We start from the raw sequence: 115,343 nt of genomic DNA, 5'->3' as shown, positions 1-115,343 counted from the left end.
CGGATGATCTGCCGGATCAGCGCAGCCGCTTCCAGTTCACTCATATGCTCCACCACCTCGGTCAGAATGACATCCACCTGCTCTCCGTTGTACAGCTCCAGGAAATGCTCCAGCGAGCGGAAGGTGACGATGTTATCCAGCTCCTTGGCCTTTGCTTTGCGGTTCACAACCTCCAGCAGCTCCTCGTTGATGTCCACCGCATAATAAGCGCCCTCAATCTTCCCGGCATACGGAATGGCGTAGAAGCCTTCGCCGCAGCCGATATCCAGAATGGGCTTATCAAACGGAAGCACACCCGAGATGAACGTCCGCCGCTGTATCGCCGTACTGCCATATTCCAGACCGATCGGGTACAGATCTGTTTGCTCGACAGCCGTCTTGTACCGTTTGAACTGCTCCCGGGTCTTCAGGAGATTCCGGGCGAACAGGCTGCGGATATAGAAAGGAGCGTCCATCACGTTCAGACTGCGGATATATTTGTCCAGAATCCGGTCCGAGATATCGATGTACTCGTCACCGAAGATCGATAAGAACAAGGACAGCACACTGACCACATGCAGGAGGTGGTAGAGGCTTTTGCGCGTAGTGATGGTCAGGGAATAGCTCTTATGCGCCTGGTGCTCCAGGGTGAACGTATAATCCTTCAGATGCTGCTCAAAGAACCGGATGTAATGCAGCCGCTCGACATGAATCATTTGTATGGTAAAAGAGTGCTCAAACCCCTCCGTATCCCGCTCATCCCTCGCCTTGAACGGGGTAGAGAAGAACTCATTCACCGCATTCAGCGGGAATAACGGGGTGTTATAGCGGGAGACATTGAGGTACTCGAAGCTCTCGCCATCGTTCTTTTTATAGGAGACCTCATTGTCAGCGTCCTTGAAGTACACATTATAAGTAGCCTCATCCGAATACCAGCCGTATGCGATACCCTGACGGACCGGGCGAAGCTGCATGCCGCTCTGCGGATTCTTGCGGATGATGAAGCTTAGCTGCGGGTTCGTTGATCTCAGTTGTACAATAGCCATGATTGTCTTCCTCCTCTACAAATTCAACCCCCACACTTCCTGCATAACCTCCCGGAACAGAGCATCAAGCTGCCGGTCCCGATTATCCGTCTTCGTACTCAAAGACTCTGCCGCAACCTGCTCCAGCACTTGCAGCTGCTCCTCCAGATACTCGTTAATCGCACTCAGCCGCGGCTCCAGGTCCAGCTCCTCACCCGACTTCTTCCGGGCCAGCAAATGCTGCACGACCTTCCACAGCTCACTGTCCCTTGGAATCAGCCGTTCCACCAGCACCTCGAAGGCCATCGGCGGCATCTCCCCGTACCGGTGAATCCACTCACAGGCCAGCACCGGGCGCAGCACATAGAAATACTTTTTGATCTTGACCTGCTCCCCTTGCAGGTAATCTCGGTAGTTGCCTTTGGCCATGTTCAAGTAATGGTACATACAGGATTTCGGCGAAAAGGTATACGGTGAGATCCCCCTAAGCTGCTCCGTCACACTGAACTTCTCAGCATACTGGATCGGGGACTGCAGCCACTCCAGCAGCGGCGGGTTGGATTTATGGAACAGCTTCAGCGCTTTGCGCAGATCCCAGCCGTTAATATCCAGCATATTGTTAATAGGACGCTCTATGACATCCCGTGCATCCCAGATCGATAAGTACCACTCCGGCCGATGCACATAGATGAACCGCACATCGTAATCACTGTCCTGCGAGGGGAATCCCCACGCCCGGCTGCCTGATTCACAGGCATAGAGGATCGTCACTTGCTCCTCTTGTTCAATCTGCTTCAATTGCTTGTGGATGAGCGTATTGATAGGGTTCATGTCATCCCTCCATTCCAAGTCGGTTTCGCTGGCCTTATCTTCCCTCATTTTGCCAAGAAGGAACAGGGTGGAAGTATGGCGGCAGACAAAAATCTTCCATTTCAAGCAACTCTGGTGCTTAATAGAGGTATTAACTATTACAACTCATGAATGCGTTACAGGCTGGAGGGATACATATGGCCAAGGAAAGCTTCGATAAAGAAATACAGTTTCTCCGTATGCTGTCACTAGCCGGGGGAGCCTACAGCAGGCAGCAATTCGCCGAGCGGCTCGGCATTTCCGTACATACCTATGACAAAACGCTGCGCAATCTCAAAGAGATGGTGACCGTCCTGCAGCAGGATCTGACCGCAGAACAAGGCACCGAGCTGTCCGAATGGCTCCGCTATAATTACTATGAATCTGCCGATCCGCTGCTCCTGTTCCTTTTCCGGGCGAAATCACTGAAGGAGACGGAGAGTATCCGGTTGACGCTGCTGTTAACCGCACTTCAGAGCGAGGAGCTAACGGCCAAGGAGCTGCATGACGGCTGCTGTGACCAGATGCCTGCCGATTCGCCGCTGCCGGACGAGAAGACGATCCGGGGAGACCTGAAATACCTGGAGGAGGTAGGCGTGATTGTAAAGGTAAATGACAAGCGCCCCTACCGGTACAAAGCCGCCAACGAGCTGCTGGACCAGCTGACGGATGATGAGCTGCTCGACCTGTTCGATTATGTAGATGTCATTGCTAATACGCAGATTCCGTCCGTCCAGGGCTACCTGCTGCGTGACACTTTGAAGAAGGCTCTGCGGATAAGGGGCATTCTTCACGAAGCCACGGAGACCCACAGGTACAAATACCATTACCATTCCCGGATTCTGGATGAGGCGCATCTATATACGATTTTCGGGGCGGTTCAGCAGCGCCGGAGAATCAAATTCCTCTATCTGTCGCCCAAAAAAGGCATGAACTACACCTCCCAGAACACCAACCCCCTCTTCGAGCGGGAATCGGCAGGGATTACGGACAGTCTGCTTCCGCTGCGTGTCGTCTACGATCATCAGTATGGACGCTGGTATCTGATCGGCTATCACAGCCGGACGGGGATCAAGAAGCTGCGGATGGACGGCCTGACCCAGGTTGAAGAGGGCGAGCCTGTAGAAGAAGAGGAGTTCGCGCAGCGGCTTCAGCAATTGGAGACTCAGCTGGAGTATAGCTGGGTGACGGATACCAATCGTACAGTTAAGGTGGCCGTCCGATTCTATAACCCAAGCCGGTCCGGCGCCAACTTCATCCGGGAGCGGGTCGAGGCGCAGGGGCAGTGGGGAACCATTACGGAGGAATCGGGTACGACCTTCCTGTACGAGATTACGGTGAACGAGATCTTCGAGATCAAGCCGTGGCTGCGGAGCTTCGGTTCAAGCTGCGAGATTCTGGAGCCCCGCTGGCTGCGCAAGCAGTTCATGGAGGAATGGAAGGAGATCAAGAGCTACTATGAATCCCTTTGAGAAAATATTCAACTTCCAGATCATCTCCCGCCTGGAGGAAGCAGGCTCCCTGGCGCTGACCTCGCAGGAGCGTTCCTGGCTGAAGACGATGCTGGGTCATCCGGCGGCGGCTGAAGCTTTTTCAATGGAGACCTTACGTAAACTGAATTCCCTACTGGAGGCCGAAGCTTCTATTGAAGTAGGAGAGATTATCATCGAGAAGGCCCGCAGCAAGGAACGCCAGGTCTATCATCCGCTGCTCCGCCCCCTGCGCCGCATCATCATGGAGAATCAGGGAATTCAGATCACGTATGCGATCAAGCATGGCGGGGAACGGACCGATCCGTCCGGCTTCCCCCACAAGCTGGAGTACAATATGTATAAGCGGGAGTGGTATCTGCAGTGGTACAGCACCCGGCAGCGCTCACTCATGTCCACCAAGCTGCGGAACATCGTGTCTGCCGAACCTGCTCCCATCCCCGCCCACCGGATAGAAGGCCTCAAGGCCCGGATCGCCCGGCTCCTAGACGGTCTGAGAGAATCGGCCTGCATTCAGGTCATTCCTGTCTACAATGCCGAGCTGTCGCGGATCTTGTCCACCTTCTCCTGCTTCGATAAGTCAGTAGCCTTCGATGAAGCTACGGGGATCTACCACATCACCGTCCACTACATGAGGGACGACAGCGAGTTCCTGCTCTCCCGCATCCGCTTCCTAGGCCTGCGCGTGAAGATCACTGAGGGCGAGCAGCTGAAGCAGCGCATGCTGAAGTCGGCGGAGATGGCGGTGGGAAGGTATGGGGAGGAATAGCCAGAATTATTTTAGAGAAAAGCTGTTTGTAGCTACAATTTCACCATTCATTTCAAAAGTACACTCATAGGTTCCAGCAGGCCAACCTTCGGCGTCTAAGTTGAATAGTTGTCCTGACACGCCTTTGTTAATCGTTATTTTAAAGGTTTTCATTACTTTTCCTTCTTTATTGCTTGTAACATAGAACAATCCTTTACTGCTCTCTGTCGAAAGCTCCGGAAAAGCAATCTTGGCTTTTAGCTCTGCCCTTTGTGTGAAGGTTTCTGCTGAATCCACGAAATCAAAATTCGAATCATTAGTTTTATAGCCAAATGTTATTTCATAATTGTCCGGCATATTATCGGTATAGTACGCACGTAAAACCGAACTCAAAATTATCCAGAGCGAAAATAAAAAGATAAGAATTCCCGATATCAATAAAATGGTTTTTTTCATCATTCACCATCCAGGTCTCTTACTTAATTAGCACTTCAATTATCATCATGGCCCCGTCCTTGAACCCTGACACAAATGCAGCCGTTATATCCATTCCCTGCACTTGTGAATATAGCTCCAGTAAAGACTCCAGTTCCTCGAACTCACTCACTGACAGCTTCTGCTTCCAAGCTTCGAGAGATTCGGTAATCTGACCGTTAAGCGGGCGATAATTAGGGTCCTTGGAGATTATATCTTCACTAGGGAATAGACTACCATGATATAGCGATTCGAGAATCCTGGGCATTGGGCCTCCTTCATAAGCTATACTATGAATTTGGGATATAAATCAGCGTAGCATAATTACAGAGGAAATTCGGTACGTATATGCGTATCATTCTGAAAAATTTTTTTTGCTCAGGAGTGAACTTGCAGTGGGGAAGAATATTGTAGTGAAAATACCTGAATTGACTGCTAAGCATGAAATCTCCATAAGAGAGTTATCTAGAATCTCCAGGGTCCGCCATGCCGCTTTAAGCGAACTATCCAATGGAAAGAGAGAAAACATTAGCTTCAGTCATATCGTTAGAATAGCAGAAGCTCTAAATATTCAGGATATACGTCAGATTATCGACTTGGTTGACAGTAAAGAAAAGGATTGATTTAGTTACCTGTCTCTTCGTCTCCGTATAGAAGGCATCTCTTCATAGTAAGCTTGTAGATGATGATCCAGACTCCATATTCTTATAGAGCCGATAGCAGGGACATTCTTGTACTTCTTGTAGACTTGGATGATGGATAGATCACCCACACCAACTTACATTAGCAGAATCAGAACCTGTTGCTTCTCCTTTTGTAATGAAATCAATTCCTGGCAGATCCAGAATGTTACATAGAATAGAGGTGTCGATAATATGAACATGCATATGTCTACACCTCCAACCAGCTTAGATCTGTATGATCTTCAGCAGGCTTCTTCAACGCCTTCACTAATTCGTCCCGGACCGTCAGATCGCCCAGATTACCTTTTGACAAAAGAACCGGTAAGGATTCCATATCCGGCAAGGAATAGAATTTACTTGATCCGTTGTCAGGATCTCTGTAACACAAAACAACCCCGAACAATTCTTCTTTGGATAGAGCATTCAGTAAGGTCGGATTATGTGTTGTAATGATGACATCTATCTTTCTCTCTTTGGTTAGTCTGGATATCGTTTGGATCAGGCTCTTCATTCGGCTGGGGTGGATTCCGTTATCCACCTCTTCAATCACAATCATAGTATCAGGGTCTTCTGTAATAAGTGCAGCGAGAATGGCCACATATCTGAGTGTACCATCCGAGAGACGCTTGGCCTCCACGAATTCCGAGCGTTCACCATACTTCTCCTTCAGGCAGAACATCACATCACCAATGGAAGTCTCTATGAACCCAATATCCAAAATTTCATCTCCGGCAGATCCTTTACTGCGTCCAGGCCGTAGGTCTTAGCTCATGGTCGCTCATCCTTGAATAATCTCTCATCCGAACCGGCAAAGGATCTAAGAAGAGTATCTTCCCCAGACGCTCCAGAACCAGATTTATGTAAGACACGTTCTTCTTATTATACTCTGTAGTCGTAGGCATCTTGGACGATAGCTGTGATAGAACAGAGACAGAACGAATACAGGTCACTTCGGGATTTCTTCCCTTGCGCCCATTATTATATTCAGCGTTAATATCGCTATAGTCGTCAGGAGTATCTTTGGTCTTAAACACGGTCACCGGTCTGTCGCCGCTAGAGGATAGCTTCAACAAATGCTCAGCAAGCACAAAAACACGATTGCTCACTTTGATGGTTATGGAATACTCCAAGTCATAATCCGCATCAATATCCACCAGACACCCTAGAGTAAATGTATCTGTACCAATTCTGGGACAGCCTACACTCCCGCCTCTGATCTCACTGTCTATATTCTTAGAGCCATCCAGAATAATAGATAGGTCTCTTCCTGAAGAGATTTCAGAGAGTATCTTCATCCCTTCAATCGCATTGGTTTTACCGCCTGCATTAGTGCCAATAACCGATGTTAATTTCTCAATTTCTAGAATAGATGAATCAAAGCTTTTGAAGCTCTGGAACGAAAAATTCTTCAGCATCTTCAACGCTCCCCTCACATGGAGTTTGCCTATATATCTTTATTGTAGCAAATAATGATCATAGTAATACTCACTAGTGAGATGCACATTGACACCTCTCCTATAGGCCCAAAGGCGAGAGAAAAAAGACGGCCCGTTCCTTAGCTGGTGGAGAGATTGCCTTGAATGGTGAACCGCTGCTCCAGGGGCAGACGTTGCCGTTGGTACAGGCATCATAGAAAATATCGTTATTATACACCCACACATTCACGTTACCTGTATCCATGGAAATCCCGTCGTCCGGGAATAGCATCAGGCCGAGCTTCCTCAACTCTACATATGGCATGAATATTATATTTGATTTTGGCGGCATGTAAGACTATAATACGTTTAAACAATTAAACATTATAACGGAGTGAGCCATGAGCGAATCGATAGGTAATCAACAAGTCATTGATATTTTCGAGAATCTAAGCCCTTATCTTCAAGGTCTGGGAGATCCCGTCCGCCAGCGAATCATATCGCTGCTCATTGACCGAGATAGCATGAACGTATCACAGATTGCAGAGCATGTTCCCATGTCACGCCCTACAGTCTCTCATCACCTGAAAATATTGCGCCAATCCGGGCTGCTGTCGGTTCAGAAAAAAGGGACTGAGATGTATTACAAACTGGAGTTCAACGATGCTATCGAATTACTCAAACAGCTCGTTCATCTCGTAGAAGTGGAATGTCAGAGCTAGCGCACGCCGCGCTGGTGAACTGCATTCCTTTTCTTCACACTACTACGTTTAATTGTTTAAACATATAAGTACATAAACATATAAACGGAGGCTAACAAATGAATAGACAAAAGATTCTCATCGCTGGAGGCTATGGTGCTGTAGGGGTACAGATTGCCCGCATTCTACATGACAGGCACCCTGATCTGGAGTTAGTGCTGGGTGGTCGTTCTGCTGGCAAAGCAGCCCCTTTCCCATCGGACCGGGTGCACACGGTTGTTGTTGATACCCAGGCAATCGATCCGCTGATTCACGCAGGAGAAAATATAACTTTAATCATTAATGCAGTGAACGATCTGGATGATCGACTACTGGTAGCAGCAGTGCGAAGAAAAATTCCACTCATTGATGTCACACGCTGGACAGAAGTGTTTCAGCAAGCGATCCGCACAATAGATCAGGAAGAGCTTCATGCCCCCGTAATTCTCTCTTCCGGATGGATGGCGGGAACGGCCTCCCTGTTTGCCATGATGCTCTCGAAATCGCTTCAGAACGTTGAGGTTAACATCCATGCCTTGTACTCCCTGCGGGATAAGGCCGGCCCGGATTCAGCGGCCTTCATGGACCGGATGAGCATTCCTTTTCATATCACTCAATCCAATACGAGCCGGCTGGTCTATCCCATGACTGACCCGGTTAAAATACAGTTTCCAAATGGATACACGACGCACTGTTACAGACTGGATACTCCTGATCATGTCACCTTGCCCCGTACCAGTCATATAAATTCCGCCAGCTTTCGCATCTCCTTCGATCATAAGGTTTCCACTTATGCACTCGCAGGACTGGTCAAAACAGGAATATGGAAGTTGATTAGTGGGGATCGATTCAAGCCTTTCAGACAGAAATTATTGTACAATCCGGGAACCGGGAGCGCTCATCACCTGGTGATTCTATTGAAAGGCATGGATGCGAAGCGTAACGTAGTGGAACGCAGAATGACTGTCTCCGATCCACTCGGTCAGACCCATATGACTGCGCTTGGCGCTGCGGTGCAGGCCGAAAATTTACTGCTGATGATGTCTATGGATGAGCCGATGGCTCCAGGCATCTATTATCCTGAGCACTTGTTCGATCACCGCATGGACATGGATGCAGTCACTCACTTTTTCACACAATACGGTGTTCAAGTATCTTATTCCTGATCCAACACTATACTACCAATACGCCGCCAGAAAGAATGGTCATGATTCATGTGGTGAATATGGCACAGTTCATGAATCATGACACAATCCATCACTTCCAGAGAAGACTTCGCCAAGCGATAATGGGGTTAGGAGTTATATTATTCCACCACCAAATAATACAAATTAGCCGTACTATCCTTCGTAATCGTATGGGCGCCTGCCGCAAGGGAGACGTTGGCCACACCGTTCGTGATCGGGCAGCTTGTCCCATCCACCTTAATCTTGGTTCCCTCGGAGCCAAACACCAGCGTTAGCGTGGAGGCCTTGGCTGCGTTGAATTGGATGCTGGTGGCGCTCTCGATTTTCAGACATTGGGTTAAGGTCAGGCCGTTATAGACTACCGTTCCTTTGCTGGTGGAAAGGTTGCCTTGAATGGTGAAGAAGCTGCTTGATGTGCCGGATGTTGTAAAATTGTGCACCGCCGCTCCCGGGGCAGGTGTTGCCGTTGGCACTGGAGTCGCTGTCGGCACCGGAGTTGCCGTTGGCCCAGGCGTTACTGTTGGTACCGGAGTCGCTGTCGGCACCGGTGTCGCTGTCGGCACCGGAGTTGCCGTTGGCCCAGGCGTTGCCGATGGTGTCGGCGTTGGACCTCCCGGATTCGCCTCGCCGCCTACAGACACCAGGCCTGAGGTGTAGCTCCGTATGGCTGACATTAACGGCACGTTGAGGGCATAGGATGCGTCATCTACTGAGTTATTGAAAGTCCAGCTAAAGTCACCGCCTCCCTGGCGTCCTGCTCCCGCTGTAACTTTCTGCTCTACTGCGCCAATGCTATCTACAGCTGCTGCGCTGACACCTGTATCGACCAGCGTATCGAAGTTGTTATATGCTGTTCCGCCGACAAGTGCTTTGTACGAGCCGGGAACGGCTTCGCTTCTCGATGAGGCCAGGTAAGCATCGTGAGAGCCTGCATTTGCCGGAGCTGTTCCGGTATTGGAGTTGGCATAAATGAGACTGGACGCCCCCGTAATACTGTTATTGAAGGCCTTAATCATCCCTCCAGTCTCCCCGGAGAATGTGCCTTCGCCCAGAGCATCCGTCCCCTGAAGAGAGTTCAACATCGGGTACTTGGCATTACGGAACACATTACTTTCCACGAAGGCTGAAGCGCCGGTCGTCACGCCCACACCATATTTTGATACACCGTCATAGAAGTTATTATACACATGGACCGAGGCCACTCTGATCCGCGGATGACGCGAGTCGGAATGATCGAACCAGTTGTGGTGGAAGGTGACGAAGAACTCTGCCGATTCGCTAAGTCCGACCAGAGCTGCTTTGCCGGAATCGAAGTAGTGGTTGTACGAAATAGTGATATATGTGGAGCCTTTCTTGAGATCTGTGGAACCGTCGCCTTTGGCCTGGTCCGCATCACTTCCCGCTGATCCGTAGAAAATATCATTATTATGCACCCACACATTCGCGTTGCCTGTATCCATGGAAATGCCGTCATCCGGGAATAACATCACACCCAGATTCCGAACCTCCACATTCCCTGCGTATCTGAGCAGCAGCCCCCAGCCATAGGCAGTCGCATCTTTTCCTATTCCTTCAAGGGTAATGTTCATTTCTGTATAATTATTTTTGCCTTTGAGTTCAAGATACCCGCTGCTGTTCAACTGTCCACTGAGGTCGGCGGCGGTCACTTTTCCGATGAGCCTGATGGCGAGCGGTGTGGTGTCATAGCCTTTTTGCCGGAGAGCGAGAATGCTGCCAAGCCCTGTCCCTGTCTGAACTGTACCCGAGCTGCTGACCACTACGGGAAGCGTTACGGTCTGAGCGTTCTGGGAGGTGATATACAGCACCTGTGCGCCGCTCTTAAGTGTTCCGTTGTTGTTATAGGCACCTGAGCCTGTACCAAACGGAGAGCTGGAGGAGAAAGCAAAACCAGACCGGTCATACGGTGTTACATTCAGCGTACCCGTAACTGTATTAGCCGTTCCCCCGCCTGACAATACCGCTTCAATCTTCATGACATAGCTTCCGGCTGCAAGCCCTACGGCGTCCGCTCTCCAGTAGGAAGCATATTTGCGGATCAGCTCATTCGGAAGCTGCTGATACTGGGAATCTGCGGCGCTTGCCGCTTTGACGAATACCTTATAGCCGGATGCGTTACTGACAGGTGACCACTCCGCATACACCGCTTCATTCCCGCCACCGCTGCCTGTCAGCGTAACCCCCGCAGCGTACACCGCCCCGGTTCCCCATCCGCCGTATATCAGAGTGAGTATAAGAGAAAACAACAAAGCCATACTGGTTACCTTCGCAACTAACCTTTTCATTCATTTGCCTCCCCGGATTTATTTGTTGCAGAATTACATGTAACCGCTTGCAATTTTTTACATTGCTTCTCTTTTCACCCCCTCTTTACCTGCTGATCTGTATCCTTGAAGGACCTATGAATCTTGAGCCTCGCGGATATCCCGAGCATAGCAGAAGCCGAATTAGTGTCGAAACAATCATTTGCTCATATCGCCTGCAATTATGCACTATTATGAGAAAATGATTATTTTGCAGCGAAATGATACCTGCATGCAAAAAGACACCCGCCCAGGGTGCCTTGAATTGTCGCTACTATGGGTGATGCTGAAATCACTGAAACTTCGTATTAACGCGGATCTGGCCGCTTTTGCTTTTGACCGCTGGCTTCTCAGGCTCTTGGCTCAGGTTCTGGCCGATGTCGGTAGCGTTCTTCTTAAAGGTCTCGGTCACCGTCTGAATAACTTCGCCCACATTGTGCGCCGATTCAAAGATCGGATCGATGGTCTTGATCTTCCCCTTCACATCCCGGGTGACCTGATTCGCCGTGTGAATGAGCTGAGTCGCCTCTCCCGTCAATCCATGGATGGCATTTCTCACCTCGCCCAGCGTCTTGTTGGTCTCCCCGAGCGTGGTCATTCCCTTGCGCAGCGTAAGGATGACAAATGCAACCAGACAGACAAAAGCAACCGCAGCCAAAGCAACACTAAGTTGGATAACCATATGCAACGCCTCCTGTAGTTCCACTCTATGTCCAAGTTACAGACATCATTCCTAGATGTTGAGGCTACGACTCGCTTTTGCCGCCTTTGAAGGAAGATAACTTGTCAATCAGCTTGTCCTTATAGATTAATCCCAAGATAAAAGCTAGGACTGAGATAGCGGATATGACGATGGTGGGTCCATAATTCTTATCGTAGATATTTGCCCCAACGCTCACGGAGGCCAGCAGCCACGGGAATCTGGCAATGAGCAGGATCATAAAGAATCTTAGGGGCTTCATCGTCGTCAATCCCGCAGCATAGATGAACATATCCTTGGGGAATCCGGGAATAATGAAAACAATGAACAGGAAGATTGAGAATTTCTTATTATCCATCATCCCCCGCATCCACTTGAACTTATCCCTCTGAAGCAAGCTTTCAATGAAAGACCCGCCCAGGAATCTGGTGAAGTAGAAGGCAATCATCGCCCCCAGCATCATCCCACCAGTCACGTAAACCGCCCCCAGCATCGTCCCATAGATGTATCCCCCGGCAATTTGAACGACCTCTCCCGGTATGGGAGCGATCACCGTCTGGAGAATCTGGAAGAGAACCAGCATAACCGGCCCTAGCTTTCCTGTAGAAAGGATATAGTCCCGGAAGGCATCCAGCGACATCGTCAGGCGCAGAAGCTCCGGCAGGTATTTGATGAATACGATCATGATCACAAGGCCTACGCAAGCGAGGAGAACTTTGCTGACCCGTTTATTTTGTAATAACCAATCCATTTCGAATCCCTCTCTTCACTGGCTTATGATAGTACCAGCTTAGGTAAATATTCTTAAGATCCGGGCATGGAATTCCTTAAGAATTCTTAAGTCGCCTGTCATCCGGTGGTTTAAACGCAATGGACAATCTATAATGTAAGCACGACGAGCACCCGGGAAAGGAGAGGGATGGAAGAATGATGAATCCTGCGAAGACCATACTTATAGCGGATGACAACCACGAGATCCGGGAGATTGTCCGAGTGCTGCTGGAGAGTGAGCAGTACCTTGTCATTGAGGCTGTTGACGGTGAAGATGCCGTGAACAAAGTTGACGATACCATCGACCTGATCATTCTGGACATGATGATGCCCCGGAAGTCGGGAATTAAGGCCTGCGTGGAGATTCGTGAGATGACCAGTGCGCCTATCTTGTTCCTGACAGCTAAGACTCAAGACTCTGACAAAACTCTCGCCTTCTCGGCCGGAAGTGACGATTACCTGTCCAAGCCCTTTTCCTACACCGAATTGGTGTCCCGGGTGAAGGCCTTACTTAGGCGGTATTATGTATACAAAGGCAAGGAGGATACCTCCGCCCCCTCAGATGTGATTACCTTCAACGGACTAAGCATTAATCCTGCTGTTAACGAGGTAAGGATGAATGAGAAGGAGCTGACCCTGACCGAAATTGAGTACAAGCTGCTGGCGCTGATGGCCGGCAACCGCAATAAGATTTTCTCGGCGCAGAATCTGTATGAGAGTGTGTGGGGCGAGCCTTACTTCTACAGCTGTAACAATACGGTGATGGTTCATATCCGCAATCTGCGGATGAAGCTGGAGAAGGACCCGCAGAATCCCAAGTTCATCCGAACCGTCTGGGGAAAGGGGTACCGGATTGAATCATAAGCTACGGTTGAGCAGGCTGAAACTGAAATTAATCCTGTGCCTGATCGGTTCGTTCGTCGCTTCTGCAGGGTTATTCCTGCTGCTGCAGTCCACAGGCGAAGATCTGCTGGAGCATTACCGGACCAGAAGCTCGTTCATTCACAAGCAAGAAGAGCAAGCCCTTCCGGCACTTCAAGCATATATCTCCGGGCAACATCTTTCGCTTAAGGATGACGCGAAGATCGCGGAATGGGTCCGAGACGCCAAGTACGTGAACCTCTATCTCTATAAGGACAACCAATTTCTCTACTCTACGGACGGGTACACCATCAAGACCGAGAATACGAGATTTCTGCCGGACCCTAACATTTTCAGCAAATCCCAGTATTCCACGGTTACCTTTGCGGATACGACTGCTCAGGTCTATATGGAATATTTTTTTGAATACAAGTACTACAACCTCATTACGATTCTCGGTGTGATTCTGTCGTTCATATTCTTCATCGTCCTGGTTCTGTTCTTCATCAACAAGAAGACCTCTTATATTGGCGTGCTGGAGAAGGAGATTAAAATTCTGGAGGGCGGGAATCTGGACTATCCGATTACTCTCAAGGGGAAGGATGAGCTGTCGTCGCTGGCCCAGAGCATCAATGAGATGAGGAAGTCATTCATCGAGCGTCTGGAGAGCGAGGAGCGGGCCAGAGTAGCCAACAGCGAGCTGGTCACCGCTATGTCCCACGATCTGCGGACACCGCTGACCGCATTGGTCGGCTACCTGGACATCATCGAATACAAGAAATATCAGGATCAGGAAGCATTAGCGAAGTACATTCATAACAGCAGGGAAAAAGCCTATCAGATTAAGCATCTGTCCGACAAGCTATTCGAGTACTTCACCGTGTATAACACAGAGGAGAATGACCTGGAGTTCGAGTCTTACGATGGGATTCAGCTGATGGATCAGTTAATCGATGAGCAGTCGATGCTGCTGGAGAATCACGGCTTCCAGGTAGCATGGGAGCCATCCCCTGTCCCTTTCCGCGTGGATCTTCACCTGATCTCCTTCAGGCGGGTATTCGATAATCTTTTCTCCAACATCACGAAGTATGCCGATACATCTGCGCCCGTCACTATTGCGTATAGGATTGAAGACCGCTGGCTGTTGATGGATATCACGAATGTTATAAAAACGGAGGACCATGAGGTCCATAGCACCGGGATCGGCCTCAAGACCTGCCATAAAATCATCAGCCAGCATAAGGGCGAAATTACGTTCACAAGCACTGGCAGCAGGTATTCCGTCCACATCCGCTTGCCGGTAGATACCGCGCAACCCCAACCTTAAGGAGGAACCATCATGCAAGAGATCAGTACCGACCGATTAATCATTAGAAACTTCCGGGAGGCAGATGCATCAGGGATGCTGGAGTACTTGGCGAACCCCCGGGTGAACTGTTTCCTGAGCGAACGTCTCTCTACGTTAGAAGAAGCCATCGCTTCCGCCAGCGAACGGAGTCAGGACGACTCCCATCTGGCCGTCACTCTGAAGGAGACCGGTGCCATCATTGGCGATCTGTTCTGTATGAAAGAGGAGCCGGATACCTACAGCGTAGGCTGGCACTTCAACCCGGCCTACGAAGGCGCCGGCTATGCCAGCGAAAGCGCCCGTACGCTGCTGCGCTACCTTTTCCTGGAGCAGGAAGCCAGACGCATCTACGCCTATGTCGAGGACGACAACTCCAGATCGCAGAAGCTGGTCGAGAAGCTGGGCATGCGCCGGGAAGGCTGCTTCCTCGAATTCATCTCCTTCACCACGAACGAAGACGGAACGCCGAAGTATGAGAATACCCAGCAATTCGCTATCCTGAAGCGGGAATGGCTGGAGCAGGGGAATAGGTAACCATAGACAGCCAAGGCGCAGGCCATCCTGTTCCTTGGCTGTTTTAACTGGAGTAGGCGTCCGGCTATCGTGACCATGTTTTTCTCAACTTCTCCGGCATGGGGATATGCCTTATGGATTCTAACGGATGATACAGCAGCATCCATGGTCCTGAGAAACGCATAACTCCCTTTATTTTTGTGCGGTAGACGGGTGTATAACAATGAATCGGACACTTGGCACACGCGGTTTTCTCTTCACCGAATTTGCAGCAGGAGAGTCTTGTCATAACATACTCATTTAAATTCCGGCATTCCTCACAGAGCTCCTGCCCATGATGTTTTCTCTTGCAATAGATATGAATCATCTTTGAAGCAATTATTTTTTCTTTGCGGATCTTAGGGCCCTCGTTCAGCGGCTGCTTTGCTGCTCTGCTCATATCATAAGGCCTCCTTGACTTGTAAGGGGGACACCTTACCTTTATTTTTCCTCAGTATATTTCGTCAATATATAAGAGATCATTTCTAATGAATGCACACCTTTGGCAATGTCTACAACAAACTCTACTGCAAACTCCCGCTGCATTTTTAGATGGTACCCATTCAGAATCAAAAATGACTTCGTAACCAGATAAGCCGTACGTTTATTGCCATTATGGAAACAATGGTTTTTGACCAGCGATTCGAGCAAGGCGGCTGCCTTATCAAATATAGAGGGATAAGCATCCTCGCCAAAAATACTTTGTTGCGGTCTATGTACCGCAGATTCCAGCAGGCCATGTTCCTTCACTCCTGCTTGATCTGCGTCATTCATTCTTTTCATCATGAAATGGTGTGCTGTAATAACCTCTTCTCTGCTAAGAAAGATAGTCATATTAACGATCCCTTAGATCTTCAAGAATGCCCAGATCCTCTTCGAACACATCGAAGAAAGCCTCCAAGACTTCAGGCCGAACCTGTTCAGGCAACAGGGCTGCCCGGCTTTTTCTCAACACCACTTCTCCACTTTCATTTTCAATAAACTCGATTTCATCTCCCTGCGAGATATTCAACTTTTCCGCAAGAGCTTTTGGCAAGCTCACGCCCAAGCTATTCCCCATTCGCCCAATCTTTCGGGAATAACGGATCACCTTCGTTTGATCCTTTGTCACTTTGATCACGCCATTCATTTTATTTCTTCCTTCTTCTTATAGAATGATCTTCCCGCTTCAAGTTATAACTTTTAACAGTAATAAAAGTTATAACATATGTACATTTTAGCAAAATGATATGGAAAAGACCATCTTCAAGTATCCTTTTACCATCCACTCGGATTTTGAATTTATTTTGTAAAATTACATCACAATCCTTATGATTAAATAATTCACTGGACTACAGATACAATTTAACCTGACTTACTTTTTATCCATACTCATCATTAACTGATTCCTTCCATTGGATACCCCAAGTCCTCTCATACGGATCTCGTTCAGCTCTTCTGTTGTCATTAATCCCGCTTGATACAGATTCATGTATTCTTGAGAAACGCTTTGATTAAAAATCAGCAAATCATCGGTATTAATCGTCACGGGTACTCCACAATCATAAAGCTTCCGAATAGGATGGCTGGCGTAGTTCTCCGCTACTCCAAGCATAATATTACTAGTAGGACAGACATTCAGTTGAATATGGTGAGCAGAAAGCCAGCTCATAATTTGAGGCGAGCGGACGGCTGCAATTCCATGGTGAACCTCATGAAGCCCGAGCTCCTCAACAGCTTCCATAACATCATCTGCGGTTCCGAACTCCCCCACATGAGCCTTGAGCGCCAGCCCCGCCGTATTCGCAGCTTGGTAAATGGACTTAAAAGATGTGATTGGCTGAGCAAATTCATCGCAACAAATATCGATGGAGCGAAACCAGCGGTAAGCCAATATTTCATCTAACCGGTTATACACTTCATCTACATTGCAGGCACGGTCCAAAGCCAGCTCCGGGAGAAACTGTGTTGCAGGAGCAAACCGGCGATGATATTCATTCATGATCCGCATAAATGGCTCCATTCCTCCCAAGGTATCCACCTCATCCACTCCAAAGCTTAATGCCAATCTCTCAATATGGTCGTCAGCCGCCTGCGCAAAGGAAGCTTCAATCCGTTTCAAATAACCTTGAATACCAGGGCAATGCCGTTTCACAGATTCAACAAACCATTGCTGCATGTCGTTCAACGATCGGAACGGTTCCGCCGGCGGCTCTATGTTAACATGCGCCCACTCGCTAATATATCGAATGGTCCCTCCGCGTCCGGCGTGGTTATGCAAATCGCTTTTCGGGATGGACTGCAGATCCACAAGTGATTCATTCATAAGCGCTTCTACAAACCTTTGTTTAGTGGACAAGTTCTTAGATCCTATCGGCAATTGGTGACACCCCCTTTTCGTAAAGACAAGAACAATTATGACTGTTACGGAACAGCCCCGTCAAACCCTCTTGTCTGCATTGTTCCCAGAATCGACCGAACATTTCGTTATCAAACCATTTGATCCTCTCTTCATTTCTCACATTCAAGAAACAAAGGGTACCTCTAAGCCATAATTTGGCTTTAGAGATACCCCTCGTAGCTAACGAAAATCATATTTGATTACTTAGGCCTCTTGATGACTAAAGGTTGAAGTAGAAGAATGAATTTTCATAATCGCTATTGTCTCTGAGCTGGACGGTCAGATAGTTCGCTACTCCCTTATATACAGGTACGATTACAAGACCTTCTGCAGCGTAGCTGTAACTTTCACCCGGCTTAAGCTTTTTCGAATTAGTTGCGTCACTAATAGCATCATCCAACGAGCCAGTGAAACCGGAATTTTTCACACCGACGATACTGTTTCCGTCTGAAGTTTTAGAACCCCACAGTTGTGGTACCAAATGAACAGCAACATAAAGGCCTTCGTTGTTATCATCAGAGATAGCCTTTCCGTTATTCAAAACGAACTTTACCTTAGCCAATTTATACTCAATCAAAGCATTGGCTTCTGGTTCTCTGAAACCAAGACTTGCAATTTCACTTCTTGTGATTGACTTTACTGAGCTTACGGAGAAAGTATAGTTTCCTGTATACGACAGACCATCATAACTATAGGGATCATTAAATGTAACCGACTTGCCTATTGGAATTGCAGAGCTAAGGGTTTTACCACCATTAGCTGATGCTGTCGTCGTCGTTGCTACTGGAGGTGGCGTATTTGTCGCAGGCGGGTTAACAGTTTGCTTAACGGGTTCTTGGGGGGTCGATGCTGTGCTGGCATCCTTATAAGGAATACCACTATCACCTGAACCATCAATGGAAATCGTTAAAGAGGGCGCATCAAAATTAACATCCGCTCCAAGCGCCTCTGAAACAGATCTTAAGGGCACATATGTAGAACCATTATATACTAAAGCAGATAAATTATTACCCGATTGATCTTTTGGAGTCCATTTGGAACCGTTAAGGACAAACTTGATATCATGGTTCAATTTTGCCTTAATTGCTTCAACACCATTTCCTGCAAACACCCCTACTGTGCCAAATAGTAGACTTGAAACTACAATAGATGAAACAAACACAGACTTCCTCATTTTAACTAACTTCATTCTGAAAATCCCCCTACAGTTTATTTGATACTACATGCACTACCATAAGTTAAAGTTTTCAACATAATGAAATAAACCGCTTGTCACACTGCTTCTATAAGGTTCATAAAAACAAGCTGACAAGATATTCTGGGATTTATCCCACAATTCAATTTCAAAGTTAAAATATGTATCTATTTACTTATCGGATCAATAGGGAGTAATTGTTAATCCTTTTCCCGGAATTTATAACCCCAAAGAGAAATAAAAAAGACACCCCTAAGGGTGTCTTCACTAGTACTGCACCAATCCTCTATCCTTTACGTAGTGCGGGCACGCTGATTCGCAAGCGCCATCGCGGCGGCATATCCGGAGCTCCAAGCCCATTGCAGGTTATAGCCGCCGCAATCTCCGTCCACATCCATCACCTCACCGGCCAAATAGAGCCCAGGCACCAGCTTAGATTCCAGCGTTCCTTCGACTAGCTCCGTCGTATCGATGCCACCGGCTGTGGTTTGGGCGTTCGTGAAGCTGTTGGTGTCGGTGATTTTAAATTCCCAACGCTTCAATAGTTTATAGAATATTTTCTTAGTTTTCCATGATAGATCCTGACACAGCAGATGCAGCTGTTGATCAATTCCAGCCTCCTTCAGCAGCACGGGAATCAGCTTCTTGCTGACGATGCCTATCAGGGAATCAGCAACCGTCCGGTGCCCGAAGATCCCCCAGTGGATCTCCAGAAAATCAATTAACTCTTCCTCCGTGCGCTCCGGCATCAAATCAACCGACAGGGTCACGGATTCTCCTATGCCGAGATTATACGCAGCCTTTCTGCTTAGCTGAAGTATAGGCGGGCCCGAGATCCCATAGTCCGTAAAAAGAATCTCACCAGACTCCGTGCGGATGACTTCATTGTTTACGATCACATGGGCCTCTCCCTCAAATTTGATGCCCGACAGTTCCTTCAAATACGGATAATCCAGCTTCAATTGTACAATGCCTGGCACCGGGTGGATCATGGTGTGACCCAGACGCTGGACAAGTGTATAACCGGAGCCGTCTGTTCCTGTTTTGGGAGCGGTAAGGCCGCCGGTACATAGAAAAAGATAGTCGCTGGTATACACTACCTGTTCCTCTGTATCCGTCTGGCAGGTTATCGCGAACCGGGGATGTCCCGCCGAAACGGTCACATCGAGCACTTTATGTTTATAGTATACTGGAACATTCCGGTCCTCCAGCGCCAGCTTAAACACACCCGGCACCGAAGCCGCCTGCAGCGACATCGGATACATCCGGCCATTCTCCAAGCTCATAAAAGGAAGCCCGAGCGAAGAGAAAAATTCGATCGTCTGGCGGACACCGAATTGCCGCAGTACATGTATTGGGAATCCTGCCTGATTGCTGTGATACTTAATGGATAAAGCGGCTGCTTCATCCGTACCGGTGGCGGTGGATTGGTTCGTAATGTTGCAACGCCCGTTACCCGTCGTTATAATTTTCTTCCCGAGCCGGTCATTGCTTTCAATAATGGCTGTATCAATACCTTGATCCCTCGCTGTAACTGCAGCCATTAGACCTGCAGCACCCCCACCGATAATGAACAGCTCGTGGTGCTTAGAAGTCTGATCCTTATACATATTAATTGATGCATCCCTTTTCCTAATAAATTTATTGAATGGACTTAGCTATCGCCATGGCGGCCACATATCCGGAACTCCAGGCCCATTGCAGGTTATAGCCGCCGAAATCTCCGTCCACATCCATCACTTCGCCGGCCAAATACAGCCCGGGCACCCGCTTGGATTCCAGCGTTCCCCGGGTAAGTTCCGATGTATCAATGCCGCCGGCTGTCACCTGCGCATTCGTAAAGCCATTGGTATCCGTCACTTTGAATTCCCAACGCTTCAAGAGCCGATAAAAGTTCTCTTTAGTTCTCGGCGTGAGATTCTGGCAAAGAAGCTGTGGCTGTTGATCTAAGCCCGTCTCCTTAAGCAGGACAGTAACAAGCTTCTTGTTGAAGATACCCACGAGGGAATCCGCCACGGTCCGGTGCCCAAAGCTCTCCCATAGCTTTTCTAGGAACTCCACTACCTCTTCCTCTGTACGGCCCGGCATCAGATCCACCGATAGTTTCACCTGTTCTCCTCTTGCCAGATGATACGCAGCTTTCCTGCTTAGCTGGAGAATGGGCGGACCGGTAATACCATAGTCTGTGAAGGCCAGCTCACCCTGTTCACTGCCGATGACTTTACCCTTTACAATGATATGGGCTTGTCCCTGAGATTTGATACTGGACAGTGCCCTCATATTCGGATATTGCAGCTTCAATTGCACAATGGCCGGAAAAGGCTCAATCAGGGTGTGCCCCAGACGTTCGGCAAGGGTATAACCGGGAGGCTCTTTTCCTGCATTGGGACCGGTATTGCCCCCCGTAGACAGAAGCAGATAGTCGCTTGTATAAACAACCTCCTCCTCTGTCTCTGTTAGGCATTTTATCGTGAAGCGCGGATGATCTGCCGAAGCAGTAACATCCACCACTTTATTCTTAAGGTATACTGGAACATTCCGATCCTCTAGCGCCAGCTGGAAAATATCCAGTACCGCCGCTGCCTGCAGCGACATCGGATACATCAAGCCCCCCTTGAGTCTTGTAAGCGGGAGCCCAAGAAAGGAGAAAAAATCAATCGTCTGGCCGACGCCATATTGCTGCACTACCGCAAGCGGAAATTCGGGTTGATTACTGTGATACTTGCGCGATAAAGCGGCTGCTTCATCCTCAGCTGTCACAGTGGATTCATTTGTAATGTTGCAGCGGCCATCACCTGTCATTAAGATCTTCTTGCCAATCCGGTCGTTACTCTCCAGAATGGCCGTATCGATCCCCATATCACTCGCAGTAACAGCAGCCATTAGTCCGGCAGCACCTGCGCCGATAATAAAGAGCTTGTGGTGCATAGAAGTCTGATTCTCATACATGGTTGGTCAATGCATCCTTTATCCAATTTTCTCTAAGCACAAAAACACTTGATTAAATTATAGCATAAGCAAAGCAGCGATTCCCTAACAACAGGAGAATCGCTGCTTTGCTGTGTCTAACGTATACCAATGAAAGGTTGGCTATGATTACTTAGATGCCAGCATTCTAAGCAGTACCGTGACGGTCTCCGCCCGCGTTGCGGCGTCTTTCGGGAAGAAGCTGTTGTTGCCTTTGCCTTGCATGAGTCCTGACTTCTTCATCTCGGCCGCTGCTCCAACTGCCCAGGCGGGGATGTCGCGGTCATCCGTGAATCCTGCGGAGCGGGCAACAGGAGCCAGTTGTAATGCTCTCGCCAGCATGACAGCCATTTCGGCTCTGGTCACTGGCGCATCCGGGCGGAAATTGCTGTTGTTATCCCCCTGAATGATTCCCAAGGCTACCGCCTGCGCAACGGCTGTCTTGGCCCATGGTCCGATTCGGTCACTATCCTTGAAGGATAACGCTGCTTCTGTGTTCTGAAGCTTCAGCGCCTTCGCCAGCATCACCGTGAATTCAGCACGGGTCACGTTACGGTTAGGCTGGAACGAGCCGTTCGGATAACCTGTAATGATGCCTAACCGAACAGCTTCACTGATACTGGCTTCAGCCCAATGGCCCGCAATATCGGTGAGGGATGGACCAGGCGCCGGAGTTGCCGGGCCTTGCGGACTCTCGTCCGGTTTACCCGGTGTTCCCACAACAACCGGCGGGACAGGTACTGACGGAGTCACAGGTGCTTCACCTCCAGGGTTGCCGCCATTTCCGCCGCCCGAACGCTCGTTAACCGAGACGCTAATTCTTCCCGTAATGGACGGATACGCATTCAAGACCGCCGTAATTGTAACTTCTCCAGGTGTGGAAGGTGCCGTAAAGACCGCGCTAAACCGGCCGTTTGCGTCCGTTACAGCATGAGCAGGCTCAAGGCTGCCCGAGGAAGCTGTAAGTCCGACCTCCAGGCCGGAGACCGGGAGATTGTCGCTGCCCGAGACAATTCCTGTAATGGATACGTCATCTCCGGTATTCACAGCAGAAGGTGCCGCCTGAAGTTCAATAAGGGCAGGAACTGGTATGGCCTTGCTTACAGAGACGGTAACCGTATTCGTCACGGAAGGATTGCCGGTCAGTACAGCCGTAATGACCACATCCCCCGCTGCGGACGGTGCCGTAAAGACTGTGCTAAACCGGCCGTGCTCATCCGTTACGGCAAGCGCAGGCTCGAAGCTGCCGGAGGCTGCCATGACCTGGACCGCAGCACCCGCTAACGGAAGATCTTCACCGTCATAGACGGTTCCCGTAACCGACACTTTGCCTCCAGCAGATACAGAGGACGGGTTAGCCTCCAGTTCAATCCGGGCCGATACAGGCACAGCCTCTTCTTCTACGGATACGGTAACCGCCCCTGTCACAGATGGACTTGCCGGCAAGACTGCTGAGATGGATACCTTACCGGGAACAGATGGTGCAGTAAAGACTGTACTGAACTTGCCGTACACATCTGTAGTTACTTTGGCAGGTTCAAGGCTTCCATCGGCTGCTGTGAGTTCAACATCTACACCGGATAACGGAAGATTGCCATCGGCGTAGACGGCCCCCATAACGGATACTTTGCCTCCAGGCACCGCCGAAGATGGCGTTGCCGCAAGCTCAACCCGGGCGGGAACAGTTTCCTGTGTCTCTGGTCCAAAGACTTTAAATTCCCAGAGCGAGTATCCGTATTTGCTCCCTCTCTGAGTTCCATACATCCGGACATATCTGGCATTCACCGGATCTATGGAAATCTCGTCGACATCCCCGTCTCCACTGGACGTACTATATACCGTCTTCCAATCGTGCAGCGTATCGGAGACGTCGATCCGGTATTCTTTTCCATAGGCATCTTCCCAATGCAACATCACCTTGGAAATCGCCTGAACAGAGCCCAGATCGACGTAAATCCACTGCGGATCAGCATAGTTAGACCCCCAGCGGGAAGTCAATGAGCCGTCTACCGCGTTCCCCGCTGGCACATCGGCTGCTTTGGACGAGCTTGCAATCGCAGTCTGGCCTTCCGCAAGGTTAGGGGCAACCACTTCATACACGTTAAATTCAGCAAGCGAGTAGCCGTCTCCGGTCCCCTGCTGAACGCCTAGCATCCGGACGAACCTGGCGCTGGTCTTACCGAAGGAGATGTCGTCGATGCCGCCATCCCCCATCGAGGTCGCATACACGTCATTCCAGGTGGCCGCATCGTCGGATACTTGAATTTTATAGCTTTTGCCGTAAGCCTTCTCCCAATGCAATCTAACCTTATTGATCATATATTGATCCTGCAGATCCACATAAATCCATTCATTGCCTGAAGCGTTCGAGCTCCAACTGGAGGTTCTGTACAGATCCGTAGCGTTTGACGCAAATTGCTTGCCTACGCTGGAGGAAGCAGCCGCTCCTTTACTGTAAGCGAGATCATACCCGCTGTCGTCGATGAAAGCTCCCTCGCTTAGCGTCTCACTCCGCCCGGTGAACGTATCTTTACCGAGTGTGTAAGTGGTTGTGGTCTGGTCTCCGTTCCGGTTCAGCGTTACGTTGACGGTAATTCCCGGCGTTTCGGGATTCGCCACCGAGATGCGGACAGGGTCCGCGGATTCATCAACGATCACCATCGACGGTTTATCTACAGTGACGGTCAGTCCTTCTCTTAGCGTGACTGTACCCGGCTGATAGAACAGCATTTCCGCAATGCCAAGCGAACGGTGCCGGACCGCCTGAACGGACGGTGTATTCGCCAGAATACTAATCGGGCTTGCTTCCGCGTAGCTGCTAACCTCCCCCGCGGTTTTACCCGGCAATACGATGTATTGATAGGAAGCATTGACCGGCTTCACGCCATGATCCAGCCACATCGAGAACACCGGCTTAGTGATTGGCTCCGCAGAACTGCCAGTAACCACATCGCTCCATTTACCGGCCTTCGTCTCCTGCTTCACCTGGAAGTCCGTCTTGTCCAGGAGCACATAACCGGTATGATCATTATAGGCCCAGCGTCCGTTCACCTGCGACGTTCCGTCTGCCACTTTGCCGTCTACAAGCACATCGCCTACAGCCAGACTCTGGTTCAGTGTCGTATGGACCGGTGCAGCATTCGTTGAAGTGATGCCTGCGCCCAGCGCTACCATTTCATCATCGAAGAAAAAGTAGCCCTTTTTCCCGCTGGTGCTCAGCTTGTTGAAATCAAACGCCGTGGCTCCGTACCGCTCATTGGTTACGCCGCCGACAAAGGTCTTCGGGTTGTTGAAGTTATTCTCCTTCGTGAAAACGTAGGGAGCTGTTGTTCCCGGAACATGATTCCAGTCCATCAGAGGGTACACGGTTCTATACTCATCCCCGGTTCTCTGGATAGCCGTGGCGCCTTGCGGAGTCCAGTAGAGCAGGTTGTATCCGCTGGGGTTAATGGTTCTCATTTCGCCGCCCTTGACCGTGCTGGACGACATCTTCACTGTAATTCCGTAATCCTTCCGCATATGAGAGGAGACCAGGGTCTGCCATTGCGTCATATTGTTCGCATCCAGTCCATTGCCCGAGACCGTGCCAATACCCCGGATATTATTCAGGAATACGGCGAATTCATCCGCCCGCTTCGGGTTAGCCGCCTGCATCCACTCCAGCGGATCTTCATAGAAGGTCAGCGCGGAGCTCTCATAATCTGGCCACTCCGGTCCGTTCATCCCCATGCCCAGATCGGCAACATCGCCTCTCACCAGATACCTGGTTCCATCCAGCACATAAGAGGACAACGAGTCAATGGCCGCCTGGCTGTAAGCGAAGCTTGTGCCCGAGACAACATAAGCCCAGAAGGACATATCTCTCGCAAAGCTTCTTCCGTAGCCCGTGGTATAATTCGTCTTCCCATGCATGAAAAAGGACATGTCAGACTGAATTCCCGTTAGCGTCTCCGTCACCGCCGAGAGCACGTTAAACGCCTCTACGGCGCTGCGGACATTCTGGGCATCCTCCAGCAATAAGCCGCGGATCATATAATTCTGGTTGTACCAGGAGGAGTTGGCCCCATCGATTGTATTCGGTTTGCTGTCTAACGTGTCGACAATACCCGCAGCCTGCTCTGCAGTCAGATAGCCTTCACACAGCAGCGCGATTTTGCTAAGCCGCAGTTGCTTGCCGATGCCGGTCTCCCACCAGTTGGTGGAGGTCGGTTTGACCTTGAACCAGTGATCCAGCGCTTTCTGAATACCGGCTAACATGGCTTCATCATGATAGTATGGCCCCTTCGGGTCTGCGAACGCCTGGGCCATCGATTGCATCCGGTCCAGCGCAAGGTAAGGCGACCACGCCCGCCCGTTGGCACTGGAGGCCGTACTGGTATAATCTACATCGCTCCAGCTTCCATTCGCTTTTTGACTCGATAAGTAGGTCCCGGCCTGTGATTTAAAAGTCCATTCCACCCGGCCATTGGTTCCGTCATTGATGATGTCCTTGGAGATATAGAAATCCACCGCCCGCTGCTTCATCAGCTTCATTTCCGCCAGCTCTTGCGACGAACTATCCGCCGATACAGGATATTGGAATCCGAGGGTCGAGATCATCAAACCCACCATCACGAGACATATCCATCTTTTGATCCTGCTTTGCATGTTACCAGTCATGTACACGCTCCTTCGCTTATCTGCCAGATATTTGTTAGCGCTTTCTAAACTTTAGATTAAAGAAGGCAGCTCCCACTGCCTCCTTCCTCTTACACAAGAGTATCTAATATATCCTGGAGCGGGATGTCCGCTACAGCCATGACTTCATCTGCCGCGCCATAATACATGCGGACCGTCTGGTCCAGCAGCAGCGCACCGCACGAGAACACGACCTTGCCAAAGAATCCGTTCACCTCATAGGAAGCTTCCGGCTCCAGCACGGGGACACGCGATCTCGCAATCACCCGGGACGGGTCCTCCAGATCCAGCAGCACCGCCCCCATGGAGTAGCGGTGGCTGCTGTCAGCGCCATGGTACAGCGCAAGCCAGCCTTGCGGTGTGCGGATGGGAACAGCCCCACCACCCATACGGGCGGAGTCCCAGCCCTGCTCACCGAGTCCCATCAGGAACCGGTGGTTCCCCCAATGGTCGAGGTCAGGCGATTCCGCGATCCACATCTCTGGTGCGCCGAAGGACTTCGGCACCGGACGATGCAGCGCGTAGTATTTGCCGCCAATTGTCTCGGGGAAAATCATGACATCCTTATTCTCGGGCGGCAGCATGAACCCGCGCCGCTTGAAGGTCTGAAAGTCGCGGGTCTCCGCCAGCCCAACTCCGACACCGCGTGCGGAGGCCGCACTGTAAGTGATGTAATAGGTATCCCCGATCTGGGTCACACGCGGATCTTCGATCCCCCATGCTTCCAGCGGATGCTCCGGGAACAGGGCCGGCTGCGGCTCGACCTCGAAATGAACGCCATCCTGGCTCCGTGCTACCCGGAGATGAGACAAGGAGGTGAGCATCACCGTCTGTCCCTCCTTGGCTACGAAGCGTGAATCTGAGAAATCATAGCCTGGATCATTCCTGTCGTACCGCTCGACCTGCACCTCCGTCCCTGCTTCATTCAACCGGGGAACGAGCACCTCATCCGCCTGGTCTGATATTGGCGCTTCGGCCACGCGCAGCAAGAGAATTGTCTCCTCCTGTAACTGCGCCACGCCTGCATTGAACGCGCCCAGCACCTTGAAATCGGGGCGGGAGGGGGCAACATCCCGGGCTTCGATCAGAGGATTATGCGCGCTGCGTGTTATTTTCATTGGAGTGACCTCTTTCTGTATTTGAAGTACAGTTATTTGCCGGAAGTAACAGTATCAATCTGAGCCTGGATTTCATCGATCACTTTTTGCCCGCCGAGACTGGCCATTTTGTCCTCCATCGTTTTCTTTCCTTCCGCTGCAGGGATCAGGCCTTGGCTTAGCGGCAGGAAGATCGAATCGTGCAGCGGCGTGATTTTGGCATATTCTGTCTTTACCTTCTCAGCATTGAAGTTGAAGCCTGCGATCGGACTCAGTGTGAAATTGGACGTCTGGGTCGAGAAGTCGAACCACTTCTTGTCATCCTGCATCATGGTGTCAGGTGTTCGGTTGAGCGTCGGCCGCCAGGTCAGCACATAACCAGGGAATGTATAGCCGGACAGCGCCTTATAGCTCGAATCACCGACAGGCTCCCAGTCCTTCCCTTGAATGCCGTATTCCATCAAATCATGGTTCTCCTTAATCGACAGCCAGTTCACTACATCCATAGTGACATCGGAATGCTTGGAGGTCGTCGGGATACAGAGGAAGTTCCATTGCTGATAAGCCGTATAGGGCTTAGCCTGCTCCCCGTTCGGAATGAAAATCTCCAGCTTGTCGCTGCCGTCCTTCAGCATCTCCGAATATTTCAGCCCCTCGACCCCATCAGCTGCATAGTAGGTCGCCGCATATTTACCTTGCTTGAACAGCGTCTCGGCATTTTGCTCCTGGGCAATATTTTTGGAGATAATCCCATCCTTGTAGTATTTGGTAACACGTTCATAAGCATCGGCAATCGTCGGGCTCTCCCATTGGCCAATGACCTTCTTATCCTTGATCGCATACGAGAACATGTTGACCCCAATCTCCAGCACTTCATCCTGTGCCAGATTCGCAGAGTTACTCAGGATGAATGGCAGCTTATCGGCCTTAATTCCATTAATGACAAAAGGCTTGATGTCTTTCTCATTTTCCTTGACTGCATACAGGAATTTCTCCAGGTCATCGAGGGTCTTCAGCTCAGGAAGCCCGTATTTCTCGCGTAAATCCTTACGGATCAGTACGCCATACAGCTGGCCTTGGGTGGTGCCGAGCGGAATCCCCATAATTTTGCCGCCGAATTTGTTATACTCCCACATTTCCTCCGGAATGGATGCCTTCAGCTCAGGCCGTGCAGCCACCGCCGCATCCAGCTCCGTCAACGATTTACTCTCGATCATCTGGTTCATCGATAGCCAAGGGGCATCCAGGTACATATCGAACTCTTCACCGGCAGACATCTTCACGGATACCGCATTCCCGTAATCGGTCCAAGGCATGAAGTTGATATTCAGAGCGGCTCCGATATTATCCTTTTTCAGCTTGTCGTTGACTGCCTGCAGCACAGCATCGAACCCCGCAGGTTTATCTCCCGGGAAATAAGCCTTCAGCGTCACTACTTCCTTGGAAGCAGGCGCTGCACCCTCTGAACTGGAAGGGGAATTCGTAGAATTCGCTGTACTGCCTTCGTTCTTCGCATTTCCCCCGCAGCCTGCCAGCACCAGTGACGACACCAATACCGCTGTTGTTGCCGTGCCGAACCATTTTTTTAACCTCATCTCGTAACCCTCCCGTATCTATGGACAATCTGAATAACTTACCCTTTGACAGCGCCTACCGTTAGACCTTTGACAAAATATTTCTGAAGCATCGGATACAGCAGTACAATCGGGCCGATGGTCAGTACCGTGGTCGCCATCCGCACCCCGTACGTCGGTGGAGTCACTGCAATCGCTGCACCGGAAGGAATCAGATTCCTGGCCGCTTCCATATTGGAAACCATCCGGCGCAGAATTAACTGCAGCGGGAATAACTTCTCGTTATCAATGAACATCAGTCCCATGAACCAGTCATTCCAGAAGCTCAGCGCATAGAAGAGGCCGACAGAAGCCAGAATCGGCTTGGAGATCGGAATCATAATCTGGAAGAACACTCTCATCTCATTCGCTCCGTCGATTCTGGCAGCTTCCTCTAGCTCCTCAGGTATAGTGCGGAAGAAGCTGACCAATAGGAAGACGAGAAACGGCTGGCATAACATCGTCAGAATGAGCACCCAGATTGTATTCTGCAAATGCAGCCACTGGCTGACTACAATATAGAACGGAATGATCCCTCCCGAGAAGAGCATAGGCAAGTAGCAAAAAAACAGAAAGGGCGTTTGCAGAACATTCCGTTTATTCGCCAGTGAATAGCCGAGCATGGCGGAAATGCACAGGGCGCTTAAGGCCCCGACAACCGTGATGAACAGGGTAACACCATAGCCGTTAAAAAGTACATCTGATTGCAGAACCGCCTTATACGCGGCCAGCGATAACTTTTGCGGGAATAAGGTATAGCCGTGCGCGATCAGCTCCTCCTCATCCGTAAAGGAACCGGCAATCATCAGCAGAAAAGGAAACAGACAAAATAAAGTAAACAGCAAAATGAACGTATGGGCGAATCCCGTAAAGGTGCGGTCCGCAGCGCTTTGTTTCTGTATCATAGTACCTCTCCTAGAATAAAGCAGATTCTTTGGATACCCTGCGGGTGACCCAGTTGGCAGCAATGACGAAGATCAGACCCATAATGGACTGGAACAGGCCCACGGCCGAAGACATGCCGAAATCGTGCAGCTGCCGCATGGAGCGGAAGACAAACGTATCAATGACGTCGGTAGTCGGATACAGCATCGAGTTGTCGCCAATGATGGCATAGATCATCGCAAAGTCCCCGTTGAAAATTTTGCCCACGGCCAGCAGCGTCATGATCATAATCGTCGGCACTAGCAGCGGCAGCGTAATGCGTGTCACAATCTGCAGTTTAGAAGCCCCGTCGATGCGGGCCGCCTCATACAGATCCTCCGATATGCCCGTAATGGCGGCCAGGAAAATAATCGAGAGATAACCAGCGCCTTGCCACACCCGGATCACGGTCAGAATATAAGGCCACAGACTCGACTCAAACATCCAGTTGACCGGTTCCATACCGATATTGTGCAGCCAGACATTAATCATGGGCTCTTCCCCGCCGAATAAGGATTGGACAATCATCCCGATCACAATCCAGGACATGAAATAAGGCAGGAAAATAAGCGACTGCGATATCCGTTTGAAATATTTATTGCGGATCTCATTGAACATGAGTGCAATCAGAACGGCCGCCGCTGTCGTGAACACAATAAACAGCACGTTGAGTAGCAGTGTGTTCCGCAGAATCGTCCAGAAGTCATCTGATGTAAAAAAGTAATCGAAATTTCTAAACCCTACCCAGTCACTCCCCGTGATCCCCTTGGCAAAATCATAATCTTTGAAGGCAATCATAATCCCGTATATGGGAAAATAACTGAACACGAGGAAAAACAACAGCCCCGGTACAGCCATCACATACAGAAAAGGATTCTGCGTGATATGCCTCCATTTTGAACGTTTACCTACGTTAAGCGGGTAGTTCATTTGTACATCCCCCCTTCCTCAAGACCGGTAATCGCTTAAGGAGCGTTCCGTTATCTATGCCGTCACCTTATCAAGCCCTTGTGCCCTGAGCAATTCCGAGAAACGCCAATCCTTCCCGCAAGTGCAGATTTACCGCCTTCCCAAAAACAACACTCTTCCCAAAACAAACGATTCGGCAGACGAAAATACCCTGTGTGCTATAATAAATCTACTTATAATGAGCCGGACAGTTATGATTACGGAGGTTCCAGAGCCATGAAATTCAGACAACCGTTCTTCGCCTCGCTGAAGCGGCACCCTACCTACATGAAGCTTATTTTTTACTTTGTCAGTGCGAACGTTCTGGTCTTAGGGATATCCTTCGTCCTGCTCTATGGGCAATCTTCCAAGACACTGCTGGAGGAAATCGGCGATCATTCGGAATCCCTTCTCGTGAACGGGGCCCGGAATACGTCGCGGCTGATGGAATGGGCACTTGATTTCAGCTTCTCCTCCAGTAATGACAGCGCGCTTAAGGTGTATGCCCTTTCGGACCATTACAGCGATTTCGAGACTTATGAAGTATGGAGCCAGTTAATGGACATTAAGAACGCCAACCCCTCCATAGATTCTGTCTACCTCATTAACGATTATACGAATACGGTCATTGACTCCAGACTTGGGTTAAATGATACCGCAGCTTTTTACGATCAGGATATTATTAAGCGCTTACGTGACCCGGAAACAGCCAACCATAGCGTGCTTATTCCGAGAACCTTGTCCCTCCCCCTTACCGGGAACACGCCCAAAGAAGTGATGACCATTGTCAGATTTTATGAAAAAGGCAGCTCTATCTCCGCGTTCGTCATGAATGTGGATACCCACAATCTCATGACCCTGCTGCAGAATAATTCAAACTTCGCGAGCCGGTCGATCACCGTGCTGAATGACAGAGACGAGACGATTTTTAGCAGCACGCCAATGAATCCGCAGCAGATTGCCGAGCTCAGAAGCCACGGGATGAAGGGAGCCAGCGGCTGGAAGCTGTTTCAGCCCCAGGATCAGGGAGAGAAGCTGGTGGTCTATGCCGACTCCTCCGTTAAGGGCATCCAGGATTGGACCTTCATTGAGATGATCCCGAAATCCGCCATTCTGAATAAAATCACGGTCCTGCGCGATACCAGTCTGATCCTGTTCCTCGTCTTGTTCGCAGCCTCCCTGGCGGTGATTATTCTAATCTCCAAACGGGTGTACTCACCCATTCAGGAGCTGATCAGCCGGGTCATGCGGCAGCATCAGGCGGAGAAGCCGGGCCTTGGCGCGAACGCCAATGAACTCGAATACTTATCAAGCGTTTTCACCTCGCAGCATAATCAGATTCACGAGCTTACTGAGCAATGGCGGCATAATAAATTTCTGGGAAGAGAACGATTCTTAAGGGATTTCCTGGGCGAGACGTACCATTCGGCAGCGGAGATCTGCGCTCAATTCGTGGAATGGGGGATTGATCTGCCGGGCGATGAGTTGTCCGTAGCCATCTTCCGGATCGACCACTTCGCAGAATTCTCGGGAGTGTACCCGGAGAAGGACCGGCGCCTGCTCCGGTTCGCGATGTCCAATATCATTCAGGAGTCGCTGCAATCGTCCAGGCACAAGCTGCAGACCGTAGATATGGGGGACGACCACGTGGCTGTAGTCTTATCGGCTCCCTTGTCAGAGGAATTCGCGAAGGAGCTGCAAGTAGCAGGGCGGCTGATCCAGCAGTATTTGTCTGTGGGAACCACCGTGGCCTGGGGCCGGACATTGCCTGGCTTAACCGACATGCATGAGATATATCTGGAGACGTATGATCTGACGCAGGAGAGGTTCCGCTTCGGACACCGGTCGCTCATTGTGAAGGAATGGCTACCTGCTGCGCCCGGGGAATTGTATCATTTGCCTGTGAGTCAGGAGCGGCAGATCGCCCAGGCTATACTCAAGGGGGACGCCGCCGTCATTCTGGAGGTCTTACGCTCAGCAGTTGTGAAGCTGCGGGAACTGCCTTATTTTGAATGTAAAATGTCTCTGATCACCTTGTTCATGGACATCCGCCGGCTCATCCAGGAGCATTCCTCCCAGCCGCTGCCCAGCTCGTGGGGACTGACGTCCATCGAGAAACAGATCATTCGGCAGGAAACGATGGATAACGTCATGCCCTGGATGGAGGCTTTGATTACCAAGACGCTCGAAGACATTGCGGCCGCCCGCAGCCAATCCAAGAATATCGCCCTGATCGGCCAGGTGGACCAGTTCATCGAGAGTCATCTCACCGACCCGAATCTGTCTGCCACCATGCTGGCCGATCACCTGGGCTTGTCCGTCAATTATTTCCGCAGTCTGTACAAAGCAGAGACCACCCAATCCATCACCGATAAAATATCAGAGAAGCGGCTAACGTTCATCTGCCAGGAGCTCATTGCCTCCGACTCGCCGATCGAGCCCATCGTGCAGCATTTCGGCTTCTCGTCCCTGAACACCTTCTATTCCAGCTTCAAGAAGGTATACGGCATGACCCCGGCCCAGTACCGGAAGAAGTACCGGGCCGGGGATGGAGGGGAGAAGGTGTAGGGCAAGTGAAACCTGTACCTTCTTATATTTACGCGCAAAGAAGCGATAAGGATGTGTTCCTTATCGCTTGTGTTGTTATTCCAGCAAATTGCCTCTTTTATTCTCCCTTATAGGCCTTACGCAGCTCTGCAAGCTCAAACTTCTTCATCTGCAGAAAAGCCTTCGTCACACGCGCCAGCTGCTCCGGCGTACCCTTCTTCATCATCTCATTCATCTCTGCCGGAATAATCTGCCAGGAGATGCCGAAGGCATCCTTCAGCCAGCCGCATTGCTCGGCTTCAGGAACTGCGGACAGCTTGTCCCAGTAGTAGTCAATCTCTTCCTGAGAATCGCAGGATACCATGAAGGAGACCGCTTCATTGAAGCTGAACTGATGATTATGCGCACTGTCCATTACCGTGAACCACAGATTCTCCAGCATGAAGTCCGCGAACATAATCGTTCCTTCCTGATCCGGCGCAGAGCCTGCCGGGTAGCGGGTAAGAAGACCTTGCCGCGAATCCTTGAATACGGACAGATAGAAGGACATCGCCTCTTCCGCCTTCCCGCATCGATCCCCCACGAACAACAAGGAAGGAATGATCGCAGGCCGCTCTTCCCCTGCCGGATTCGTGAGAATCAGCTGCCAGGACACTCCGAACTTATCCTGAATCCAGCCATACCGCTCACTGAACGGATACTTGCCGAGCGGCATCAGGGCGGTGCCGCCTTCAGCTAACTTATCCCACACCTCATCTAATCTCTCTGCTGCATCCTTTTCCCGTGAGGGATCAAAATTCACAAAGAATGACACAGCCGGATTCAGCTTGAAATACGGCCCCCCGCTGATCGCCATGAACGGCTGCCCCCAGACCTCAAAAGAGACCTGACCCGCATCGCCGGACGGCGTATCATGAATGGTGTTCACACTTGTAACTCTGGATTCCGGGAACACAGAAGCATAAAAGCGGGCGGCTTCTGCCGCCTCCTTGTCATACCATAGATGCGGGACAATTCTCTGTCTAATGCTGGCCACAACGATTCCTCCTCAGCTTCCTGTCCGTTCCGGTCCAAGGACAGGGATAGGGCTTCAATTTGCTTTATTATACACTAATGAGGGGCTACTTCATTCTTTAATTGGACAACATTGCAACATTGCCCGGCCTCCGGCCTGGCCCGCAAAGGCTAATCCTCTTCCATTGCCATATCCTCAATACCCCGTCGAATACTCTCTTCTCTCTTTTAAATTAACAATATCCTGGCCCGTCGGGTTCTGGAAAACGCGAAGTCCAAACAGAGGAATAATCGCAAAAATGTGATCAAAGATATCCGACTGTACCGACTCATACACACCCCAGGTCGTCTCATTGCTGAACGCATAAATTTCTAAGGGCAGTCCGCTGTCTCCTGCTTCTAACTGTCTGACAATGAGCGTCATATCCTTATGAATTTTGGGATGATTGCGCAGATATTCTTGGACATATTCCCGGAATACTCCGATATTCGTTAGCTGTCTTCCATTCACTTTGCTCTCCATATTGATATGATGTTCGATATTATAAGCGTTAATTTCATCTAATCTTGTCGTGACATAATCGCTGAGATAGTGTACTTTCCGGAACTCTTCAATCATTTCTTTGGTACAAAAACATATGCTGCTTGTATCAATACAGACACTTCGCTTCATCCTTCTGCCGCCAGAAGCTTCCATGCCCCGCCAATTTTTAAAAGAGTCTGAGATCAGGGCATAGCTTGGAATCATGGTAATGGTTTTATCGAAATTCATCACCTTTACCGTATTCAGCGTAATGTCAATTACATTGCCGTCAGCATTATATTTAGGCATTTCAATCCAGTCGCCTACACGGACCATATCGTTAGAGGATAATTGCACCCCTGCCACGAGGCCCAATATCGAATCTTTGAAGACCAGCATAAGAACAGCCGATAAAGCACCCAGTCCACTAAGAAGAATCAGCGGATTCTGTCCCATGAGGTTAGAAATCACTATAATAGCAGCAATAATATACAGAATAATCTTCGCAACCTGAATGTAACCCCTGATCGGCCTAATCTTGGACACTTCATACGTACGATAAATAGCATCGATGGCATCAAGCAGGGCATTAAACACCGTGATCGTTACGATAATCATATAAGTTAAGGCAATCTTTATAATGAAAGACTGATACAGTGGAAAAATAGGTGCAGCATAATAGATGATAAAGGCCGGAGCGAGATGCGACAGCTTGTGAAACACCTTTTTCTCCAAAAAGAAATTATCCCACGTATACCGGTTGTTATTAATGATATGGATGATGATCTTCAGTACGATTTTTTTGGCTACAAGATTGGCCACTACAGAGAGCAAAGCGATAAATAAAATCATAATGATGTTCGAGAGATACACACTCATTTGCTCGCTCACGCCATATCCTGCAAGGTTTTCTTTAATATAATTCATCATTTCCTCCTGACAGGTGCATAGTAGCCTACAATTATAGAGGATAAATAGGGGTTATGCAAAAATGAAAATACTTGCAATGTTTGAATTAGTACTATATAGTTCTAGTCATGACAAAGGTAAAAATAATGAATCAAAAACGTGTGCTTGAAGTCGCGGCAGCCTTATTTTTAGAAAAGGGATTTGCTTATACCAGCATGGATGAATTAGTTCGTGTGAGCAAGGTATCAAAATCGAATGTGTATTATCACTTCGCTGATAAGGAAGAGTTGTTAGCAGGAGTCGTTGATTATTGGATTGAAGCGTATGAGCGTGCAATGGATGAAATCCTTTCCCAGAACCAATTATCCGTGGAGGATCGTGTCCAGATGTTTTTAAAACATTTATCGCAAGGAGTTCAGTCCAGAGAGTATAAGGGTAGCTGTCCATTTATTACTCTTTATATTCAAACCCCTGCACAAGCAACGCACATAAAGGAAAAAATAGGTCTCTTTTTTACAGGCTTACAAACTAAAATCTCTCTATTACTTAAGCAAGGAGCAGAAAAAGGCGAGTTTAGAGATACGATTCATATTGATGAGGTGGCGGCACTTTTTATAACGAATCTGGAAGGAGCACTGTTTCTGTCAGAGACATTGAAGGATGCAACGGTGATCACGACAACAGCCAGCCACTTTTTTAACTTGCTTCGATAAGAAGCATTTTTTTTACAACAAAATTAGTACCATGAAGTACTAAAAAGGAGCGCGGATGATTTGAGGACTATATTTTTGACAGGTGGAACAGGCTTTATCGGGAGGCAACTCGTGGAGGAGCTTCTTAAAGAGGATAATATGATTTTTCTTTTAGTGAGATCGAGAAGTAAAGCAATACGTGTTTATCAGGAAAAAGGTTTTTTCAACGAGGCAGCCCTATTCTTTATTGAAGGTGATTTGACGAAACCAGATTTAGGTCTAAGTGATGAAGATAAGGAGAGGGTACTACGCACGGATATTATTATTCACGCAGGCGGACAAATGGATATTCAAGCGACAACGCAAGAGGCAACTTCTGTGTTTTTAAATGGTGCCAAGCATATCAGTGAATTCGCTAAACGTATCCACCAATTGAAGGGTTTGCAGCAATTTATTCATGTAGTTGGATATATGTCCCCCTTTGATGATGATAATAGCAAGGTTGCGATTGATGTGTTTCAAGAAGGGCACGACTATCTGAAAATAAAAAATCCGTATGAAAGAACCAAATTTTTAGCAGATCTGTATATTCGCCAGCAGGCATCCGCATTAGGGTATCCGCTATCTGTGATTAATCCGCCAACCGTAGTCGGCAGCAGTACAACAGGAAGTACAGAGCAGGTAGCTGGCTTAGGCTTGCTTGTGGAGAGTATGCGCAGAGGGCTGATGCCAGTTATTCCTGGAGGCAAGGGGTATAAGTTACCGCTTATTTCAAACGATGCGCTGGCGAAGTTTATTGTTCAGGTTGTTAAGCTGGAGCAATCGTCTATTCAAACCTATACACTTGTTCCAGACAACCAGCATGATCCGGATATATCTGAATTATTAGGCGTTATGTCAGAAAGTATGAATATGGCCGCACCTGCAATCTCTGTGCCGCTTCGCTTCATGAAGGCACTTATGAACAGCGGGATCAGTAAAATCACACAAATTCCATCGGATGGACTGAACTTTATTACAAATAGAACCTTTTCAAATGATCTACCGAAAAAAGTCATGGGAGAAGATTGGTTTACTAAGACGAGTGTGATGAATTTTCTCCCGGCCGTAGTAGCAGATTTGGATTACCGCCTGATGTACCCCAATGACCAGTATAATCATGCATATGAACGAAACTTAATCGGAAACACTGTGATTTATCAAATACCAGGTGAGGGCAAGCCATTTATTTTATTCCACGGTTTGCTCAGTGATGGAGCCGATTTATTTCCTTTAGGACTAGAGCTTCATGAAAAAACGGGTCGACCCGTATGGATTCCAGATCTTCCGGGTTTAGGACGTTCCCCTTTTAAGCGGGACAAGAATCTTCTGGATCTCTATTTGAATGTAGTGAAGGAGTTATCAGGAAAAGCCACTCATGGCGCACATTGGATTGGCCATTCCTTCGGAGCGGTTATTCTGCTGGAAGCGTCAGCGTGCGAGTACCTGGATACGAAGAATACTATCACTTTACTTCAGCCACCTGTTGCCAAAAAAAATTCTAAATCGTTCAATACTCCTCAATTTATGAACAAATGGGCATTGAAGTTAGCAACGGCTAATTCATTAGAACGTTATTTAATTGATAATGGTCTGTTTGAAAATATAGAGAGCATTCCGAAATATTATATTGCCAAAGTACGCAGCAGCTTCACTTCGCCTAGAATTGTAAATACCACTCTTCAACTCAACCGTTTTCTGTCGAAAAATTATCAGGGTGATTTCACCAAAGTACCAAGGTCTAATCTTCATGTTATTTGGGGAGATCAAGATCGGCACTATTCTGCTCCAGTACAGCTTGGTAACATTGATGTTGTTCCCTATGGTCATCATTTTCCTCTTAGCCATCCAGGGAAAGCGGCTTGTTATATTCTAGGGAATTAATAATACATCCTCAGGCATGAAAAAAGACACCTCTTAAGGTGTCTTCTGCTTTACTCCATATTGGAGCCGAGGGGAGTTAAACCCCTGTCCGAAGATAACGGAACATAAGCTTCTACGAGTGTAGTTACAGTTTTGATGTCACCCTAGAAGCCCCCCGCAATTATATAATTTGCCTAACTTATAGAAAGGGATAATCCGCATATAGGCTGCTCCCTCATTCCTTACTTCCTCAAAGCATTGATCCCCTGCTCCGTTAATCCAGTGGCCTTTACAATAATCGGTATGTCTAGATTCAGGTCAAGCATGTTCTTAGCTACCTTCTTTACACCTGCCATTTCCGCACTTCCCAGCATAGATGCCTCATCATGCAGATACTTCTGTCTGGCCTCATACAACCGTCTGGCTTCTGAATCCTGACTCAAATATTGCAAGGTATCCATTGCCTTCTCCAAACCCGGCTCATTCATCTTCAGCACCTCCCATTGTGATGTATCGGCACCTTTCAGGAATAACAGCCAATTGATCACCCCGCCTTCAGACGGAACGCTATGTTCATCCAGCTTCGGCAACTCCAAGAAATGCACCTCAATGTCGTCAATCAAGGATATCCCTGTTCGGTCCTCCCGCAGATGAAATACGTTATGATATTGCTCATTCTTCAAGAACGTATAGTTTAAAATGTTTATCGTCACGCATTTCCTCAACTCTGGATATTTGTCTCCCTGACTCAGTTGACTCGCATACCGTTTGCTCCAATAAAACATCGTTCTCTTTTCAATGTCATACTTATTAAACAACTGCATCTCTATATCAATCAGTTTACCTTCAGAACGGTTACCCATTAGTTGAATATAATCCTCTTCGGAGCACATTGTTTGCATAATTTATTTTAACAATATACTCAGCGTTATCGTCGTCATTCAAGTTTTTCTCATGCTACGATGCACCTATTCTACTTTCCTAACGTTATCGCAGCATATTCTAACAATTTTGAGAAAGATGTGGATGATTAGATGCTGCGAACATCGATGGTCCATTGGAGGCTGTTGGCAATGTAGCTGTGGGGCATAGTATTAAAGAGGTTATTAGAAGCCCTTTGGATAGGCAAGTTGACAATCGCAATAGGTGTAACTATAATGGTTGCAGAAGGGGGTGCCTGCAATAAAAATAAGCACTAGATTTTCTGTAGCAATTCACATACTGAGTTTTTTGTCCATTGGGAAAGATATGATTTGTACTTCAGAGTTGGTTGCAAGTAGTGTAAATACAAACCCGGTGGTCATTCGCAGGGTAACCGGGATGTTGAAAAAGGCTGGTTTAGTCAAAGTTAATTTTGGCTATGGAGGAACATATCTTTTAAAGCCAATTGATGAAATAACCTTGCTTGATGTATATCGATCGGTAGAAGTAGTTACTGAAGGGCAGTTGTTTCAGATTCACGAAGATACAAATCTGGATTGCATTGTTGGTGCTAATATTCAAGATGTTCTTAGCATTATATTAAAAAAAGTAGAGATTTCTATGGAAGATGTTCTGGCAAGTTTCACTATAAAAGATGTTGTTGATGGGATATTAAAAAAGGCTCAGTTATCTTAAAGCCTTTTTTTTTACACAAAGTGTAACTGTAACAGTTACGTTTACACAATTGATAACTGTAGTCTTAACAGGACACAAAGTGGTACGAAAGGCTAGGCAAATGCAATAGTTAATATGCAAATAATTTACCAATAAAAGGGGAATGTACAAAATGGGGAAAATACTTGTTACTGGTGCAACAGGCGGTCTCGGCAATAGAACACTGGAGCTTCTTCTTAAGAAAGTCCCGGCAAATCAGGTCGCTGTATTGGTGCGAAATCCTCAATCCGAACAAATTGCAGGTTTTATTAAGGAAGGTGTGGAAGTCCACCAAGGAGACTACTTTGATTATAACTCCCTTTTACGAGCTTTTAATGGTGTTGAAAAAGTAATGCTTATTTCCGCAATTGCATTTACCGACCGTAACACACAACATTTCAATGTCATCGCTGCTGCAAAACAAGCAGGTGTCAAGCAGGTTATTTACACGTCAATTACAAGAAGAGAAGATTCAGACTTAATTATCCCTGAAGTTACGAGATCAGACATCTTTGCGGAAGAGGCGCTCAAGGCATCCGGTTTAGAATACACCATTCTGCGGAATCCGCCGTACTTCGAAGCCATGCCTAATTATTTCGGTAGTAACGCTTACGAAGTCGGCGTAAGAGTACCTGAAGGTTCTGGTAAAGTTGCCGCTGCATCACTCTATGATTTAGCGGCAGCCAATGTGGCTGTTCTTACACAGAACGGTCACGAAAATAAGACATATACACTAAATGGCAGTGATGCGAGATCATTCACAGACATCGCTGATGACCTCTCCGAGATTAGTGGAACAAGAGTTGCCCATGTCACTATTAGCGAAAAAGAATATGTGGAGAATTTGACGAGTAATGGTGTCCCACTTCACGTTGGTGAGTTCTTATCAGCTTGGCTACGAGGTATTAACAGCGGAGAATTCTCTGAAACGTCTGGAGATCTTGAACGACTGATTGGTCGGAAACCCATGACATTTAAAGAATTTTTTAAACAACGTTTCCAACAAAATAAGGCGTAACATAAAGAAGAAACAGGAATTGTACTTCGTTAGCTCAAAATTCGAAAACAAAGGTGCGGACAAAATCGGCACCTTTCTTCATCACAAGTCTAATCGAACCCCTGTCCGAAGATAACGGCACATAAGCTTCTACGAGTGTAGTCACGGATTTGATGTCACCCTAGAAGCCCCCCGTAAAGGGATATTTGGTATAGTTGGGTTAATAACTTGTCAGTGAGGGGGAGAACCTATGGATGAAGTCGTTCAGGTCATATATTCGCCAAGCGAAATATATAAGGTAGAAATCATTAAGCGTAACCGAGACGGACTATTTACCTTCCTAATTCATAAATGGATTGAGCATGATCCTGACATAAAAGAAATCTTGAATGAGGAGGGATTTTGGGGCCCTCTCTTCAATCAGAAATCCTTATCAGATACTGCTGAACGGGCTATCCAAACAGCTCAAGAGGCTCTGCAGAATGTATCAAGCGAGGATACCTATCCGTTCATTGAAGATTGATTAAAGCCTAGCGGATGATCACCATGCATACTCCAGAAGAAATTGAGCTATTACCCTAGTTGGGGGCGGAGCCAGAATTCAAGTCGCTAGCGCTCTCCCCAAACTTCAGCCAATCGCATCTTGGACACCTCCGGTAGAATAATTACTATTATTATAGCGAATCGGTTGGTATCGTCTAAACCAATGTTAGACCTCCGCCTGATCTCAGTAGGATATAACGCCATATAAGCTTCTACGAGTATACCTATAGTTTTGACATACGTATCCTTTTCTTATTTCTAACCCATAACAAACATACAATAACTATACATAGATAAAAAATAGATATAATTCATTCTTTAACTCGCACTACAAACCACCAAAATATAGAATTAAATATATAAAATAACTTAATTACTTCTAACAAGGAGAATGATCGTGGGGATAACTTTTCGAACTTTTAAAGATGTGGACGTCGAAAAAATAAGCAAAGCACTTGGAAAAAGCAAATATGAGCTCAATAACATAGGAAAGGTGACCTGGGATTGCTTTTCTAAACATCCCTGTTTTGAAATGTTTCATCCGGAAAAGATCGGTATTTGGGAGGATGACGGTGAAATTGTAGGAAGGGTTTCACTCGATAGTCCTTGGTATGGTGATGCAATCATATATATTAACCCTGAATATGTTGAGCTTTGTCCGGACTTGCTTCAATATGCAGAAAGTACCTTTGCCGGTACAGATGATAACGGGAATAAGTATTTAAATATTGGTGCAAATGAAGGAGATGTATTACAAGCTTGCCTTGAAGCCAACGGATACACCAAGGGAGACGAAGGCAGGACTCTGACATACTCTTTATCCGAACCGATACAAGATGTCCCTATTCCTGTGGGATTTGAAATAAAGAGCCTACAAGAAGTGTACAATTTTGAGAAACTGAATGATTTACTGTGGAGAGCATTTAATTACGAAGGAGAACCACCTGCCTATGATGACGATGTCTATTTGCCCATAAAACATGCATGGCTCGACTATAAACAAGAGATCTGCTCCGTCGCTGCAGCTCCAGATGGAAGCTATGCATCTTTTTGCGGAATGTGGTTCGATTCGGATACAAAGGCAGCCTTTATTGAACCATTAGCGACAGCAGAAAAGTATAGACATCAGGGACTAGCCAAAGCATGTATCTATGAATCCATGAAAAAATGCAAAGAGCTTGGTGCGGATATCGTCTTTGTTGCCCCTGATGAACAACCTTATCCTTGGTACAAAAGCATAGGCTTCAAGCAAACGTCGAAGAGTTACTGTTGGAGTAAGTCTTTTTAAGTAAAAGTAATGCTCAGCGGCGAGCAAGTGGAAACCTGTATAACCCCGTAGTTGACCTGACGGAAAACGATAATTTTAAAACAGCCATAGTAAAGCAGAAGACACCTGTTAATTCACCATACCGCTTCAATGCTTTGGTAGGGTACTCATAGGAGTCTATCACGGACATCTCTTCAATAGAACTCTGGCTCTAAACCAGAGTGAGACCTCCACCCGATCTTTGGAGCTCTTTTATAAAACGGTATCCCTCCAAAAATCCAACTATAAAGGCTTCCTTTATTAGCCTTCCTGATATGAGGATTATTAGATCGCATTCCCCATATTCCAAGATGTCTTCTGGCAGCCACCTCGCTCAGTATATTTCTCTCATTCCATCAAGATAGGCATTTTCAAGGGCTGCATATTCAGACAACGTTTCTCTTTTCTTCGAAAAATGCTTCAATGAAACCACATTGGTGATAGAAGTCCTTTGAAATAACAGCAGTTCCAATTATAATCTATCTTGAAATAATATCCATTAATCTATGTAAGGAGAATTGCTGTATGTGTAGTTTGAACTAGCACCTTCCGCCTTAGCCTTATATCAATACGGTGCAACCGTTACCCTTCTGCCTTCATTATGAGAGGAGTATGTGTATATTTCATGGATGAGAAATTATCCAATTACATTAATTATATAAAGGAAAAATACCCCAGTATAGAAGTCAGTAGCATTCAAACCAATTTGACAGATGGTCTACACAACGACATTGTCATTATTAACGGTAATGAAGTCTTTCGGTTTGCCAAAAATGATTTTAGTAAAGAGCTTTTACTTAATGAATCTAGAGTTATCCAAATCATAAAGCAATATGTAGAAATGCCTGTACCAAACTTAGAAATTATCGATGAAGGGGTATCGAAGTATTCCTTGATCAAAGGCAACCCTATTTTTAGAAGTAATCTCATGACCTTACATGTAGACCACTTCAATTTGTTTGCTGAACAGATAGGCAAGTTTTTATCTCAGTTACATTCTATTCCTCTAGGTGAGATACAAGAATACGATATAAGTGCCTTTCCCGGTAACGGTACAAGGGATTCTTATCTGGAGTTATATTCAAGAATCGAGGAAAAACTATTTCCGCATATGAAGAGTTATGTCGTTGAACACATAAACCATATTTTCGAGCCCCTATTTATTAATAAGAAGTTTCTTGATTATGACCCGGTATTGATACACGGGGATTTAGCTCCGTACCACATCCTAAAATCATCCAACAAAGTTGTAGGCATAATTGATTTTGGTGTTTCCGGCACCGGAGATCCAGCCCATGATGTTGGTGTGATTCTTGATACATTAGGGGAGAGAATCGTTAATAGAATTAGGGCGTGTCTGAAAACTAATCATATTGAAGCTACTTCAACAGAATCATCGCGGAAGCGAGAAAGGCAAAGCTTAAAAAGTTTCGAGAAAGCTTGTCATAGCGTGTTGCGATTCCGCGGAATTGTTTGAGTTTGTTGAAAAAACATTCCACTACATGGCGTTCTTTATAATGGTAAAAATCACATGTCCAAGGATTTGCGGCATTGGATTTGGGCGGGATACAGTATGTTGCGTTTTGGGATTCAATGTACGTTCGAATCTCTACCGTTCCGTAGGCTTTATCGGCTAAAATAGCGGTTCCGGACAAGCTTACCCCTGACAGGACTTCGACCGCTGCCGTACAATCATGGATGTTTCCAGGCGTTAAAAATAGGCGAATCGGATTCCCTAGCGCGTCGACTACAGCGTGGATTTTGGTATTGCGTCCCCCTCGGGAAAGTCCGATTTCTTGGTTGGTTGCGGCATTTTCAGCCCTTTTTTAGCCCCCGCTGCGTGCTGGTGAACTTTACAAGAGGTGCTGTCTAGAGAAACATCCTGCAAGTCTGCATCGCTGGCGAGCGCTTCAAATATCTTTTGAAAAAGATCGTCATTGCTCCATAAACGAAACCGGGAATACACGGTTTTCCAAGAACCAAAACGTTCTGGCAGATCACGCCAAGGTGCCCCTGTTTTGACTTTCCAAAGCATGGCATTAAGCATCACCCGATTGGGTTTTGAGGGTCTGCCTTCACCCTTGTTTTCAGGTGGCAACAGTTCTTTGACCCTTTCCCAGTCCGGGTCTTTGATTTCGTGGCGTCTTAGCATCTTTTACAAGCTCCTCGTAATTGCGTCCTTGTAAAATTATGCTACGGTTATGCGTTGGAAGCAATATCTAGTTTTAAGACACGCCCTAGTCATTATTATAAAGGCATTAACACATTTATCGATAGGTCAAGATTCTATGCTAATGTCTCGTCAATACGATGGGCACTAATCGGGTATGAAAGCAACGATGTTTCTTGGCATTTAAATCACTTTTTCACCGCTAAAGAAATAAACCCTTATAGGTAAGACAAAAAGAGCGGAAGTCCATGAGATTGTTTTCTCGTCTATGGCTGCCGCTTTTTATTATTGGGCCAGGGTTCCGTCTTATAATCCAAAATAACCGCAGAAATGAAAAAAGACACCCGATAAGGTGTCTTCTACTTTTCTCCATATAGAGCCGAGGCAGTCGAACCCCTGTCCGAAGATAACGGCACATAAGCTTCTACGAGTGTAGCCACGGATTTTGATGTCACCCTAGAATCGCCCTGACTATCGGTTTGCTGCCGGCAGTTCCATTCCTTTCTTCCAAATCAGAATCGGATCATCCGGTGCACCGTAATAGATGGCCGTAATCTCCACATCATTTCCATGCGCCTTCTGGTAGGCCCTTACACTCACAGGATTGACGTATACCCCGCCACTGGCAAGACTCGAGACAACATAATCCTTCGATTTGAGTAGAGTATGGACAGGGGTTATATAGTAACTCCCGTCATCTTTAACGGTATTTTTCACACGATTGAAGGTATACCCGTCATTGATTTGAATATTAAAGGCAATTTCACCACTTGGTATGGTTCTTATATTAGAAATAGTAATGTGATCGGATGCCACCGGTATGAAGTTCCATCGGAACAGACCGAAGTAGCCAAGAATCAAGACTCCACATACGGAAGCAGTCACCAGCATTCCTTTCAAATAAGCCAGCGATTGGGTACGGATCCAAATCCTTTTAATACTGCGCAGCCCGTTTCCCTCCAGTTTATTCACTTCCATCTCTTGTATGGGCAAACTCAGGTTAGATTTTACCTGTACCAGAGAAGCGCGGCAATCTGCACAACCAGCAAGGTGTTCTTCCATGAGTTCCCTGCTGGCTTCGCTGCATATGTCATCATAGTACAGGGGAAGCAGGTCTTGAATAATGTCACATGAGATTCGGCTCATCTTTTATCCTCCATTAGCAGATTCTGTATCTTCATACGGGCCCGGTGATAGGTCACTCTTGCCCAGCTCTCCGTTCGGCCAAAAATCTGGCTAATATGATCGAAAGAAAGTTCTCCAAATAACCTTAGCATAAAAACCTCCTTATACGGCTCCTTCAATCCGTGCAGAACCTTATGAACATACAGAGCCTCAGTCTGATTAATAAGTTTTTGCTCCAGGTTAATACCGGCTTCCGCTTCTTGCTCAGCCATCGGAGCGTACCTCCGCTGCTTGTCCATATAGGAGAAATAAGTATTTTTCGCAATCTGACACAGCCAAACACTCATTTTGCAGTCCCCCCTGAACTGTTCAATTCGCTTCAGCGCTTTAAGAAAAGTCTCCTGTGTAATTTCCTCGGCGATCTGCTCATCTCTGCTTAATGAAAGCACAAAGATATATACATCTCGGAAATATTGATCATAGACTCCCTCTAGTTCATCTAATTTGTCCAAGGGTTCACCACCTTACATATATAAGACTAGCTAAACAAAGAAACGTTACAATGAATTTATGTTTAGTTCCATTTTATCTCTTACTGAAATAGTCTTTACGAATGATCAAAAAGAAAGCAAGCGGCCGAAAAAGTCGGTTCGTTCACATTTTACGGGAAAAGCTGGTGGAGTGACATTACCATTTTCAAAATATCAACCGTATTTTATCCATCTTCTTCCTTGTATGGATAAACAAATTAAACCAATAAAATAAAATTTGTGCAAGCATACTCGGCATGCAGATTCTGAGAGTTTCCTAAACCATATCCATAAAACAAAAAGACACCCCTAAAGGTGTCTTTCACTGATACTCCATATGGATCCGAGGCGTGGACGTGCAGAGCTACAATTCGGCGGAGCGTGATGCTCTTCAACAAGCCTGGCCGTTTCCTCCTCGAAACAATGCCTCATCCTGCTAACCATGAAGCCATCTATTGAACTATCGTTCCCGTTAGCGGTACAGTTTATAAATCGAGAACCGGAACCGGTCCGTCCATCCAGTTCAGCTGGCTATCCATCATGAACTGAACCGTCCAATGATGCTCTGCCTGATACCAGTTATTAAATTCCACAATACTCTTGTACAGATTTTCTACGGCTTCCGGCGTTCGTTCTTCCAGTACCCGATGGATGTCCGTCAACAAATTCTCAGGCTTCTTTTGGGCCCCCTCTAGAACCTGTAAGAACCACTTATAAGAAGGGAAAAGTGTTTCGTTGTGTAGCAAAATCAACCGACCTGCGAAAAAGACATAGTGGGTCAAACAGTAGTCGATTAATAAACGATTGTTGCGTTTCAGTCCTTCGTAATAATACCATTTCCAGGTTTCGAATTGTGCATAGAACTTCTGCATGTTCTCAGTCTTTTTCTCCACCGGATATCGGGGAGCATCATGGACCAACCGTTCCAACCCCTCGATATTGGAATAGGTGACGAACGCATCCTGGAATGCGAACTTAGCAGGATCGCTGCCGGATTCGGCCACTTGCTTGATGTAGGAAGCGGATACAACTTTCCCGTCCACATAACCGCCTTCATAAGAACAGGATTCCGTTTCGAAATACCCAAGATTATGGATGGAACAAGCTTTCTTGTAATCCTCTTCGGAAAGGACGATCATAATGTCGATATCAGAGGTTTCGCCCGCAAAGCCATGCGCCACGGAACCTCCGATGATAATCCCTTGTACGTCGGGTCTGGCTTTAAGCTTGTTGGTGATGGCATCAATGGCAGCCTGATGATGGGGATACATAATACATCCACTCCAATATAATTAATATAATCATTAATTAGTAAGCCAATACGTTAATTATAAGTAAATAATATTCCACTTTTGAAATTCCCGCAATCCCCCGAATGAATCAATCGTCTTATAGATAACTGCCCGTTAGTTTAGTTCCATCTAAAAATCAACCAAGCTCCAAAAATCTAGTGATTATCAACCGACCAAATTTGCCATTTGCACGAGCGGCTGATCAGCCAGAAAGCACCAATTCCGATTAGTAGCAGGAGAATTTCCACAAACCACAAGCTGATTTTCCCTGGGTACGCCTGATAGAGAGCCGGAGTGAAATCAATAAGAGCATGCAATAAAATGGCATACACCAGAACTATTTTCCTCTTTGCACGCACTGCGTACAGGACAATAAGCGATAGAGCAATTTGAATAAAAAGTGCGGGTATCCGTTCCAAGCCTCCCAGAAGAAACTCATAAAATGAAGCATTCAGCAGCTTGCTCTTGATATCTGCCAATACATCGGGTGATGCTTTCCCGCCCAGTGACTGCTCAAGCTTGCCCGTATTTATCATTACGGCATATACGAGCGTCTGAATCGAGGTCATTCCGGAAATAAATATCGCTTCAACCCCCCTCGCCCAGTCCGTATGCAATGCCATCTCTTCGTTTCCGATTATGTTTAAGCAGTAAGCGGAACCCGAAATATCTGCCGGCCTCTTCAAAAATCCCAGCTACCAGTGCCCCATACACTGCGAAAAGTAACGGATTGGCGAGTAAACCATGTGGCCGCTGTTTTTATTATAGGTCCAGGGGGCTGTCTTATAGTCCAAAATAACCGCAAAAATGAAAAAAGACACCCTTCAAGGTGTCTTCTACTTTACTCCATATGGAGCCGAGGGGAGTCGAACCCCTGTCCGAAGATAACGGCACATAAGCTTCTACGAGTGTAGTTACAGTTTTGATGTCACCCTAGAAGCCCCCCGTAACCGGGTCCCCTTCGGGTCAGCCTGATTATCTTCTTCAGCTCACCCCAGGCGGAGATGAGACAGCGTATTCCACTATTTGTTAGCCCCTAGCCCTGTCACATGGACGATGCAGAGTAGAAGCACGCACACAGTTTCTTAGGCTGCGAAAGCGTAGTTGTTTTGTTGTTTGCCGTTTAATAGGCTTTAGCGTTGATGAAGCGGACGCGTCCCCACTACTCGCTACTCATGCTCGAACTATCCCCGTCGAATCCAAGAACGGCCCCTCATTAGAAAGGGCGCTTCGGATTAACGGATCAATCACAAGCACAAATGCTGATCCGGTACACAGCGATCTGACTTAAGATGGCTGTTCAGAAGCAAAAAATCTACTTACCTAGTATAGCACATTTATCAACACTTTAACACGCGGGTTAAAGGAATTGAAGGTTGAATCTGGAACCACTTCGCGCAGGTGCAGCAGTCCGTCTATCTGGCTACCTTCTGTTTGTCGCGCAGCACGCGCTGGATATCACGCTGTGCGTCACGCTTCGCGGCGGAATCCCGTTTGTCGTATTCTTTCTTACCTTTACCCAGACCAATCAGCAGCTTGGCATAGCCATTACGCACATATATCTTAAGCGGCACAATGGTGAAGCCATCCCGTTTGGACGAGCCCAGCAGCTTGTGTATCTGCTCCTTATGCATAAGCAGCTTACGTGTACGCGTAGGGTCGGTAGGATTGGCGCGGTTGCCCTGTTCAAAAGGACTGATATGCATGTTGTGGATATGAATCTCGCCATTGCGGATCGTAGCGAACGCATCCCCTATGTTGGCGCGGCCATTACGCAGCGATTTGATCTCTGTTCCTGTAAGAACCAAACCAGCTTCGTAGGTGTCCTCAATAAAATAGTCATGGGAAGCTTTTTTGTTCTGGGCGAGCACTTTCCCGTCTGCTTTTTTACCCATGAGCGTCACTCCTTGAATCGAATTCCCGGCAATCCTTCACGGACACCAGGTCTATATTGTATCAAAAGCGGAGCTGCCAGCGCAAGGAAGGATCGCTCTATGCTGCGGTTGTATGAAGCCAAATTCTTATTAAAAAGCACTGTTCCCCTAAAGGAACAGTGCCTCATATCGTTCAGCCTACGCCTTAGGTTTCTTCTTACGCTTACGGCGCCCGCTCTTCTCGCCAGTGTCAGCACCTGCCTGGCCTGCGGACTCCCCGTTGCCTGGCGTCACGGAGGGGCTAATGAACACGCCGCCTTTCTTCTTGCGGCGGCCCTTGCCCTCCGGCGCTGCACCGCGCCCTTCGGCCCCGAGGTCCTCGCGGCTGCGGAACCGTGTGCCCGCGTCTACGCCGCGCAGCTCACCGCCCGCCTGCTCAGACCCGCCACCGCTCGGCGCGCCGTAGCCGCCCTTGCCCGAGCCAAAGCCGAACGCGATGCCGCGTCCCCCGGCACCGCCACCGGCCTCCGCGCCGCGGCCTCTACCGCCCTCGCGCGGAGCGCCAGACCCGCCGGCTTCGCCCCGGCGGTCCGCCTTCGCCCCGCCTGCTGCGCCTGCGGCGGCAAGACCGCGCCGTGCTGCCGCTTCCGGCCCGCGGCCACGCTTGCGGCCGCTGCCTGCTGCGCCGGCGATGTCCCACGCCGCCGCTCCATCCGGGCGTGGCTCGGCTACAGCGCCGCCGAAGCCATCGGCCGCACCGCCCTTGCCCTTACCGGCAGCGCCGAAGCTGCCGCCCGAGGCGCCGCCCTTCTTCTTGCCGGCGCCGTTCTTGCCTCCGGCAGCAGCACTGCCGGGCTTGCCTTTACCGCCACGCCCCTTGCCGCCTCCAGCCTTACCGGCGAACGGCTTGCTGATGCCTCCAGCGCCCGGACGGCCGCCTTTGCCGCCCCGTCCACCGTAGCTCCGGTGATCTCCCGCCGCGCGCGGCTTCATATCAACCAGCTCGAAGTCAATGGTGTGGTCATCCATATTGACCTTGGCCACGCGGATCTTCACTTCATCGCCGATGCGGAAGACCTTGGAGGTACGCTCGCCGATCAGCGCCATATGAGCTTCATCGAAGTGGTAGTAATCATCCGTCAGCGCACTGAGGCGAATGAGACCTTCGACCGTATTATCCAGCTCAATGAACATCCCGAAGCTGGTCACGCTGCTGATCATGGCTTCGAATTCCTCGCCGACCTTGTCCTGCATGAACTCCGCTTTCTTCAGCTGCTCGGTATCTCGCTCGGCTTCAACAGCTACACGCTCACGCTCCGAGGACTGCTGGGCAATATCCGGCATCCGGGAGGCCAGGTATTCGTGGCGCTTCTCGCTCAGCGCTCCTCCATTCTCAAGGACCTCACGCATAACGCGGTGAATGACCAGATCGGGATAACGGCGGATCGGTGAGGTGAAGTGGGAATAGAACTCCGCTGCCAGCCCGAAGTGCCCGGTACTCTCGGCATCATACTTCGCCTGCTTCATGGAGCGCAGCATCATCGTGCTGATCACCGTCTGCTCCTTCGTTCCCTGAATCTGCTCCAGCAGATCCTGGAGCGCACGCGGGTGAACCGAATTCCCACGGCCCTTCACGTGGTAACCGAAGTTAGCCGCAAAAGCCATGAAGTTCTGCAGCTTCTCCGGGTCCGGGTCTTCATGAATCCGGTACAGGAACGGAACCTTCAGCCAGTGGAAATGTTCTGCCACCGTCTCATTAGCGACCAGCATGAACTCTTCAATAATCTGCTCTGCCACAGAGCGTTCACGTTTTACAATATCGATAGCCTTACCGGCCTCATCTACAATAATTTTGCTCTCTTCAAAATCGAAATCCACCGCCCCGCGCCGCATCCGGGCATCGCGCAGCTTCATCGCCAGCACCTTCATCAGCCGGAAATCCCCGATTAGCGGAGCATAACGCTCCAGCAGCTCAGGATCTTCATCCTCGACAATCTTCCGTACGTCAGAGTAGGTCATTCTCTCCTTCGTGCGGATGACACTGGTGAAGACATCGTGCTTCACGACCTTCATCTGCTCGTCAAATTCCATTTCACAGGACATCGTCAGACGGTCAACCTGCGGATTCAAGCTGCAGATACCGTTCGACAGCCGGTGCGGAAGCATCGGAATGACACGGTCCACCAGGTACACACTACAACCGCGGTCATAGGCTTCCTTGTCTAGCTCAGAGCCTTCACGCACATAATAGCCTACGTCAGCAATATGAACGCCCAGCTTATAATGACCATTCTCCAGACGCTCTACGTTGACCGCATCATCCAGATCCTTGGCATCCGCGCCGTCAATCGTTACGATATTGAGCCCGCGCAGATCACGCCGCCCCTGCTCGATAATCTCTTCATCTGTGATCGAATCCGGCGCCTGCTCTGCTTCCGTCATCACCTCAGCCGGAAAAGCCTCCGGAAGCTGATGCTTACGGATCACCGACAGAATATCCACGCCCGGATCATCCTTATGGCCAAGGATCTCAATGATCTCGCCCTCAGCCGCAGCACGGCCCTCCGGATAGTTTACAATGCGGACAACCACCTTTTCCCCGTCAACCGCACCCTTGAAAGACTCCCTGGGGATGAAAATATCCCGGTTAATCCGCTTATCGTCAGGCAGCACGAAGCCATAGGTCTCCAGGCTCTGGAAGACACCCACCGTCTGCGACACGCCTCTGATCAGAATCCGTTCCACTTCGCCTTCCATGCGCCCGCCGGACGGGCTCTTCGAGGTAATACGGATCAAGACGATATCGCCGTTCATTGCACCCTTCAGATCGTTCGCGTGGATATACACATCCGGGTGCTCCCGGTTATCGGGAATCAGAAAAGCAAAGCCCTTCGCATGTACCTGCAGCCGTCCGCGCAGCAAATCCATCCGCTCAGGCACACCATAGCGGCTGCTCCGGGTCAAAATGATCCGGCCGTCCTTTTCCAGGTCAATTAATAGAGCCTCAAAGGCTTTGAAATCGGCACTATCCTCCACGGCGAAATGGCTCACCAGTTCTTCATAAGTTAGTGGTTTATAAGCGGTCTCCCGCATGAAATCAAGTAAGATTTCCTGTGTTATCATGTTCGTCACCTCAGCCTCCTGCTGCATTCCTATGCATCGGCATACTGTATGCCTTGTCCTATTGCACAGTAATCATTTCAAGTAAAATTTACCTTTATATACTTCATACCCTAGTATACACGAAATCAATCCCGGGCATCCCTGTTATGATGTTCACAATTTTATATCTCCATACAAAAAAGCCCCCGTCTATTCCATTAAGAACAGAGCGAAGGCTTACTATAGACCCGTTATTCAACAACAATGGCAACAACAATTGACATGATGAAGAATCCAGCTGCCAGACCAACTGTTACACGCTGCAGCACAAGCTCCATACCGCGTGCCTTTGTTTTACCGAAGAGATGCTCGGCACCGCCGGAGATGGCACCGGAAAGACCTGCACTTTTCCCTTTTTGCAGAAGAACGACCGCAATCAGACCTACGGCAAAAATCAGAAGCACCACTTTCAAAAAGATATCCATTCACTTCCACCTCCTACGTCCAAGCATCACTATCTATGCTAAATTAGAATTTCCGTTTCATAAACAGCATTTTTATTTTATCATAGCCACAGAATGAATACAACCTTCCAGACGGCATTCACGCCCTATCTCACTATGAAAATCTCATTATTGCCATCTATCGCAGGTAGAAGCAACAAAAAAGCCTGCCGGAAACCGGCAGGCTCATTGATTCAAAAGAAATTATCTTTTGAGGTTGTAGAAGGATTTCAGGCCATTGTATTGAGCCAATTCACCCAGCTCGTCTTCGATGCGAAGCAGTTGGTTGTATTTAGCCACACGGTCTGTACGGGAAGGAGCACCAGTCTTGATCTGGCCAGCGTTGGTTGCTACAGCGATGTCAGCGATAGTGCTGTCTTCGGACTCACCGGAACGGTGGGAGATTACAGCTGTGTAACCGGCACGTTTCGCCATTTCAATCGCATCGAAGGTTTCAGTCAGTGTACCAATCTGGTTAACCTTAACCAGGATGGAGTTACCGATACCTTTTTCGATACCTGTTGCCAGACGCTCAGTGTTCGTAACGAACAGGTCGTCACCAACCAGCTGGACTTTATCGCCCAATTTTTCAGTAAGCAATTTCCAGCCATCCCAGTCATCTTCGGACATACCGTCTTCGATTGTGATGATTGGGTACTTCTCAACCCATGAAGCAAGCAGGTCAACATACTCAGCGGAAGTGTAAGATTTACCTTCGCCTGCAAGTGTGTATTTACCATCTTTGTAGAACTCAGTGGAAGCTACGTCCATACCGAGGAATACGTCAACGCCTGGCTTGTAACCGGCTTTTTCGATAGCTTCGATGATTGTAGTGATCGCTTCTTCATTGGAACCCAGGTTCGGTGCGAAACCGCCTTCGTCGCCAACAGCTGTGTTCAGGCCTTTGGATTGCAGTACGGATTTCAGGTTGTGGAAGATTTCCGCACCTGTACGCAGAGCTTCCTTGAAGCTTGAAGCCCCTACTGGAAGAACCATGAACTCTTGAACGTCGATGTTGTTATCGGCATGCTCACCACCGTTGATGATGTTCATCATTGGTACTGGAAGAGTCTTGGCGTTGAATCCGCCCAGGTATACATACAAAGGAATGTCCAGAGCAGTTGCAGCAGCGCGTGCTACGGCCATGGATACAGCCAGGATTGCGTTAGCGCCCAGCTTACCTTTGTTGTGAGTTCCGTCCAAAGTGATCATCAGCTTGTCGATGCCCACTTGGTCAAGAGCGTCCATCCCGATTACTTCTGGAGCGATAATTTCGTTTACGTTCTCAACAGCTTTCAGAACGCCTTTACCCATGTAACGGGATTTGTCGCCGTCACGAAGCTCTACAGCTTCATGAGCACCAGTGGAAGCGCCGGAAGGAACGATAGCGCGGCCTTTTGCACCGGACTCCAGATATACGTCAACCTCTACAGTAGGGTTACCACGGGAGTCAAGGACTTCGCGTGCATACACATCAGAAATAATAGTCATGTAAGTTTAATCTCCTTTTATACAATGGTTTTGGGTTTACAAAAACAGATGTCTTGCTTATTTGCGGCTGGCAATCATGGATTGTCCGGTCATTTCCGCAGGCTGCGGAAGTCCCATCAGATCCAGGATCGTCGGTGCCACATCTGCGAGAATACCAGCTTCACGCAGAACTACATCTTCAGTGGTAACGATGAATGGAACCGGGTTGGTGGTATGGGCTGTGAACGGACGTCCGTTCTCATCGAATACCATATCCGCATTCCCGTGGTCGGCAATGATAATAGCAACGCCGCCCTTGGCAACCACAGCATCCACAACTTTGCCTACGCACTCGTCCGTAACTTCAACTGCCTTAATCGTAGGCTCCAGCATGCCGGAGTGTCCTACCATATCAGGGTTAGCAAAGTTCAGGATAATGGCATCTTGTCTATCCGCTTCGATCTCCGCTACGCAGGCCGCCGCCACTTCGTATGCGCTCATCTCAGGCTGCAGATCATAGGTTGCCACTTTGGGCGAGTTGATCAGGATGCGGGTCTCACCAGGAAGCTCCTCGTCGCGTCCGCCGCTGAAGAAGAAGGTCACATGCGGATACTTCTCTGTCTCCGCAATACGCAGCTGCTTCTTGTTCTGCTGAACCAGCACTTCACCGAGCGTGTTGTCCAGGTTCTTCGGGGAGTACGCCACGAAGCCTTGAACGGTCTCACTGAAGGTAGTCAGGCATACGAAGTGCAGGCCTTGCGGGAACTTAGGACCACGGTCGAAGCCGCGGAAATCCGAGTTTGTGAACACTTGTGACAGCTGGATCGCACGGTCAGGACGGAAGTTAAGGAAAATGACAGAATCGCCGCTCTCCACTGTCGCTACCGGGTTGTTCTGGCTGTCCACAACTACACTTGGCTCCACGAATTCATCGAACACAGAATTCTGGTAGGATGCAGTGATGGCCTGAAGGGCATCGGTATATTTAGGGCCTTCGCCATATACCATTGCACGGTAAGCCTTCTCTACACGGTCCCAGCGTTTGTCACGGTCCATCGCGAAATAGCGTCCGGATACCGTAGCAATCGTTCCTACGCCAACCTCTTCAATCTTGGCGACCAGATCCTGAATGAACTTCTGTCCACTGTCGGGAGGTACGTCACGGCCATCCATGAAGGCATGAATATAGACTTCATGCAGATCTTCTTTTTTGGCCAGATCGAGCATGGCGAACAGGTGATTGATGTGGCTGTGTACGCCGCCATCGGATACCAGGGCATAGAGGTGAAGCTTTTTGCCGGTTGATTTAGCGCTTCTTACAGCAGCCACCAGCGTTTCGTTCTCAAAGAATTCTCCGTCGCGTATCGACTTGTCGATACGGGTCAGGTCCTGGTATACAATCCGGCCGGCACCAATGTTAAGGTGTCCTACTTCAGAGTTACCCATTTGGCCTTCCGGCAGACCTACAGCTTCGCCGCAAGCGGTAAGCGTAGTATTCGGATATTGCTTCAGGTAACGGTCGTAGTTCGGCTTGTTGGCTTGGGCAACAGCGTTGCCTTCATCCGTGTTCCGCAGTCCGAAGCCGTCCATGATAATCAGTGCTACAGGTCTTGGAGCTGACATTCTTACTTCGCCCCCTCAACGAGTGAAACGAAGGAAGCAGGCTGCAGGCTGGCACCGCCGACAAGAGCGCCGTCGATGTCGCTTTGACTCATGTACTCCGTTACATTCTCAGGCTTCACGCTGCCGCCGTATTGGATACGTACTGCTTCAGCGGTTGCTTCATCGTACAGACCTTTAACAAGGGTACGGATATAAGCAATAACTTCATTGGCGTCCTGGGAAGTGGAGGATTTACCTGTACCAATCGCCCAGATTGGCTCGTAAGCGATAACTACGCTTGCTGCCTGCTCTGCGCTAAGACCGGCAAATGCCGCTTCAGTCTGAACCTTACATACGTCCTTAGTCTGATCAGCTTCACGCTCTTCAAGCTTTTCGCCTACGCAGACAATTGGAGTAATGCCGTGACGGAATGCCGCATGCATTTTTTTGTTGACGATTTCGTCCGTCTCACCGAAATAAGCACGGCGTTCGGAGTGACCGATAATAACATACTCTACACCAAGATCCTTCAGCATTACGCCGCTGATCTCACCTGTATAAGCGCCGTTATCTTCAAAGTGCAGGTTCTGTGCACCAATCTTGATGGTGGTGCCTTGTACCGCTGCAACCAGTGCTGGCAGGTTAGTGAATGGCGCGCAGATAACAGTCTCTACACCTGCCACTTCTGCCTGGCCTTTAATTTCAGCGATGAAGCCTTCAGCTTCCGGAACGGTTTTGAACATTTTCCAGTTGCCTGCAATAATAGGTGTTCTACTCATAGTGATGTATTGCCTCCCTCTTCGGTATTACTTGTCGTTCAGTGCTTCTACACCTGGAAGAGCCTTGCCTTCCATGAACTCGAGCGATGCGCCGCCGCCAGTGGAGATGTGATCCATCTGGTCTGCGAGGTGGAATTTCTCAGCAGCTGCTGCGGAATCTCCGCCGCCGATAACTGTGTAGCCTTCAGTAGTTGCACAAGCCTGAGCTACGGCAATAGTACCTTCAGCAAATTTATCGATTTCAAATACGCCCATAGGTCCATTCCATACAACCAGCTTGGAGTTTTTGATAATATCGGCATAGATTTCACGAGTCTTAGGACCGATGTCCAGACCTTCCCAGTCTGCAGGAATCTCGGTTACATCTACAATCTTGGTGTTGGCATCTGCACCGAACTTGTCAGCGACTACAACGTCAACCGGAAGCACGAAGTTCTTGCCCAGCTTCTTGGCCTTCTCAATGAATCCAAGTGCTGCATCAATCTTGTCGTTGTCTACCAGGGATTTACCGATTTCGAAACCTTGAGCCTTGGTGAACGTGTAAGAGAGGCCGCCGCCAATCAGTACATTGTCAGCCAGATTCAGCAGGTTGTCGATAACGTCAATCTTGTCTTTAACCTTGGAACCGCCGATGATGGCAGTGAAAGGACGTTCCGGGTTAGAAAGAGCCTTGCCGAGGACGGACAATTCCTTCTCCATCAGAAGACCGGATACTGCAGGCAGGAAGTGAGCGATTCCTTCTGTCGAAGCATGGGCACGGTGAGCTGCGCCGAATGCGTCATTGACGAACAGGTCAGCCAGTTCAGCGAACTGCTTAGCCAGTTCAGGATCATTCTTCTCTTCGCCTTTGTAGAAACGGACATTCTCAAGCACAAGCACATCGCCATCGTTCAGTTCAGCAATTTTCGCTTTTACCGCTTCGCCGATGGCCTCATCAGCCTTGGCTACCGGTTTGCCGAGCAATTCAGACAAACGGACTGCAGCGGAAGTCAACCGCATGGAATCGACGAATTCGCCTTTAGGACGGCCCATATGGCTGGCCAGAATGACCTTTGCACCGTTCTCAATCAGGTATTTAATTGTTGGAAGGGTTTCGCGGATACGGGTATCATCAGTGATCTTGCCGTCTTCCACTGGCACATTGAAATCTACACGCACGAATACGCGTTTGCCTTTTACTTCTACATCACGGACACTTTTTTTGTTCATGATTAACATTTCCTCCACACCCAAAATTGGTTCCTTCACAAAGCCATTTCACACGAATCCAGTTCATCAAGTTGAAACGACCTTTACCGTCCTCTTTAGGACGGTACCGTTTCAGCGAGAAATAGAAGGATACTTTATAGCGACCAGCCTATAAAGTCTTATATTTTTAGAAAGAGCGGAAACAGACTTTCCTTGTTTCCGCTCTATTGTACTGCTTATATGAAATCGGTCTTATTTAGCAAGCTTAGCGAATTTCTCCAAAGTACGAACCAGCTGTGCAGTATAGGACATTTCATTGTCATACCAAGCAACAGTTTTAACCAGCTGTTTGTCGCCAACAGTCAGTACTTTAGTCTGAGTTGCATCGAACAGGGAACCGAAAGTCATACCCTTGATGTCGGAAGATACGATTTCATCTTCAGTGTAGCCATAAGTTTCTGGGTCAGAAGCTTCTTTCATGGCTGCATTGATTTCTTCAACGGTTACGCTCTTGTCCAGAACAGTAACCAGCTCAGTCAGGGAACCTGTAGCTACAGGCACACGTTGTGCTGCACCGTCAAGTTTGCCCTTCAGTTCTGGAATAACCAGGCCGATGGCTTTAGCAGCACCGGTAGTGTTAGGGATGATGTTCTCAGCAGCAGCGCGGGCGCGTCTGAAGTCGCCTTTTGCGTGTGGAGCATCAAGAGTATTCTGGTCACCTGTGTAAGCGTGGATAGTAGTCATCAGACCTTCGATGATACCGAACTTGTCGTTCAGGACTTTGGCCATAGGAGCCAGGCAGTTCGTTGTGCAAGATGCACCGGAGATTACTGTTTCGGAACCGTCAAGGATGTCATCGTTAACGTTGTACACAACAGTTTTCATGTCGCCTGTAGCAGGAGCGGAAATAACTACTTTCTTAGCTCCGCCTTTCAGGTGCTTCTCAGCGGCTTCTTTAGTTGTGAAGAAACCAGTACATTCCAGAACGATATCAACGCCAAGCTCTCCCCAAGGAAGTTCTTCAGGGTTGCGGTTCGCCAGAACCTTAACATCTTTACCGTTAACTTTGAAGAAGCCGTCATGCACTTCAACATCGCCTTGGAATTTACCTTGAGTTGTATCATATTTAAGCAAATGAGCAAGCATCTTAGCGTCAGTCAAGTCATTGATTGCTACCACTTCGATACCTTCTACATTTTGAATACGGCGGAATGCAAGGCGTCCAATACGTCCAAAACCGTTAATACCAACTTTTACACTCATTGAATAGTTCCTCCTAGAGTTCGTTTTATTTATTCAAGACAGGCCGTGAGGCTCGTCAAGACAACAATGTTAAGTATAATGCATAAACCCTTTGCGCGCGCCCCATTTAATGGAATCTATAGGACCTTTTGTAGCTGTGTGTCGATTTCCTTGCCAATTTCGACAGCCGCCGCCTCGTCGATGACGAGAATATCCTCTTGCCCGAACCGCAGCATCGCATGAATAGCCTTCGCCTTGCGTTTGCCTCCGGCAATGCCGATAACGACTTCGGTTCGGATAATGTCTTCCAGGCGCAGCCCCATGGTCAGCATAGTGTGAACCACTTCGCCGTCCTCATTGAAATAGTATCCGAAGGACTCGGCTACAGCACCCTCGCCCTGAATCTCTGAGATTGTCCCGGAGTCCAGCTTGCGGCGGTGGGTCATTTCAATGGCATCACCTATTCCATGTACAATAATACGCGATCTGCGGATAATTTGTACAATCTCTCCAATATTAGAGTCCTGCGCAAGCGACTGATAGGCGTCTCCGCTAAGCAGATCGGGCACATGCAGCAGACGGTAATTGGCGCCAATCCGTTTGGCCATGGTTGAAGCTATGGTGTTGGCCTGTATCTCCATGCTCTCTCCCAGTCCTCCGCGCGCCGGAACAACCCAGGCGTTCTTATAGGAAAGGGATAGCGGCGGGGTCAGCTGATCGGCCATCTCGGCCAGGGTTGATCCGCCTGTGACGGCAATCGTGTCGTCACTGCGCAGTACGCTGAGCAGTGCCTTGGAGCCTGCGCGCCCCAGTTCACGCTTGGTGAAGGGCGATGTCTCACAATCGCCAGGCACCACAATGACTTTGGTGAGACCGTACGTAGTACGAATTTTCTCTTCCAGATCATCCAGGCCGAATAGGCTCTTGGCGATCGGCTCCAGCAGGTCAAGCAGTCCGCGACCGGCATCGCTAATGCGCATACCGACGCTCTCGATCTCAATGAGCCCCTGCGATTTCAGAAGATCCGTCTCGGCGCGCAGCACCCGCTCAGTCATATCAAGCGATGCGGCTAACGTCCTGCGCCCAATAATATCTGACAGCATGATCTGATGTAGAATCGTATACCGTCTCTTAAGGGTTTCCATGAGATCAGGCAGAAGCTGCTTTTGGATTTCCAATAAATTACGCATGCTTTCACTCCTGCAACTTCGTCTTTCTCTTATCCCTTGTTCGTGGTCTCAAAATGTCCCGGGTTAACTTTTTAAGTCCCACCCATATTCTACCCAAAACTGACGCCGAGTGCAAGTGTTCCGAGACTATAATTCTCAGCCCGCTTTCATCTTATACATGGGCTTGTCCGGCGCACAGCAGGCAGGAGGCGTATCTCCGGCTCTCTTAATGAAAACGGACAAAACTATTTTTAAGCAGCATGCTTAATACACATTGCTTTTATCCGAGATGTGTATTATAATAATTTCTGTTGCGCCCGTGGTCCAATGGATATGACGTAGGCCTCCGAAGCCTGAGATCCAAGTTCGATTCTTGGCGGGCGCGCCATTATTTTCAAGCTTGTACATAATTTAGTGCCGGATATATTATTTTTAACCAATGAGCCGCTTGAGGGCTCTTTTTTTTGAAAGTAAGTTTGACTTTCTTTGACTTTTTGTTTGAATTTGTTTATCATGTGGTTATTACGGTAACAGTAAACAATGAACACATTCGAAGCACCAATTTCAAGGAGGTTTTCCACGTGAGTTATATTCCTATGGTAGTAGAACAGAGCAACCGCGGTGAGCGCGCTTATGACATCTATTCCCGCCTGCTGAAGGACCGCATCATTTTCCTTGGAACGGAGGTTAATGACGTGGTAGCCAATTCCATCATCGCACAAATGCTCTTCCTGGCTGCCGAGGACCCGGATAAGGATATTCACCTGTATGTGAACAGCCCAGGCGGTTCCATCACAGCGGGTATGGCAATCTTTGATACAATGCAATACATTAAGCCGGATGTATCTACCATCTGTGTAGGTATGGCCGCTTCTATGGGAGCATTCCTGCTGAACGCCGGTGCCAAGGGCAAGCGTTTCGCCCTGCCGAACAGCGAGATCATGATTCACCAGCCGCTAGGCGGTGCCCAGGGCCAGGCTTCGGATATCGAGATCCGCGCCCGCCGCATCATCAAGCTGCGTGAGAAGCTGAACCGCATCCTGTCCGAGCGTACAGGCCAGCCGCTGGAGAAGATCGAGAAGGATACCGACCGCGATTACTTCATGAGTGCTGCAGACGCTGCCGAATATGGTATCGTGGACAAGGTAATTGAGAAGACTTTGCCGACAGGCGTATAAGTAATCTATCCCAATGAATACACCAAGAGGCTGTAACAGACCGGTCCGGTCATGTTACAGCCTCTTTCTTCATGCCTACCTTAAGCCCCCGTACCCCAGGGCATCCAGCTTGCCTGCGATTACGCGGTAGCCTCTGCCGTTCGGGTGGATATGGTCCAGGAACAGCAGCCCCCGCTCATTACCGGCAAATTCATGATATATCGAAGCAAAACCTACATTATTACTGCTATAGCCTGCGGCATAGCGGTTGAACTCCCGCACCCACTCTGTTGCTTCATCCACCTGGGGATATGGGTTATAGAGGCCTACCAATCGGATGATATAGGGGCTACGCGTACCAGCCTTGAGCTGTGTAAGGGTGCCCATGATGTCGCTGTAATTGTGCTTGCAATCCCGGAGCGCCTGCTGAAGCAAGCCCTGGAATTCACCGGGCCTGGGCCCCGCTGCCCGGGCTGCCTTAATCAAGTCATTGCCGCCAATGGACATCGTAATGATCTGCGCATCCTTCACTGCTGCCCGGTAGACATTAGAGGTCCTCAGCCGTTGCTTCAGCCCCCCGGTGGTCAGACCGTTGACGCCAAGATTCGCCGGCGCCACTGGCGTGCCCAGCCTCCCTTCTGCCATCCGACGATAGATGGGGACAAACCCGTTCCCGGGCAGCGCCCCGAAGCCAGTTGTGAGTGAATCTCCGATAGCCGTATACGCATAGACCATAACCTTACCTCCCCGTTATAAGCTGCTTGCCTTCTATAGCTTATGACTATCCGGGTAAAGTGGTAACGGCAGGGCAGGCTGATTAGGCACTGCACATGGAGAATGCCCCTGCGTCTCCCGGAGGAAACACAAGAGCATTCTTATGAAGATCTATTATTTCAGCGCTGTGAACGGACTGCTACCGTCAGGCAGAAGTTCCTTGAAGCTGAAGTCGAATTCCGGGAAGCCTGCAGCATAGACGGTATATTCATACAACTGGAAGAAGAGCACCGCTTTTCCATCTTTTAAATAGAAATACTTCTCGGTATTCAGGCCGGTGAACCCGCCCAGATAGCCTCCATGAGCCTTGAGCTCAGTAGTCAACTTGCTGTTAAGCTGCTTCTTGTAATTGGGGTTGGCCCCGAACAGGTCGCCCAGCAGCAGGCGTTTGCCGTCTTTGAGCGAGAAGGTGAAGGCATTGCGGTACGTCATCCCGTGAGCACCGCCGGTATATTCGTACTGATTAGTCACCAGACTAAGTACGCCATCCTGATTGTAGGTGACTACATAGCCGCCTTCAAATTCATAAGGCTGTTCATCCTTCTGGCGCTTGGAAATTACATCCTCAGATTCGGCTGCGAATTTCAGAACGGTCTGCTTAATCGTATCATTGATTGCCTTCTCAGCCTCTGCACTTGCCAGACCGCTGACCTGCGGATAATCCAGCCGGACAGGCGCATCCTTATGATCCTTCACATAGCTCACAGTCTTGATAGTTATCGCATTCTGCGTTCTTTTCGTCAGATTCAGCTGTCCTGCTGCCGCGTTCCAGTCCACCTTATAGCCCAGGTAATCGTTAATGAGCTGAGACGGGACGTACAGCCGGTTGTTCTGTTGTTTGACGTCATATTCATTGATGTAATAATTGTTCACCTTAATAGCGATTCCATATTCTGAAAGTACCAGCTTCGTTTGCGCAGCACCGGTACCGATCGCGTAGGTCTTCCCTGCTTTATCATAAGAGAGTGGCATCCCCAGCGCATCGCGCAGGAAGGTTACCGGCACCCATACCTTTCCTTCCTGGAGCAGGCCCGTTAGGGCTGTGCTTTTACCGTTTACCTTGAGCACTACAGAGGAGGATTTGGCTTTGGCCTGAACGGTTGCCGGAGCGGCCTCCGTAATATCTGCATTGAGGATTCCTGTTCCGCCCAGCAGAATTCCTGCTGCGAGCATTCCTGCACCCCATCTGCGGATGTATTTCTTAGAGTTCGTACTCATTGTTATTTCCCCTTCCACCTAGTGGTATGATTAGTCATGATGTGTGTTCCTCAGTATCACTGTTCCTATTATAGTTAAAGAATACGCGGGGATTGTTACAATCCGCTTTACAGTTTCTTAAGGTTTGCCATGATTATCTAAAGATCCTGTTACCTCAATTTAAACAAATTGAGAGCTTTCGATAGCGCATATGTGCATATATATACATTCATATAATTATATAAAAGCGCCTGCCCCGCTATAACAGCAGAGCAAGCGCCTCTTGCGAAACGTTTATTTCAGTTCATATGTTACATTCAATTGGGTAGTGACCTTGACCTGCCCGGGTTCAACGGAGCTTCCGGCAGCAGAATCCATTGCCATCTTTTGCGCTGCTTCAGCGTAGACCACCGGGTTATTCCCGTCATCACTCTGAACGACTGTGACTACCTGGCCCAGTCCGCGTTTGGCTGCTTTGGCAATAGCCGCTGCTTTGACATCTGCATTCTGCATAGCCTTCTCGATTACCTGTGCTTCAAAAGCCGATGGATCTTCAATGGCAAACCGCACATTGCCGATGTTGTTCGCTCCAGCCGCCGAGGCAGCGTCCAGCAATTGTCCAACCTTTGTCAGATCCCGGTAAGCGACCTCCAGGGTATGCTGGGCGTTATAGCCTTTTACCTTCTGGCCGTCTTTCTCGCTGTAAGTGTAGTTAGGCTGTACGTAGAACTGGGTGCTCTGAATGTCCTTGTCCGCAATGCCCCAAGTGGTCTTGAACAAGGCGGTCAGCTTGGAGACCTTCGCGGCTGTGCCCTTCTGTGCTTCCTGCGCGGTTTCGGCAGTTGTCGTTACCCCGATGGAGAGATACGCGATATCCGGTTTGATCGACAGCTCGCCTTTGCCCACCACGTTCACAATATTCTTCTGCACCTCATCAGCGTAAGCCTTTTCAGGACCCTTTAGCACTCCGCTCAACCCCATTCCTCCAATCATCAAGCTCCCTGCCAGCAATACTGCTCCAATCGATTTACCCCATTTTCTCATGCTTGCCATCCCCTTTCGATTCGTTTAAGTGTTAGTACCCTCTAGACGGGACAGCATGGTAAAAGTTGCATGAGCAATGTACGATATTTTTTTATTTGCTCCCCGTCCCGATCCAGAAGCGGCGGATGACATTTCCGTCCTCCTCTATATATTCGCTATCCTCGATACCGCCATTCCTGCGGATTGTCCGTTCCGATGCGGTGTTGACGGCGTCACAGACCACGAGTGCCTGCTCAATACCCAGTTCACCTGCCTTCAGGAGAGCCTGTTTCAGAAGCTCACTTGCATAGCCCTGTCTGCGTGCAGAGGGGACGATGCCATAACCGATATGCCCGCCAGAATGGAGCAGCCTCTCCGTCAGCCGATGCCTGATGTTCACAGCTCCCACTACCCGCTTGTCCGTAGTCACCAGCCAGAAGGTTGAACTTCTCACCCACCCGTCCGGGATTTCTGCACCATGGGCATACCCGCGAAGAGCCTGAATCATACCGCCAAAGTCAGCCGGGTCCATCTCTGTTACCCAGGGGACAAATGGCTCACCGCTGGCCTTCCACTCCTCATAAAAGGCTAAATACGGCTCTCTAAACGTCTCAGCAGGTTCCACTAATGATACTTCATTGCCTTGAATCTGCATTCCTATCCCCCGCCTTATCCAGTATAGCTGATATGAAAAAAAGCCCCTAAGGGGCTTTTAGTAAGACCATGTAGCATTTATTGATTCTCAAGCTCTTCCTTGCTTACCAGACTGGTCAAAGCGGTTACAGCCTGTTCCGCGTCTGCACCATCTGCGCTGATATGAATCTCCGTACCGGAACTGATCGCAAGGCTCATAATGCCCATGATACTCTTGGCGTTCACTTTTTTATCGTCTTTTTCCACGAAAATCTCCGACGAAAACTTATTAGCTTCTTGCACAAACAATGCTGCCGGCCGAGCATGGAGCCCCGTCTTCAACCGAACAACTACCGGGTGCTTTGTCATGAAACGCTTACCCCCTATTTGAGATCTGCCCAAAAATTTCACATTAATTTTATAATATTATATCATTATAACGCATACCGCACTAGAAAAAAAATAATCAGCCGCCGCGGACCTTGTCCGCCAGCTCATCAATTTTGCGCAAACGGTGGTTAACACCCGATTTACTGACCGTCCCGCCCAGCATATCCCCGACTTCCTTGAGGTTAATATCCGGGTGAGCCAATCTGATCTCGGCAACCTCCCGCAGCTTATCCGGCAAACTTTCCAGACCCACCTCGCGCTGCAGCAGCTTGATGTTCTCAATCTGGCGTACCGCCGCACTGATCGTCTTATTCAGATTGGCCGTTTCGCAGTTCACAATCCGGTTGACCGAGTTGCGCATATCGCGCATGATCCGCACATCCTCGAATTTGAACAGCGCCTGATGAGCGCCGATCAGACTGAGGAACTCGATGATCTTCTCGCCTTCCTTGATGTATAGGATGAAGCCTTTTTTGCGTTCTATACAGCGGGCATTCAGGTGAAATTCACCAGCCAGCTCAACGAGCGCCTTGCAGTGCTCCTCATACATGGAAGCGATTTCCAAGTGGTACGAAGAGCCCTCCGGGTTATTGACTGAACCGCCTGCCATGAAGGCTCCGCGCAGATAGGCACGCTTGCAGCAATTCTTGCCGACAATCTCCTCATCAATCCCATCCGTGAAAATAAAACCTTCAGAGACAATCCGCAGATCCTTAAGGATCTCCTGGACCTGGTTCGGAATTCTTACAATATAGACGTTATTCTTCTTCAAACGCATTTTTTTACGCACGAGCAGCTCGATATGGACCTGGTAATATTTCTTAAGCAAAGAATATACCCGCCTTGCAATCGCGGCGTTCTCCGTCGAAATGTCGAGAACCACCTTTTTGCTTGAAAGCTGCACCGAACCGTTCATTCGGATCAGCGCTGACATTTCCGCTTTCTCGCAGCAGGGCGGGCTCTCGACCATCGTCAGCTCTTTTTTGGTAAGGGCCGCAAAAGACAAGGGGCTCACCTCTTTCATTTAACTCTTTCTGTCAATCCAATCCTTCACCAGCTGGAAAATATGGTGACTGAGCTTATCTGTATCATGCCGCAAATAGGTTTTGAATAATACCAGCTTGTCGGCAATCACCTTATACCCGTTGCCATCCACAGCCTCACGGTCAAGCTGCACCGGGCGGGCGCCCTTCTCGGCGTATTTAAGCTGAACCTGCTCCGGGATCTCCCCGTCATTCACGATTACATAATCGAACAGATGCAGCCCGATGTGGTCATATACGGCCTGAAGATGGTCATTAACTGTATAATTATCCGTTTCGCCCGGCTGGGTCATCACATTGCATACAAAAATCTTAATCGCCTCTGAAGCCACTACGGCCTCTGCCAGCTTCGGCACCAGCAGATTCGGCAGAATGCTGGTGTACAGACTGCCCGGACCAAGCAGAATAGCATCTGCGTTGCGGATAGCCTCCAGCGCCTCCGGCAGCGGCTCTACATCCACAGGCTCCAGGAACACGCGCTTAATGACGCCGCCTGCCTCCGGAATTTTGGATTCGCCGGTAATCAGCGTCCCATCCGCCATCTCGGCATGCAGGATTACCGCCTCTCCGGCCGCAGGCAGCACCCGGCCGCGAACGGCGAACAGCCGGCTCAGCTCCCGGACTGCTGTAACGAAATCCCCGGAGATGTCGGTCAGTGCAGCCAGAATCAAATTGCCCAGGCTATGTCCGGCTAAGCCTTCTCCGCTGCTGAAGCGGTACTTCATAATCTGCGCCATCAGAGGCTCAACGTCAGCCATAGCTGTAAGTACGTTGCGGATATCCCCGGGCGGCGGCATCTGCAGCTCACTGCGCAGAATCCCGGAGCTTCCCCCGTCATCTGCGACAGTTACGATCGCCGTGATATCCAGCGGCTTCTCTTTCAGCCCCCGGAGCATCACGGAGAGTCCGGTCCCGCCGCCCATCACGACGATCTTCGGACGCTGTCCTTGTTCTTCAGCCACTAATCATCCCTTCTCTCATCAATGCCGGTCGCGTTCGGAGTCCCGATGGCTGACTGCTACCGCTTCCGTCTCGCTAACTCCCAGCATTTTGCCCAGGTATTCGGCGATGGCTACCGAGCGGTGTTTGCCGCCTGTACAGCCGATGCCGATAATAATCTGGGATTTGCCTTCCTTGCGGTATTGCGGAATAAGGAATTGAAGCATATCTAGCAGCTTGGTCAGAAATTCTTGCGTTTCAGGCCATTTCATTACATAGTCGTACACCTCGTTGTCTTGGCCTGTCTTAGGCCGCAGCTGATCCACATAATGTGGATTAGGCAGGAAGCGGACGTCGAACACCAGGTCAGCATCAATCGGAATTCCATACTTGAATCCAAACGAAGTAATGTTAACCGAGAGGGTGCTTTTCCCGAGGTGGGAGAAGCGTGACACTATTTTTTCTTTGAGCTGCACCGGCTTCATGCTGCTGGTATCCAGACACAGAGTAGCTGAATTCTTCAGTTCCTCCAGCATCTGGCGCTCCATGCGGATGCCGTCCAGCGGCATGCCCTTGGGAGCAAGCGGATGATGCCTCCGGCTCTCCTTGTAACGCTGTACAAGCACTGAATCTGTGGCATCCAGGAAAAGGATCTCACACCCGATCGTTGACTCGTCCTTGATATAGGCCAAAGACTCCGACAAGGCGGTGAAGAATTCCCGCCCCCTGAGGTCGATGACCAGCGCGACCTTGGCGATTTTACCTTTGGACTGCTCAATCAGCTCAGCGAATTTCGGGATTAGCACAGGCGGTAGATTGTCCACGCAGAAGAACCCCAGATCCTCCAGGCTCTGCACGGCAATCGTCTTGCCCGCACCCGACATGCCTGTAATGATAATCAGGGTGGCATGGGCGGGCAGGGTTTGCTCGAGGTCAGTCATTACAGCATCCCTCCCTATAATTAGTATATGAATAATTCCAGTCTTTTAAGAACGCAGCAGCAGCCCTGCCGCACCAATAATACCGGCGTCATTGCCAAGTGCTGCAGGTACAATCGTAACACCGGTCTGCAGAGGGGCAGGCGCCAGCTTAGCGAACACCCGGCGGACTTCATCGAACAGAATATCGCCTGCCTTGGAGACTCCGCCACCGACGATGAATACTTCTGGGTTCAGAACCGCTGCAACGGAAGCCATCGATTTGCCCAGGTAGAAGGCCGCCCGGTTCACAATACGCAGCGCAGCCTCATCGCCTGCCTTAGCGGCATCGAATACTTCCTTCGCAGCGATTTTTTCAACGGTGGACAAGGAGGTCCGGTCCCCGCGTGCTACAGCATCATTCGCCATGCGGATAATGCCTGTCGCTGAGGAAACGGTTTCCAAACAGCCCATGTTCCCGCAGCCGCACTGGATCGCTTCCAGATCGGGCACCACAGAGATATGTCCCAGCTCGCCGGCAAGACCGGCAAAGCCCTGATACACCTTACCATTAATAATAATACCGCCGCCGACACCCGTACCGAGCGTATAGCAGACACAATTCTCTATGCCGCGCCCTGCACCGCTCCAGGCTTCGCCCAGTGCAGCCACGTTAGCATCATTGTCTATTTTGACTGGCTTGTTCAGACGACCCTCCAGAATGGAGCGGATCGGCACATCTCTAAATCCTATGTTGGGCGCAAGGATGATGATACCTTCACGAATATTCGTAAATCCGGCCAGTCCCGCACCCACACCAGCCAACTGGTCCCAGGAGTACGGAGAGTCCTCCACAATCTGGCGTACATACTTCTCGATATTATCGATGACAGCATCGACGCCATCCGCAGTCCCTGTCGGACCTTCGTAAGTGTGCAGCAGGCTTCCCTCGGCATTACAGATTCCAACCTTAATCGTGGTACCACCTAAATCCACGCCAACGTAGATATGTTCAGACATGTTACAAGCCACCTTTTTCTATGCTAAAATAGTTAATCCTACGTACCCACTATAATAGAAGCCTCCCCTGCGGTCAAGGAAAGGCGATACACCCGGGGCAATGGGCTTGAGGAAGCTGGCCGGAACGCTCACTGGCAGCTTCAGCCCGGCGGCAACCCGCATAACATAACCCCAAAACATATAAATTCTTATTTTTTAACAAAAAGACTTTCTCACCAGGCAGGCAAGAAAGTCCGTTCATTCTCTTCTATTGTAAGGCACCGGACGTATTACTGCTATTCCGACAAAATCCGCTTCTGGCCCTCAAGGGCACGGATCGGTGCGATATTCTGGGTGAATTCCAGCGTCCCCATATAACGGCCGTCTGCATCCCGCACGGCGAAATAACGGATATAGATGAATTTATCCTTGATGTTAATCCAGAAATCCTCAGCATCCTTCACTCCGGCCTTGAAATCCGCCAGCAGCTTCTCAACAACATGCACGCTTTGCGGCGGATGGCAGTTCTGCACGGTGCGGCCGATGACAGCCTTCGTCCGGGCGAAGATCCGTTCCTTGCCATGCGAGAAGTAGCGGACGACATCGTTCTCATCGATAAAGGTGAGATCCACCGGCAGATGATTCATCAGCGTCTCAAGCTGGTGGAGCGACAACAGCCCGGTCTCGAACCGGATGAAGCCCTGGGGGGACAGACCTTCCCCTTCTTCCGCCGGAACATCAGCGCCCTCAGGCTCCGCCGCACGTTCCGGTACCCATTCCTGATCCGGCGCAGTCAGGCAGAAGCCGATTTCATCGCTTTCGCGGGCGATTTTGACCCACTCATCCTCAGTCAGCTTATCCAGCGCCATCGGTAGCAGAATATTCTCTTCCTTGAAGATCATTTCATTGACTTCCTTAATAATCTCTTCAAGTGCGGCTGTAATTTGCCCGCTATCCCCGTTATAGGCGCTAAGCGCCTTCTTGGCTTCCTTGATCATATTGCGGATTCCGTCATCGACTCCCCACATTACCTTCGTAGGACCGTATATACCGTACTTCTCCAGGTAAGGGAACAGGAGATTCTCCTTGCGGCTGTAGTGCTTGTCGAGATCCAGCAGCAGACTCAGGTCCTCCAGCAGTTTGAAAATAATCTCATCGCTGGCGTTCTTCTTGAACTTATCCGCATGCAGCTCCAGCCGGAAGTTGACCAGACGCTCGATCTCGCGGTTCTCCAGCTTGAACGTATGCACGGGATGACCGGGCTGCTCCTCGGGCTTAGAAGAACGGTGAATTTGTTCAATCGAGCCTTTGAAAATCGCCGTATGCACGGAGCAGAGGCGCTGTACTTCCTCTACCGGAATGCCTTCCTCGGTCATTAGGGAGTGCTCCATGGCGGAGATTTCCTCCACCGTAACATCGCCTACCGCCTCTTCAAATCGTGCCTTAACCTCCTCCACGCTTTTGCCCGCATGCAGCTCCTTGATGATCTCTCTCAGCATAGCCTGGCGGCGTGTCTGTTCCGGAATATCGACCTCGCGGTTATTAATCAGTTCGCTCATCGTAATCTCTCCTTCTATTCTATAATCTCGAAACCATGCTGCTGAAAGGCCAGCCGAACGGTTTCTAGCTCTATTTTCTTTAATTTCATTCCTTTGGACAGGGTCATGAATCGTCCTGCAGTCTGCAGCATTCCAGGCTTCGCAATATCACGAAAACCCAGCTCCACCATGATCTCAACAATTTCCGGGTGCCTGGTTACCAGCTCAAAGACCGATTCATCCAGCTTCAACGCTTTGCTCATCCTTTTGCACACCTCACTAATGAGAATTCTTCTCAGGCAATAGCTTAGCATAGGGTACAGAGGTGAATTGTGATTGTAATCACTAACTATAAAAAGACTATCCCCGCAAGCCTTTCAGCTTGGGAGATAGCCTGAGAATGTTACGATTCCGCTGTATTAGCAGCTAAGTTAGAGTGATTTGCTCCATCTATGGGAATTACGGATATCATGCGAAATCCGCATGCTGCAGAACTTAGGACCACACATCGAACAGAAATGCGCCTGCTTCGCCCCCTCCGCCGGCAGGGTCTCGTCATGATACGCGAGCGCTCTTTCCGGGTCGAGGGAAAGATGGAACTGGTCGCGCCAGCGGAACTCGAACCGCGCCTTGGACAGCGCATCGTCACGGTCCTGCGCTCCCGGATGTCCCTTGGCAAGGTCTGCAGCATGTGCAGCAATTTTGTAGGTAATGACGCCTTCGCGCACATCATTCTTGTCAGGCAGGCCTAAATGCTCCTTAGGGGTAACGTAACACAGCATCGCCGTGCCGAGCCCCCCGATCATCGCGGCTCCGATGGCCGAAGTGATGTGATCATAGCCGGGTGCAATATCCGTAGTCAGCGGCCCAAGCGTATAGAAAGGAGCTTCCCGGCAAATCTCAAGCTGCTTGTCCATATTCTCCTTAATCTTGTGCAGCGGCACATGCCCCGGACCTTCAACCATGACCTGAACATCGTGCTTCCAGGCTAGTAGGGTCAGTTCTCCCAGCGTCTCCAGCTCGGCGAACTGAGCTTCGTCATTGGCGTCGGCGATTGAGCCGGGACGCAGGCCATCCCCAAGTGAGAAGGCCACATCATACGTCTTCATAATCTCACATATATCTTCGAAGTGTGTGTACAGGAAGTTCTCCTGCTGATGAGCCAGGCACCAGGCGGCCATAATCGATCCGCCCCGGGATACGATGCCAGTCATTCTCCGGGCAGTCAGCGGAATATAGCGCCGCAGCACCCCTGCATGAATGGTGAAGTAATCCACTCCCTGCTCCGCCTGTTCAATCAACGTGTCACGATAGAGCTCCCAGGTTAAGTCCTCGGCAATGCCGTTCACCTTCTCCAGCGCCTGGTATAAGGGCACTGTACCGACCGGCACAGGAGAATTGCGGATAATCCACTCCCGGGTGGTATGGATCTTGGAACCGGTGGAGAGATCCATAATGGTGTCAGCCCCCCAGCGGGTCGCCCACCGCATCTTCTCCACTTCCTCTTCTATAGAAGAAGTGACCGCAGAATTTCCGATGTTCGCATTGATCTTCACCAGGAAGTTACGGCCGATAATCATCGGCTCACTCTCCGGGTGATTTATATTGGCCGGGATAATGGCACGGCCCGCTGCCACTTCATCCCGTACGAACTCCGGCCGGGTATTCTCGCGGATCGCAATATACTCCATTTCCGGTGTTATAATCCCTTGCCTTGCATAATGTAGTTGAGTTACATTACCGCCTGTATAGGCCCGCTGGGGATTCCTGCGCAGTCCTGGACAAGCTTCGGCGGCAGCCCCTTGTCTGCGGATTCCGTTATCCTCCGGCCGGACGGCTCTTCCGGTGTATTCCTCCGAATCGCCACGCTCCGCAATCCAGCTTGAACGGTGCGGCGGCAGCCCCCTCCGAATGTCAGTCTCTTCCGCGGCATCCGTGTAAATACCGCTTGTGTCATAGACACGCAGCGGAGCATTCTCCTCTTCCCCGGCAACGCCTTCGGTTCTGCTAAGGCTGATCTCACGCATCGGAACTTGGATATCCGGGCGTGAGCCCTCCACATACACTTTACGGCTTGCGGGGAATCCGGAAAGATCCACCTCTTCGTTTTTACCCATTCCTGTCATTTCAATCTCCTCCTCTTCGCTCTGTACACTCATCAGATAAGAGGTCACGCAGCAGATTGAGCTGAAGAATCTATAGATTCCTGCAAGTCAAAAAGCCGCTCCACCTGGAGCGGCTTTATTAAAGAAACAGCCAAATAAGACTGTACTCAAAAAAGGTCCGACTCCACTTTCCTACGCTGGTATGATCCAGATCAGGTTCAAGGGTCCGGAAATTCAATTTTCCCGTCTCAGCCTATTCAGGCTCCCCTAGTGGGTATCTTATCTAATTAAGTACATTTTACCTGTGCGGGTAATTGTTGTAAACCCGTTATTTGTCCAGCGATTCGCTCCAGTCGTGCACCATCGTGCCTTCCAGGAACTTCTCGGCATCCATAGCGGCCATACAGCCGGTTCCCGCTGCCGATATCGCTTGGCGGTAACGGGTGTCCTGCACATCGCCGCAGGCGAATACACCCGGGATGTTGGTCTCGGTGGTACCCGGATTCACCACGATATAGCCATTAGCATCCGTATTGATCTGCCCGCCCAAGAAGGCTGTGTTCGGTGTGTGTCCAATCGCTACGAACACACCGTCTGCCTCTACCAGCTCTGTCAGACCTGTCTCATTATTAAGCACCGTAAGACCCTTCACTCCGGTCTCTCCTACCGTTACTTCTACCGGTGTGCGGTTCAAGGCCCAGGTTACCTTGCTGTTGTCACGCGCCCGGTCCTGCATGATCTTCGAGGCCCGCAGCTCGGGACGGCGGTGAACCAGCGTTACGCTGGAAGCAAAACGGGTCAGGAAGCTGGCTTCCTCCATGGCAGAGTCACCTCCGCCGACGACGACAATCTTTTTATTACGGAAAAAGAAGCCGTCACAGGTCGCACAGGTGCTGACCCCACGGCCCACATTCTCCTGCTCGCCCGGGATGCCCAGATATCTTGCAGAGGCCCCGGTTGAAATAATGACTGACTCCGCTTCCAGTACACCCATTCCGTCCACTGTTACCTTGAACGGACGCTGTGAGAAGTCCACCGACTCCACCCAGCCGTTCTTGAATTCAGCGCCGAAGCGTTCTGCCTGCTTGCGCATATTGTCCATCAGGTCCGGACCCAGAATCCCTTCAGGGAAGCCTGGAAAGTTCTCCACTTCTGTTGTCGTTGTCAGTTGTCCCCCAGGCTGCAAGCCTTCAATTACCAGCGGGCTCAGGTTCGCACGCGCCAGATAAATGGCAGCAGTCAGCCCGGCCGGGCCTGTTCCGATTACAATCGTTTTGTACATTACATTGGCCTCCTTACAAGTAGATGTTCTTACAACAGCAATTGCTTCAAATACGGGTAGTGGACGGCGATAAGCCGCTGGTTCCTGGCAGTATCCCCTTGGGTCCGGGAGCAGCCGCAGGCTCCTGCTCTTCGCCGGGCGAACCGCCGGCTTCATTCAGGTTCTCCCCGATCAGCCGCTGAAGGCTGAACAATGCTGCCTCCTGCAGGCGGTCCTCCTGCAGCGGCTCCTGCTCCAGAACTCCGCGCAACACCTCAGACATCTCCTCGTCCTCAATCCAGCGGAGAGCCTCGGTCACCTGAAGCTTCGTAGCAGAATCGCCGTAGCGCAGCGCCCAGAAGAACGAGGCACGCAATAGCGGATTATTCCGCACTTCTTCAGTGAATCTGCCCGTATTGCCCTTCCACTGCTTCAGCTGCTCCTGGAAAGGCAGCTGATAATTATAGCTGACAGTAGGCATAGGATGTCCTTCTGCACGGGCCTGCTGGAGCTGGGACAGGAAGAACGCAGGGACAGCGGAAGCTGGGTCCAGCTTGGCTGCCTGTCTCCAGCAGCGCAGCGCCTCATCAAGTCTTCCGCTATTGCTTGCCGCCGCTGCACAATAATGATACAGCCCGGCGTCTCCGGCGACCTCCTCGTCCTTCAGCAGACGGCGGAAATGGCTGTAAGCGGCGGTGTGCCGGCCCAGGATACCCATGGTTGTGGCCATTTTGAATACATGCTCCTGATGGAACGGCACCGTTGCTTCAAGCATCCCCAGCAGCGTCTCAAGCTGCCCCTTGTCCCCTGCATACTGCAGGAAGATGGCCATATTGCACAGAGCGTGCAGATTGCCAGGGTCCTGCTTGAGCACTTCATTCAGACATTCCTTCGCCTTGGCGAACCGGCCCATATAGAAATGGGCGAGTGCCAGATTATTATGCGCAGCCAAAAAATCCGGGGTGCTTGCAATGATCTCCTCCAGCAGCTCTACAGCCTGAGGGAACTTGCCTTCCTCCAGCAGACTTCGCGCCTGGTCATGCTCTACGACTCCCTCACGGCTGCGGATACGCACCAGCGGAGCAGGCCGGTTCAGCTCATATTGCAGCAGCTCCATCAGTTCTTCGGATTCGGTCATGAACTCGCCGTCAGCATCCTCTTCCAAGTAGGTGACCAGCGAACGCTCCGCCTCTTCAAAGCTTTCCATATTAGCGAAGTTATTAGCCATATAGAAATGGCATTCCGTCATAGCAGGGTCGATCTTCTCCAGAACATGGATAAGAATCTCGTTAGATGCGGTATAATTGCCCATCTCAGATAATATACCCGCCATATTGCAATGATTCACCGGATTATCCGGCTCATATTCAACAGCTTTGCGAAAATTTCTTAATGCCTTATCATATTGAAAGCGGTCCAGCGACCGAACGGCTCTTTCAAAGAAAAAATTGGCATCCAGAGTGACCGGAATGATGTTACTGTTCTCCGCGACATTCTCTGAAGTTCTCTCAATCATGGAAGCAAGGCACCTCCCTTTTGTCAGCTTCCCTAGCCTTACCTGTTCGTTTCCATTTATGGTCTCGGCTGTCTTCTTCACACAGTATACCACATGTGGCAACGAGATTCTCAATCTCAAGAGAGTGCTAACGGGAGTGAAAAGATTGGAAAAATACAGCCTTAGGGCCTGCTCACATCTCATTCACAAAAAAGACGCGGGAGTTAAATCCCCGCGTCTCTGAATAGCTTATCTATGGAACCGCCCTCGATGATAATGCGCGTGGCCTCCGCCAGCATGGGGGCTACCGAGAGCACTGCGAATCTGCTGGAATGCTCGTCCGGCAGGGCAATGGAATCGGTAATGACAATCTCGTCGATATTGGGATGGTCCATCCGCGCAAGCGCATCTCCGGAGAACAGTCCGTGTGTAGCACAGACGATGCTGTTCCGCGCCCCCCGCTCCTTCAGGCCCTCCACCACATTGACGATAGTCGTTCCGGTATCAATAAGATCCTCGATAATGATCGGCGTCCTGCCTTCCACATCACCAATGACATGGGTGATCACCGATTCATTATGAGCCGGACGCTTCTTAATCATGATGGCGAACGGCGAATCCAGGCGGCTGGCCAGCTTCTCCGCCATGGATGCGCGTCCCGCATCCGGGGAGACCACGACCAGATCGGTAAGACCCTTCACCTTCAGATAACCGCTGATCAGATCAAGCGCGGTCAGATGATCGACCGGAATATTGAAGAATCCCTGTATGGCTGCGGCATGCAGATCAATGGTAATTACGCGCGTTGCACCGGCGGTGGTCAGCACATCGGCGACCATTTTGGCCGAGATTGGTTCACGCGGTGCTGATTTGCGCTCCTGCCGGGCGTACCCGTAATAAGGAACGATAATGTTCACCGTTCTGGCCGATGCGCGCTTGGCGGCATCAATCATGACCAGCAGCTCAACAAACAGCTCGTTAATCGGATGAGCCAGGGATTGCACCAAAAATACGTCGCAGTTCCGGATGCTCTCTTCATAATGCACATAAATCTCGCCGCTTTTGAAACGGGTCAGCTTGATCTGGCCAAGCGGCGCACCAAGGCGCTCCGCAATATCAGCGGCAAGCTTCGGATTCGACGAACCGGAAAAAATCCGTAATTGATGATGCATAGTACCCTCCTGGGATTATAATTTATAATGCTAACGGCACATTGGTACGGCGGCGTCCTTCAAAAACGGCCAGCTCGCGGAAGCCGGTGCGCCAGAGCATGTCCCGGGCCTCTGGTAAGCCGTCTCCCAGCTTCATGGGATCATGCGCATCAGAGCCAACCGTGAGCGGAATACCCAGCTCCAGCGCCTGAACAAGAACATGCTCTGCCGGGAACATCTCGGCGCACGGCTTGGTCAGCCCGGAAGCATTCAGCTCCATGGCGATTCCGCTGCGGGCGATGACCTTCAGCGTATCCAGCTCAAGCGCTCTGGCCTCCGCCAGGTCCTCCGGCGTCCGGGGGCCGTAACCGAACCTTTTGATGACGTCCATATGTCCTATAATATCATATAATCCCGATAACGCCGACTTCTGTACAGCATCATAATAACGGCGGTATACCGCCATTACATCCCGGCCTTCCCAGCCATGGGTCTGCCGGTGGTCGGTAATGTCCCATTCTCCCAGGAAATGCACCGAACCAATCAGGTAATCCCACGGATAGGGTGCCAAAAGCTCGCGGATCTGTTCCTCATACCCCTCAATATAATCCGCCTCCAGCCCGACCCGCAGCTCAATCGTGCCCCGGTAGCGCTCCTTCAGCGACAGGCATTCCTCCACATATCGCGGAAGCTCCGCAAGAGGCATAGCCATCTCGGGATAGTAGCGGTCCGGGTCGACATGGATAAGCGGCAGATGATCCGACAGCCCGAGCTGCTCAAGCCCCAGAGCGATGCCCCGCTGCACATACTCCTCCAGCTTCCCGACCGCATGGCCGCAGCGTTCATGATGGGTATGATAATCGATGTGCATGCTGAAAGTTCCTCCTAATCCCGACGCGGCCGTTCATGGCGGGCGCTCAGCTCTTCCAGAATCTCATCCAGCGGAAGCTTGCGCTCCTGCAGCAGCACGAGCAGGTGATAGATCAGATCGCTGACCTCCAGGCGAAGCTCAGCATTATCTTTGTTTTTGGCGGCAATGATCGTCTCGGAGGCTTCCTCACCGACCTTCTTCAGGATCTTGTCCACGCCCTTGTCGAACAGATAGGTGGTATACGCTCCCTCCGGACGGTTCACCTCACGCTCGGCAATGACACGCTCCAGCTCACCGAGTACCGCAAATCGGCCGCTCTCTGCTTCAGCAGCATTCACGGCAGCCCCGGCAGTGTCAGTTACGGTTGCCGGTGAATCAAGCGGAATCTCGCGGAAGAAGCAGCTGTTCTCCCCGGTATGGCAGGCCGGACCCTCCGGCACTACCTTCACCAGCAGCGTATCGTTGTCACAATCGTACTGGATCGAGGTAATCGCCTGCGTATTGCCGGACGTCCCCCCCTTATGCCACAGCTCGCTGCGTGAACGGCTCCAGAACCAGGTCTGGCCGCTCGTAAGTGAGCGCTGCAGCGACTCAGGATTCATATAGGCGAACATTAATACCTCCAGGGTGCGCGCATCCTGAATGACAGCAGGCAGCAGGCCTGCTTCATTCCAGCGGATGCCGGACACTGCCTCCTGCTGGCTTAGTACGATATCCTTCTTGTCCTCGCTCATCGGATCTCTACTCCTCTTTGCTTCAGATCAGCCTTCAGATCATGAATAGCAATCTCTTTATAGTGAAAAATGGTTGCCGCAAGTCCGGCATCTGCCCGGCCTTCCGTAAATACATCATAGAAATGCTCAATTCTCCCGGCCCCGCCAGAAGCAATGACAGGAATACTCAGCAGGTCGCTGACCGCCGCTGTCAGCTTCAGGTCGAAGCCGTCCTTGGTCCCGTCCGCGTCCATACTTGTAAGCAGAATCTCGCCGGCCCCCAGCCGCTCAGCTTCCTTAGCCCAGTTCAAAGCCCGGATACCCGTGGGCGTACGTCCGCCGTGCGTATACACTTCCCATTCGCCCCAAGCCTCATTATATTTGGCATCCATCGCCACTACAATGCACTGGGAGCCGAAGTGACGGGCCCCCTCCAGAATCAGCTGGGGGTTATTTACAGCAGCTGTGTTAATGCCGATCTTGTCCGCTCCGGCACGCAGGATCCGCTTCATATCATCAGAGGTCGAGATGCCCCCGCCCACCGTGAAGGGAATGGCAATCTCACCCGCCGTCTGCCGCACCACCTCAATCATGGTCGCCCTGCCTTCCACAGAAGCGGAAATATCGAGGAATACCAGCTCATCCGCTCCCTCGCGGTCGTACAGTGCAGCAAGCTCCACCGGATCTCCGGCATCGCGCAGATTCACAAAATTCACACCTTTTACCACACGCCCGTCCTTCACATCCAGACAGGGAATAATCCGTTTCGCCAACATGCCAAGACCCCTCCTTAGTATAGACTTACCGCAATCCAGAGGATTGGCCCAGGGTCTGCAGCGCTTCAGCCAGATTAATATTGCCGGTATACAGCGCCTTGCCCACAATCGCCCCGCCGATCCCGCTGCCGCTATGTACGTTCAGGCGCTGCAGATCATTAAGGCTGGTCACGCCGCCGGAGGCGATTACGCTGCGGCCGCTTGCCTTGGCCATAGACAGAATGCCTTCCACGTTCGGCCCCTGCATCATCCCGTCGCGGGAGATATCGGTATAGATGAAAGTCTCAGCGCCCTTGGCAGCCAGCTCTCTAGCCAGGTCTTCCGCGCGCACCTCCGAGGTATTAAGCCAGCCGTGGGTTGCCACGAAGCCGTTACGCGCATCGATACCGATGGCAACTTTGTCGCCGTATTTGGCAAGAACCGCTTCTGTAAAAGTCTGATCATTGATGGCAGCCGTTCCGATAATCACCCGGCTGACGCCGAGGCCCAGCAGCTTCTCGACATCGGCAAGTGTACGGAGACCGCCGCCGACCTGTACAGGAACATTCGCATGCTTAGCAATAGCTCCAATAATGGCATCATTCACAGGACAGCCTGCTTTGGCTCCGTCCAGATCCACAAGATGGATATACTGCCCGCCCTGCTCTTCCCATGACTTAGCCACCTCTACCGGACTATCGTTATAGATCGTCTCTTGGGCATAATCACCCTGCTGCAGCCGGACACACTTGCCGTCCCGGATATCAATCGCCGGATATAGGATAAAAGAAGACATGAATACTCCCCGCTTTCATTGCAAATTAGTGATTCAGGCAGGCTACGCCTGCTGTGCCCGGAGCTGCAGGAAATTACCCAGCAGCTTGATGCCAAGCTCCCCGCTCTTCTCCGGGTGGAACTGCATGCCGTAGACATTGCCGCGCGCCACTATAGCCGTTACCGGATGTCCATAGTCTGTGACGGCCAGCAGATCGCTGTCCGCCGCGAGTACATGATAGGAGTGCACGAAGTACACATGGCCCTCCGTCAGACCTGCCAGCAGCGGACTCTCCGGCTGACGGAAGCTCAGCTTGTTCCAGCCCATATGCGGTACCTTGTAGCCGTCCCGGGGGGCGAAGCGCACCACTGCGCCGGGCAGAAGCTCCAGCCCCTTATGCTCGCCATGCTCCTCGCTGCTGCTGAACAGCAGCTGCATTCCGAGGCAGATGCCCAGCACCGGCTGGCCCGCTGACGCCGCGGCCCGGACAACATCGTCCATTCCACTCTCCCGTAAGTGCTCCATCGCATCGCCAAAGGCACCGACTCCCGGCAGAATGACACTGTCTGCCGCCAGGATCTCGGCGGCGTCCGAGGTTACAAGACTCGTATACCCCAGCCGCTCTACGGCCTTACTGACACTGTGCAGGTTGCCCATGCCGTAATCGACGATTGCAACGGCCATCCTACAGCACTCCCTTCGTTGAAGGCACGCCCTTCACCCGGGGATCAACGATAGTCGCTTCGTCCAGTGCCCGTCCCAGCGCCTTGAAGACCGCTTCAATCATGTGATGGGTATTAGAGCCGTAATGAACGATGACATGCAACGTAATTCTCGCCTCCAGCGCGAACTTCCAGAGGAATTCTTCTACCAGCTCTGTTGAGAAGCTGCCTACCTGCTGGGAAGGATAGGCTGCCCGGTATTCGAAATGCGGCCGGTTGCTGATATCGATCACTACCTGGGCAAGCGCCTCATCCATAGGGACGAAGACACTGGCGTACCGCTTGATACCTTTTTTATCGCCAAGCGCTTCACGCAGGGCCTGTCCGAGACAGATACCGATATCCTCCACCGTATGGTGATCATCAATCTCGATATCTCCCCGCGCCTGCACCGAGAGGTCAAATTGTCCATGCTTCGTGAACAGATCCAGCATATGATTCAGGAACGGCACATCAGTCTCCAGTTCGCAGTCCCCGCTGCCGTCCACGGCAAAGGTTAGCTTGATGTCCGTTTCATTGGTTGTACGGCTAAGTCCGGCCTTACGCAGCGCCGATTCGTTGTTATTGTTCTCCATTAGTATCTCCACCTTTCGCTTCGTTCGTAAGCCGGATTTCGATGGCGCGTGCATGGCCTTCCAGCCCCTCGCGCCGGGCAAGCTCCATAATCGCCGCCCCGTCCCGTAGCAGCGCCTCCTTGCTGTAATAGATCAGGCTGGACTTCTTGATGAAGTCGTCCACATCTACAGGGGAGGAGAACCGCGCTGTGCCATTCGTCGGTATAATATGGTTCGGTCCGGCGAAGTAGTCGCCGACCGGCTCCGAGCTGTACGGCCCGAGGAAGATCGCCCCGGCGTTCTCAATTGCGCCGGTCAGCCCCATCGGGTCGTTCACCACAATCTCCAGATGCTCCGGCGCCAGCCGGTTCACCACGGAGATGCCCTCCTCAAGCGAGTCTACGACGATAATCGCGCCGTAGTTCTCCACCGAGGCCCGCGCGATCGCCTCGCGCGGCAATGCCTGCAGCTGCCGCTCAACCTCGGCAGCCACCGCCTCCGCGAGACGCTGCGACGGCGTCACGAGGATCGCCGACGCCATCTCGTCGTGCTCGGCCTGCGAGAGCAGGTCGGCCGCGATGTAGGCGGCCTCGGCGGTATCGTCGGCGAGCACGACGATCTCGCTCGGTCCGGCGATGCTGTCGATGTCGACAGCGCCGTAGACCTCGCGCTTGGCCAGGGCCACGTAGATGTTCCCTGGCCCGCAGATCTTGTCGACCGGCACGATGGATTCCGTGCCGAAGGCGAGAGCGGCGATGGCCTGCGCGCCGCCTACGCGGTAGATCTCGTGTACGCCCGCTTCAGCGGCGGCCACGAGAATATAAGGATCAATGCCTTCAGAGCCGCCCGTCGAAGGCGGCGTCACCATCACGATCTCCGGCACCCCGGCAATCTGTGCCGGTATCACGTTCATCAGCACCGAGGACGGATAGGCCGCCTTGCCACCGGGAACATAGACGCCCACGCGCTTCAGCGGGCGGATGATCTGGCCGAGAATCGTGCCGTCCGGCTGCAGATCCATCCAGGAATTGCGTTTCTGCCGCGCATGGAACGCACGGATATTCACGGCTGCTGCGCGAATTGCCGTCACGAAGGACTCCTCTACCCGGCCATAGGCGGCCTCAAGCTCCTCCGGCGTTACGCGCAGCTGCGCTGGCGTCAGTGCAGCGCCGTCGAAGCGCTCCGTATAACGGAGCAGCGCAGCGTCGCCTTCCCGCTTGATATCGGCCACGATTTCACGTACGGCCTTGTTCTGCTCCGGCGTGCCGTATTCCACCTCACGCTGCAGCTTAAATTCCTTACTGGACTGGATCTTCACCGCCGCTTCCCCCTTGAGCTCTATAGTTTTGTATATATTATTGGACCTGCAACCCCGGTTCTGCAATAACAGCCTGCAACCGGTCGCACAGCTGCTGAATCTCAGCATTCTTCATCCGGTAACTCACCCGGTTCGCCACCAGGCGGCTGGTAATCTCGAAGATGCTCGTCATCTCCACCAGACCGTTATCCTTCAGCGTCTGGCCGGTTTCTACCATATCTACGATCCGGTCAGCCAGCCCGATCAGCGGTGCCAGCTCAATGGAGCCGTTCAGCTTCACAACCTCCACCTGCTGGCCTTGCTCACGGAAATACCGCGAAGCCACGTTCGGGTATTTGGTGGCTACCCGCTGCTGAATGCCCGGCTGCCAGTTCGGAAGCCCGATAATCGACATCCGGCAACGGGCAATCCCGAGATCCAGCAGCTCGTACACATCACGGCTCTCCTCCAGCAGTACATCTTTACCGACAATACCGATATCCGCCACTCCATACTCTACATAAGTGGGCACATCTACCGGCTTGGCCAGAATGAACTCCATTCCGGCCTCCGGCAATGAAATCACCAGCTTGCGCGACTCTTCTCCATCCGGAGGAATCGGCAGTCCCGCCTGGCGGAACAGCTCTGCCGCTTTATTGTAAATCCGGCCTTTCGGCATGGCTACCTTAAGAATCTGTGCCATCAATACCCGCCCCCGTTTCATGTTAAATCATCATTTCAAAATTACCTGTAGCAGCTCCGCTCACCCATGCTCGCTGACAAACGACACGAACGTGTATATCTCGCCGTACAGCTCGCCCTCTGCCTGAATAGTATCCGCATCCAGCCGCTTCACGGTCTTCAGCTCCTCCGGACCGGTTGCCAGCCGCGTGACCACAACATGCCCTTCCGACCGCAGCCTCGCTGCTTCGGCAAGACCCTCCTGGCGCCGCAGTGCATCATACTGGACCAGAACCGGCAGCTCTTCCTCTTCTGGCAGCCCGGAGACTCCATCCAAAATACGGTTGGTCTTCAGAGAGAAGCCGGTAGAGGGAATCGGACGCCCGAATTGCTGCAACAGGTTGTCATACCGGCCGCCGCTGCATACCGGGAAGCCCAGCTCGGAAGCATATCCCTCGAAGGTCATGCCTGTATAGTAAGAGAAATCACCGATCATCGTCAGATCAATCAGCACATGCTGCGAGACACCGTAAGCCACCAGCACCTCCCATACCTTGCACAGATGCTCGATCGACGCGCGCGCCACCGGATGGTTACTCAGCTCCAGCGCCTGTCCGCAGATCTCCTTCCCGCCGCGCAGCCGCAGCAGTCCGTCCAGCTCCTGCTTCTGTGCAGTGGATAGCTCAAGACGCCGCAGCGTCTCGCGGAAGGCTACATAATCGCGGCTGAGCAGATGGCTCTTCAGCTCCTCCTGAGCCTGCGGTAAGCCGGATACCGCCTCCTGGAACAGACCGTCGAGGAAGCCGACATGTCCAATAGCTATTTTAAAAGACTTTACGCCTGCCGCCTGTAGTGAAGCAATCGCCAGCGCGACTACCTCTGCGTCAGCCTCCGGTGAATCATCACCCACAAGCTCCACACCGGTCTGAAAGAATTCCGCCTCCCGCCCGGCCTCTTCTTCAATCGCCCGGAAGACATTGGCATGGTAGGACAGACGCAGCGGCAGCGGCTCATCCTTCAATAATGAGGAGACTACTCGGGCTACAGGTGCCGTCATCTCTGAACGCAGCACCAGCGCCTGCCCACGGTTGTTAAGCAATTTATACAGCTTCTGATCGGAGGTAGAGCTGGCTACACCGACCGTATCGTAATATTCAAGAGTAGGCGTAATCATCTGCCGGTAGCCCCAGCGGCTCATACAGTGAAGTACATCCTTCTCGATCTTGCGCAGCTTCGTTACCGCACGCGGGAGATAATCCCTTACGCCGGCAGGCTTTTCAAATCCTTTTGGTTTGGCCATCTTCATTGTTCACCTCATCGGATATGTTAAAGAGTATCTTTAAATACTTTATCATGGTAAAGTGGTAGCAAAGTAAAGCAGTGGCAATATCGTATCACGGACTATCCTTTTGCGTCAACAATTCGCTTGAATTACAGAGTTCCTTTTGCCACCGGGATAAGCGGCGAATATAATAGGTTAATATGATTGTACTTTATTTCCTCCATGAAGTATTCCCGGTATCTAATTCAGAAGCAGAAAGAAGGACTGACGGCTTGAGTACATCCTATATGATTGGCGTTGATATTGGAACCACCAGCACGAAGGCTGTCCTCTTTGAGGAGAACGGAACGATTGTCGCTCAGAGCAATCAGGGCTATCCGCTGCATCAGCCCTCCCCCTCTGTCGCAGAACAGGACCCGGAGCAGATTCTGGAAGCCGTAATTCATACCATAGCAGCGGTCATGCAGGAGAGCCTTGCCGCACCTGAAGACATTCTGTTGGTCTCCTTCAGCTCCGCTATGCATAGCGTCATTGCTGTAGATCCTGCGGGTAAGCCGCTGACCGCCTGCATTACCTGGGCCGATAACCGGAGCAGCCGCTGTGCCCGGCGGTTGAAGGACGAACTGAACGGACATGAGCTGTACCTGCGGACAGGAACGCCCATACACCCTATGTCTCCAATCACCAAGCTGATGTGGCTGGGGGAGGAGCAGCCCGAGCTGTTCCGTCAGACCTACAAGTTCATCTCCATCAAAGAATATATCTTCTTCCGGCTGTTCGGCGAATATGTGATTGACCATTCCATCGCCTCTGCCACCGGCATGTTCAATCTGGAGAAGCTCGATTGGGACGAGGAGGCGCTCCAGATTGCCGGTGTTACTCCGGAGCGCCTATCCCGTCCGGTCCCGACCACCCATATCCTACAGGGACTGCTTCCTGAGCTTACCGGAAAGCTCGGTCTGCTCAAGGACACTCCGTTTGTCGCAGGCGCCAGTGACGGCGTTCTGTCTAACCTGGGCGTAGGGGCCATGGAGCCGGGGGTAATCGCTGCAACGATAGGCACAAGCGGTGCCATCCGTACTGTAGTTGACCATCCGCTGACCGATCCCAAAGGACGGATATTCTGCTACGCCCTGACAGACAAGCATTGGGTAATCGGCGGCCCCGTGAATAATGGCGGGATGCTCTTCCGCTGGGTGCGTGATGAGTTCGCCGCATCTGAAGTAGAGACCGCGAAGCGCCTGGGCATTGATCCCTACGAAGTATTAACCAGGATCGCTGAGCAAGTGCCGCCCGGCAGCAACGGACTTCTCTTCCACCCGTATCTAACCGGAGAACGCGCACCGCTGTGGAATCCCGATGCCCGCGGCTCCTTCTTCGGGCTAAGCATGCATCACCGTAAGGAGCATATGATTCGTGCGGTGCTGGAAGGTGTCATCTTCAATATGTACACTGTATTGCTGGCCATGGAGGAATGCATCGGCGAGCCCGTTAGAATCCTGGCTACCGGCGGCTTCGCCCGCTCGGCGTTATGGCGGCAGATGATGGCGGATATTTTTGATCAGGAGGTAGTCGTCCCTGAGAGCTTTGAGAGCTCTTGCCTCGGCGCAGTCGTCCTGGGATTATACGCCATCCGGCGGATTGATTCCTTCGATGCTGTCTACAGCATGATTGGCTCCACTCACCGGCATGAGCCGGTTACTGCCCACGCCAAAGCCTACAAACAGCTGCTGCCCATCTTCATCTCAGTATCCCGCAGTCTGGAGGATCAGTATCAGGCTATCGCCGACTTCCAGCGCGAGCAGGCCGGGGAACAGCGCGGCTAATGTGCTCTTCAGAACCGCCTGTTTACAGCAAAAGCGCCGGACAGCCGCATCTGCGGCCAGCCGGCGCTTTTAATATATTACTAAGTCTACACTGTCGCCTTTGGCGCTGCTGCCGGCTTCTGCGGTGCAGAGCCGAACACCATCCACGCCGGCTTCACATAACGGAAGGCAAGCGCAACCACCAGCCAGGAGCCCACGAGGGCTACCAGCCAGCCGCCCGCTATTGCCGCCGTATAGGCCAGCGATCCGCCGTGGAACGGCAGCTTCCGGTACATGAACAGCAGCAGCGGATGGAGCAGATAGATACCGAAGGAGCACGCCCCAGCCGAGAGCAGCAATCTTGTCAGCACGCTTCGTCCTGCACCGTACAGCAGGAAGGACAGCTGAAACAGTACCAGACAAGAGAGTAAGGCATGCAGGTTCGAGAACCCTTCATACCACAGACTGTTGATTACTGTTTTCTTCGTATAGTTGTTATACCACAATACCACATGGTAAGCCCCGGCAGCGGCCCATAAGAGCCACAGTACCATCCAGCCCATACCTTTACCTGAACGCCAGCCTTCGCGGGAGGGAATCAGCCACTTTTTCAGAGAGCTGTAGTAGATCGCAATCGCCGCACCCAGCAGGAAATACGAGAAATACGTAATGGCCAGACTCCCCTTGGACAACTGCCAATACCCGTGGTTCACCATATATTTGTTAAGCAGCACGAAGCCCCACTGTAACGCAAGCCCAATCACTGGTGCCCAGGCCGCGAGATGCCGGACTTTCTGCAGACACCAGAGTATCAGCGGGAACAGCAGATAGAACTGGATAATGATGATGATATAGTAGAGATGCGTATACGCCGTACCCGTCCATAGATACTTGAAGAACTTCCCGCCCATCTCCTGAAGAGGCATCCCCCAGGTATGACCAGCCGTCATTTTCAGTCCAAAATACAGTACCGTAAACACAAGATAAGGCACAATAATATAGATCAGCCTGCGGCTGTAGAATTTGGCCAGCACCTTCCCGCCCAGCGGACGGTCAATATAATTGTAGAAGAGGACGAACCCGCTTAAGAATATAAAGGAAGGCACCGCAAACTGGCTGAACTTATTTATGAACAGAAACGGAGCGAACATGGAAGTGCCCAGTGTCTCAGCCAACGTGCGTGAAGTGGCATGAATGGCGATCACCGCAAAAATAGCGATTGCCCGAAAAATATCAAGCTGTGGTATTCTTTCTTTTTGAGCCATTATGATTCCTCCTGTTTACGCAGCTCGCGGAGCGGATTCCCCCCGACGAACGAACCGGCAGCAACATCCTTGTGAACCACCGATCCCGCCGCAACCGTAGCCCCATCCCCAATCGTAACCCCAGGGAGAATAGTCGTGTTAGCTCCAATCATTACATTCTCACCGATAATAACTTCACCCAGCCGGTACTCCTTGATGAGGTACTCATGGGCCAGGATCGTAGTGTTATAGCCGATAACCGTGTTCTCCCCAATAGAGATCTTCTCCGGAAAAAAAACATCCACCATCGCCATAAGTCCAAACGCAGTATGCTTGCCTACCTTCATCCCGAGCACCCGGCGGTAAATCCAGTTCTTGAGCGGCAGAATCGGGCAATAACGGGCAATCTGGATAAAAATAAAATTGCGCACACCCTTCCATGGGCTGACCGTACGGTAAATATGCCAGAGCGAATTATGCCCCTCCACGGGATAACGGCTTATCTTTCTCACGGCTGCATAGTCTCCTGCTCCACAATAGAGTACAAGTCCTTCATCTCCTGGATGATGTAATCCGGTTCATAGGTGCGCAGCACAGCCTCACCCTTAAGCGACCAGGCTACAGCGGCTACACGAACTCCTGCTGCCTTCGCAGACTGAATATCGACAGCACTGTCACCTACCATCAGTGTCTTGGCCGGATCAACACCCAGATTGGCAACTGCCGTGAGCACCGGTTCCGGATGTGGCTTCGGATGAGTCACATCATTCACCGTAACAATCGTCTCCATATATTTTAGCAGATCGAACATCTCCAGCGACTTCAATGTGTTAGGCCGGATCTTGGTGGTCACCACCCCAAGCTTGATCCCCCGGCGCTGCAGCTCCTCCATCGTCTCGTTCACATCTGGAAAAGAACGGACCAGCTCATCGTGATGCGCATTGTTGTACGAACGGTAGGACCGTTCCAGCACTTCTATATCCTTCGGCTCCAGGCCGGAGAACGCGCCTAGCTGCTGCTGAAGTGTAGTTCCCATCAGGGGAATGATCTGTTCACGGGTCAGAACCGGCAGATTATTCTCCTTCAGCGCATGCATGAATGAATTAAGAATCAGCTCATTCGTATTCACAATCGTTCCGTCCAGATCAAATAACACGCATTCTATCATTGATTGTATTACTCCTTTGTTTCCTTATCTTCAGAGGGATCTTCCACCTGCTGAACAGGCTGAGAAGGCTTCTGAGGCGTATTAGCAGCACTCTCTGGAACCACAGTATCCGCTGCTGCCGGTTTGGTGCTAATGATCGGGTCCAGGTAATGATCCTTCGGCTGACCACTTACCCGCCGAACAATAATCAAGGCAACGGCAGCAATAATGATGAATAGCGCGAGCAGCTGAGAGATGCGGATATTCCCGTAAGCCGGATCAAGGTATCCTTGCTCGAAGCCCATCCACTTCATCGGACTCCATAGCCCGTTAATGAAGGCTGCCACACCGCTGCTGCCGTCAAAGGCAAGGCTGTCCGTACGCAGAGCTTCTATGAAGAAGCGGCCGATGGAGTACCAGATGAAGTAAGACATGAAGATTTCTCCGGCACGTACGAACTTCTGGCGGCGCAGCACCAAGAGGAGCAAAATGCCCAGCAGACTCCAGAGTGATTCGTACAGGAAGGTTGGATGGTGAAAAGCATCCCCTATGTACATTTGATTAACGATAAAGTCCGGCAAATGCAGCTTATCCCGCAGGAACGATTCCTCTACCACGCCGCCATAGGCTTCCTGGTTGATGAAATTCCCCCAGCGGCCGATCATCTGGCCGGCGAGCAGTCCGGGAGCACAGATATCCACGATACGCCAGAACGGGTAGCCTTTATAGCGGAAATAAATAATCGCGCAGATAATCGCACCGATTAAGGCGCCATAAATCGCAATACCGCCATTCCACACCTTGAAGATATCAAGCAGGTTATCCTTATAGTCTTCCCACTTGAAGGCTACGAAGTATAGACGCGCCCCAATAATAGCCGATGGCAAACCCAGCAACAGCATATCCATGAAGAACTCCTGTGGAATGTTGAAGCGTTTGCCTTCTTGAATACATAGGAATAACCCGGTAAGCGCACCAAGACCCAGAATCAGGCCATACCAGTGAACCGGCAGCGATCCAATAGAGAAGACAATCGGGTTAATCGCTAGTGAATAAAACATGCTCTCACACTCCTAATCCAGATCATCCATATCTTCTGAGATGGTGGCTGTAAGTTTATTTGTAAATTGCAGCGCGGCATTGAAGCCCATTTGCTTGAGCCGGTAATTCATCGCAGCCACCTCGATAATGACAGCAAGGTTACGTCCCGGACGGACAGGGATGGTAACCAGGGGCACATCGGTATCAATAATCCGTGTCGTCTCCTCATCAAGTCCCAGACGGTCATACTGCTTGTCCTGCTGCCAGGCTTCCAGTCTAACCACCAGTGTAATCCGCTTGTGGTTACGGATAGCGCCTGCCCCAAAGAGCGTCATAACATTGATAATCCCTACACCGCGAATCTCCAGCAGGTGACGAATTAATTCCGGTGCGGTACCATGAAGCTGATTATCCGAGGTCTGGCGGATCTCCACCGCATCATCGGCAATCAGGCGATGACCGCGCTTAACCAGTTCAAGCGCTGTTTCACTTTTACCAATGCCGCTGGTGCCTGTAATCAGCATCCCTACCCCATACACATCACAGAGAACACCGTGAATTGTTGCTGTCGGTGCCAGTCTGCCCTCAAGGAAGCTAGTCAGTCTGCTTGAGAAAATCGTAGTCGCCATTGAGCTGCGCAACACCGGAAGTCCCTTTTCGTTGCTGATATCCACAAGCTCCTGCGGAATATCCAGCCCACGAGTAATGACGATACATGGGGTATTGTCGTTACAGATTCCGCGTACCCGGCTTTTCCGTTCTTCCTCTGAGAGCATAGAGAAGAAAGCCAGCTCTGTTTTGCCTAATAACTGCACACGTTCTTCCGGATAATATTCGAAATAACCGGCCATTTCCAGCCCGGGACGGTTCAAATCATCCACTGTTATCGGTCTCTTCAGACCATCATGTCCGGATACTACCTCTAATTGAAAATGCTGCACTAATTCCGATACTTTTACCTTCTTAGCCATATATGTCCGTCCTTTCGTCACCCGCGGCTTATGCCGCTTCCCCGCATACCCGTTACATCTTTATCCATTCCAGCTACAGGTAATTCTCCTGCTATCTTAATGGATTATGCCAGTGAATGCAATCTTAACCCCAGCTGTTATCGTTCCAATCCACCATGATCATTACAAGAAAAAGCCGCCTAACCAGGCGGCTTTCTTCATTATAAACTATGTTCACCCTGCAGAGATCTTATCCAAGCAGAACGTTAAGTTCGGATTCTTTATCGAAGATGTGGACTTTGTTCATGTCGATGGCCAATCTAGGCTTGCTGCCTTCACGGGTAGTGGAACGTCCATCTACACGCGCAATTACAGTGTTATTGCCAAGACCGCTCAAGTAGAGGAGCATTTCATGACCAAGGTTTTCCGTAACATCAACCATCGAAGTGAAGATTGTGTTAGGGGAAGCTTCCAGGAATACTGGCTCTTCATGGATGTCTTCTGGACGAACGCCCATAATTACATCTTTACCGATGAAGCCTTTGTTACGCAGGATTGTAGCTTTGCCGCCTGGAACTTCAACATCAAGGTTCTCTGCGCGGAAACGAACAGCGCCGTTCACTTCGGAAAGAGTTCCGTTGATAAAGTTCATTGTAGGGGAACCGATAAATCCGGCTACGAACAGGTTCGTAGGCTCATTGTACAGTTCTTCAGGGGAAGCAGCCTGCTGAATGATACCGTCGTACATAACTACGATACGGTCACCCATTGTCATTGCTTCTGTCTGGTCATGCGTTACATAGATACAAGTGGTTTCAAGGCGTTTAACCAGCTTGGTGATTTCAGCACGCATTTGACCACGAAGTTTAGCATCCAAGTTGGAAAGAGGCTCATCCATCAAGAAGACTTGTGGATCACGGACAATAGCGCGGCCTAGAGCGACACGCTGACGTTGACCACCAGACAGTGCCTTAGGTTTGCGTTCCAGCAAATGCTCGATATCCAGGATTCTTGCTGCTTCGCGCACTTTCTTGTCGATTTCTTCTTTCTTCACTTTGCGCAGTTTCAGACCAAAAGCCATGTTCTGATATACACTCATGTGCGGGTACAAGGCGTAGGATTGGAATACCATCGCGATATCACGGTCTTTAGGAGCAACGTCATTCACTACACGGTCACCAATGTACATTTTACCTTCAGAGATTTCTTCCAGACCAGCGATCATACGCAGGGTTGTGGATTTACCGCAACCGGAAGGACCAACCAGTACGAGGAATTCCTTATCTTTAATATCAAGATTGATATCGATTACTGTTGCTTTATCGGAACCCGGGTATTTTTTGAAAATATGCTCTAAACGTACGCCTGCCATTGTATTTCCCCCTCGAGTCTATTATTGGATTAGAAAATCAAACGCTTTCTTGTACACTTATCTTACCCCAGAGCCGGCCTCATGGCTATTTGTAAGGTTCACAAAAAACCTATTTTCTTTTCGTCACTTTATACAATAACATGGCAAGCTTCACAATAGCGGCATCCCCAAAGCTGCGGACATCGGCACCCGTTTCCTGTTTGATTTTGTCCAGCCTGTAGAGCAACGTGTTACGGTGAATGTACAGCTTCTTGGCGGTTTCACTGACATTGCAGTCCATTTCAAAAAAGGTATCCAGCGTCAGTAGCAGTTCCTTATCCGCCAGTACCGCTGTATAATCACCGATCTGGCCCAGCAGTTGTCTCCGCCGGTCATCTGGAATACTGTTAACCAGCCGCTCCATGTGCAGCTCCCACGGCAGATGAATGTAATCCCCTACCTGGAAGATGCGGCCAAGAATAATAGTCTCCCGCAGCAAGGCGACTGCTCCTGTCAGACCTTTAACCGGAATAATGGCTGGAGAGACTGCAAGATGAAAGACGCCCACCCACTCGCTCGCAATCAGTTCATGCAGCCCCATAGAAGTCTGTGACAGCAAATCCTCAGCACTCTCTTCCTCATCCTCTTTATCATCTCCGTCAGTGAGGAGTTCCTTACGGGCTAAAATTAACCATTCCTTATCCTGCAGAGGAACCAGCAATACATCATTCTCGAAATAACTGCGCAGCAGCTTCATTAAGGAGCGATACGTCATTTGCGGATTATGAACATTCTCGCTTACCAGCATGAAGGGAATCATATCTCCGAACAGCCGGCCCTTCAGTGAGATTTCATCCGGGATCTCCGCATCGTCCTTCTCCTGCTCCAGTTGGGCGTTCAGCCATCCGCTAAGCTGCCTTGCCTCCATCTCTCCTTCTTCCTTGAAGCCGGTTGCCTTCAGTGCTACCGCAAAATTGCGCCCGGCATAATTCACCAATTGCAGCTCAAGCGGTGACAGCCCTTCTGTCTCCACCCATACTGTTGTAACACGGCCATCATTCTCATAGAGGGGAAGCCAAAGATATCCCTCATGAATGACCGGCAATTCCTGATCCTTATCCGTACCTATGCCAAAAAGTGAAGCGGAATGCTGCCTCCCCAGCTGCTTGATTCCGGTCCTCTTTCCGGTGAGTTGCTCCAATTTTTGACGCAAACCCTCACTATCCATCATCACCATTCTCCACCACTTTTGCTTTTTTCGCTTATTTTATCATATTTTGCTGTAAAATGCGGAATTTGCGCTTATGAGCATTATTGAAACATATATCAAATACAAAAAAAGGCCACCACCTAAAGTGATGACCGTTTGATTTAAGATGAGCCATGAAGGACTCGAACCTTCGACACCCTGATTAAAAGTCAGGTGCTCTACCAACTGAGCTAATGGCTCATAAAAAGGGATGGAGGCTGATGGATTCGAACCACCGAACACGTACGTGAGCAGATTTACAGTCTGATGCGTTTGGCCACTTCGCTAAGCCTCCATGTATGGTGGCGCGGGAGGGAATCGAACCCCCGACACAAGGATTTTCAGTCCTTTGCTCTACCGACTGAGCTACCGAGCCATGAAAAAAGCCTGAAAAACAAAAAAAATGGCGGAACCGACGGGATTCGAACCCGCGATCTCCTGCGTGACAGGCAGGCATGTTAGGCCAACTACACCACGGTTCCACAATTTGCTCTTAAAAATGGTGCCGGCGAGAGGACTTGAACCCCCAACCTACTGATTACAAGTCAGTTGCTCTACCAGTTGAGCTACACCGGCACGGTGTAAGGCAATACAATTCAAAAATAAAAATGGTGGAGGCTGAGGGGTTCGAACCCCCGACCCTCTGCTTGTAAGGCAGATGCTCTCCCAGCTGAGCTAAGCCTCCGGGTATGTATGGTAGCGGCAGAGGGGATCGAACCCCCGACCTCACGGGTATGAACCGTACGCTCTAGCCAGCTGAGCTACGCCGCCACACTACAAGTATTGGATTTATAATGGCGGAGAGAGAGGGATTCGAACCCTCGCACCGCTTACGCAGTCTAACCCCTTAGCAGAGGGTCCCCTTATAGCCACTTGGGTATCTCTCCAAATTAATGGTAGCCATGTAAATCCGCACAGGAACTTGATTCCTGAAAACTGAATCCGAAACGAATCTGCGTGATAGAAATTTGGATAAGCCCTCGACCGATTAGTATTGGTCAGCTCCATGCATTGCTGCACTTCCACCTCCAACCTATCTACCTCGTCGTCTTCAAGGGGTCTTACATACTGGGAAATCTCATCTTGAGGGGGGCTTCACGCTTAGATGCTTTCAGCGCTTATCCCGTCCGTACGTAGCTACTCAGCCATGCTCCTGGCGGAACAACTGATGCACCAGCGGTACGTCCATCCCGGTCCTCTCGTACTAAGGACAGCTCCTCTCAAATTTCCTGCGCCCACGACAGATAGGGACCGAACTGTCTCACGACGTTCTGAACCCAGCTCGCGTACCGCTTTAATGGGCGAACAGCCCAACCCTTGGGACCTACTTCAGCCCCAGGATGCGATGAGCCGACATCGAGGTGCCAAACCTCCCCGTCGATGTGGACTCTTGGGGGAGATAAGCCTGTTATCCCCAGGGTAGCTTTTATCCGTTGAGCGATGGCCCTTCCATGCGGTACCACCGGATCACTAAGTCCGACTTTCGTCCCTGCTCGACTTGTAGGTCTCGCAGTCAAGCTCCCTTATGCCTTTGCACTCTGCGAATGATTTCCAACCATTCTGAGGGAACCTTTGAACGCCTCCGTTACTCTTTAGGAGGCGACCGCCCCAGTCAAACTGCCCGCCTGACACGGTCCCCGTACCCGATAAGGGCACTAGGTTAGAACCTAGATACGATCAGGGTGGTATCCCAACGGCGCCTCCGCAGAAGCTTGCGCTCCTGCCTCAACGGCTCCCACCTATCCTGTACAGATCGTACCCAAATTCAATATCAAGCTGCAGTAAAGCTCCATGGGGTCTTTCCGTCTTGTCGCGGGTAACCTGCATCTTCACAGGTATTAAAATTTCACCGGATCTCTCGTTGAGACAGCGCCCAAGTCGTTACGCCATTCGTGCGGGTCAGAATTTACCTGACAAGGAATTTCGCTACCTTAGGACCGTTATAGTTACGGCCGCCGTTTACTGGGGCTTCGGTTCACAGCTTCGGGTTTAACCCCTAACCACTCCCCTTAACCTTCCAGCACCGGGCAGGCGTCAGCCCGTATACTTCGCCTTACGGCTTCGCACAGACCTGTGTTTTTGCTAAACAGTCGCTTGGGCCTTTTCACTGCGGCCCCCTCGGGCTATTCACCCTACCGAGGCACCTCTTCTCCCGAAGTTACGAGGTCATTTTGCCGAGTTCCTTAACGAGAGTTCTTCCGCGCGCCTTAGAATTCTCTTCTCGCCTACCTGTGTCGGTTTGCGGTACGGGCACCTTCTCCTGACTAGAGGCTTTTCTTGGCAGTGTGAGATCATGACCTTCGCTACTATAATTTTCGCTCCCCATCACAGCCTGGCCTTAATAGTGTGCGGATTTGCCTACACACCAGCCTCACTGCTTAGACGGACATCCATCAGTCCGCGTCACTACCCTCCTGCGTCACCCCATCGCTCATAGCGGATTACGGTGGTACAGTAATTTCAAACTGTTGTCCTTCGACTACGCCTTTCGGCCTCGCCTTAGGTCCCGACTTACCCTGAGCGGACGAGCCTTCCTCAGGAAACCTTGGGCTTTCGGCGGATCAGATTCTCACTGATCTTTTCGTTACTCATACCGGCATTCTCACTTGTATGCTGTCCAGCGCTCCTTACGGTACACCTTCAACCTACATACAACGCTCCCCTACCCCAGATGCAAAGCATCTAGCCATAGCTTCGGTGGTGTGTTTAGCCCCGTTACATTTTCGGCGCAGAGTCACTCGACCAGTGAGCTATTACGCACTCTTTCAATGGTGGCTGCTTCTAAGCCAACATCCTGGTTGTCTGTGCAACTCCACATCCTTTCCCACTTAACACACACTTGGGGACCTTAGCTGATGGTCTGGGCTGTTTCCCTTTTGACAATGGATCTTAGCACTCACTGTCTGACTCCCGGCAAGAAGTTAATGGCATTCGGAGTTTGACTGAGCTTGGTAACCCTTGCGGGCCCCGCACCCAATCAGTGCTCTACCTCCACCACTCCATTCACCGAGGCTAGCCCTAAAGCTATTTCGGGGAGAACCAGCTATCTCCGAGTTCGATTGGAATTTCTCCGCTACCCCCACCTCATCCCCGCATTTTTCAACATGCGTGGGTTCGGGCCTCCAGTGCGTGTTACCGCACCTTCACCCTGGACAGGGGTAGATCACACGGTTTCGGGTCTACGTCCACATACTCAGTCGCCCTATTCAGACTCGCTTTCGCTGCGGCTCCGGCTTCTCACCTTAACCTTGCATGTTAAACGTAACTCGCCGGTTCATTCTACAAAAGGCACGCCATCACCCATAGAAAGGGCTCTGACTTTTTGTAAGCACACGGTTTCAGGTTCTATTTCACTCCCCTTCCGGGGTGCTTTTCACCTTTCCCTCACGGTACTGTTTCACTATCGGTCGCCAGGTAGTATTTAGCCTTAGCAGATGGTCCTGCTGGATTCATACGGGGTTTCACGTGCCCCGCACTACTCGGGATCCGTCTCGGAGAGAACACAGTTTAGGCTACAGGGCTTTTACCTCTATCGCGGGCCTTTCCAGACCTCTTCGCCTACCATATTCCTTTGTAACTCCATGTGAGACGTCCCACAACCCCAAGAGGCAAGCCCCTTGGTTTAGGCTGTTCCGCGTTCGCTCGCCGCTACTGACGGAATCACTATTGTTTTCTCTTCCTCAGGGTACTTAGATGTTTCAGTTCCCCTGGTCTGCCTCTGCGTATCCTATGTATTCAGATACGAGTAACTGCGAATTACCACAGCTGGGTTTCCCCATTCGGACACCCCCGGATCAAAGCTTGCTTACAGCTCCCCGAGGCAGTTTCGTTGTTCGCCACGTCCTTCGTCGGCTCCTGGCGCCTAGGCATCCTCCGTGTGCTCTTAGTAGCTTAACCAACGTTCCGGTGTTTTGCTTGTTTGCACAATCAAAAACCTTCACTTTGTAGCAACTAATAACTATTTCCACTTGCTTACACAAGTTTCAGCTAAAAGATGTTCTAAAACGCAAATTCGTTTCGGTATCCAGTTTTCAAGGATCAAGTTGTTGCATATACTGTTGTAAAGAATAATTGGTGGAGCCAAGCGGGATCGAACCGCTGACCTCCTGCTTGCAAGGCAGGCGCTCTCCCAGCTGAGCTATGGCCCCAAATAGGTATTCAATTCAAGATTGTTATATGGTGGGCCTTGGTGGACTCGAACCACCGACCTCACCCTTATCAGAGGTGCGCTCTAACCAACTGAGCTAAAAGCCCATATAACAAAACATACAGTAGTGAAGCAATCAATGAATTGATTGTTCGCTTGGCGGCGTCCTACTCTCCCAGGACCCTTCGGTCCAAGTACCATCGGCGCTGGAGGGCTTAACGGTCGTGTTCGGGATGGGTACGTGTGGAACCCCTCCGCTATCGCCACCAAACGCATACGAAAGAGACTTGCTCTTTCAAAACTGAACACGAGTGAGTGTCCGAACCCTAAGGTTCTATTGTGGAAGCAAAGCTTCCGATTTGAATGTCACCGTTGCAGGTGACGATTCTCCATAGAAAGGAGGTGATCCAGCCGCACCTTCCGATACGGCTACCTTGTTACGACTTCACCCCAATCATCTACCCCACCTTCGGCGGCTGGCTCCCTTGCGGGTTACCCCACCGACTTCGGGTGTTGTAAACTCTCGTGGTGTGACGGGCGGTGTGTACAAGACCCGGGAACGTATTCACCGCGGCATGCTGATCCGCGATTACTAGCAATTCCGACTTCATGCAGGCGAGTTGCAGCCTGCAATCCGAACTGAGACCGGCTTTGCTGGGATTGGCTCCACCTCGCGGCTTCGCTTCCCGTTGTACCGGCCATTGTAGTACGTGTGTAGCCCAGGTCATAAGGGGCATGATGATTTGACGTCATCCCCACCTTCCTCCGGTTTGTCACCGGCAGTCACTCTAGAGTGCCCAGCTTAACCTGCTGGCAACTAAAGTCAAGGGTTGCGCTCGTTGCGGGACTTAACCCAACATCTCACGACACGAGCTGACGACAACCATGCACCACCTGTCTCAACTTTCCCCGAAGGGCACCTGATGCATCTCTGCTTCGTTAGTTGGATGTCAAGACCTGGTAAGGTTCTTCGCGTTGCTTCGAATTAAACCACATACTCCACTGCTTGTGCGGGTCCCCGTCAATTCCTTTGAGTTTCAGTCTTGCGACCGTACTCCCCAGGCGGAGTGCTTACTGTGTTAACTTCGGCACCAAGGGTATCGAAACCCCTAACACCTAGCACTCATCGTTTACGGCGTGGACTACCAGGGTATCTAATCCTGTTTGCTCCCCACGCTTTCGCGCCTCAGCGTCAGTTACAGCCCAGAAAGTCGCCTTCGCCACTGGTGTTCCTCCACATATCTACGCATTTCACCGCTACACGTGGAATTCCACTTTCCTCTTCTGTACTCAAGTCACCCAGTTTCCAGTGCGACCTCAGGTTGAGCCCAAGGTTTAAACACCAGACTTAAATAACCGCCTGCGCGCGCTTTACGCCCAATAATTCCGGACAACGCTTGCCCCCTACGTATTACCGCGGCTGCTGGCACGTAGTTAGCCGGGGCTTTCTTCTCAGGTACCGTCACTCCGGTAGCAGTTACTCTACCGGACGTTCTTCCCTGGCAACAGAGCTTTACGATCCGAAAACCTTCATCACTCACGCGGCGTTGCTCCGTCAGGCTTGCGCCCATTGCGGAAGATTCCCTACTGCTGCCTCCCGTAGGAGTCTGGGCCGTGTCTCAGTCCCAGTGTGGCCGTTCACCCTCTCAGGTCGGCTACGCATCGTCGCCTTGGTGGGCCATTACCCCACCAACTAGCTAATGCGCCGCAGGCCCATCCCCAAGCAGCAGATTGCTCCGCCTTTCATTCTCTCCTCAGGAGAAAAAAGAAATTATCCGGTATTAGCTACCGTTTCCGGTAGTTATCCCAGGCTTGAGGGCAGGTTGCCTACGTGTTACTCACCCGTCCGCCGCTAAGTCTGAAAGGAAGCAAGCTTCCTTTCAGACTCCGCTCGACTTGCATGTATTAGGCACGCCGCCAGCGTTCGTCCTGAGCCAGGATCAAACTCTCCAAATTGGTATTTAGAAAGAGCGATTGCTCATTTTGAAACATCTGACGAGAATTTACATTCTCTAATTTGGATCTCACCGAAGTGATTTCCCACTCACTCGTTGTTCAGTTTTCAAAGATCAATGTCTCATCTTTTGTCGTTGATGTTTGTCTCAGCAGCGACCTTTATAATATATCACAGCACCCTTGTTTCAGTCAAGCGTTTTTTTATTTTCTTTTTTCGCTTTAGCTTTCAGCAAGTGATCCGAAGATCTCCTGTCCAAAGGGCCGAGACTTAATGTATCATGAATCAGGAGCCTTCGTCAACCTCTAAAACAAAGTTAATTTCAAACCTAATAACAGCGCCACTCCCGGCAGTCCAAGAATGGTTACAGCACCTATGGTTGTGGGGTTAAGTGGTATGTGCAGATCACTTACAACTCCTGAGAAATTAACGATATAAATTCCGAGTGCCGCCAATATAAGATGGGTTCCAAATACGCTCAGCCATGCCCACCCCAACCTTTTCCTGAATACAATCAGAATCAGCAGCGCTGCAGATATAATCAGTACACCCATAGCTACAGTTCTTAGCATCGTTCTCCTCCTCGTTGACTCGGTCTGTTCATACTTGCAGCTGGCTCCGGTTAAGTCCCAGCCGCTTGGCATCCTTAAGGTGTATCTGATATTTACGCTCAGCCGCCTCCAGGATATAGATCGCATAGTCAATCTGATCCTGGCCCAGAGCCTCATCAAACATCAGGTAAGCCCGCTCCCATTCAGACTGCGCTTTACGCACCTCATGGTACACCGCGCCCCATTCCTCTTCCGTCTCCACTGCCTTTGCCTTATCCGCATTCCCGCTCAGCCACTTGGTACTCCACCAACCCATTGCAATCCCTCCTAAGATATATGAATAACTGCAGATGCAACTATGATTCACACCCGTTAATCTCATACATATCGGAATAGGGACAAACTTAGAACCGGGAGAGGGGTCTTAGCAGAACTTTTAGCAGTGTATCAGCGGTTCTTGAGGAAATAAAAAAAGGAGCCCGAGGGCTCCCTACACTTTTAATACAACAGCACAACAGTCAGAACAGCTCACGACGGCCTTCCAGCGCCTTCGACAGGGTTACCTCGTCTGCATACTCAAGATCGCCGCCTACAGGCAAACCATGGGCTATCCTGGTGATCTTGATCTCAAAGGGACGGACAAGACGCGAGATATACATGGCGGTGGCTTCCCCTTCAATGTTGGGGTTGGTCGCCATAATCAGCTCCTTCACCCGCTCATCGCTGAGTCTGGTCAGCAGCTCCTTCAGCCTTATGTCGTCCGGCCCTATGCCTTCCATAGGCGAGATTGCACCCTGGAGCACATGATAATAGCCGTCAAATTCCTTGGTACGTTCGATAGCCACCAGATCCTTCGAGTCCTGAACCACACAGATTACCGAAGCATCGCGGGTTTTGTCCTGGCAGATCCGGCAAGGGTCGGTATCCGTTATGTTGCAGCAGACCGAGCAGTAATGAAGATTACGCTTGACGCTGACCAAGGCTTTGGCGAAATCAATCACCTCATCCTCCTTCATGTTCAGCACATGAAAAGCCAGCCGGGCCGCCGTCTTCGGGCCAATCCCGGGCAAACGTGTAAAAGCTTCTATCAGCTTGGCTAGCGGTTCTGGATAATACAAAGTATCGGTTCTCCTTTGGCAGGGAGTGGAGTAAGCCTAGAACAAGCCAGGAATCTTCATTCCGCCTGTGAATTTACCCATATCGTTGTTCGCCAACTCTTCTGCCTGGGTAAGAGCATCATTAACAGCAGTGATCACCAGATCCTGCAGCATTTCGATATCCTCCGGATCAACAACCTCCGGCTTGATCTGAATGGACAGCAATTTCTTGTGTCCGTTCACCTGAACGGTAACCACGCCACCACCGGAAGAACCTTCAATCGTCTTGCTGCCTAGCTCCTCCTGGGCTTTGAGCATCTGTTCCTGCATCTTCTTAACCTGCTTCATCATTTGGTTCATATTATTCATACATCATCTCTCCTTTGGGATGCGCATCTTCGCGCTGATAGCTGAATCCTTATTCTTTTATGACAACAAGGTCTTCTCCAAAGAGCTGGATCGCCTCATCAATCCATGGTTCGGACTTGCCTTCGCTGCTCTCGTGCTCATGCTCCAGACGCAGCTCCTCTGTTCCGGCCGAAGCCGCAGATTTCGTCGCTGCTTCATTCCAGTCCCGCATCATCATAGTAACCAGCCGGTAAGGCTTACCCAGCTTGGCATTCATTACATTCTCGATGACCTGCCGGTTCGCAGGCTTCTCTGTAGTATCCCGGTGAATGGTATTCTTGAAGGCAACCAGCACAGCATCTTCCATCACCGCCACCGGCTCACCGTCCACAAACCAAGCGTGTACCGTGACCTTCTCTTCCTTCACACCCTGAAGAACAAGACTCCACTGCTTAAAGACCGCACTAAAATCAGGACTGTCCTTACCCGCAATGAACTTATCCAGCTGCGGGGGAAGCTTAGAGGCGGAGGATACCCGCGGAGCGCTTGGCGAGGCAGTGCGCTGCGCTGCCTGCTCACGCCCGCCGCCAGCAACCCCTCCGGCTTGAATAGCCTGCTCCAGCTTCTTCTCCAGTGCGGCAATCTGCCGTCTGAGCTGATCCAGCTCACCGGACTGTACCTGAGGAGAACCATTCGCGGCTGCAGGTGCGGCCGAATTCACTACCGGATCACCTACAGACGGAGCAGCAGCATCCTGCGGACCGCTGCACAGCTTCATCAGCGCTACCTCGAATATAGTCTGTGGATGGGTCGCATACTTCATCTCTCCCAGATAGCGGCTCAGCGTCTCTACAATCAGGAATAACCTGTCACGGGTAAAGGCCTCAGCCATATCACGGAAATCGGCCGGATTAAGCACGCGGTCCGTTAGCTGGTTTGCTCCAGGCACCATCTTGATCATCAGTAAATCACGGAAATAATACAGAAGATTCTCCAAGCATTTATCTGCGCTCTTGCCCTCATGCATCATCTGTTCCACAAGCTCCAGCAGCTGTCCCATGTCACTCTCAAGAATAGCGTTCGCCAGACGCGCGAACTGCTCGGAGGGGATGCCCCCGGTCATTCCCAGCACCTGCTGATAGGTCACATTCCCGTCTGTGAAGGAAGAGATCTGATCCAGAATGCTAAGCGCATCGCGCATCCCGCCGTCAGACAGGCGGGCAATATACTGGAGAGCATCTGCATCTGCTGTAATGCCTTCCTTCTGGCAAATCTCAGTCAAGCGGCCCGTCTGTTCCTCCAGCGAGACCCGGCGGAAGTCAAACCGCTGACAACGCGAGATGATCGTAGCCGGCAGCTTGTGCGGCTCGGTGGTCGCCAGTATAAACATCACATGCTGCGGAGGCTCTTCGAGCGTCTTCAGCAGGGCATTGAATGCCTCTGTTGTCAGCATATGCACTTCATCAATAATATACACTTTACGGCGTACTTCGGTAGGTGCATATTTCACCTTATCCCGCAGATCGCGAATCTCTTCAACGCCCCGGTTGGATGCCGCATCTATCTCCTGAACATCCATGATGTTGCCTGCCGTAATCCTCAGACAAGACGGACACTCATTGCAGGGCTCAGGACCCGGGACCCGCTCGCAATTGACTGCCTTGGCCAATACCTTGGCCGCACTCGTCTTACCGGTTCCCCGCGGTCCGCTGAACAGATAGGCATGCGAAACCCGCTGTTCACGGATCGCATTCTGCAGCGTCTGGATAATATGCTGCTGCCCAACCATATCTTGAAACGACTGCGGCCGCCAGGCACGGTACAGCGCGATATGTTCCACTATGCATTACCCTCTCTCAGGCTGCCGCTTTCCGGCATTTGTCGCTAATTTATTATACTATATTCCCAAGTCTTTGACCAAGCAGAAGCGGCTCACCGTCCGTCAAGGAAGGATATTAGCCAGAGCGGGAATAATATCTCATTACCTAGCATACCTAGAAAAACAAAAAGCGTCTTTGCTTGTAGCAAAGACGCTATCATCATCCTTATTTAAACCGTGCACCTGTTATTGATGGCTGCGATCCAAGCGGTAATCCTACAAAACTGCTCGGGCTAGGCCACCCTCCGGCACAAGAGCAAACTCGCTTATGGCTGCTTCCTTCCGGACCTGACCAGGTTCACAAGCACTCATTGCGGAGGACCCAACCGTCAACACAGCCTATAGGAACCAAGGCCTCACATCGACAGCACCTCTAACAGGAATTCAACCTCGCTACAGCGGATTGCGAGTTACAGGGCACCGCTACCTCCCCGTCTAGCACGGCGAAGATAAGTATAGCTTACGGACAGGCAAAAATCAACTATGCAAAATTAGATACCATATTTCTTCTTGAATCTGTCCACACGTCCGCCGGCATCCAGGAACTTCTGCTTACCGGTGAAGAACGGGTGACAGCTTGAGCAAATTTCGACGCGAAGCTCCTGTACTGTCGAACCGGCTTCAAAAGTGTTGCCGCAAGCGCAGGTTACCTTCGTTACATTGTACTTGGGTTGAATGGTTGTTTGCATATACAATCTCACCTCTCACGCCCTAAGCCTCATGCGGGCCTAGAGTTATATGATTACGCAAGCTACATTCTAGCATGTGAAGCCCAGGCTCTGCAATAGGCCAGCCGTTCTTAAAAACCTAAAGCCTAAAGCTGCACTCTGCGCTGCTTGGCACGGGCCAGCTCAGCAGGGGGAACATGGGTGAAGGAACCAATGACAACCTCCGGGAGCTCCTCACGGAAGATCTCGAGCATGGTCTTCATGCCAAGAATCTCGCCCCGTGCAGGAGGAATAAGCTCCAGATAGCTCTCTGGGTCAATATTGAGATTACGCATCTGAATGAGCTTAAGATCTGTACGTCTGACGAACTCCACCATCGCTTCAATCTCTTCCTCACGGTCAGTAACCCCCGGGAAAATCAAATAGTTAATGGAGGTATATACGCCTTGTGAGGCAGCGTACTTCAGCGACTTCTCCACGTTAGCCAGCGTATATCCGCGAGGCTTGTAATAGGCGTTATAATGGTCATCCAGCGCGCTGATGGTACTAACCCGCATTAGATCAAGCCCTGCATCAACAATGCCGCGGATATGATCGCTTAAGCCGGCATTGGTGTTGATATTGATATAGCCCATATCGGTAATGGACCGGACTTCACGGATAGATTCAATAATCAGCTTCGCCTGCGTAGAAGGCTCGCCTTCACAGCCCTGTCCAAAGCTGACAATCGATTCCGGCGTCTTCAGGTGCTCCAGCATTACTTGCGATACTTCGTTCACAGCCGGACGGAAGTTCATCCGGGTCTGCGGGGACACAAACCCGCTGTCATCGGGCTGTTCTGAGATACAACCGAAGCAGCCGGCATTGCAGGAGTATGAGACCGGAACAGCACCTTCCCAGCGGCCCAGGAACGTATTGGACGAGGTTAAGCATTCATATTCCAGCGCGCAGTTGGACAAGTGATTATACAGACGGTTCTCCGGGTACTTCGCAGTCAGTTCGCCCACACCGGTCTTCACATCGTCCCGGTCGCAATTAAGCGGGTTCCACTGCTCCGGATCATCAGTAAGATCAGCCGCCACATAGAAACCACCGTCCTTCCATACTACAGCGGAATATCCGAAGAGCGGAAGCTTGTAGGTCTTGTCTGTCTTGACGTAACCGGGAAGGCACAGACGAGTGTATCCCTGCGGCAGCAAGGCTCCGACAGCCTGCGAACCTGCCGGCAGGGGCAGCATCTCACCAGTCTCCGGATTCATCCCAATCGCCCGCGTGCTCGGAAGCCCGACCAGCGTGGCCCCCTCAGGCAGCGGAACCAGCTCTTCCTCCAGTATCTCAACGATCATATCGCCACTGCGGGCCAGGGCATACAGCTCGGGATGATCATATACGTTTCCTTGTTCGTCGGCATATACCAAATACATGTTATTCTCCTCTTGTTATCTATTCTCAGGTAGTCGGCACAGAAGGCGCCTTGGGACGCGTGGTGCGGCGGGCGGACGAGCCGCTATTCGAGGTGCCGCCTTTGCTGGCCGTACCGCTTGCTGACGAGGAATCCTTGCCTCCAGCCACATCGAAGGAGGCCAGGAACTCCGCATTCGTCTTGCTGTCACGCAGCTTCTTCAGGAATCCTTCTACGAAGTCATAGGATTCATTCATATTTTTACGGATCGACCAGATTGTATCCAGCTCTTCCTTGCTAAGCAATACTTCTTCACGGCGCGTACCTGAACGGCGGATATCAATTGCCGGGAAGATCCGGCGCTCAGCCAGCTTACGGTCCAGATGGAGCTCCATGTTCCCTGTACCCTTGAATTCCTCATAAATAATATCATCCATCCGTGATCCGGTATCAATCAGTGCGGTAGCAAGAATAGTTAAGCTGCCGCCCTCCTCCACGTTACGTGCCGAACCGAAGAAACGCTTAGGCCGATGGAACGCGGCAGGATCGATCCCTCCGCTAAGTGTCCGGCCGGATGGCGGAACTACGAGATTGTAAGCACGGGCAAGACGGGTAATGCTGTCTAGCAGAATGACAACATCCTTCTTGTGCTCTACCAGACGCAGCGCACGCTGGAGTACAAGCTCTGCCACTTTGATATGATTCTCCGGCAGCTCGTCAAATGTCGAAGCCACTACCTCACCTTTAACCGAACGCTGCATATCCGTTACTTCCTCAGGACGTTCATCGATCAGCAAAACAAACAGTGCAATCTCGGGATTGTTCGTAGAGATACTGTTGGCAATTTCTTTGAGGAGGAGCGTCTTCCCTGCTTTGGGAGGTGCTACAATTAAACCGCGTTGCCCCAGACCTACAGGAGCAAGCAAATCCATGATACGGGTCGATAAATGGGTTGGGGATGTTTCGAGCGGCAGCTTATCTTGCGGATAAAGCGGCGTAAGCGCCGGAAAATGTAACCGTTCAGCTGCAGTTGCCGGGTTCTCGCCGTTGACGGCATTCACCTGCAAGAGTCCAAAATAGCGCTCGTTCTCTTTGGGCGTCCGGCATTTCCCGGAGACCAGGTCACCGCTTCTAAGGTCGAACTTGCGGATCTGCGATGCGGAGATATAAATATCCTCTGCACTCGGCAAGTAGTTAATCGGCCGAAGGAAGCCATAGCCTTCCGGCAGAATCTCAAGCACGCCTTCCATAAACATTAGACCGCTCTGCTCTGCCTGTGCTCTAAGAATAGCGAAGATTAACTCCCGCTTCTTAAGCGTTCCGTAATAAGGAATCTGGTATTTCTTAGCCAGCTTATACAGATCGGTAAGCTTCATTTCTTCCAGATCGGAAATTTGAAGATCCATGTGCTATAACCACCTATTCAATTTGTGTATGATGAGTTCTAAACTATGAGTCTATGAAATTGCTTATTAGGATAGGATTACCCGAATTGGAAGGAGATATGCACTCAGGCAGCCAATTTCTGCTTGCCAATCCGGGTATTCTCCTTATTCGTTCTCGCGCCAGACATCGGCTCCTAAACTGCGAAGATTACTTACGAGGTTGTCATAACCGCGGTCAATATACTCTACACCTGTCACTTCAGTGATACCTTCTTCAACAGTAAGACCTGCAATCACCAGGGCTGCGCCTGCGCGGAGATCAGCAGCCTTCACCTTGGCCGCATTCAGCGGACCGCCTTCAATGATTGCGGAACGTCCTTCCACACGAATCTTAGCGCCCATGCGGACCAATTCAGGAACATGCTTGAACCGGTTGCTGTAGACGAAATCGCTTAGGACGCTAACGCCTTCAGCCTGAGTCAGCATACTCGTCATTGGAGATTGCAGATCAGTCGCGAAACCGGGATAGATCAGCGCCTTGACATCTGCGTGCTGGTACTTGGCCCTGCCGATCACCCGGATACTCTCATCCAATTCTTCTATGTCTACTCCCATTTCCAGCAGCTTGGCAGTGAGTGCCTCCAGATGCTTGGGAATCACGTTATCAATTAAGACATTGCCCCGCGTAGCCGCAGCGGCAATCATATATGTTCCAGCTTGAATACGGTCAGGAATGATCGAATGGCGGCAGCCGTGCATTTCACTTACGCCTTCAATCCGGATCGTTTCGGTACCGGCGCCCTTAATAACAGCGCCCATGGAGTTGAGCAGGGTAGCTACATCTATAATCTCAGGCTCTTTAGCCGCATTTTCAATAATTGTAGAGCCTTTGGCACGGGAGGCCGCGAGCATAATGTTAATAGTGGCACCGACACTGGATACATCCAGATAGATCTTAGCACCGCGCAGTTCTTTGGCATACAGGTGAATCGAGCCATGGTCATTGGTAACAGTCGCACCAAGCGCCTCAAAGCCTTTGATATGCTGGTCAATCGGACGGGGCTCAAAATTACAGCCGCCGGGTAATCCAATGGTCGCTTCCTTAAACCGGCCCAAAAGTGCGCCCATCATATAATAAGAGGCCCGGAGCTTTTTCACCGGTCCGTTAGGCATGGGAATGGATACGATACGGGAGGGATTAATTCTCATTTGGCTGCCTGTCCAAGACACGCTCGCGCCAAGCTCCTCCAGAATTTCGGAGTAAACGGCAACATCACTAAGCGCAGGCAAATTATCCAGCACAACTTCAGACTCCGCCAAAATTGCTGCAGGAATAAGCGCAATAGCGCTATTCTTTGCTCCGCTGATGGTAACAACGCCCTCTAGCGGACGTCCGCCGCCAATCATTAATTTTTCCATAAATTTATCTGGTTCCCCCTACGTGTATTGCAGCTTGTTATGGCAATACCAGTTGTGGCTTAAGGTGACAAAAGGACTACTTGTGATTGGTGATTAGAAGAAGAAACGGCTGCGCCGTCCTTACCTGAAGGACGGCACCCGTTTCTGAGGAAAACGAAATGGCTTGTGCGGAAAAACGTTATGCGGCAGGGTATTAATTAGGCTTTGTTGCTGGATCCGAATTCGCGGATTTTGCCGATAACAGTCTGCTTGATAGCATCGCGGCCTGGTGCGATAAATGTACGCGGATCGTAAGCATCCGGCTTAGCAGCAAGAACTTCGCGAACAACCTTAGCGAACGCGATTTGGTTCTCAGTGTTCACGTTGATCTTGGAAGTACCCAGGGAGATGGATTTCTGAATGTCATGTACCGGGATACCAGTACCGCCGTGAAGTACAAGCGGAAGGTTAACTGCATCGCGGATTTCTTCCATTTCCTTGAATCCAAGGTTTGGTTCGCCCAGGTAAGGACCGTGTACGGAACCCAGTGCAGGAGCCAGAGTGTCGATGCCTGTTTCTTTAACGATGCGTACGCATTCGTTAAGGTCAGCGTATTGGATGCCGCCGATAACGTCATCTTCCTGTCCGCCTACAGTACCAACTTCTGCTTCTACAGATACACCTTTAGCGTGAGCATAGTCAACGACTTTTTTAGTCATTTCAATGTTCTCGTCGATTGGGTGGTGGGAGCCGTCGATCATTACGGAAGTGAAGCCGGCATCGATTGCATCTTTACATTTGTCAAAGCTTGAACCGTGGTCCAAGTGGATGGCTACAGGAACGGTGATTTTCATGTCATGAATAAGACCTTCAACCATCTTAACTACTGTGGTAAAGCCGCCCATGTGACGAGCTGCGCCTTCGGATACGCCAAGGATTACCGGTGACTTCTCTTCTTCTGCTGCACCAAGAATCGCTTGCGTCCACTCCAGGTTATTGATGTTGAACTGGCCAACTGCATATTTTCCTTCAAGTGCTTTGGTCAACATGTCTGTCATAGATACTAATGGCATGGTTTCAATCCTCCTAAAATATTGGGTTGCTTATATAAGCCGACATCACATACAGGCCTATTATAGCACATCCTGTGTTAAATACTAAATAGGATACACAAAAAAATGTCCCGGTGGGACGATATACAGCCAACCCTTTGCCGGCGGATCATTTCCTCTTTTAGCGTATCCATAACAGGATGTCCCCAAACTCTATTTTTCTAAGCTAGCTGCATTGGTCAACTGATTTGTTGTGCAGGTGCATATTGACGGCAACGCGCATCTCATCGATATCAAACGGCTTGGTAAAATGCATCAGGGCTCCCAGCTTGGTCGCTTCCTTAATCATGTCCAGCTCTCCGTAGGCCGTCATCATAATGACCTTGATCGCCGGATTAAGCTCCTTCAGATGCTTGAGAATCTCGAGTCCGTCCATCCCCGGAATTTTCATATCCAGCAAAACCATATCCGGCGATTCGTTCCTGACAATGTCCAGCGCCAATTTCCCGTTAGCTGCCTGAAAGGTGGCATAACCTTCACTATTGAATACTTCCATGAGAAGAATCCGGATTCCATTCTGATCGTCGACGATTAACACTTTCTTCTTTTCCATACGATACCCTCCCAGAGTTTAAGGCAGATTGTCCATACCGCGCCCTCTCAACAGCTAACGGCCCCGCTTCAACTTAGTCTATACGAAACCTATTATTCGTGGTTTGCAGCCAAAATCCTGCTAATTGGCTAAAATGCGTAAATCTATGCCATATAAAGGAGGATTTTCGGTGAAAAAGCGGGAATACAGTCCCCTTGCATTCAGGAAGCTATTATGCAAAGCAGGTCTTCAAAAAAGAAAGCCCCCGTACCGGGAGCTCCCACAGGCCTGTCTGGCCTATTCATTCTATAGTTACATTTGCTCGGAATGTGTAAGCGAGGCTTTGACAAATTCACGGAACAGCGGTTGCGGACGGTTGGGACGGGAGGTGAATTCCGGGTGGAATTGCACGGACAGGAACCACGGGTGACCCGGCAGCTCGACAATCTCCACCAGACGTCCATCAGGAGAGGTACCGGAAATAACCAGACCTGCCTTCTCCATCTCATCACGATAAGCATTGTTGAATTCATACCGGTGACGGTGACGCTCATAGACCAGCTCATCGTCATAGCAGGACATAGCAAGGGAATCCGGCAAAAGCTTACAAGGATACAGGCCAAGGCGCATCGTGCCGCCCATATCTTCGATATCCTTCTGCTCTGGCAGAAGGTCAATCAGCGGATGCGGAGTCGAAGGATCAATCTCGGAGCTGTTCGCTCCTGCCAGTCCCAGCATGGAACGGCCGTACTCGATGACAGACACCTGCATTCCCAGGCAAATGCCGAAGAACGGAATGGACTGCTCCCGCGCATAGCGGATGGCCGAGATCTTGCCTTCGATTCCCCGGTCGCCGAAGCCGCCTGGAACCAGAATGCCGCCGATGCCGCCCAGCAGCTCGTCCACATTCTCATCGGTTACCAGCTCTGCATCGACCCACCGGAGCTTCACTTCGGCATTGGAGGCAAATCCGGCATGGGACAGGGATTCAACAACACTCAGATAAGCATCGTGCAGCGCCACGTACTTGCCGACGATAGCAATCTCAACGGTACGCTCCAGCTTCTGAATCCGCTCCAGCATGCTCTCCCATTCACGCATATCCGGCGCAGGAGTAGTCAGCTTCAAGTGGTTGACGACAATCTCATCCAGACCTTCGTCGCGCAGATTCAGCGGCACCTCATAAAGCGTCGCGGCATCGCGGCATTCCACAACGGCGTTCTCATCGATATCACAGAACAGAGCCAGCTTGGCTTTCATATCGTTGGTCAACGGATATTCCGTACGGCATACGATCACATTGGGCTGAATCCCGATGCTGCGCAGCTCCTTGACACTATGCTGGGTCGGCTTTGTTTTCACTTCTCCGGCTGCTTTGATATAAGGAATCAGGGTCACGTGAATGTACATGACATTCTCCCGGCCGATGTCGCTCTTGATCTGACGGATGGCTTCCATGAACGGCAGACTCTCGATATCGCCCACGGTGCCGCCGATTTCGGTAATGACTACATCCGAGCCGGTCTCACGGCCCGCACGGAAGACACGTTCCTTGATTTCGTTCGTAATATGCGGGATAACCTGCACGGTTCCCCCAAGATATTCTCCACGGCGTTCTTTGCTGATGACCGAGGAATAGATTTTGCCTGTGGTTACGTTGCTGTTCTTGGACAGGTTAATGTCAATAAACCGCTCGTAATGCCCAAGGTCGAGGTCGGTCTCCGCGCCGTCATCGGTCACGAATACTTCCCCGTGCTGATAAGGACTCATCGTTCCCGGGTCCACGTTAATGTAAGGATCGAATTTCTGGATCGTTACCTTGAGACCTCTGTTCTTGAGCAGTCTGCCCAGCGAAGCAGCGGTAATGCCTTTGCCAAGGGAAGACACAACGCCACCCGTTACGAAAATATACTTTGTCACTGTAAAACCCTCCTAAATAAAGTCCAGAAATTCAGGGGACGCTTGCCCCTTATCGTATCCCTTTTTTCCATCATCCAACCGGGGAACCCGAAAGTTGCTTCCACCCGCCAAAATTCAAGGCCGGCAGCCTGGAAATCGCGGAAAACCGCAGCTTCTTGGCATACAAATTAAGCGAAGCTTATTCTTTCTTATCTTGTAAAAAAACAAAAAAGTGACACCCGTAGACCCGGGGCACTTTTTATTTTAGAAAACAATATTAACTTTCATTATAAGCCCATGCAATAGTTTACTCTGAGCGTCCCGCCCCTGTCAAGGGAGGAATTGCGCCCCTGCAAAGACTGTTCTAAAATTTATCTTCCTCGTCCTCATCGTCGGCATCGTCTTCTTCGCCGTCTTCGGAATCTTCATCATCCGATTCGTCTTCGTCAATGTCGTCTTCATCAATGACTACATCTTCGTCAACTTCCTCTTCGCTGTCGTCGTCAGAATAGAGGTCGTCGCGATCTTCATCAATCGCATCGAAATCCTCTTCCTCAGCAGCATAATTCTCTTCTTCATCGGCAAAATCGTCATCTTCCAGATCGTCGTCTTCATCGTTGATGATCCGCACGCGCTTGGTGTTGCCGACAGGGTCATCGGAGCGTTCGAGCGGGTACCAGCGCTTCAGGCCCCACAAGTTGGTTCCGACACAGGCAAAACGCCCGTCAATATTAATCTCGGTATATAGCTGGGCGATCGTATCTTGGCTCTCTTGATCGGTCAACCCGCGCAGCTTGGCAACCTCCACCATCAGATCACGGTAGTAGTAAGGCGTATTAGCTGCCTTAAGCACCAGGAAGGCCAGGTCTACCATCGGCATTTCTTTTACTTTCTCAGGGTCCAGCTTTAAATTGAGTGGCGTACTCACTAAAGGACACTTCCTCTCACGCATTGTTCACATTAAATCATGCTTCATTCATGATATCCATTAACAAAACTAAGTAAAACCTATTTGCGGGTAAATTGCAAGTCTATTGCAGCAAGATCCGGGAAACGGAATCTGCGGCCCTGCCGCTGGATGAAGGCTTGTCCGCCTGGGCGGGGCAATAAATGGGATGAGCATGGAGTAACTAATACAAGTGGAAACGACTTTACTGTCCTTTTAAAGGACGGTACCGTTTCAGCGAGAAATAGAAGGATAAATTATCGTGTGAAACCTATAATTTCTTATATTTTTCCCAAAAAGGCGGAGGGGGGTACCCCTCCGCGCATGACTGTATCCACGCCAAGGATCGGCTCCTTACGGGATGTTGCAGGGCACCTCGCGGTTCCCTCTGTTTATTTTATGTAAACTCCAGCCTTTTGACACGATGGGCAGCCTATTTCGTTAAAAAAGGGCAAGTTCCCATTCGGACACCATCCCCCTTTCATACAATATGGCAGCACGGCACCGAGGAGGGGACGGCGTAACCTATGGATTATTACGGATTTTGGCAGATGCTGCTTGAAGAAATGAAGGCTGCCCCCAAAAGTGCACCGCGGCACATTGTGACCTTCAACGACCCCCGCATGTATGCCGGCGCACTGACGCAGTGGAAATCTCTGAAAACTAAAAAGCCTGGTCTGCGGCAGGTTCAGGTCTCTACGCTGATTCAGGCTTTCTTCGTGCCCGCCGCAGGAGCAGAGCGGCTGATGAACCGTTATGCGGATTCCCTCTGTATAGAAGCAGACCACCGGATTCAGGTTCATTCGCCCTTGGCGGACAAAAGCGGTTCCGCCCTGATGCCCTGGGGAATCAGGGCCATCCGCGCTCCACAGGCCTGGTCCAGATCGACTGGCGTCCATGTGAAGATCGGCGTCATTGATACAGGCGTCGATTTCCGCCATCCCGATCTCAGGCATTCTCTGGCCTCCGGGGTCAACCTGCTGAACCGCGGCATGATGCCGCTGGATGACAACGGACACGGCACGCATATTGCCGGTACCCTGGCGGCAGCCGGGGGCTCACGCAATATGATGGGCGTAGCCCCCCGGGCGCTGCTCTATCCGGTCAAGGCCTTCGACCACAACGGCTCCGCTTATGTGTCGGATATTGTCCTTGGCATCGATTGGTGCGTGCAGAACAAAATCGATATCATTAATATGAGCTTCGGGATGAGGAACCGGAGCAAGGCTCTGCATGAGGTGGTGATCAAGGCCTACCGGGCCGGGATTGCCATTATCGCTTCCTCCGGCAACGACGGCAAGCGCGGCGGGGATTACCCCGCGCGCTATCCGGAGACTATTGCCGTAGGCGCCCTTGATAGAAGGCAGCGCGTCGCCGCCTTCAGCAACCGCGGACCGTACATTGATGTGTACGGCCCAGGCGAGGGCATCCCCTCCTGCTGGCTGCGGGAGGGGTACAAGGAAATGAGCGGCACCTCCATGGCGACCTCCCATGTCACCGGTGCCGCGGCCCTGCTGCTCGCGCTGCGGCCGGGGCTGTCGCCCCGCGAGCTGAAGCTGCTCTTGCGCCGCTCCGCTTCGCCGGTGCGGCTGCGTAAGGGCCAGCGCCGCTCGTCGCTGGGCGGCGGCGCGGCCGATGCACTGCAGCTGCTGCGCGCAGGCATCCGGGCCCGGCGGGGCAACGGCAGCGCCAGCAGCACCGCAGGCAGCGGAGCGAAGGCCGCTGCTGTGGCGAAGGCTTAAGGTGCAGCAGCATAGCATAATGACAAGTGGAAACGGTACCGTCCTTGTAAAGGACGGTACCGTTTCAGCGAGAAATAGAAGGATAAGTTATCGTGTGCAACATATAATTTCTAGAGTAAAGGGCTGGTGCAACCCAGCCCCTCCTCATCAAACCGTACGTGAGGTT

Annotated in this window: 100 protein-coding genes, 11 tRNA genes, 3 rRNA genes, 2 other RNA genes, 3 pseudogenes and 1 riboswitch (1 of these 120 running past the window's edge); of the genes and pseudogenes, 20 read left to right on the top strand and 99 right to left on the bottom strand. The window is 50.5% G+C overall.

Annotated elements, in window-relative coordinates; all coding sequences use genetic code 11:
• Together MKZ07_RS24645 and MKZ07_RS24640 are read right to left on the bottom strand one after the other, a co-directional pair.
• Nucleotides 1–1,025 carry the 5' portion of a class I SAM-dependent methyltransferase gene (locus MKZ07_RS24645; protein WP_341028205.1) on the bottom strand. It extends 241 nt beyond the left edge of the window, so 1,025 of the gene's 1,266 nt are visible here — the first part of the coding sequence; it begins with the start codon at nucleotides 1,023–1,025; its stop codon lies beyond the left edge, outside the window.
• A 15-nt stretch (nucleotides 1,026–1,040) separates the two neighbouring features.
• Nucleotides 1,041–1,835, bottom strand: a complete 795-nt coding sequence (locus tag MKZ07_RS24640; RefSeq protein ID WP_341028203.1) for a nucleotidyltransferase domain-containing protein — start codon at nucleotides 1,833–1,835, stop codon at nucleotides 1,041–1,043.
• Between the two features lie 176 nt (nucleotides 1,836–2,011).
• On the opposite strand from MKZ07_RS24640, the gene MKZ07_RS24635 reads away from it, so the two are divergent.
• Nucleotides 2,012–3,325, top strand: coding sequence for a helix-turn-helix transcriptional regulator (locus tag MKZ07_RS24635; RefSeq protein ID WP_076155768.1), 1,314 nt, complete (start codon nucleotides 2,012–2,014; stop codon nucleotides 3,323–3,325).
• Nucleotides 3,312–4,112 carry a WYL domain-containing protein gene (locus MKZ07_RS24630; protein WP_341028199.1) on the top strand — a complete coding sequence of 267 codons (801 nt, stop codon included), beginning with the start codon at nucleotides 3,312–3,314 and terminating at the stop codon, nucleotides 4,110–4,112. Before MKZ07_RS24635 ends, MKZ07_RS24630 begins: the two co-directional genes overlap by 14 nt.
• Nucleotides 4,113–4,118: 6 nt before the next feature.
• Here MKZ07_RS24630 and MKZ07_RS24625 read toward each other — a convergent pair whose 3' ends face one another.
• Both MKZ07_RS24625 and MKZ07_RS24620 read right to left on the bottom strand, forming a co-directional pair.
• Nucleotides 4,119–4,550 (bottom strand): hypothetical protein, encoded by a 432-nt coding sequence (locus MKZ07_RS24625; protein ID WP_036691320.1) that lies wholly within the window; start codon nucleotides 4,548–4,550, stop codon nucleotides 4,119–4,121.
• A gap of 16 nt (nucleotides 4,551–4,566) precedes the next feature.
• Nucleotides 4,567–4,833, bottom strand: a complete 267-nt coding sequence (locus MKZ07_RS24620; protein ID WP_341028195.1) for a DUF6809 family protein — start codon at nucleotides 4,831–4,833, stop codon at nucleotides 4,567–4,569.
• A gap of 127 nt (nucleotides 4,834–4,960) precedes the next feature.
• Here MKZ07_RS24620 and MKZ07_RS24615 point away from each other — a divergent pair, with 127 nt between their 5' ends.
• On the top strand, nucleotides 4,961–5,188 hold the full coding sequence (locus MKZ07_RS24615) for a helix-turn-helix domain-containing protein (RefSeq protein ID WP_341028193.1): 228 nt from the start codon (nucleotides 4,961–4,963) through the stop codon (nucleotides 5,186–5,188).
• A gap of 268 nt (nucleotides 5,189–5,456) precedes the next feature.
• Here MKZ07_RS24615 and MKZ07_RS24610 read toward each other — a convergent pair whose 3' ends face one another.
• The 3 genes from MKZ07_RS24610 to MKZ07_RS24600 all read right to left on the bottom strand — a co-directional run bounded on the left by MKZ07_RS24610 (nucleotide 5,457) and on the right by MKZ07_RS24600 (nucleotide 6,955).
• Nucleotides 5,457–5,966: an AAA family ATPase gene (locus MKZ07_RS24610; protein WP_341028191.1), complete on the bottom strand. Its 510-nt coding sequence runs from the start codon at nucleotides 5,964–5,966 to the stop codon at nucleotides 5,457–5,459.
• 22 nt (nucleotides 5,967–5,988) lie between these two features.
• Complete coding sequence (locus tag MKZ07_RS24605) at nucleotides 5,989–6,663, bottom strand: hypothetical protein (protein WP_341028188.1); 675 nt, start codon at nucleotides 6,661–6,663, stop codon at nucleotides 5,989–5,991.
• Nucleotides 6,664–6,763: 100 nt separating this feature from the next.
• Nucleotides 6,764–6,955, bottom strand: a complete 192-nt coding sequence (locus MKZ07_RS24600; protein WP_036691330.1) for a hypothetical protein — start codon at nucleotides 6,953–6,955, stop codon at nucleotides 6,764–6,766.
• A gap of 109 nt (nucleotides 6,956–7,064) precedes the next feature.
• Between MKZ07_RS24600 and MKZ07_RS24595 the strand changes: the two genes are divergently transcribed.
• Both MKZ07_RS24595 and MKZ07_RS24590 read left to right on the top strand, forming a co-directional pair.
• Nucleotides 7,065–7,385: an ArsR/SmtB family transcription factor gene (locus MKZ07_RS24595; RefSeq protein WP_036691332.1), complete on the top strand. Its 321-nt coding sequence runs from the start codon at nucleotides 7,065–7,067 to the stop codon at nucleotides 7,383–7,385.
• A gap of 98 nt (nucleotides 7,386–7,483) precedes the next feature.
• Nucleotides 7,484–8,569 (top strand): saccharopine dehydrogenase, encoded by a 1,086-nt coding sequence (locus tag MKZ07_RS24590; protein WP_341028184.1) that lies wholly within the window; start codon nucleotides 7,484–7,486, stop codon nucleotides 8,567–8,569.
• Here MKZ07_RS24590 and MKZ07_RS24585 read toward each other — a convergent pair.
• The 4 genes and pseudogenes from MKZ07_RS24585 to MKZ07_RS24570 all read right to left on the bottom strand — a co-directional run.
• Nucleotides 8,560–8,694: pseudogene (locus MKZ07_RS24585) on the bottom strand (M48 metallopeptidase family protein); the annotation flags it as partial. The gene MKZ07_RS24590 and the pseudogene MKZ07_RS24585 sit on opposite strands and share 10 nt — an antisense overlap.
• 15 nt (nucleotides 8,695–8,709) lie before the next feature.
• Nucleotides 8,710–10,893, bottom strand: coding sequence for a pectate lyase family protein (locus MKZ07_RS24580; protein ID WP_341028181.1), 2,184 nt, complete (start codon nucleotides 10,891–10,893; stop codon nucleotides 8,710–8,712).
• Nucleotides 10,894–11,203: 310 nt separating this feature from the next.
• A complete protein-coding gene (locus MKZ07_RS24575; RefSeq protein ID WP_051493202.1) occupies nucleotides 11,204–11,593 on the bottom strand; it encodes a DUF948 domain-containing protein in 390 nt (129 codons plus the stop codon).
• 64 nt (nucleotides 11,594–11,657) lie between these two features.
• On the bottom strand, nucleotides 11,658–12,362 hold the full coding sequence (locus MKZ07_RS24570; RefSeq protein WP_076155794.1) for a TVP38/TMEM64 family protein: 705 nt from the start codon (nucleotides 12,360–12,362) through the stop codon (nucleotides 11,658–11,660).
• A gap of 176 nt (nucleotides 12,363–12,538) precedes the next feature.
• Here MKZ07_RS24570 and MKZ07_RS24565 point away from each other — a divergent pair, with 176 nt between their 5' ends.
• From MKZ07_RS24565 to MKZ07_RS24555, 3 genes are read left to right on the top strand one after another with little or no spacing between them, the layout of a single operon-like run.
• A complete protein-coding gene (locus tag MKZ07_RS24565; protein WP_036691338.1) occupies nucleotides 12,539–13,246 on the top strand; it encodes a response regulator transcription factor in 708 nt (235 codons plus the stop codon).
• Nucleotides 13,236–14,570 (top strand): HAMP domain-containing sensor histidine kinase, encoded by a 1,335-nt coding sequence (locus tag MKZ07_RS24560; protein ID WP_036691339.1) that lies wholly within the window; start codon nucleotides 13,236–13,238, stop codon nucleotides 14,568–14,570. The genes MKZ07_RS24565 and MKZ07_RS24560 overlap by 11 nt, the downstream gene beginning before the upstream one ends.
• A gap of 12 nt (nucleotides 14,571–14,582) precedes the next feature.
• Nucleotides 14,583–15,125 carry a GNAT family N-acetyltransferase gene (locus MKZ07_RS24555; RefSeq protein WP_036691341.1) on the top strand — a complete coding sequence of 181 codons (543 nt, stop codon included), beginning with the start codon at nucleotides 14,583–14,585 and terminating at the stop codon, nucleotides 15,123–15,125.
• 64 nt (nucleotides 15,126–15,189) lie between these two features.
• On the opposite strand, the gene MKZ07_RS24550 is transcribed toward MKZ07_RS24555, so the two are convergent.
• The 12 genes from MKZ07_RS24550 to MKZ07_RS24495 all read right to left on the bottom strand — a co-directional run bounded on the left by MKZ07_RS24550 (nucleotide 15,190) and on the right by MKZ07_RS24495 (nucleotide 30,926).
• Nucleotides 15,190–15,543 carry a nitrous oxide-stimulated promoter family protein gene (locus tag MKZ07_RS24550; protein ID WP_051493203.1) on the bottom strand — a complete coding sequence of 118 codons (354 nt, stop codon included), beginning with the start codon at nucleotides 15,541–15,543 and terminating at the stop codon, nucleotides 15,190–15,192.
• 41 nt (nucleotides 15,544–15,584) lie between these two features.
• Nucleotides 15,585–15,977 (bottom strand): type II toxin-antitoxin system death-on-curing family toxin, encoded by a 393-nt coding sequence (locus tag MKZ07_RS24545; RefSeq protein ID WP_036691343.1) that lies wholly within the window; start codon nucleotides 15,975–15,977, stop codon nucleotides 15,585–15,587.
• A 1-nt stretch (nucleotide 15,978) separates the two neighbouring features.
• Nucleotides 15,979–16,272 (bottom strand): AbrB/MazE/SpoVT family DNA-binding domain-containing protein, encoded by a 294-nt coding sequence (locus MKZ07_RS24540; RefSeq protein WP_036691344.1) that lies wholly within the window; start codon nucleotides 16,270–16,272, stop codon nucleotides 15,979–15,981.
• Nucleotides 16,273–16,497: 225 nt separating this feature from the next.
• Complete coding sequence (locus MKZ07_RS24535; protein ID WP_156949528.1) at nucleotides 16,498–17,481, bottom strand: adenosine deaminase; 984 nt, start codon at nucleotides 17,479–17,481, stop codon at nucleotides 16,498–16,500.
• Nucleotides 17,482–17,743: 262 nt separating this feature from the next.
• Nucleotides 17,744–18,712: a stalk domain-containing protein gene (locus MKZ07_RS24530; RefSeq protein WP_341028161.1), complete on the bottom strand. Its 969-nt coding sequence runs from the start codon at nucleotides 18,710–18,712 to the stop codon at nucleotides 17,744–17,746.
• A gap of 299 nt (nucleotides 18,713–19,011) precedes the next feature.
• Nucleotides 19,012–20,328 carry a BaiN/RdsA family NAD(P)/FAD-dependent oxidoreductase gene (locus MKZ07_RS24525; protein ID WP_036691346.1) on the bottom strand — a complete coding sequence of 439 codons (1,317 nt, stop codon included), beginning with the start codon at nucleotides 20,326–20,328 and terminating at the stop codon, nucleotides 19,012–19,014.
• A gap of 31 nt (nucleotides 20,329–20,359) precedes the next feature.
• Nucleotides 20,360–21,667: an aminoacetone oxidase family FAD-binding enzyme gene (locus MKZ07_RS24520; RefSeq protein ID WP_341028160.1), complete on the bottom strand. Its 1,308-nt coding sequence runs from the start codon at nucleotides 21,665–21,667 to the stop codon at nucleotides 20,360–20,362.
• Nucleotides 21,668–21,814: 147 nt separating this feature from the next.
• The gene (locus MKZ07_RS24515; RefSeq protein ID WP_341028157.1) at nucleotides 21,815–26,344 is read right to left on the bottom strand and encodes a polysaccharide lyase family 8 super-sandwich domain-containing protein; all 4,530 of its coding nucleotides are present in this window, start codon (nucleotides 26,342–26,344) and stop codon (nucleotides 21,815–21,817) included.
• An 89-nt stretch (nucleotides 26,345–26,433) separates the two neighbouring features.
• Nucleotides 26,434–27,480 (bottom strand): glycoside hydrolase family 130 protein, encoded by a 1,047-nt coding sequence (locus MKZ07_RS24510; RefSeq protein ID WP_076155805.1) that lies wholly within the window; start codon nucleotides 27,478–27,480, stop codon nucleotides 26,434–26,436.
• Nucleotides 27,481–27,512: 32 nt separating this feature from the next.
• Nucleotides 27,513–29,054 carry a DUF3502 domain-containing protein gene (locus MKZ07_RS24505; protein WP_341028154.1) on the bottom strand — a complete coding sequence of 514 codons (1,542 nt, stop codon included), beginning with the start codon at nucleotides 29,052–29,054 and terminating at the stop codon, nucleotides 27,513–27,515.
• A 38-nt stretch (nucleotides 29,055–29,092) separates the two neighbouring features.
• Nucleotides 29,093–29,977, bottom strand: a complete 885-nt coding sequence (locus MKZ07_RS24500; RefSeq protein WP_076155821.1) for a carbohydrate ABC transporter permease — start codon at nucleotides 29,975–29,977, stop codon at nucleotides 29,093–29,095.
• A gap of 10 nt (nucleotides 29,978–29,987) precedes the next feature.
• Complete coding sequence (locus MKZ07_RS24495; protein WP_341028150.1) at nucleotides 29,988–30,926, bottom strand: ABC transporter permease; 939 nt, start codon at nucleotides 30,924–30,926, stop codon at nucleotides 29,988–29,990.
• Between the two features lie 255 nt (nucleotides 30,927–31,181).
• Here MKZ07_RS24495 and MKZ07_RS24490 point away from each other — a divergent pair, with 255 nt between their 5' ends.
• Entirely contained in the window at nucleotides 31,182–33,512 is a 2,331-nt protein-coding gene (locus tag MKZ07_RS24490; protein ID WP_341028148.1) for a helix-turn-helix transcriptional regulator, read from the top strand.
• Between the two features lie 97 nt (nucleotides 33,513–33,609).
• Here the strand turns inward: MKZ07_RS24490 and MKZ07_RS24485 are convergent, their stop codons facing one another.
• Both MKZ07_RS24485 and MKZ07_RS24480 read right to left on the bottom strand, forming a co-directional pair.
• Nucleotides 33,610–34,527 carry a VOC family protein gene (locus MKZ07_RS24485; RefSeq protein ID WP_036691355.1) on the bottom strand — a complete coding sequence of 306 codons (918 nt, stop codon included), beginning with the start codon at nucleotides 34,525–34,527 and terminating at the stop codon, nucleotides 33,610–33,612.
• A 174-nt stretch (nucleotides 34,528–34,701) separates the two neighbouring features.
• Nucleotides 34,702–35,955: a mechanosensitive ion channel family protein gene (locus tag MKZ07_RS24480; RefSeq protein ID WP_341028146.1), complete on the bottom strand. Its 1,254-nt coding sequence runs from the start codon at nucleotides 35,953–35,955 to the stop codon at nucleotides 34,702–34,704.
• Nucleotides 35,956–36,083: 128 nt separating this feature from the next.
• On the opposite strand from MKZ07_RS24480, the gene MKZ07_RS24475 reads away from it, so the two are divergent.
• Nucleotides 36,084–36,650 carry a TetR/AcrR family transcriptional regulator gene (locus tag MKZ07_RS24475; RefSeq protein ID WP_341028143.1) on the top strand — a complete coding sequence of 189 codons (567 nt, stop codon included), beginning with the start codon at nucleotides 36,084–36,086 and terminating at the stop codon, nucleotides 36,648–36,650.
• Between the two features lie 60 nt (nucleotides 36,651–36,710).
• Complete coding sequence (locus tag MKZ07_RS24470; RefSeq protein ID WP_341028140.1) at nucleotides 36,711–38,552, top strand: alpha/beta fold hydrolase; 1,842 nt, start codon at nucleotides 36,711–36,713, stop codon at nucleotides 38,550–38,552.
• Nucleotides 38,553–38,773: 221 nt separating this feature from the next.
• On the opposite strand, the pseudogene MKZ07_RS24465 reads toward MKZ07_RS24470, so the two are convergent.
• Nucleotides 38,774–39,385, bottom strand: a pseudogene (locus MKZ07_RS24465) (Rpn family recombination-promoting nuclease/putative transposase); the annotation flags it as partial.
• 328 nt (nucleotides 39,386–39,713) lie between these two features.
• Between MKZ07_RS24465 and MKZ07_RS24460 the strand changes: the two are divergent.
• From MKZ07_RS24460 to MKZ07_RS24440, 5 genes are all read left to right on the top strand, one after another.
• On the top strand, nucleotides 39,714–40,148 hold the full coding sequence (locus MKZ07_RS24460) for an Rrf2 family transcriptional regulator (RefSeq protein ID WP_036691400.1): 435 nt from the start codon (nucleotides 39,714–39,716) through the stop codon (nucleotides 40,146–40,148).
• A 151-nt stretch (nucleotides 40,149–40,299) separates the two neighbouring features.
• Nucleotides 40,300–41,184: an SDR family oxidoreductase gene (locus MKZ07_RS24455; RefSeq protein WP_036691359.1), complete on the top strand. Its 885-nt coding sequence runs from the start codon at nucleotides 40,300–40,302 to the stop codon at nucleotides 41,182–41,184.
• 229 nt (nucleotides 41,185–41,413) lie between these two features.
• Nucleotides 41,414–41,686, top strand: a complete 273-nt coding sequence (locus tag MKZ07_RS24450; RefSeq protein WP_036691360.1) for a hypothetical protein — start codon at nucleotides 41,414–41,416, stop codon at nucleotides 41,684–41,686.
• Between the two features lie 417 nt (nucleotides 41,687–42,103).
• A complete protein-coding gene (locus tag MKZ07_RS24445; RefSeq protein ID WP_162174438.1) occupies nucleotides 42,104–42,994 on the top strand; it encodes a GNAT family N-acetyltransferase in 891 nt (296 codons plus the stop codon).
• Between the two features lie 643 nt (nucleotides 42,995–43,637).
• Nucleotides 43,638–44,489: a phosphotransferase gene (locus MKZ07_RS24440; protein WP_341028138.1), complete on the top strand. Its 852-nt coding sequence runs from the start codon at nucleotides 43,638–43,640 to the stop codon at nucleotides 44,487–44,489.
• Here the strand turns inward: MKZ07_RS24440 and MKZ07_RS24435 are convergent.
• The 15 genes and pseudogenes from MKZ07_RS24435 to MKZ07_RS24365 all read right to left on the bottom strand — a co-directional run bounded on the left by MKZ07_RS24435 (nucleotide 44,392) and on the right by MKZ07_RS24365 (nucleotide 61,079).
• Nucleotides 44,392–45,164, bottom strand: a protein-coding gene (locus MKZ07_RS24435; RefSeq protein ID WP_341027176.1) for an IS5 family transposase whose coding sequence is annotated in 2 segments (ribosomal slippage) — nucleotides 44,392–44,834 and nucleotides 44,834–45,164 — 774 coding nt in all. Because the reading frame shifts where the segments join, the coding sequence is not laid out codon by codon here. The two genes, MKZ07_RS24440 and MKZ07_RS24435, sit on opposite strands and share 98 nt — an antisense overlap.
• 489 nt (nucleotides 45,165–45,653) lie before the next feature.
• Nucleotides 45,654–46,328, bottom strand: coding sequence for a zf-HC2 domain-containing protein (locus MKZ07_RS24430; RefSeq protein WP_036690119.1), 675 nt, complete (start codon nucleotides 46,326–46,328; stop codon nucleotides 45,654–45,656).
• Nucleotides 46,325–46,819 carry an RNA polymerase sigma factor gene (locus MKZ07_RS24425; RefSeq protein WP_036690118.1) on the bottom strand — a complete coding sequence of 165 codons (495 nt, stop codon included), beginning with the start codon at nucleotides 46,817–46,819 and terminating at the stop codon, nucleotides 46,325–46,327. Before MKZ07_RS24425 ends, MKZ07_RS24430 begins: the two co-directional genes overlap by 4 nt.
• Nucleotides 46,820–47,322: 503 nt before the next feature.
• A complete protein-coding gene (locus tag MKZ07_RS24420; RefSeq protein ID WP_036690116.1) occupies nucleotides 47,323–48,108 on the bottom strand; it encodes a nucleotidyltransferase domain-containing protein in 786 nt (261 codons plus the stop codon).
• A gap of 176 nt (nucleotides 48,109–48,284) precedes the next feature.
• Nucleotides 48,285–48,843: pseudogene (locus MKZ07_RS24415) on the bottom strand (YhfC family intramembrane metalloprotease).
• Between the two features lie 134 nt (nucleotides 48,844–48,977).
• Nucleotides 48,978–49,342, bottom strand: a transfer-messenger RNA (tmRNA) gene (ssrA, locus tag MKZ07_RS24410).
• 202 nt (nucleotides 49,343–49,544) lie between these two features.
• On the bottom strand, nucleotides 49,545–50,024 hold the full coding sequence (smpB, locus tag MKZ07_RS24405) for an SsrA-binding protein SmpB (protein WP_036690100.1): 480 nt from the start codon (nucleotides 50,022–50,024) through the stop codon (nucleotides 49,545–49,547).
• Between the two features lie 177 nt (nucleotides 50,025–50,201).
• The gene (gene rnr, locus MKZ07_RS24400; protein WP_341029755.1) at nucleotides 50,202–53,126 is read right to left on the bottom strand and encodes a ribonuclease R; all 2,925 of its coding nucleotides are present in this window, start codon (nucleotides 53,124–53,126) and stop codon (nucleotides 50,202–50,204) included.
• A gap of 230 nt (nucleotides 53,127–53,356) precedes the next feature.
• Nucleotides 53,357–53,590: a preprotein translocase subunit SecG gene (gene secG, locus MKZ07_RS24395; protein WP_036690096.1), complete on the bottom strand. Its 234-nt coding sequence runs from the start codon at nucleotides 53,588–53,590 to the stop codon at nucleotides 53,357–53,359.
• Between the two features lie 222 nt (nucleotides 53,591–53,812).
• Nucleotides 53,813–55,099 carry a phosphopyruvate hydratase gene (eno, locus tag MKZ07_RS24390; RefSeq protein ID WP_036690094.1) on the bottom strand — a complete coding sequence of 429 codons (1,287 nt, stop codon included), beginning with the start codon at nucleotides 55,097–55,099 and terminating at the stop codon, nucleotides 53,813–53,815.
• A gap of 57 nt (nucleotides 55,100–55,156) precedes the next feature.
• Complete coding sequence (gpmI, locus tag MKZ07_RS24385) at nucleotides 55,157–56,701, bottom strand: 2,3-bisphosphoglycerate-independent phosphoglycerate mutase (RefSeq protein WP_036690093.1); 1,545 nt, start codon at nucleotides 56,699–56,701, stop codon at nucleotides 55,157–55,159.
• 2 nt (nucleotides 56,702–56,703) lie between these two features.
• The gene (gene tpiA / locus MKZ07_RS24380) at nucleotides 56,704–57,459 is read right to left on the bottom strand and encodes a triose-phosphate isomerase (RefSeq protein ID WP_036690091.1); all 756 of its coding nucleotides are present in this window, start codon (nucleotides 57,457–57,459) and stop codon (nucleotides 56,704–56,706) included.
• A 27-nt stretch (nucleotides 57,460–57,486) separates the two neighbouring features.
• Nucleotides 57,487–58,668, bottom strand: coding sequence for a phosphoglycerate kinase (locus tag MKZ07_RS24375; protein WP_036690089.1), 1,182 nt, complete (start codon nucleotides 58,666–58,668; stop codon nucleotides 57,487–57,489).
• Between the two features lie 231 nt (nucleotides 58,669–58,899).
• Nucleotides 58,900–59,910, bottom strand: coding sequence for a type I glyceraldehyde-3-phosphate dehydrogenase (gene gap / locus MKZ07_RS24370; RefSeq protein WP_036690087.1), 1,011 nt, complete (start codon nucleotides 59,908–59,910; stop codon nucleotides 58,900–58,902).
• 116 nt (nucleotides 59,911–60,026) lie between these two features.
• Nucleotides 60,027–61,079, bottom strand: coding sequence for a sugar-binding transcriptional regulator (locus MKZ07_RS24365; protein ID WP_036690084.1), 1,053 nt, complete (start codon nucleotides 61,077–61,079; stop codon nucleotides 60,027–60,029).
• A 292-nt stretch (nucleotides 61,080–61,371) separates the two neighbouring features.
• On the opposite strand from MKZ07_RS24365, the gene MKZ07_RS24360 reads away from it, so the two are divergent.
• A tRNA-Arg gene (locus MKZ07_RS24360) sits at nucleotides 61,372–61,446 on the top strand.
• A 193-nt stretch (nucleotides 61,447–61,639) separates the two neighbouring features.
• Nucleotides 61,640–62,236 carry an ATP-dependent Clp endopeptidase proteolytic subunit ClpP gene (gene clpP, locus MKZ07_RS24355; protein WP_036690083.1) on the top strand — a complete coding sequence of 199 codons (597 nt, stop codon included), beginning with the start codon at nucleotides 61,640–61,642 and terminating at the stop codon, nucleotides 62,234–62,236.
• A gap of 75 nt (nucleotides 62,237–62,311) precedes the next feature.
• Here the strand turns inward: clpP and MKZ07_RS24350 are convergent, their stop codons facing one another.
• The 24 genes from MKZ07_RS24350 to MKZ07_RS24235 form a co-directional block, all read right to left on the bottom strand.
• Complete coding sequence (locus MKZ07_RS24350) at nucleotides 62,312–62,950, bottom strand: GDSL-type esterase/lipase family protein (protein ID WP_036690081.1); 639 nt, start codon at nucleotides 62,948–62,950, stop codon at nucleotides 62,312–62,314.
• Between the two features lie 153 nt (nucleotides 62,951–63,103).
• Nucleotides 63,104–64,207, bottom strand: a complete 1,104-nt coding sequence (locus MKZ07_RS24345) for a PdaC/SigV domain-containing protein (protein WP_341028135.1) — start codon at nucleotides 64,205–64,207, stop codon at nucleotides 63,104–63,106.
• 273 nt (nucleotides 64,208–64,480) lie between these two features.
• Entirely contained in the window at nucleotides 64,481–65,230 is a 750-nt protein-coding gene (locus tag MKZ07_RS24340; RefSeq protein ID WP_036690079.1) for an SIMPL domain-containing protein, read from the bottom strand.
• Nucleotides 65,231–65,321: 91 nt separating this feature from the next.
• A complete protein-coding gene (locus tag MKZ07_RS24335; protein WP_076155976.1) occupies nucleotides 65,322–65,864 on the bottom strand; it encodes a GNAT family N-acetyltransferase in 543 nt (180 codons plus the stop codon).
• Between the two features lie 77 nt (nucleotides 65,865–65,941).
• Nucleotides 65,942–66,211, bottom strand: coding sequence for an HPr family phosphocarrier protein (locus MKZ07_RS24330; protein WP_036690075.1), 270 nt, complete (start codon nucleotides 66,209–66,211; stop codon nucleotides 65,942–65,944).
• A gap of 97 nt (nucleotides 66,212–66,308) precedes the next feature.
• Entirely contained in the window at nucleotides 66,309–67,238 is a 930-nt protein-coding gene (whiA, locus tag MKZ07_RS24325; RefSeq protein WP_036690073.1) for a DNA-binding protein WhiA, read from the bottom strand.
• 18 nt (nucleotides 67,239–67,256) lie between these two features.
• Nucleotides 67,257–68,198, bottom strand: coding sequence for a gluconeogenesis factor YvcK family protein (locus MKZ07_RS24320; protein ID WP_179090418.1), 942 nt, complete (start codon nucleotides 68,196–68,198; stop codon nucleotides 67,257–67,259).
• Nucleotides 68,199–68,255: 57 nt separating this feature from the next.
• Complete coding sequence (rapZ, locus tag MKZ07_RS24315; RefSeq protein ID WP_036690069.1) at nucleotides 68,256–69,155, bottom strand: RNase adapter RapZ; 900 nt, start codon at nucleotides 69,153–69,155, stop codon at nucleotides 68,256–68,258.
• Between the two features lie 45 nt (nucleotides 69,156–69,200).
• On the bottom strand, nucleotides 69,201–70,151 hold the full coding sequence (locus MKZ07_RS24310; protein ID WP_036690067.1) for an ROK family glucokinase: 951 nt from the start codon (nucleotides 70,149–70,151) through the stop codon (nucleotides 69,201–69,203).
• A gap of 275 nt (nucleotides 70,152–70,426) precedes the next feature.
• Nucleotides 70,427–71,689 (bottom strand): DUF438 domain-containing protein, encoded by a 1,263-nt coding sequence (locus tag MKZ07_RS24305; protein WP_036690064.1) that lies wholly within the window; start codon nucleotides 71,687–71,689, stop codon nucleotides 70,427–70,429.
• Nucleotides 71,690–71,703: 14 nt separating this feature from the next.
• Entirely contained in the window at nucleotides 71,704–71,931 is a 228-nt protein-coding gene (locus MKZ07_RS24300) for a DUF1858 domain-containing protein (protein ID WP_036690062.1), read from the bottom strand.
• Between the two features lie 168 nt (nucleotides 71,932–72,099).
• Nucleotides 72,100–73,794, bottom strand: coding sequence for a phosphomethylpyrimidine synthase ThiC (gene thiC / locus MKZ07_RS24295; protein WP_076155981.1), 1,695 nt, complete (start codon nucleotides 73,792–73,794; stop codon nucleotides 72,100–72,102).
• Between the two features lie 151 nt (nucleotides 73,795–73,945).
• Nucleotides 73,946–74,052: riboswitch (TPP riboswitch) on the bottom strand.
• Nucleotides 74,053–74,101: 49 nt separating this feature from the next.
• The gene (trxB, locus tag MKZ07_RS24290; RefSeq protein WP_076077056.1) at nucleotides 74,102–75,055 is read right to left on the bottom strand and encodes a thioredoxin-disulfide reductase; all 954 of its coding nucleotides are present in this window, start codon (nucleotides 75,053–75,055) and stop codon (nucleotides 74,102–74,104) included.
• A 46-nt stretch (nucleotides 75,056–75,101) separates the two neighbouring features.
• Nucleotides 75,102–76,550 (bottom strand): tetratricopeptide repeat protein, encoded by a 1,449-nt coding sequence (locus tag MKZ07_RS24285; protein WP_076155983.1) that lies wholly within the window; start codon nucleotides 76,548–76,550, stop codon nucleotides 75,102–75,104.
• Nucleotides 76,551–76,753: 203 nt separating this feature from the next.
• Nucleotides 76,754–77,701, bottom strand: a complete 948-nt coding sequence (locus MKZ07_RS24280) for a ribose-phosphate diphosphokinase (protein WP_036690058.1) — start codon at nucleotides 77,699–77,701, stop codon at nucleotides 76,754–76,756.
• Between the two features lie 22 nt (nucleotides 77,702–77,723).
• Entirely contained in the window at nucleotides 77,724–78,551 is an 828-nt protein-coding gene (gene hisJ / locus MKZ07_RS24275) for a histidinol-phosphatase HisJ (RefSeq protein ID WP_036690055.1), read from the bottom strand.
• A 14-nt stretch (nucleotides 78,552–78,565) separates the two neighbouring features.
• A complete protein-coding gene (hisIE, locus tag MKZ07_RS24270; protein ID WP_036690054.1) occupies nucleotides 78,566–79,285 on the bottom strand; it encodes a bifunctional phosphoribosyl-AMP cyclohydrolase/phosphoribosyl-ATP diphosphatase HisIE in 720 nt (239 codons plus the stop codon).
• Complete coding sequence (gene hisF, locus MKZ07_RS24265; protein WP_036690052.1) at nucleotides 79,282–80,040, bottom strand: imidazole glycerol phosphate synthase subunit HisF; 759 nt, start codon at nucleotides 80,038–80,040, stop codon at nucleotides 79,282–79,284. The genes hisIE and hisF overlap by 4 nt, the downstream gene beginning before the upstream one ends.
• A 25-nt stretch (nucleotides 80,041–80,065) precedes the next feature.
• Complete coding sequence (hisA, locus tag MKZ07_RS24260; RefSeq protein WP_036690050.1) at nucleotides 80,066–80,815, bottom strand: 1-(5-phosphoribosyl)-5-[(5-phosphoribosylamino)methylideneamino]imidazole-4-carboxamide isomerase; 750 nt, start codon at nucleotides 80,813–80,815, stop codon at nucleotides 80,066–80,068.
• A 42-nt stretch (nucleotides 80,816–80,857) separates the two neighbouring features.
• Nucleotides 80,858–81,478 (bottom strand): imidazole glycerol phosphate synthase subunit HisH, encoded by a 621-nt coding sequence (gene hisH, locus MKZ07_RS24255; RefSeq protein WP_036690049.1) that lies wholly within the window; start codon nucleotides 81,476–81,478, stop codon nucleotides 80,858–80,860.
• Between the two features lies 1 nt (nucleotide 81,479).
• On the bottom strand, nucleotides 81,480–82,091 hold the full coding sequence (gene hisB, locus MKZ07_RS24250; protein WP_036690047.1) for an imidazoleglycerol-phosphate dehydratase HisB: 612 nt from the start codon (nucleotides 82,089–82,091) through the stop codon (nucleotides 81,480–81,482).
• On the bottom strand, nucleotides 82,078–83,388 hold the full coding sequence (gene hisD, locus MKZ07_RS24245; protein ID WP_076155992.1) for a histidinol dehydrogenase: 1,311 nt from the start codon (nucleotides 83,386–83,388) through the stop codon (nucleotides 82,078–82,080). Before hisD ends, hisB begins: the two co-directional genes overlap by 14 nt.
• Nucleotides 83,389–83,425: 37 nt before the next feature.
• Complete coding sequence (gene hisG, locus MKZ07_RS24240) at nucleotides 83,426–84,070, bottom strand: ATP phosphoribosyltransferase (protein WP_036690044.1); 645 nt, start codon at nucleotides 84,068–84,070, stop codon at nucleotides 83,426–83,428.
• Nucleotides 84,071–84,130: 60 nt separating this feature from the next.
• Nucleotides 84,131–85,348, bottom strand: a complete 1,218-nt coding sequence (locus tag MKZ07_RS24235; RefSeq protein ID WP_036690122.1) for an ATP phosphoribosyltransferase regulatory subunit — start codon at nucleotides 85,346–85,348, stop codon at nucleotides 84,131–84,133.
• A gap of 269 nt (nucleotides 85,349–85,617) precedes the next feature.
• Here MKZ07_RS24235 and gntK point away from each other — a divergent pair, with 269 nt between their 5' ends.
• A complete protein-coding gene (gntK, locus tag MKZ07_RS24230) occupies nucleotides 85,618–87,156 on the top strand; it encodes a gluconokinase (RefSeq protein ID WP_036690121.1) in 1,539 nt (512 codons plus the stop codon).
• An 86-nt stretch (nucleotides 87,157–87,242) separates the two neighbouring features.
• Here gntK and MKZ07_RS24225 read toward each other — a convergent pair whose 3' ends face one another.
• The 34 genes from MKZ07_RS24225 to rpoE form a co-directional block, all read right to left on the bottom strand.
• Nucleotides 87,243–88,400 (bottom strand): acyltransferase, encoded by a 1,158-nt coding sequence (locus MKZ07_RS24225; RefSeq protein WP_076155995.1) that lies wholly within the window; start codon nucleotides 88,398–88,400, stop codon nucleotides 87,243–87,245.
• Nucleotides 88,400–88,891, bottom strand: coding sequence for an acyltransferase (locus MKZ07_RS24220; RefSeq protein ID WP_036690040.1), 492 nt, complete (start codon nucleotides 88,889–88,891; stop codon nucleotides 88,400–88,402). The genes MKZ07_RS24225 and MKZ07_RS24220 overlap by 1 nt, the downstream gene beginning before the upstream one ends.
• Nucleotides 88,888–89,547 carry a pyrophosphatase PpaX gene (gene ppaX / locus MKZ07_RS24215; protein WP_036690039.1) on the bottom strand — a complete coding sequence of 220 codons (660 nt, stop codon included), beginning with the start codon at nucleotides 89,545–89,547 and terminating at the stop codon, nucleotides 88,888–88,890. The genes MKZ07_RS24220 and ppaX overlap by 4 nt, the downstream gene beginning before the upstream one ends.
• Nucleotides 89,548–89,555: 8 nt before the next feature.
• Nucleotides 89,556–90,587, bottom strand: a complete 1,032-nt coding sequence (gene lgt / locus MKZ07_RS24210) for a prolipoprotein diacylglyceryl transferase (RefSeq protein WP_036690037.1) — start codon at nucleotides 90,585–90,587, stop codon at nucleotides 89,556–89,558.
• 12 nt (nucleotides 90,588–90,599) lie between these two features.
• On the bottom strand, nucleotides 90,600–91,538 hold the full coding sequence (gene hprK / locus MKZ07_RS24205; RefSeq protein ID WP_036690036.1) for an HPr(Ser) kinase/phosphatase: 939 nt from the start codon (nucleotides 91,536–91,538) through the stop codon (nucleotides 90,600–90,602).
• A gap of 229 nt (nucleotides 91,539–91,767) precedes the next feature.
• Nucleotides 91,768–92,889, bottom strand: a complete 1,122-nt coding sequence (locus tag MKZ07_RS24200) for an ABC transporter ATP-binding protein (RefSeq protein ID WP_341028123.1) — start codon at nucleotides 92,887–92,889, stop codon at nucleotides 91,768–91,770.
• 109 nt (nucleotides 92,890–92,998) lie between these two features.
• Nucleotides 92,999–94,099: a PucR family transcriptional regulator gene (locus MKZ07_RS24195; protein WP_036690032.1), complete on the bottom strand. Its 1,101-nt coding sequence runs from the start codon at nucleotides 94,097–94,099 to the stop codon at nucleotides 92,999–93,001.
• A gap of 146 nt (nucleotides 94,100–94,245) precedes the next feature.
• Nucleotides 94,246–94,318: transfer RNA gene (locus MKZ07_RS24190), tRNA-Lys, on the bottom strand.
• 11 nt (nucleotides 94,319–94,329) lie between these two features.
• Nucleotides 94,330–94,412: transfer RNA gene (locus tag MKZ07_RS24185), tRNA-Tyr, on the bottom strand.
• A 5-nt stretch (nucleotides 94,413–94,417) separates the two neighbouring features.
• Nucleotides 94,418–94,493: transfer RNA gene (locus MKZ07_RS24180), tRNA-Phe, on the bottom strand.
• Nucleotides 94,494–94,521: 28 nt separating this feature from the next.
• Nucleotides 94,522–94,599, bottom strand: a tRNA-Asp gene (locus tag MKZ07_RS24175).
• 18 nt (nucleotides 94,600–94,617) lie between these two features.
• Nucleotides 94,618–94,693: transfer RNA gene (locus MKZ07_RS24170), tRNA-Thr, on the bottom strand.
• A gap of 33 nt (nucleotides 94,694–94,726) precedes the next feature.
• Nucleotides 94,727–94,802: transfer RNA gene (locus MKZ07_RS24165), tRNA-Val, on the bottom strand.
• Between the two features lie 9 nt (nucleotides 94,803–94,811).
• Nucleotides 94,812–94,888: transfer RNA gene (locus MKZ07_RS24160), tRNA-Met, on the bottom strand.
• Between the two features lie 24 nt (nucleotides 94,889–94,912).
• Nucleotides 94,913–95,004: transfer RNA gene (locus tag MKZ07_RS24155), tRNA-Ser, on the bottom strand.
• An 81-nt stretch (nucleotides 95,005–95,085) separates the two neighbouring features.
• Nucleotides 95,086–98,014: ribosomal RNA gene (locus MKZ07_RS24150) — 23S ribosomal RNA — on the bottom strand.
• 175 nt (nucleotides 98,015–98,189) lie between these two features.
• Nucleotides 98,190–98,265 (bottom strand) — tRNA-Ala (locus tag MKZ07_RS24145).
• Nucleotides 98,266–98,294: 29 nt separating this feature from the next.
• Nucleotides 98,295–98,371 (bottom strand) — tRNA-Ile (locus tag MKZ07_RS24140).
• A 47-nt stretch (nucleotides 98,372–98,418) separates the two neighbouring features.
• A 5S ribosomal RNA gene (gene rrf, locus MKZ07_RS24135) occupies nucleotides 98,419–98,535 on the bottom strand.
• Nucleotides 98,536–98,659: 124 nt separating this feature from the next.
• A 16S ribosomal RNA gene (locus MKZ07_RS24130) occupies nucleotides 98,660–100,220 on the bottom strand.
• Together the 16S, 23S and 5S rRNA genes with 10 tRNA genes alongside form the textbook arrangement of a ribosomal RNA operon.
• 303 nt (nucleotides 100,221–100,523) lie before the next feature.
• Nucleotides 100,524–100,790, bottom strand: coding sequence for a pro-sigmaK processing inhibitor BofA family protein (locus MKZ07_RS24125; protein ID WP_036698881.1), 267 nt, complete (start codon nucleotides 100,788–100,790; stop codon nucleotides 100,524–100,526).
• A gap of 28 nt (nucleotides 100,791–100,818) precedes the next feature.
• A complete protein-coding gene (locus tag MKZ07_RS24120; protein WP_051493900.1) occupies nucleotides 100,819–101,085 on the bottom strand; it encodes a DUF2508 family protein in 267 nt (88 codons plus the stop codon).
• A 202-nt stretch (nucleotides 101,086–101,287) separates the two neighbouring features.
• Complete coding sequence (gene recR / locus MKZ07_RS24115) at nucleotides 101,288–101,887, bottom strand: recombination mediator RecR (RefSeq protein WP_036698882.1); 600 nt, start codon at nucleotides 101,885–101,887, stop codon at nucleotides 101,288–101,290.
• A gap of 36 nt (nucleotides 101,888–101,923) precedes the next feature.
• A complete protein-coding gene (locus MKZ07_RS24110; RefSeq protein ID WP_036698884.1) occupies nucleotides 101,924–102,235 on the bottom strand; it encodes a YbaB/EbfC family nucleoid-associated protein in 312 nt (103 codons plus the stop codon).
• 49 nt (nucleotides 102,236–102,284) lie between these two features.
• Nucleotides 102,285–104,054 carry a DNA polymerase III subunit gamma/tau gene (gene dnaX, locus MKZ07_RS24105; RefSeq protein ID WP_341028118.1) on the bottom strand — a complete coding sequence of 590 codons (1,770 nt, stop codon included), beginning with the start codon at nucleotides 104,052–104,054 and terminating at the stop codon, nucleotides 102,285–102,287.
• Nucleotides 104,055–104,268: 214 nt separating this feature from the next.
• Nucleotides 104,269–104,537: signal recognition particle sRNA large type (gene ffs, locus MKZ07_RS24100), an RNA gene on the bottom strand.
• 47 nt (nucleotides 104,538–104,584) lie between these two features.
• Nucleotides 104,585–104,782: a 50S ribosomal protein L31 gene (gene rpmE, locus MKZ07_RS24095; RefSeq protein WP_036698887.1), complete on the bottom strand. Its 198-nt coding sequence runs from the start codon at nucleotides 104,780–104,782 to the stop codon at nucleotides 104,585–104,587.
• Between the two features lie 125 nt (nucleotides 104,783–104,907).
• Complete coding sequence (locus MKZ07_RS24090; RefSeq protein ID WP_036698888.1) at nucleotides 104,908–106,185, bottom strand: radical SAM protein; 1,278 nt, start codon at nucleotides 106,183–106,185, stop codon at nucleotides 104,908–104,910.
• A 25-nt stretch (nucleotides 106,186–106,210) separates the two neighbouring features.
• Nucleotides 106,211–107,569 carry a transcription termination factor Rho gene (rho, locus tag MKZ07_RS24085; RefSeq protein ID WP_076162080.1) on the bottom strand — a complete coding sequence of 453 codons (1,359 nt, stop codon included), beginning with the start codon at nucleotides 107,567–107,569 and terminating at the stop codon, nucleotides 106,211–106,213.
• Between the two features lie 144 nt (nucleotides 107,570–107,713).
• A complete protein-coding gene (locus MKZ07_RS24080; RefSeq protein ID WP_036698893.1) occupies nucleotides 107,714–108,967 on the bottom strand; it encodes a UDP-N-acetylglucosamine 1-carboxyvinyltransferase in 1,254 nt (417 codons plus the stop codon).
• A 197-nt stretch (nucleotides 108,968–109,164) separates the two neighbouring features.
• Nucleotides 109,165–110,019, bottom strand: coding sequence for a class II fructose-1,6-bisphosphate aldolase (fba, locus tag MKZ07_RS24075; protein ID WP_036698894.1), 855 nt, complete (start codon nucleotides 110,017–110,019; stop codon nucleotides 109,165–109,167).
• Between the two features lie 205 nt (nucleotides 110,020–110,224).
• Nucleotides 110,225–110,611 (bottom strand): response regulator, encoded by a 387-nt coding sequence (locus tag MKZ07_RS24070; protein WP_036698896.1) that lies wholly within the window; start codon nucleotides 110,609–110,611, stop codon nucleotides 110,225–110,227.
• 291 nt (nucleotides 110,612–110,902) lie between these two features.
• On the bottom strand, nucleotides 110,903–112,510 hold the full coding sequence (locus tag MKZ07_RS24065) for a CTP synthase (RefSeq protein ID WP_036698897.1): 1,608 nt from the start codon (nucleotides 112,508–112,510) through the stop codon (nucleotides 110,903–110,905).
• A gap of 343 nt (nucleotides 112,511–112,853) precedes the next feature.
• Nucleotides 112,854–113,417: a DNA-directed RNA polymerase subunit delta gene (rpoE, locus tag MKZ07_RS24060; protein WP_036698899.1), complete on the bottom strand. Its 564-nt coding sequence runs from the start codon at nucleotides 113,415–113,417 to the stop codon at nucleotides 112,854–112,856.
• Nucleotides 113,418–113,962: 545 nt separating this feature from the next.
• On the opposite strand from rpoE, the gene MKZ07_RS24055 reads away from it, so the two are divergent.
• Nucleotides 113,963–115,177 (top strand): S8 family peptidase, encoded by a 1,215-nt coding sequence (locus MKZ07_RS24055; RefSeq protein WP_341028115.1) that lies wholly within the window; start codon nucleotides 113,963–113,965, stop codon nucleotides 115,175–115,177.
• Nucleotides 115,178–115,343 lie beyond the last annotated feature (166 nt).

The sequence above is a fragment of the Paenibacillus sp. FSL P4-0338 genome, from assembly GCF_038002365.1.
In the GTDB taxonomy this organism is placed as follows: Bacteria; Bacillota; Bacilli; order Paenibacillales; family Paenibacillaceae; genus Paenibacillus_AQ.
The sequence above is the reverse complement of the archived record's forward strand: the minus strand, read 5'-3'. Positions and strand labels throughout refer to the sequence as shown.

What these genes read in the sequence shown, in the direction of transcription:
- MKZ07_RS24640 (WP_341028203.1), bottom strand. Translation starts at nt 1,835, where the DNA reads ATGAACCCTATCAATACGCTCATCCACAAGCAATTGAAGCAGATTGAA.
- MKZ07_RS24635 (WP_076155768.1), top strand. Translation starts at nt 2,012, where the DNA reads ATGGCCAAGGAAAGCTTCGATAAAGAAATACAGTTTCTCCGTATGCTG.
- MKZ07_RS24630 (WP_341028199.1), top strand. Translation starts at nt 3,312, where the DNA reads ATGAATCCCTTTGAGAAAATATTCAACTTCCAGATCATCTCCCGCCTG.
- MKZ07_RS24625 (WP_036691320.1), bottom strand. Translation starts at nt 4,550, where the DNA reads ATGATGAAAAAAACCATTTTATTGATATCGGGAATTCTTATCTTTTTA.
- MKZ07_RS24620 (WP_341028195.1), bottom strand. Translation starts at nt 4,833, where the DNA reads ATGCCCAGGATTCTCGAATCGCTATATCATGGTAGTCTATTCCCTAGT.
- MKZ07_RS24605 (WP_341028188.1), bottom strand. Translation starts at nt 6,663, where the DNA reads ATGCTGAAGAATTTTTCGTTCCAGAGCTTCAAAAGCTTTGATTCATCT.
- MKZ07_RS24600 (WP_036691330.1), bottom strand. Translation starts at nt 6,955, where the DNA reads ATGCTATTCCCGGACGACGGGATTTCCATGGATACAGGTAACGTGAAT.
- MKZ07_RS24595 (WP_036691332.1), top strand. Translation starts at nt 7,065, where the DNA reads ATGAGCGAATCGATAGGTAATCAACAAGTCATTGATATTTTCGAGAAT.
- MKZ07_RS24590 (WP_341028184.1), top strand. Translation starts at nt 7,484, where the DNA reads ATGAATAGACAAAAGATTCTCATCGCTGGAGGCTATGGTGCTGTAGGG.
- MKZ07_RS24580 (WP_341028181.1), bottom strand. Translation starts at nt 10,893, where the DNA reads ATGAAAAGGTTAGTTGCGAAGGTAACCAGTATGGCTTTGTTGTTTTCT.
- MKZ07_RS24575 (WP_051493202.1), bottom strand. Translation starts at nt 11,593, where the DNA reads ATGGTTATCCAACTTAGTGTTGCTTTGGCTGCGGTTGCTTTTGTCTGT.
- MKZ07_RS24570 (WP_076155794.1), bottom strand. Translation starts at nt 12,362, where the DNA reads ATGGATTGGTTATTACAAAATAAACGGGTCAGCAAAGTTCTCCTCGCT.
- MKZ07_RS24565 (WP_036691338.1), top strand. Translation starts at nt 12,539, where the DNA reads ATGATGAATCCTGCGAAGACCATACTTATAGCGGATGACAACCACGAG.
- MKZ07_RS24555 (WP_036691341.1), top strand. Translation starts at nt 14,583, where the DNA reads ATGCAAGAGATCAGTACCGACCGATTAATCATTAGAAACTTCCGGGAG.
- MKZ07_RS24550 (WP_051493203.1), bottom strand. Translation starts at nt 15,543, where the DNA reads ATGAGCAGAGCAGCAAAGCAGCCGCTGAACGAGGGCCCTAAGATCCGC.
- MKZ07_RS24545 (WP_036691343.1), bottom strand. Translation starts at nt 15,977, where the DNA reads ATGACTATCTTTCTTAGCAGAGAAGAGGTTATTACAGCACACCATTTC.
- MKZ07_RS24540 (WP_036691344.1), bottom strand. Translation starts at nt 16,272, where the DNA reads ATGAATGGCGTGATCAAAGTGACAAAGGATCAAACGAAGGTGATCCGT.
- MKZ07_RS24530 (WP_341028161.1), bottom strand. Translation starts at nt 18,712, where the DNA reads ATGAAGTTAGTTAAAATGAGGAAGTCTGTGTTTGTTTCATCTATTGTA.
- MKZ07_RS24525 (WP_036691346.1), bottom strand. Translation starts at nt 20,328, where the DNA reads ATGTATAAGGATCAGACTTCTAAGCACCACGAGCTGTTCATTATCGGT.
- MKZ07_RS24520 (WP_341028160.1), bottom strand. Translation starts at nt 21,667, where the DNA reads ATGTATGAGAATCAGACTTCTATGCACCACAAGCTCTTTATTATCGGC.
- MKZ07_RS24515 (WP_341028157.1), bottom strand. Translation starts at nt 26,344, where the DNA reads ATGACTGGTAACATGCAAAGCAGGATCAAAAGATGGATATGTCTCGTG.
- MKZ07_RS24510 (WP_076155805.1), bottom strand. Translation starts at nt 27,480, where the DNA reads ATGAAAATAACACGCAGCGCGCATAATCCTCTGATCGAAGCCCGGGAT.
- MKZ07_RS24505 (WP_341028154.1), bottom strand. Translation starts at nt 29,054, where the DNA reads ATGAGGTTAAAAAAATGGTTCGGCACGGCAACAACAGCGGTATTGGTG.
- MKZ07_RS24500 (WP_076155821.1), bottom strand. Translation starts at nt 29,977, where the DNA reads ATGATACAGAAACAAAGCGCTGCGGACCGCACCTTTACGGGATTCGCC.
- MKZ07_RS24495 (WP_341028150.1), bottom strand. Translation starts at nt 30,926, where the DNA reads ATGAACTACCCGCTTAACGTAGGTAAACGTTCAAAATGGAGGCATATC.
- MKZ07_RS24490 (WP_341028148.1), top strand. Translation starts at nt 31,182, where the DNA reads ATGAAATTCAGACAACCGTTCTTCGCCTCGCTGAAGCGGCACCCTACC.
- MKZ07_RS24480 (WP_341028146.1), bottom strand. Translation starts at nt 35,955, where the DNA reads ATGAATTATATTAAAGAAAACCTTGCAGGATATGGCGTGAGCGAGCAA.
- MKZ07_RS24475 (WP_341028143.1), top strand. Translation starts at nt 36,084, where the DNA reads ATGAATCAAAAACGTGTGCTTGAAGTCGCGGCAGCCTTATTTTTAGAA.
- MKZ07_RS24455 (WP_036691359.1), top strand. Translation starts at nt 40,300, where the DNA reads ATGGGGAAAATACTTGTTACTGGTGCAACAGGCGGTCTCGGCAATAGA.
- MKZ07_RS24450 (WP_036691360.1), top strand. Translation starts at nt 41,414, where the DNA reads ATGGATGAAGTCGTTCAGGTCATATATTCGCCAAGCGAAATATATAAG.
- MKZ07_RS24440 (WP_341028138.1), top strand. Translation starts at nt 43,638, where the DNA reads ATGGATGAGAAATTATCCAATTACATTAATTATATAAAGGAAAAATAC.
- MKZ07_RS24430 (WP_036690119.1), bottom strand. Translation starts at nt 46,328, where the DNA reads ATGAGCCGAATCTCATGTGACATTATTCAAGACCTGCTTCCCCTGTAC.
- MKZ07_RS24420 (WP_036690116.1), bottom strand. Translation starts at nt 48,108, where the DNA reads ATGTATCCCCATCATCAGGCTGCCATTGATGCCATCACCAACAAGCTT.
- smpB (WP_036690100.1), bottom strand. Translation starts at nt 50,024, where the DNA reads ATGGGTAAAAAAGCAGACGGGAAAGTGCTCGCCCAGAACAAAAAAGCT.
- rnr (WP_341029755.1), bottom strand. Translation starts at nt 53,126, where the DNA reads ATGATAACACAGGAAATCTTACTTGATTTCATGCGGGAGACCGCTTAT.
- secG (WP_036690096.1), bottom strand. Translation starts at nt 53,590, where the DNA reads ATGGATATCTTTTTGAAAGTGGTGCTTCTGATTTTTGCCGTAGGTCTG.
- eno (WP_036690094.1), bottom strand. Translation starts at nt 55,099, where the DNA reads ATGACTATTATTTCTGATGTGTATGCACGCGAAGTCCTTGACTCCCGT.
- gpmI (WP_036690093.1), bottom strand. Translation starts at nt 56,701, where the DNA reads ATGTCAGCTCCAAGACCTGTAGCACTGATTATCATGGACGGCTTCGGA.
- tpiA (WP_036690091.1), bottom strand. Translation starts at nt 57,459, where the DNA reads ATGAGTAGAACACCTATTATTGCAGGCAACTGGAAAATGTTCAAAACC.
- MKZ07_RS24375 (WP_036690089.1), bottom strand. Translation starts at nt 58,668, where the DNA reads ATGAACAAAAAAAGTGTCCGTGATGTAGAAGTAAAAGGCAAACGCGTA.
- gap (WP_036690087.1), bottom strand. Translation starts at nt 59,910, where the DNA reads ATGAGTGTAAAAGTTGGTATTAACGGTTTTGGACGTATTGGACGCCTT.
- MKZ07_RS24365 (WP_036690084.1), bottom strand. Translation starts at nt 61,079, where the DNA reads ATGCGTAATTTATTGGAAATCCAAAAGCAGCTTCTGCCTGATCTCATG.
- MKZ07_RS24350 (WP_036690081.1), bottom strand. Translation starts at nt 62,950, where the DNA reads ATGGTCTATGCGTATACGGCTATCGGAGATTCACTCACAACTGGCTTC.
- MKZ07_RS24345 (WP_341028135.1), bottom strand. Translation starts at nt 64,207, where the DNA reads ATGAGTACGAACTCTAAGAAATACATCCGCAGATGGGGTGCAGGAATG.
- MKZ07_RS24340 (WP_036690079.1), bottom strand. Translation starts at nt 65,230, where the DNA reads ATGAGAAAATGGGGTAAATCGATTGGAGCAGTATTGCTGGCAGGGAGC.
- MKZ07_RS24335 (WP_076155976.1), bottom strand. Translation starts at nt 65,864, where the DNA reads ATGCAGATTCAAGGCAATGAAGTATCATTAGTGGAACCTGCTGAGACG.
- MKZ07_RS24330 (WP_036690075.1), bottom strand. Translation starts at nt 66,211, where the DNA reads ATGACAAAGCACCCGGTAGTTGTTCGGTTGAAGACGGGGCTCCATGCT.
- MKZ07_RS24320 (WP_179090418.1), bottom strand. Translation starts at nt 68,198, where the DNA reads ATGGGCGGCGGGACCGGACTCTCCGTGATGCTCCGGGGGCTGAAAGAG.
- rapZ (WP_036690069.1), bottom strand. Translation starts at nt 69,155, where the DNA reads ATGACTGACCTCGAGCAAACCCTGCCCGCCCATGCCACCCTGATTATC.
- MKZ07_RS24310 (WP_036690067.1), bottom strand. Translation starts at nt 70,151, where the DNA reads ATGTCTGAACATATCTACGTTGGCGTGGATTTAGGTGGTACCACGATT.
- MKZ07_RS24305 (WP_036690064.1), bottom strand. Translation starts at nt 71,689, where the DNA reads ATGAGCGAACTGATTAATAACCGCGAGGTCGATATTCCGGAACAGACA.
- MKZ07_RS24300 (WP_036690062.1), bottom strand. Translation starts at nt 71,931, where the DNA reads ATGAGCAAAGCGTTGAAGCTGGATGAATCGGTCTTTGAGCTGGTAACC.
- thiC (WP_076155981.1), bottom strand. Translation starts at nt 73,794, where the DNA reads ATGACAGGAATGGGTAAAAACGAAGAGGTGGATCTTTCCGGATTCCCC.
- trxB (WP_076077056.1), bottom strand. Translation starts at nt 75,055, where the DNA reads ATGTACAAAACGATTGTAATCGGAACAGGCCCGGCCGGGCTGACTGCT.
- MKZ07_RS24285 (WP_076155983.1), bottom strand. Translation starts at nt 76,550, where the DNA reads ATGATTGAGAGAACTTCAGAGAATGTCGCGGAGAACAGTAACATCATT.
- MKZ07_RS24280 (WP_036690058.1), bottom strand. Translation starts at nt 77,701, where the DNA reads ATGCATCATCAATTACGGATTTTTTCCGGTTCGTCGAATCCGAAGCTT.
- hisJ (WP_036690055.1), bottom strand. Translation starts at nt 78,551, where the DNA reads ATGCACATCGATTATCATACCCATCATGAACGCTGCGGCCATGCGGTC.
- hisIE (WP_036690054.1), bottom strand. Translation starts at nt 79,285, where the DNA reads ATGAGCGAGGACAAGAAGGATATCGTACTAAGCCAGCAGGAGGCAGTG.
- hisF (WP_036690052.1), bottom strand. Translation starts at nt 80,040, where the DNA reads ATGTTGGCGAAACGGATTATTCCCTGTCTGGATGTGAAGGACGGGCGT.
- hisA (WP_036690050.1), bottom strand. Translation starts at nt 80,815, where the DNA reads ATGTCTTCTTTTATCCTATATCCGGCGATTGATATCCGGGACGGCAAG.
- hisH (WP_036690049.1), bottom strand. Translation starts at nt 81,478, where the DNA reads ATGGCCGTTGCAATCGTCGATTACGGCATGGGCAACCTGCACAGTGTC.
- hisB (WP_036690047.1), bottom strand. Translation starts at nt 82,091, where the DNA reads ATGGAGAACAATAACAACGAATCGGCGCTGCGTAAGGCCGGACTTAGC.
- hisG (WP_036690044.1), bottom strand. Translation starts at nt 84,070, where the DNA reads ATGGCACAGATTCTTAAGGTAGCCATGCCGAAAGGCCGGATTTACAAT.
- MKZ07_RS24235 (WP_036690122.1), bottom strand. Translation starts at nt 85,348, where the DNA reads ATGGCCAAACCAAAAGGATTTGAAAAGCCTGCCGGCGTAAGGGATTAT.
- gntK (WP_036690121.1), top strand. Translation starts at nt 85,618, where the DNA reads ATGATTGGCGTTGATATTGGAACCACCAGCACGAAGGCTGTCCTCTTT.
- MKZ07_RS24225 (WP_076155995.1), bottom strand. Translation starts at nt 88,400, where the DNA reads ATGGCTCAAAAAGAAAGAATACCACAGCTTGATATTTTTCGGGCAATC.
- ppaX (WP_036690039.1), bottom strand. Translation starts at nt 89,547, where the DNA reads ATGATAGAATGCGTGTTATTTGATCTGGACGGAACGATTGTGAATACG.
- lgt (WP_036690037.1), bottom strand. Translation starts at nt 90,587, where the DNA reads ATGTTTTATTCACTAGCGATTAACCCGATTGTCTTCTCTATTGGATCG.
- hprK (WP_036690036.1), bottom strand. Translation starts at nt 91,538, where the DNA reads ATGGCTAAGAAGGTAAAAGTATCGGAATTAGTGCAGCATTTTCAATTA.
- MKZ07_RS24200 (WP_341028123.1), bottom strand. Translation starts at nt 92,889, where the DNA reads ATGGCAGGCGTACGTTTAGAGCATATTTTCAAAAAATACCCGGGTTCC.
- MKZ07_RS24195 (WP_036690032.1), bottom strand. Translation starts at nt 94,099, where the DNA reads ATGATGGATAGTGAGGGTTTGCGTCAAAAATTGGAGCAACTCACCGGA.
- MKZ07_RS24125 (WP_036698881.1), bottom strand. Translation starts at nt 100,790, where the DNA reads ATGCTAAGAACTGTAGCTATGGGTGTACTGATTATATCTGCAGCGCTG.
- MKZ07_RS24120 (WP_051493900.1), bottom strand. Translation starts at nt 101,085, where the DNA reads ATGGGTTGGTGGAGTACCAAGTGGCTGAGCGGGAATGCGGATAAGGCA.
- MKZ07_RS24110 (WP_036698884.1), bottom strand. Translation starts at nt 102,235, where the DNA reads ATGAATAATATGAACCAAATGATGAAGCAGGTTAAGAAGATGCAGGAA.
- rpmE (WP_036698887.1), bottom strand. Translation starts at nt 104,782, where the DNA reads ATGCAAACAACCATTCAACCCAAGTACAATGTAACGAAGGTAACCTGC.
- MKZ07_RS24090 (WP_036698888.1), bottom strand. Translation starts at nt 106,185, where the DNA reads ATGTATTTGGTATATGCCGACGAACAAGGAAACGTATATGATCATCCC.
- rho (WP_076162080.1), bottom strand. Translation starts at nt 107,569, where the DNA reads ATGGATCTTCAAATTTCCGATCTGGAAGAAATGAAGCTTACCGATCTG.
- MKZ07_RS24080 (WP_036698893.1), bottom strand. Translation starts at nt 108,967, where the DNA reads ATGGAAAAATTAATGATTGGCGGCGGACGTCCGCTAGAGGGCGTTGTT.
- fba (WP_036698894.1), bottom strand. Translation starts at nt 110,019, where the DNA reads ATGCCATTAGTATCTATGACAGACATGTTGACCAAAGCACTTGAAGGA.
- MKZ07_RS24070 (WP_036698896.1), bottom strand. Translation starts at nt 110,611, where the DNA reads ATGGAAAAGAAGAAAGTGTTAATCGTCGACGATCAGAATGGAATCCGG.
- MKZ07_RS24055 (WP_341028115.1), top strand. Translation starts at nt 113,963, where the DNA reads ATGGATTATTACGGATTTTGGCAGATGCTGCTTGAAGAAATGAAGGCT.